Source organism: Trueperella bonasi, assembly GCF_030811535.1.
In the GTDB taxonomy this organism is placed as follows: domain Bacteria; phylum Actinomycetota; class Actinomycetes; order Actinomycetales; family Actinomycetaceae; genus Trueperella; species Trueperella bonasi.
On sequence record NZ_JAUSQX010000001.1, the window covers coordinates 288,358 to 401,165 of the forward strand.

Sequence of the window (112,808 nt, forward strand, 5' to 3'; positions counted from 1 at the left end):
AAAACGGTTCAGACGAAAACTCACCTCAAACGCCGGCGGTAGCATCTGACACGCCAACGGCGCAGGCAACCGAAGAGCCAACGAGCACTCACGATGCTGGCTCTACTTCCGAAGCTGACGAAACGAACGACCTGGCTTACACGCCCGCCACTCAGCCCGATGAATCTGATGGTTGGCCGAATCTGAGAGCTCAGGCACTACCCGTCGACGTGGCAAAGAAAGACGGGACCTTAACGATTATTTATGATTCGGATGGCACCGGTGAGCTTGAGTGGTATACCGATGGCTGGACTTCCCAGGCTTTCGAGGACGGTTCCGGTTTCGAAATCGATCTTGGCACCGAACGCGTTCTCCAGCTTTGGGTTTCCGGCATCCGATATCCGGAGGCGGACGAACCATTTCCCGTTCTCGAAGGCGCTGTAGATAGACATCCAATCGAGGCGTATTCCGTCAGTGGCCCCTTTGAAGGCATGCATTCAATAACAATTGGAGCCAGTTCCGATATGGACTACGCAATCGAGGTGGGCAAAGATCCGCATTCGATTACAATTCACGTTAAAAACCCATCAAGGTTAGTGCGAAATTAGCTGACCTTTTGAACGTCCGCTTGCACCGCGGCAAGCTTTTGCATGAAGTGTTCGTAGCCACGGTTGATGATATCAATGCCCGACACGTTCGATTCACCTTCCGCCGCCAAGGCGGCGATCAGGTGCGAGAATCCGCCGCGCAAATCAGGAACCGTGATATCGGCTGCCTGCAGCGGGGTTGGACCTTGGATAACCGCAGAGTGGTAGTAGTTTTCTTGCCCGAAACGGCAGCGTTTAGAGCCTAGGCACTCTCGGTACACCTGAATCTTTGCACCCATCTGATTGAGGGCTTTGGTAAAGCCGAAACGGTTTTCATAAACGGTTTCGTGAACGATTGACACGCCCTCGGCCTGGGTTAGAGCCACGACCATCGGCTGCTGCCAGTCGGTCATAAATCCGGGGTGAACATCGGTTTCGATCGGCAGGCTCTTTAGTGGCGTTCCCGGGTGCCAAAAGCGGATCCCATCGTCAAGCACCTCGAAATACCCGCCCACTTTGCGATACACGTTGAGGAAGTTCATCATCGGCTCTTGATCCGCACCGCGCACGGTGATGGCACCCCGTGTTGCAAGTGCCGCTGCAGCCCACGAGCCCGCCTCGATCCGGTCAGGAAGAGCCGTGTGGTTGTATCCGTATAGGCGTTCGACCCCTTCGATGTGGATCGTGCGGTCGGTATCCACCGTGATCAGCGCGCCCATCTTTTGCAAAATTGCGATCAGGTCCATGATCTCCGGTTCGACAGCGGCGCCACGCAGTTCCGTAATTCCCTTTGCGCGCACGGCAGCGAGCAGGGTCTGCTCGGTGGCTCCGACGGACGGGTAGGGCAGCCTGACTTTGCGAGCTTTCAACCCGCTGGGCGCCATGAGGTGCAGGCCGAGTTCTTGTTCGTCTCGAATCGCACCGAAGTCTTCGAGAACTTGGAGGTGGAAATCTACTGGCCGGTCACCGATATGGCACCCGCCCAGATCTGGAATGAATGCCTCACCTAGGCGGTGGAGCAACGGGCCACAAAAAAGGATCGGGATCCGGGAGGAACCGGCGAGGGTGTCAACTTTTGCCGGGTCGGGAAGGTGGAGCTGGCCCGGCGTGATGGTCACGGTTCCGGCAGCCTGGTCGTAGTCGACGTCAGCGCCGTGTAGGCGCAGAAGTTCCGAGACGACGTCGACGTCCCGGATCAGGGGAACGTTGCGCAAAACGGAGGTTTCTTCCGTTAAAAGTGCGGCAACCATAGCCTTGGAGACGAGGTTTTTCGCCCCGCGTACACGAATTTCGCCGGTTAGCGGGCGACCACCGCGCACTTTCAAAACTCCACTCATGAGCGTCCTTCCTGTGTTCTGCCCATCTTAGCTAGAACGCCTCGACTTTCTTGTGACCTAGGGTTGTGGTCATGCCGAGCGCGAAATCTGACCATTTTTGTGCCATGTTGTTTCATTTCGGCCGTGAAAAGGAGCGCCGGAGACTTGACCCTGTGTCAAACTACCCTGCAATGATAGGGGTATGGACTCGATTAATGAACTCCCCTTCGCGGACTTGCTCGGTATCACATGGCTCCAGGCGGGCAGTATCGTTTTAGCTACCGCGCTCATGTATCTGTTTCTTCTCGCTTTACTTCGCATGCTCGGGCAAAGGATCACAGCCAACCTCTCCACATATGACATGGCGGCGATCGTCATTGTGGGAGCTATCGCGGGGCGCACCACACTCGGGCACACCCCGACTTTGGCGGGCGGCTTCGTCGCGCTTGTGACGCTTTTCGTGCTGAGAGCAATTTTTGGTACTTTGCAGCTTTCCCCGCGCGGTGGTTCATTGATCAATAATCCCCCGATTGTTGTGATGGCTGGAAACACCATTTTTGAGGACGAGCTTGAACATGCGCACATTTCCACCGAGCAGTTGTGGATGGCATTGCGCCTTGCGGGTATCCGCAATGACGACGAGATCGCTACGGTTATTCTCGAGCCCAACGGCCAGTTTTCCGTGCTTAAACGGGGAGTTCCCGTGGATCCGCAGTTACTGGACGGCGTATCGGGAGCCGAGAGAATCAACAAGAGTCTGATCGGTGAGCGTGCCAATCTAGAATACGATCACGAAAAGCGTTCTAGCAGGGCGAGTTTGCTTAAGCGGATGCGATCGCGAGGCCGATCTTCTGACCGGAGGTCTACCTCTCCCTAAAACCCATTCTCCCCGGAAATTTTTCACCCGCACCCCACCACCCGGCGAAGCTTTTCCACAATCGGCCCCACGTCGTCGCTATCCACAAAACAAGGTTCTACGGCGGCCGCCAACCGTCCATTTATGCGGAAATAGACGCACAGAAGAAAAATCGAAGAGATCCAACGCCGACAAACATTGGCCGAACATCGAAGAGTCGAACTACTTTCGAGCACACCACCGCAATTCTCAAACGACCAGCTTCTCCTCGACATAACGCGCCGAGCGAACAAGTTCAAAGAGGTTCGCACACGTCGGTCTACTCGAAGAATGGATGAAATGAATCTCAACACCCAAGCCTTTTGGCGAACTCGTCAGCAGGCGGGATACACGAAAGTAGCGCAAGGATACGCGGCGCTCACGAGCGATAAGAAAGACCTTAAGCAATGGGATTGGCAATTGGACAAGCATCTTCATCTCATCGACTATTTGAGTCAGCATCAGTCCAAAACCGCCATCGCGGATACGTCTGCGGCAATCTTATGGGGATTACCAATCCTCAATTTTCCACCGAAAGTAGTCGAACGCGACTCGCTGACAAACGCGAGAACGAGGCTCACCCGTAATCAGCGAACGAGGCGAACAGAAGCTGTTCCAGACGTGATGAAAATAGGGAACATTCTAGTCACGACAATCGAGCAAACAATCGTTGATATAGCATGCCAACATGGCGGTGAGGCAGCGCTCATCGCCGCCGATTTCGCTCTTCACAATCAGCTCACATCCCTCGAGCGCATTGAAAAAGTTGTCAGACGGCAGGGCCAACGCGCTGGAATTGGAAATGTTCGCGATGTTCTCAAGGTTGCCGATGGTCGGGTAGAGTCACCAGCAGAATCAAGGATGAGATGGCGTTTTTACACGAGCCGGTTCATCATTCCCGAACCACAAGTAATCATCATTTCTGGTGGGAAAGTATACCGGGTTGATGGTTACGATGCGCATACTCGAACAGTCTACGAAGCCGTTGGAAAATATAAGTATGCCCTGTACAGCGGAGGCCAGATCCAGGCATTCTTTGAAGAGCGAAATCGCGACCCAACGCTTCGCTCGTTCGGATTTGCGGTGCATCGAGCCCAATTCGACGACGTCGTCAACGCGGCTCGATTTCAAGATTGGCTTGAGCTACTCCATTGAGCCGAGACCAGCATGGAGCTCGTGTTCAGCCGGATTGGTCTCGCATAACCGGAGCATCGTTTGGGTTCTAAGCGCCTGCCCGGAGCACCAAACGGGTTAAAACACCCCTCGTTTGGTGCCCCCCTATGCCGCTTGGTGCTCCTCCGGGGAGGGAAAAGGAGGGAAGGGAGGGAGGAAAAGTGGCTAGCTAAGCGCCACATCCTCATGCAGTGGTCGCGCTGACTCGACATGCTCGGAGCCGGCCGTCTTTGCGGGTAGCGTTTTCGGCTTGTAGCTCGGGCGGTTCTGTTCGTAAGCGCTGATCAGTTCTTCGTCACGAAGCGTTAGGCCGATATCATCCAGGCCTTCCATGAGCATCCAGCGGGTATAGTCGTCGATTTCGAAGCTGCACGTAAACCCACCGGCGAAAACCTGGCGGTTCTCAAGATCGACGGTCACTTCGGTGCCCGGTTCGTTTTCGAGAATCTTCCACAGCTGTTCAACATCCTCTTGGGAAACGACGCCGGCCACCAGCCCCTGTTTACCAGCATTGCCACGGAAAATATCGGCAAAACGCGGTGCAAGAACCGCTCTAAACCCATAGTCATTCAGCGCCCACACGGCATGCTCGCGCGAGGATCCGGTGCCGAAATCGGGGCCGGCAACGAGCACGGAGCCACGCTTGTACTCTTCTTGGTTGAGCACGAAGTCCGGCTCTTTGCGCCACGAGTAGAACAGCGCATCTTCGAATCCAGTACGCGATACGCGCTTAAGGAAAACTGCGGGGATAATCTGGTCGGTATCGACGTTGGAGCGACGCAAAGGTACGCCTACGCCCGTGTGCTTAATAAACTTTTCCATCTTCTTCTCCCCTAGGTTTACAGATCGGCCGGCGTGGACAGTTTTCCACGAATCGCGGTTGCGGCAGCCACGAGTGGAGATACGAGGTGAGTGCGCCCACCTTTTCCTTGCCGGCCTTCAAAATTACGGTTCGACGTCGACGCGGCCCGCTCGCCTGGCGATAGCTGATCCGGGTTCATTCCCAGGCACATGGAACAGCCAGCATTGCGCCATTCGGCACCGAAATCGAGGAACACTTGGTCGAGGCCTTCGGCTTCTGCCTGGAGCCGTACGCGAGCGGAACCGGGAACGACCATCACGCGAACGCCGTCGGCTTTCTTCTTACCTTTGATGATCTCCACGACGCTACGCAGATCTTCGATCCGACCGTTCGTGCACGATCCGATGAACACCGTGTCGACAGCGATATCTTTCATCTTGGTACCGGGCTCGAGGGCCATGTATTCAAGTGCGCGCTCGGCGTTGGTGCGCGCCGTTTCGTCGCCCATATCGGCTGGGTCGGGCACGGAACCCGAGATTGGGATGCCCTGCCCGGGATTCGTGCCCCAGGTGACGAACGGTTCGAGTTCGTCGGCGTCGAGGTTAACTTCGGCGTCGAAGACGGCGTCGTCATCGCTGCGAAGGGTCTTCCAGTATTCGACGGCGGCATCCCACTCTTCACCCTCGGGGGCGTGTGGGCGGCCTTTGATGTATTCGAAGGTCGTCTCATCGGGGGCGATCATGCCTGCGCGTGCTCCGGCTTCGATCGACATGTTGCAGATCGTCATACGCCCCTCCATAGACAGGTCGCGTATGGCCTCGCCGCGGTATTCGAGAACGTATCCCGATCCGCCATTTGTTCCGATTTTCGCGATGATGGCAAGGATGATGTCTTTGGCAGTGGTACCGGGCTTCAGCTTGCCGTTGACGTTAATAGCCATGGTCTTAAATGGCGCCACCGGAAGGGTTTGCGTGGCGAGCACGTGCTCTACCTGCGAGGTTCCAATACCGAATGCGAGCGCGCCGAAAGCACCGTGCGTGGAAGTGTGAGAATCGCCGCAAACGATGGTCATACCCGGTTGCGTGATGCCCAGCTGAGGGCCGACGACGTGAACGATGCCTTGGTCGGCGTCGCCAAGCGAGTGCAATCGAATGCCGAAGTCTTCCGCGTTCTTGCGCAAGGTGTTGATCTGTGTGCGCGAGGTGGGATCAGCGATCGGTAGGTCGATGTTGAGGGTCGGAGTGTTGTGATCCTCGGTGGCAATGGTGAGATCGGGGCGCCTAACTTGACGCCCGGCTTGGCGTAGGCCTTCGAATGCCTGCGGGCTTGTCACTTCGTGGACGAGCTGAAGATCGATGTAAAGGAGGTCGGGGGCGCCGTTTTCACCGCGCTTGACGATGTGGTCTTGCCACACCTTTTCTGCCAATGTTCCACTCATGTGTCCTACCTTTTTGCCGTGTTGATCGCAAATTTTTGCATACGCTTGCATCTCAACCAATGAGATGTAAGTATCAGAGCATGGACAATCATAGCGGAAGTGGCGTAGGAGTTCTAGATAAGGCCACACTTGTTCTTAGTGCGCTGGAATCAGGCCCACTCACCTTGGCCCAGCTTGTTAATGCGACCCACCTTGCCCGCCCAACGGCGCATAGACTCGCGGTTGCGCTGGAGTTTCACCGCTTCGTTGCGCGCGATATGCAGGGCCGTTTCACACTGGGGCCGCGCCTGTCAGAGTTAGCGTCTGCCGCGGGTGAGGATCGTCTCCTCGCTGCGGCTACGCCGGTTCTCACCGCGCTGCGCGACCACACGGGCGAGTCCGCCCAGCTGTTCCGGCGGCAAAATGACCAACGGGTCTGCGTTGCTGCCGCAGATCGCTCGATGGGGCTGCGTGATTCTATTCCCGTAGGTGCAACGCTTTCCATGCACGCCGGCTCGGGCGCCCAGGTTCTGCTTGCGTGGGAAGAGCCGGATAAGCTCCACCGCGGATTGCACGGCGCTGAATTTACCGCCACGATTCTTTCGGCGGTACGACGCCGGGGCTGGGCTCAGTCGATTGGTGAACGCGAGGCCGGCGTCGCCTCGATCTCCGCGCCAGTTCGCGGCCCGTCAGGTCGCGTCATCGCGGCAGTCTCCATCTCTGGGCCGGTTGAACGGATGGGCCGTCAACCTGGCCGCCAGCACGCTGCCGCCGTCGTTACCGCCGCTAATCGACTCACTGAAGTTCTAAAGCGCACCGATCATTCGTAGCCCGTAGACTGGAGTCCATGCGAAAGACTCTCCTCGTCACGAATGATTTTCCTCCGCGCGCCGGTGGCATCCAAACCTTTCTTGAGGGTTTCGTAGGTGAACTCGACCCGGAGCAACTGATCGTTTATGCCTCCACTCCCCCGGATTCCGAGTCTGCTTCCGGGGCGGAGGTCGCCAAGGAATACGACGCCGATCAACCCTACGACGTCGTGCGCTATCCGGGCACGATGATGTTGCCGACCCCGGATGTTAAACATGAAATGCAGCGCATTATTCGCGAGCGCGAGGTGAAAAACGTGTGGTTTGGCGCGGCCACCCCTCTCGGTTTGCTTGCCAACGCAGCCCGCGAGGCTGGCGCAGATCGCGTGATTTCGACGACGCACGGCCACGAGATTGGTTGGTCGATGATCCCCGGCGCGCGCCAGATCCTGCGAAAGGTTTTCCGTGATGCCGATATCGTGACCTACTTGACGGAGGCGACGTACAAGCGGCTCGAGCCGTTCATTGGGGATACCGAGGTCAGGCAGTTGCACGGCGCGATCAATCCCGAACAGTTCACATTCAATGAGTCTGCCCACGCGGAGCTTCGCGAGCGTTATGGACTTGGAGACGCGCCGGTTGTGGTGTGTATTTCCCGCCTCGTTGAGCGTAAAGGGCAGGATCGCTTAATTCAGGCATGGCCGTCCGTCGTCGCAAACTACCCTGAAGCGAAGCTCGTTATCGTTGGCAAGGGACCGTATGGCGAAACATTACGAGAAATGGCTCGGAATTCTCCGGTGTCTTCGGCGATTGTGTTCACGGGCGAGGTGCCGTATTCGGAGCTTGCCGCGCACTATTCGCTAGGTGACGTCTTTGCCATGCCCGTGCGCACGCGTGGCAACGGGCTGGATATCGAGGGGCTTGGAATCGTGTATTTAGAAGCCTACGCTGCCGGCCTGCCGGTGATCGCGGGCAATTCTGGCGGCGCTCCGGAAGCTGTGAGGAACGGCGAGACGGGTCTTGTGATTAACGGCAATTATGTTCCGGCGGTAGTTGGAGCGGTGAATTATTTCTTGTCTGATCCCGATCGAGCAAAAGCGATGGGTGAGGCCGGCCGCACGTGGGTGGATGAGAAATGGCGTTGGTCTGACGTCGCGGTTCCACTGATCGAAGCGCTGTCATGATCGGTTTGGCAGCTTGCTCCAATCCCCCGCACACCTGGCTGCGCGATTCGCTCGCGACATTCCGCGAGGTGCTTGAAGCTGCGGGTTATGAGTTGGACACCCGGATCTTCGATTACTTCGCGGGCCACGAGTTCCGCACCCGCGAGGGAAGAGTTTGGCGCGTGTCGCCGCACGCACGGGCACAGTTGCTGACCGATTTATTTGCTGACGACGCCGTATCCGCAATTTTCGACGTTTCCGGCGGTGATCTTGCCAACGAGGTGTTGGACCTCATCGATTGGGATGTGGTGCGTGCCAATCCAAAGCCCTTCGCGGGCTTTTCGGATCTTTCAACCATCGTGAACGCGATTCCCGTGATGACCGGGCAGCGGGCAGTGCTGTGGAATCCGCAAACGATGAGCGTGCGAGGTACGGGAGACATCGATCAAATTCTGGCGGGTGAACCGATTCGGCCAGTTGTGAGCGGCGGCTCCGATCTGCCTGATACGCCTATTATCGGCGGCAACGTTCGCTGTTTCGCGAAACTCGCAGGAACGAAATTTTGGCCGGACTCCACCGGTAAGCTCGTCTTGCTTGAGGGGCTTGGCCCCGGGCTTGAAGCGAGCGCGTCCTACATGGAGCAGATGCGCCAGCTTGGGCTTTTCGATGGTGCGGAAGGTCTCGTGCTCGGCCAGTTCACGGCTATCGACGGCGACGACGATCGCCGCGCCTTAATCGCCGTCGCCAAAGAAATAACGAAGCTTGAGGTGTGGGAAGCACCGGAGGTTGGACATTCACGGGATACGGCGCCGGTTACGATCGGCTAGGCAAGTCCCGCTTTGGGCAGGCGCTCGCGCACTTTCTCGAAGTCTGGCCGCTTCACAGCTCCAGTTTTCTCCGCAACTTTCGCCGTGCGGGGTTTGCCCTCATAAATCTGCCCGGGAATAACGTAGGTGGGAGTATCTTTCTTGGTGTTGAGCGCCATGGCTCCCAAGGTGTTGTGCCTCGTCACCTCAACCGCAAACACCGGTTTGAGATTCACGATGAGCAACTCAGACTTACCTTTGCCTTTAATGCGGCCTTCGATGATCTGGCCAACGAGGATGTTGCCGTCGCGGTCGTTAAACTGACTCGTGATCTCATTTACTCCCACATTCACCGGCTTGAATGGACGCCTGCGCCATATTCCTTCCACAATGTCTGTGACGATGTCGAAGTCGGTAAAGAAATCTAACAGTCCGCTCATAGAGCCCCCAAGTTCGCTACGTGCAAAATCGTTGCGGCTATTCTTCCACGAAATTGTCCTGATCCCAGGGCAAACTTTCACACCTCGGACTGACGTTCAACTAGGGGTTAGTAGCTGGTATCCGTATCATATTTCCCATGACATCTAATCCTTTGCTTACCCCGTCCACTCTCCCCTATTCGGTGCCCGATTGGGCCGCGATCAAGCCGGAACACATCCTGCCCGCCGTCAAGGAACTCATGGCACGCGAGCGCCAGATATGGGAAGAAGTTGGCTCAAACACCGAGCCTGCCACTGCTGAGAACACGGTCCACATTCTCGAAGATGCGGGGCGTGATCTGGCTGCGGCCCTGATGCCGGCTTTCACGCTCATGTCATCGGTTGGCGGCACCGAAATCGACGCCGTCCAAGCCGAGATCTATCCCCTACTCGCCGAACACCGCAATGCCTACCGGCTCGATCGGCGAATCTACAATCGTTTTACCGCCATCGATCTGGATGCGCTCGATCCAGAAACGTGGCGGTACGTCGAAGAAGAACTGAAGGAATTCAAGCGCTCGGGCATCGAATTAGGCGACGCCGACAAGGCACGCCTTCGCGAGCTTGATGCCAAGCTTTCGGCACTCGAGGTGGAGTTTTCGCAGCGGGTGGTCAAGGCGATGGACGATCACGCCGTCGTGTTCGAAAATGTTGAAGATCTCGCCGGGCTTTCGGCGGAAAGAATCGAGGCCGCGAAACAAGAGGACGGCACCTATCGCTTCCCGCTTGAGAATTTTACGAATCAGACCTTGCAGATGGACCTTGACCTGCCGCAGTCCCGCAAGAAGGTTTTGGATGCGTCACTTTCGCGTGGCCTTGGTGAACATGCTACGTCCGATACCCGCGAGATCGTCCTTGAGATCGCACGGTTGCGTGCTGAGCGTGCAGAGCTTTTGGGCTATCCCTTCCACGCGCAGGCCGTTGCCGAAGCCGGGATGGCCAAAGATTCGCAGGCGATCGTTGATTTGCTGGGCAGCGTGGCGCCTAGGGCCGTGGCCGCCGTCGAACAGGATCGGGTCAAACTGGAGGGGCTCGCCGCGGGATCCGGCGTCAAAGCTGCCGACTACACCTACTATCAAGAAAAGCTTCGCGCGCAGCTCGGGCTTGATGATAACGCGCTTCGCCCCTATCTCAAGCTTGAGAACGTGGTGGAAAAGGGAATCTTCTTCGCCGCCGAAAAACTGTTCGGAATCAGCTTCAAACCACGTGAAGACATCGCCGGCTATGTACCGACCATGAAAACGTGGGAAGTTCTCGACGAAAACGGCGAAGGCATCGGCCTGTTCCAAGGCGACTACTACCGCAGGCCCGGCAAGAGAGGCGGCGCGTGGATGAACGACGCCGTGACTGGTTCGCTACGCGATGGCACCAAACCCGTGATTCTCAACAACTGCAACTTTGCCGAACCAGCCGATGGTGGTGCCTCACTATTGACGTGGGATCACGTGATTACAGTGTTCCACGAGTTCGGACATGCCTTACACGGCCTGTTGACGACGACGTACTACCGCTCGCTTGCCGGAACGTCCGTGCCGCGGGATTTCGTGGAACTTCCCTCGCAACTGTTCGAGATGTGGGCGTATCACCCCGAAGTGTTGGCTAACTTCGCAGTCCATCACGAGACGGGCGAGCCGCTGCCGAGTGAACTCGTGCAGAAGCTCACCGAGGCTTCGAGCTTCGGGCAGGCCTTCGCCACCACCGAGTTCTTAGCGGCGGCGCTCCTCGATCAAGCCTGGCACCGGCTCGATTCGGATGAGATTCCGGACGATGTCGAAGAGTTTGAAGCCAAGGCGCTCGAAAAGTTCCAGATCGGGCATGAGCTAGTGCCACCTCGCTATCGTTCAGCCTATTTTGCGCATACCTTCGGCGGTGGATACGACGCCGGCTACTACTCGTACATGTGGGCGGAAATGCTCGTTGGAGATCTCGAGGATTGGTTCCGCACCGAGGGTGCCAAGGACGGCGACGGCGGTCTGAACCGGGAGGCCGGTGAAGTCTATCGGCGGGAGCTACTTGCTCGGGGCAATGCGCGTGACCCGATGGAATCGTTCGTTGCTATGCGTGGGCGGCAGCCACGCGCTGAAGCCCTGCTTGAACGCCGCGGACTAGCATAGCCCAATATTCTAGGCATTGAGCTAGTGGATCAATAAACAAAAGTGGGGCCGGATCAAACGATCCGGCCCCACTTCATTACTCAGCAACGGCTACCGGCTGGCGTTATGCCAACGCGCGCATCGCACCCCAGTCGTGGCCGATCTGAACAGCCGGGACTGCTGTTCAGATTTCTTCGGCATAAACCAGATTCGCCCATCTGTTCAAACGGAAGGAAACCTGGACTACCCCTCTACTCAAGCTCTTCAGTTATGCACGTCGGCGGGAGATGGCGAACATTGCGCCACCAGCAAGCAGAGCCACAACAGCAACCCCGGCCGCAACGCTAACCGAGGCACCGGTATAGCTCAGCTTCTTATCCTTAGAAGCATCAGCCTTCACAACAACCTCGTCGGCCTTCTTCGTGGGTTCATCCGAAGGTTCCGGCGACAGCGACGGCTGTGGTTCCTGCGACGATTCTGGTTCCGGTGACGGCTGTCGTTCCGGTGACGGCTGTGGTTCCGGTGACGGAGCAGCCGCTTCAGCATTCGTGATTTCGAATCGGTAGGTCGCCGGCGCACTGACGTATTCTTTGCCCGAGGTGTGATCTGCGGACGCAACAATGTCTATCTCATAGATCCCTGGCGTCGTAAACACCCAAGCCACGTGCATATGCAAGGGCCGCGGTGCCACAATCTCTGCTGGCCCAGCAGAAGAAGCATGAATCTGGCCAAAACCTCCGAAACTATCGGATGTCAAAGCCCACCACTTCGCACCTTCGGGCATACTCTTGGGCGTTATCGATAGCGTCACACCCTCTGGGAACTCAGCATACGGAACCTTTTCGGTAGAGAAGCCAGGCCAGATAATACCTTGCACCTGCTGTTGAGGCAGAAGGAACAGGCTATCGGTGTCTTCCCACAAGAAATCGTATTCCTGCGAGCCGAACGCTCGAGTGCTACGCTCTAGCGCCTTGAGTTCAGCTGCCAAGGTGACCGATTCCGGGGATCGCAATGCGGAACGCTTGGCGCCAATACGGGTGTCATCCCCAATAATCATCTCAAAGTTACCGTTGTTAACGACCGGACCAAAATCCATGTGTCCGTGGTCAAGTACGATCGGATCATAAAGAATCTCAACGGGCTCTTTAGGTTCGTCTGACGGCTCGGGATCCGGAGTTGGCTCGGGATCCGGAGTTGGCTCAGGCCCTGCGGATCCCCCGGGCCTCGTAAACTGTGCGGCAGCTTCCATTTCGTAGCCTTCTTCCGCACCTGAAACTTCGGTCTTACCTATATCAGCCTGAGCTGAGGGAACCAGTTCAAAGTGAGCGCTTCCATCACACCAATCGACCGCCTCTAACGGGATGGTTGTTGAACGCGAACCAGGCGCCGAGCGGAAAGAAACCGGGCACAGTTGCTTGGCACTCGCAAGATCATCGCCCCAGCCACCACTGGCGTGAATAACTATGCGGTCATCTGCTGGAACAGCGGTGAACACAACTTTGTCACCATCAACTACGGAAGTAAACGAAACTTCTGTGCTAGAAGCCTCAAAGGGCTGAGGGTTGTAATCTGGCGCCTTGTCACGAGGTGCGGGAACCGGGAACTCACCAGTTTCCGTCGTCGAAACAGGTTCGGCACCAGTAGAAAATTCAACAGGCGCAGAAACAAATGCCCCGGTAGGGCTCGACTCAGATGGCACATAAACAGCTTGGATGCTTGACGTTCCAGCCCCCAGCATTTCAGTCCAGCTACCAACACCGCCGCTAACTTCTACCTCGGCGAGGAAGTAGCCATCGATGAAGAAAGCAACACGGCCCGAATCGGAGCTGTTACCGGTCGTGAATGTAAGCTCGCTGAGCGGTTCAGGCCCCTCGAGAGCGGAGAGCTTAAACTCCCAGCCTTCCGCAGTTGCCTTTGGAGCCGCATCATAAGCAGCGCGAACGCTATCAACGTTCGCATCTTTCGGATTAGTTCCGCCGACCTGCCACTGAACCTTTTGCGGCGTGGATGAAACGTAGTCTCCACCGACAGTCCGAGCAGATGCTCGGTAGGTCACCGTGTACCGGCCAGGCTTCGTAAACACTGTATTGGGGTGAGTGTGCGTACCCGCAGTTACCGGTGTGTAACGTGCACTCGTATCGTGGCTAGAAAGAAGCTTGTCTACAGGGAATCCCCAAAGCCCGCCTTGGAAGAGCTCCATTCGGCCAGGGCCATCAAAATCAACAATTTCGAGGTTGGTTACCTCGTCTTGGAATTTTTCGATGGGTAGATCTGTAGCGCCGCCGAAACCAATCCACAGTGCTTCGCCACCAACCGAATTTTGGGGTGCTCCCCAGAATAGGTGATCCCCTTCGTCGCCTAGGTAGCTTAACGGCTCATCCTCAGGAATCGTAAAGTAGTAGTGCTGTGTCTTCTTTTCACCGGAGCCAGAATATGCGCGGTGCAACCAGTTGATCGTGTGCTCCAACGGTTCTTCTGGGGAAGGCCCGGCAACCAGCGTAAGACTTTCATCCGCAGAGTCCCAAGCAACCTTAGGCGAATCAACATGGCCACTAGATCTCAGCGAAAGCTCATCGGTGTCGGCAAGTGCCGCCAATGGAGTTCCAATAGCGAGAAGCGCTCCTAGGAGCACACCACCCGCTGTTCGCATTTTCATCGTGCTGTCCTTTCTTTGAGTGTGAAACCCGAGTTGGATTGAGAAATAACGTCACCATCAATGATAACTATTCTCATTCCTAGGTCAAAGATTGGATCAGACCAAAGCTGGCAGGACTAAGTAACTCGCATTTCCAAACCGGGCAGATGTCACTCACGTGGCACACGTTTAACGTGCCAGGTTTGAGTGTTTAGTGCCCGGTATGCGGAGAAAGCTCTCCCGCATAAGTGATTGGTGGCCGGTTTACATGGCGCGGTCTTACCTATCGCACCATCGCAGAAGTATGAGTACCCCGTACCGGATTTGAACCGGTGTTACCGCCGTGAGAGGGCGGCGTCCTAGGCCGCTAGACGAACGGGGCCTAATTCGCGGAAAACCGCAATGATCTTTCGACCGTCCAACGGCCAGAGGCCGTTTCGCTGGGGTACCAGGACTCGAACCTAGACTAAATGAACCAGAATCACTCGTGCTGCCAATTACACCATACCCCATGGAGTTCCTCCCAAAAGGAGGGCAACGAGTATTTATCGTACCTAGCGTCACCACGCTAGGCAAACCGCAGCCCACGTGAAGGTACTCACCTCGCCTATTATCGCCACGCACACCATGCACACCTTTCTACTTTCTCTAAACTGAAACCACGCCAGCCACCACCGTAAAGGAGATATCGACGTGGGGTCATTGAGGAGCGCAAATAGGCGGGTCGCAGATTGGCACCCGCTCAAACTCAAGGTTCATCCTGGCATTCAAGGGCGGATCGTCATCCGCCAGATGGCCCACGAACTGAGCGCAATCAGCGATCTAAGCCAGCTCGAAGCAATCCCACCCGTCGAGTTCTTGCCCGAAGCCGATCCCTTGAACTCCGGTTCGCTTGCCGACCTGACGTTTGTGGGCGACGTTAACGCCAACGACGATTATGACGACCTTTTTTCACATATCCCAAAGCATGACGCCTCACTGGCTGAGATCACCGATTTTATTCAGAATTATTGGCGAGTGGCGTTTGACTGGATAGAAGCCGCACTTGCCGCAAACCTGATAACCCATGCGATGGTTCGCCGCGCGCTCAGTAACGCCACAGTGGGGTACGCGTTTGGAGAACATCAGCGCTCCATCGCAGTGGATTCACTGGCAACCGCACAGCAGCGGGACCAAGCAGATGGATATTTCTCGACAATCCTTCAGCTTCCGGGACTCGAGGATTGGCATGCCCTGCCCACTCGCGCACACGTCGAATATCGCGATGATACGAATGCCCGCTTGCAGCCCGGCTCGCCTCCCAGCATTGGCAACGTACAGTGGTGGGCCAGTTCTCAAATTCCGGTTCCAGTGTGGATCGCCTACGACCTCGAAGATCCACAGGTTTTTGCCGAGGACGATGATCAACTCACTGACAAGGCCCTTGACCTGATGGGCATGACACGCGAAGCCTACCTGGCCGATCGTGCTAGACAGCAGGCCCAAGAGGTGCCTATCGAATCCACGGCCCAAGTTTATGGCGACGACGCCGGGGACTTCCCCATCGATCACCCACTGCACGAGCTACACGAGCTGAACCTCTACGAGCTCACAGACACCAACAGCCTACGCGCGCTCCTCGAACGGTATCCGGCCAGGCTTAGCCCCGTTGAGGATTCCTGTCTCTACGACGATTGGGCGGGCATCGACGCACCAATCAACCTCGTTGTCAATTGGACCGAGTTTGCGCGAGATTACGACGGCGTACGCTTCGGCGTACCCGCCGCCTTGCAGCTTGCATACGTGCCCGTCGTCGTTGACAACAGCGGAACAGTAATGCTGACCGGGTGGACGCCCGGATCGACGATCTATTTCATCGATCCGACCCGATCCTGACAAAGCTCGCTAGAGCGTAGAACGGAATCGGCGCAAACGCGCCAAGGTCTCATCCTTGCCGAGGATCACCTTCGAATCAACAACCGGCAAGGAGACGTTCGTACCAGTCATCGCCACGAACAGCGGCTGGAACGAAAAACGCGCCTTGATGTCAAGCGCCTGAGTCACATGCTCGTCCACGGCCGCCTTGATGGCGTCTATTGACCAGTCATCGATGTGCTCGAATGCGGTGATTGCAGCGTCGAGGACGGCGGGCGCGGTGTCACGTAACTTTGACACCGCCTTTTCCTGATATTCGAGTTCATCCGCGCCCTTGAACAGAAAGTCCATCAGCGCGGGGGCTTCACCGAGCAGCTGGATGCGGGTCTGGACCAGCGGAACCGCGGCGTCTAAGATCGCCTGCGCATCGGCGTCGAGATCGGCGTAATTCTCCGAATCCACGAGGCCCTCTGCCTTCAGATAGGGCAGGATCCGGTCGCGCAGATCGCTCACCTCGAGTCGGCGGATGTGCTCGGCGTTGATTGCTACAGCCTTCTTGTTATCGAAGCGCGCCGGATTTGGATTCACGTCGTGAACATCGAACTTTTCGATCATTTCATCGATGTCGAAAAGGTCGCGGTCCGGGGCGACCGACCAGCCGAGCAAGCCAAGGTAATTCAGCAGGCCCTCCGGGATCATGCCCCGTTCGCGATGAAGTAACAGATTCGCTTCCGGATCGCGCTTGGAAAGCTTCTTGTTCCCCTCACCCATCACATACGGCAGGTGCCCATATTCCGGCAACACCTTCGCGATACCAAGCTCAAGAAGTGCGCGATACAGGACGATCTGGCGCGGCGTGGAAGAGAGCAGATCCTCACCGCGCAACACGTGAGTGACCTCCGTGATCGCGTCATCCACAGGGTTCGTCAGCGTGTAAAGCGGCTGACCGTTGGCCCGCATAATCACGTAATCGGGGGTCGAACCAGCCTTAAAAGTGACCTCCCCGCGCACCATATCCGTAAACGTAACGTCCTTATCCGGCATGCGCATCCGCAAAACCGGCTCGCGCCCCTGTTCGCGATAGGCTGCCTTCTGTTCCTCGGTAAGATCACGATCGAAACCGTCGTAGCCCAACTTGGGGTTGCGACCCGCCGCAACGTGGCGAGCTTCGGTCTCCTCCGGCGTCGTAAACGATTCGTAGGCGTAGCCGGCCTCGAGAAGCTTGCGTGCTACGTCCGCGTAAATCTCCATCCGCTGGGACTGCCGGTACGGTTCGTGTGGGCCACCGACCTCGACCCCTTCATCCCAATCGAGCCCTAGCCAACGCAAAGAATCGAGGAGTTGCAGGTAGGACTCTTCCGAATCTCGCTCCTGATCGGTGTCCTCAATTCGGAAAATAAACGTGCCCCCCGTGTGGCGCGCATAAGCCCAATTAAACAGGCAGGTGCGGATCAGCCCGACATGCGGGGTGCCCGTGGGTGATGGACAAAATCTAACGCGAACTTCACTCATAATACTTCTAGGTTACCGCGCTAAAGTGTAAACATGAATTTTGACGACATCACACTCGACCAGCTCCGTTCGGCAGGCTCCCGCAAGTGGGCCACCAACCCTGACCACATCGGCATGTTCGTTGCCGAAATGGATCTGGGCCTGGCCGAACCGATCAAAAAGGTTCTGCGCGACTATGCCGACAGCCCCGGGATTGGCTACCGATCTGCTGCTGCCAAGCGCGCTCTACAAGAGGCAACTGCGGGGTGGATGGCGCAAAACACGGCGTGGGCTCCCCAGCCTGGCCAGATTTTCGCAGTACCCGATGTCGTCTCTTCCGCTCGTGTGGTGATCGACCAGTTAACCACACCCAACTCCCCCGTCATTTTGCCCACACCCGCATACATGGGCTTCACCGCTCTCGTGCCCGCCATGGGCCGGGACATGCTCGAGGTGCCTTCCAAGATTGTGGACGGGCGATACGAGCTTGACCTCAATGGGATTCGGGCAGCTTTTGAACAGGGCGCCGAATGTTTGCTCTTGGTCAATCCGGCCAATCCTGCAGGGCGCGTGTATGAGCGCTATGAATTAGAACAGCTGTCCGCGGTGGTCTCGGATTATCCGGATGCGATTGTATTCTCTGACGATATTCACGCACCGCTCGTGCTTGACGGAACTCATATTCCGTACGCTAGCGTTAACGACTTAGCTGGCACGCATACAGTCACGGCGATAGCGGCTTCCAAAGGGTGGTCGATTCCAGGGCTCAAGTGCGCTCAACTCGTACTGTCCAATCCCGAACATGAAGCCCGCCTCGAGCCCTATCTCGGATGGGCTGCCTCGATCGCCTCAACGGTTGGCGCGGCGGCCACGATTGCTGCCTACACCGAAGGCGACATGTGGCGAACCGAGGTGATCGAATATCTGCGTGGAAACCGAGATCTTTTCGCTGACGCTGTGGGCCGTTGGCCAGGCGTATGGGCACCGCATATCGAGGGCACCTACATTGGCTGGTTAGATTTTAGCGATGCGATTGAAACTGGCGCTGTGACTACCCCGCCCGCTTCGTGGTTACACGAGAAGTGCGGGGTCGTCCTCACGCCAGGAACCGCGTGCGGAAGCGATTACACAAACTTCGCGCGCATCATTTTGGCGACGCCCCGCCCGATCCTCGAAGAGGCGATATCGAAAATTGATGCCGCATTCTAGGCGGAAGCAACTACGGGATTTCGTAGCTCGCCGATCCCTTCGATTGCGCACACGACGTCGTCGCCCACGTTCGTCGCAATGGCTGGGAACGGGCTACCAGTGATGATGACGTCACCAGGAAGCAGCGTGAAAACCTGGGAGACTTGGGAAACGATCTGCGGCACGTCACGCACCAGATCGGCAGTCGTTCCTCGCCCGCGTTCTTCTCCGTTGACTGACACCGTGATCTGGAGATCGGACGTGTCCAGATCTGTCACGATTATTGGACCGATCGGGCATGCGGTATCGAAACCTTTTGCCCGGGCCGAACGCGGGTCTTCAACCAGACTTGCCATGTCTGTGACGTCATTTGCGATCGTGTAGCCGAAGATCACGTCCTTCACACGTTCTACCGGAACGTCCTTTGCGATCCTCGAGATGACGATGGCAAGCTCGGGCTCATGCCGCACATCCGAAGCCCATGGCGGAATTGTGATCGGCACATTCGGTCCGACGACCGACGTGTTGGGCTTGAGGAAGGTCAGCGGAAGCGAGTTTGGATCCGGATGAAATTCGGGGGCAGGATAGGCATCGGCGAGTCCGACAACTTTTGACCTCGGGATAATTGGCGAGACCAGATTTGCGTCTGCACGGTTAACAATCTGGCCGGTTGGCTCAAGACCTGCGTACATGGGGTCATCAGCGAGGACGTGGTAGTTTCCCGTGCCTTCATCGACAACGGCGAAGCGGGGGCCTTGATTTAACGTTAGTCGCGCGATCTTCATGCCGCTAGCTTACTGGCATTTTTAGTTTACCGGCATTTTCCCGACGCGTAAGTATGGGGCGGCGAGTCCGATTTGTTGGCCAAATCTTTCGTGCAATGAACGCCAGCAAAATTCCCACGACGGCGCTCATGACGATCGCGCCGCCTGGTCGAATATCGTTCGTGTAGGAAACCGATAGCCCGATGACCATGTGCACGATACCCAAGCCCACGGATGTCAGCATGGCCTGTTTGTAACTACGGCAAAGAATCAGAGCTGTTGCGACGGGGAGCACCATGAGCGAAACGACGAGCAGCGCGCCCACCACTTTTGCAGCAAGAGCCACAGTGACGGCAGCCAGCGCGGTGAAGATGGCATTGAGGATATCAACCCGCGTTCCCGAAAGGCGCGCAAGATTCGGATCGACGGCGATATCCAAATAGCTTCCGTAAAAGACGATCGATGTGAAAACTACGAGCACGAAAACAATCGCGGTCAGGATTAGATCGAATTGGGTCACGACCGTAATCGATCCAAAAAGATAAGAATCGAAGGTTCGCCCCGATGGCGCGAGATCCGAAAGTATCACCGCTAGGCCAAGGCCAGCTGAGAGTGTGACTGCCGTGGCAAGATCACCGTATTGCGGCCACTTTTTCCGGATCCCTTCGATGAGGAATGCGCCGACAACGGAAATAATAATCGCGCCCACGACCGGGTTAAATCCAGCGATTAAGCCGAGCGCGACGCCGGCTAGCGAGGAGTGCGAGAGCGCGTCGGCCATCATCGATGTTCGCCGGTTAACCATGATCACGCCAATAAGCGGAATCGCCGCGGCCAGCATCAACCCAACCAGGAACGTGCGTCGCACAAATTCAAACTCACTAAGAAGCGCAATCATTTTGTCAGCCTTCCCTCTTCCAAAAGATAGGTGGTGGAAACATCGAGGTGGTGGTGAACAGTGTCAACATCGTGCGTCACGATAAGAATCGTGATCCCTTCATCTTTATTGAGCCCATGCAAAATATCCAGAAAATCGGCTCTGCTTTCCTTGTCGACGCCCGTGGTTGGCTCATCGAGCACGAGAAGCTTAGGATCCGCCAAGAGCGCGCGGGTAATCATGACTCGTTGCTGCAAGCCACCCGATAGTTCACTGAAGGGAACATGTAAGAAATCTTCAAGGCCCATCTTTTCAATAGCCTCGGCGGTGCGCTGCAGGTGCTGCTTACGAGGAATCTTCACTGGCCCAAATTCACGCGCTAGCCCTTGGACTGCCAGTTCTTGTACGGTGACTGGGAATGAGATACGGGCCATCACGTTCGCTTGAGGCACGTATCCAACTTCCTTAAGGGGGCGCTCCGCGCGAACCTTCTGCCCCATAACTGTGAGGGAACCTTCGTTGGCTTCCAGCTGCCCGATAATCACCTTTAGGAGCGTGGATTTTCCACACCCATTTTCACCGGTGATCACGACGGCCTCACCCATCGGCAACGAGAAATCAATATCTTTCAAAACCGGGAACCGGCCGTAACTAAAGGCCAGGTCCTTGGCTTCGACTGCGAGCTCTGGTTGCACATTCCGCTCGTGAACGTTTGCGGCTTCATTTTGCAAAGTCATGTGTGCCTAACTAGTAGATAGATTCGTGTAAGTTACTCAGATTCATCTCAAGATAAGCTGCATAGCCTTGTTCGTACAGCCCGTCGTCTGGATCAATATGTTCCATGGATGCTAACGGCAATGCGCTTGCGTTCGCCTCATCGACGATGGTTTGAATTCCGGGATCTTCCAGTCCGAATTCATAGTAGAGAACCTCAATATTATTTTCTTTGACCTGGCGAATGGTCTGAGTAATCGCGTAGAGACTCGGAGCGGAATTGGACGTCAATCCCTGCAGGCTTTGCTGTTCCAACCCAAAGTCCCTTGCCAGATACGCAAACGCGTTGTGCGAGACGATAAACGTTCGATTATCTGCACTCTCAAATTTATCTTTGTACTCGTTTTGAATCCGAGTTAGTTCACGGACGACATCGAAGCGATTTTTCTTAAAGGTGGATTCGTGGTCTGGGTAGAGATCACGCAAAGCGCCATCAATGGCGTTACAGTATCGTTTGGCATTGATGACGGACATCCACGAGTGAGGATCAAAAGTGACTGCATCAGTGCCCGTACTGGATCCCTCGATAACTGGCGTGAATTCAATCTTCTGATCGTTGGAATCGACGATCCAATAGCTAAGGATTTCTTGGGAAACTCGGTCTGCAGCGAAATACCACTGTTCGTCTGTACCGGGTACGGAAAAGGTAACTGTGCCCGATTCGTGGCCCATATCAATGTTAAAGACTTGCCCATCGATGAGATCGAACTCTTCGCGCTGAGCAACGGGCACACCTTCATCTGCCATGACATCTCGTCCACGTTGAACGAGATCGCCAGTTGATGTTCCTGGCTCTGCAGTGAAGAATGCAGCTCGCATATTCTTTTCGTGGGTGTGCCCAAAAACGAGCCGGTAGGTTTTGCCAGGTTCTAAGGGAACACTCGCTAAGAATTGGAACTCTCCAAGCGCGGCAGCACCCTTATAGGTAATGAGGTCAACGTAATCTGAGAGTTTGAGAATGGGTAGATTCGGAAAGTTTTCTTCAACTTGGGGCAACCATGCTTCCATGTTTGCACCATTTACCACGAGTAGATCGGCATGCACGAGATCTTGAATAGCCCGTGGAGAAGGCTCCCACATGTGTGGGTCGTGCCCATCCGGCATAAAGGACACAACCTCGAATTCATCTCCCGCAATCGATTCAACGAGACTACGAATCGGATAGAAGGAAGCAAAAATAGCTGGCCGGCCTTCTTTGACGGCCTCAAGCGTTTGGGAGGACTGTTGCGAACATCCGGCGAGTGCGCCGATAGCAGTGAGCACACTCAGATTCAGGAAATTCCGGCGAGAAATCATACTCTGCAATTCACATTCTAAAGGTGGTGGGTGGCGCAAAGCGCCACCCACCACCTTGGCATCTATCAGTGATGGTGATGGAAAAGGGTTTCGGCAATCTGCTCGTCCGTGCCTTCGCCAGCCTGAACGAAGGTCGGGTACCAGTGATCATCTGCACCGGTAGAAGCAGCCTCAATGGTGTCGCCGTAGCGCATGTGGAAATGCGCAAGTGTTTCTTCACCATGGAGCTCCATCAGAAGGACGTACTTGTGAGGCGCACCATCCTCACCTTCGAAGACGAACCATTCAAAGTTGTGACCGTCATGCTCGCCAGTCACCGTTTCTTTAAAGGTGTATTCGAAGCCCTCATTGGCCTTGGCGCCTTCGACGGCGTCGAGATCTGCGACGAAATTGATCTTGTCGTCGCTGATAACCATACCGGCAAAGTCAGTCTTGCGAGCCTCATCAACCTCGGCGAGCACTTCTTCCAAAGTTTCACCGTGCTCTTTTGCAGCTTCTTCAGCGTGAGGCTTCATGGCGTCGGTGTGTGCAACAGCTCCGAGCGAGACCCATTCGCCTTCCCAATCGGCGAGCGAAGCCGAACGCTCAGATTCGGCAGGCTCAGAAGATTTGGTTTCTTCCTCTTTAGCCTCGGCGCTTGTTTCTTCTGCCGCGGCAGCAGTGGTTTCCTCTGGTGCTTGTTTGCCCTCAGAATCTGAGCAAGCCGTCAGAGTCAGCGCAAGAGCAGCCGAAGCTGCAATTGCGATACGACGAAAGTTTTTCGAGATCATGTATCCCTCCAAGTTATTGTGCGAGTGTTAGGTGAGCCTAACCTATTTTGGCAAGAATACACTGTCATTAATTCAACTATTAGGACTTTCGCCACATTGGACACTGCATTCGGCCTTGAGGCGCGAAGAAATACCTCCAGGCCTGCGAACTGGGTCTGAGAACTGGAATGTGTTGAAATTGTGATACAGCCGACCTTATAAAAGCCAGAGTTTACAGAAAGTCAATCTGTGCGCGAGGTGGGACTTGAACCCACACGTCCGAAGACACTGGAACCTAAATCCAGCGCGTCTGCCAATTCCGCCACTCGCGCGGTACCGCTAAAGCTTACACAGAGCTTGAGAAAAAGAACAAATAAACAAGCCAGCGCTATCTCGATGCCAAACGGGGATGTTCAAACACGAACGAATTAGATAAGGTTGGGCTTACCTAAATATTTTTACTCTAGTGGTGATTAAGGATGAATTTTCCCACGTGCAAAGTCACGCGAAAAGCGCGCGCAATTGGCTCCGGTCAAATGCTATTTAACGGCTCAACTCCCGGGAAAGCTTATCTTTACCACGCTAAGAGCAGTTGCGAAATCCTTACCCACAAATGGATAGGACCAAATCAACTGGCAGTGGTTAGTGATTTCCAAGACGAAGTTCCCTGCAGCTCGACTGAGCCGATACGCGCAGCCTTCCACAGGATTGCGGACGTCCCGCAGATTAAAGTGACGGTCTCGTGCGCTGTGCTACTTGGTGATATCACTTGGCTTTCTGCAGCAGAATTTCTAGAGCGAACTAAAGGCGAGTTCAGTTTTCACATCGAGTGCGGATACGTTGGAGGGATCGTTGAAACAAACAGCGTCATGATCGAAAACTTTGAGGGTGTTACGGAAATTGAAGACCCTGGCACTCACTGGCACCGTGCTGCACGCTCGGTTGATTTTTGTGAGGCGCTTTGTAGGATTTCCGACTGCGAACTGCGCGACATTTACTCCGCGATTGAAGAAGAGAACATTCCGGGCGTCATTCAAACGATCGACACTCCAACGTGCATGCATCTAGCAGGAAACATCTACGGGCTTGAAATCAATGATTCCGGAATGACGATGGTCAATTTCACCCACACTCAGGCCGAGGTTGTGTTCGCTCAGTACCAGCCACCCCAAATCTCCAGACAGTACAGCGGGTAGTTTCCCGCTGGAAACTACCCGCAATCAGGTTAGTGATCAACGCATACTTTTAGTTTCTGACTAGAGGTGTTTTTACGCCGATCGCATTCGATTATTTGGCTTCGTAGCTCGCACACTCGGCGGACGAACCGATGTTGACAGCACCCAGGCCGCACAAGAGTTCCTCGTTGTGTACGCACTCGAGGCGATGGCAGGCACCAACGCCCGCATCGGTGTTGACCGAGCGGCGAATATCTAGGGTGACGAAAGTTTCACAGGAGGCCTTTTCGTTGCCTCCGATGGTGACGGCGAGCGCGGTGCAACCGGAGTTGTTAAACGCACATGTCGTAGCGGCACATTCTTTAATCATCGTTGTGGCAGTCATCTGTTTCTCCTCTTTTATTGAGTGTTCTGTAATTTTCCTTTAGCGACCAGTGGCGTTCGCTCTGGTTAAAATATCTCAATAAAATTGAGCCGTTACAAGAAAGGTAAGGCTATACTAAAATCGCCAAAACGCTGATATTGCAACGAAAAACAGACGTGTTAAATATATACGCAAGTTTCCTTTCGTAATTCAACGGCCGCTTTTACTCGTCAATTCCGAGGGACTTTCGTAGCCTGGCCACGTGGCCGGTTGCTTTTACGTTATAGGCAGCGTGAATCACGTTTCCGTCCTTACCCACAACGACAGTAGATCGGATAACGCCTTCCACTTCCCTACCGTAATTCTTCTTCATGCCAAAGGCGCCGTACTCCTTCATCACTTTCTTATCCGGATCGGAAGCAAGGACGTAATTCAAGGACTCTTTTTCGCCAAACTTTTCCAATGACTCCACCGAGTCCGGTGAAATGCCAATAACGGTGTACCCAGCGGCCTTCAGCGAATTCTCGCTGTCACGAAAATCGCAGGCCTCGGTGGTGCATCCCGGAGTCATCGCTTTCGGGTAGAAGTAGACGATCACTCCCTGTTCTGCGCCGTCAAGCTCCTCAGCTAGCCGGACGCTACCGCCGGGCGTATCAAGCGTGAAATCTGGAGCTGACTGCCCCACCTCTAGACGTTCCGTCTTTTCCATAAGTTTTCCTTTCCTGCCGTGTTAAACGGCCTTATTCGTGGCCATTGGTATCGTTGAACATTCGCAGCGAAATCAGCAAGATGAAGAGAACGAATCCCGTAATCATCGGCATGTAACCCCATACCGTCGGAAATAATAGGCCGGCCCCTAGTGCTGCTCCAGCCACAAAATACAAAGACCCTCGGTTCCACCCGTAGAGCCCGAACGCCGAAGCGGCGCTACCCAGTGCCGCCGCGATTACCACGGCAGAGTCAAAATTTACTCGCCAGGCGGTATACCAACCGATTACTAGCATCACTAAGCTAAATACCAAAGCGATGACCATGAGTGGTCGTTCATATCTTTGCACGTGCCCACTCTGCCATAGTCGGAAAAAATTTTCGCTCACGTGCCTTCTCGTTCACCGGTGGCAAATAAGCCGTCCTGTGGCACCATAGCTTCCGCCGTCGCTGGCACAATAATCATATGAGCGACGTAGCTTCTGAAGACATGGGACCTTGGCTTTCGCCAGAAGAGCTTGCTTTTGTGCGTAGGAAGGTTCCGATCTTGTATGTCGATGCGGTACCGGTTCAACTCAACGATGACGGCTCGCTTAACTCGGTAGGCCTTTTACTCACCGTCGAAGACGGCGGCCTCACCCGTTCGCTTGTGTCAGGCCGAGTGCTGTACCACGAGTCGATTCGTGACGCGCTCGTACGCCACCTCGACAAGGACCTCGGCCAAATGGCTCTTCCGCAGCTGCCTGCAAATATTGTGCCGTTTGTAGTCGCAGAATATTTTCCAACGCCGGGCGAGGGCTGGCATGATCCTCGCCAACACGCTGTGTCAATGGCCTACATTATTCCAGTTATGGGTGACTGCAAGCCTTCGTCAGATTCGTTAGAGGTCAATTGGTTTACTCCAGGTGAACTCATGACTCCCGAACTGCAGGCCGAAATTCTGCCCAAACATCTCGGAATTGTGAAGCAAGCTCTTGCTAGCCTCGGTTGGGTTTAGCGGGAGCAACCCAGCAGCGCCACAATGTGCGCAGCAAGCGCTTCGAAGGCCTTTCGCCGGTGCGAGATCGCATTCTTTTCATTGGCGCTGAGCTCGGCATTCGTAAGATCGTATCCACTGGGTTCAAAAATCGGATCGTAACCAAAGCCACCGGCTCCGGCCGCTTCGGTTCGGAGCTTGCCTACCATTTCGCCTTCTTCAACGACGACGCTCCCGTCAGGTAACGCCAACGCTGCAGCACACACGAACCGCGCGCCACGATGTTCCGGTTTCACGTCTGCCAGCTGGGCAAGGAGAAGCTCTAGGTTGGCTCGATCATTCCCATGTTGGCCACTCCAACGAGCCGAAAAAATGCCGGGTGCACCACCCATAATGTCAACGCACAGCCCGGAATCATCAGCAATAGCGGGAAGGTTCAGTAGCTGCGCAACCTGCTTGGCTTTTATGATCGCATTTTCGGCAAAAGTTCGGCCATCCTCCACGGGTTCCCCAATATCACACGAGACAGACTCAAGAGACTCAAGCGCGGGCACCAAGGGCAACAAAATATCCCTTACCTCTGCAAGCTTGTGCGCGTTGTGAGAGGCGAGGATCAGCAATCCCACTGACCTAGCTCCACGGCTTGCTCCGAGTCCAACGCCTGAAGCTGCAGCTCGGTCAGTTGCGCAGTGCCCGAGATCGCCAAATCGATCATGTCGTTCAAAAGATCGCGATCAAATGGCTGTTCTTCAGCAGTTCCCTGAACTTCCACGAACTTACCAGAGCCCGTCATCACAACGTTCATATCCGTCTCGGCGGCAACATCTTCAACATAAGGAAGATCCAAGACGGCCACGCCGTCCACAACGCCCACAGAAATCGCACTCATCGAATCGCGCAAGACGGGCGTGGTTGCGCGCGGCTTGATCCAACCCCGCTCGATACCGCAATTGACGGCGTCGGCAAGCGCTACGTACGCGCCGGTGATCGAGGCCGTGCGAGTTCCGCCATCGGCTTGCAGAACATCGCAATCCAACACGATCGTGTTCTCACCCAAGGCCTCAAAATCGACGACGGAACGCAAGGAACGCCCAATCAAACGGGAAATCTCCGAGGTACGCCCGCCGACCTTACCTTTCACCGATTCGCGTTGGGAACGCGAGTTAGTCGCGCGCGGTAACATCGCATACTCGGCAGTTACCCAGCCAAGGCCGCTACCTTTACGCCATCGCGGCACGCCCTCCTCCAAGGTGGCAACGCACAGCACTTTGGTCTTACCAAACTCCACGTACACGGAGCCTTCGCCCTGGTCCAGGTATCGGCGCGTTATTCTGATTGGCCGCAGTTCATCTACGCGACGTCCGTCTTTCCGAGAAAATGTAGTCATGCACTCAGTCTAGCGCGCACCTTCGACACTCATATCCTGTAGACCTCGCCCGCCTTGACTACCTTGACCTCACCATCGAACACGGATTGTGCATCTTGCGCGGTGCGCACGGGGCTCGTCCACGGTTGCAAATGGGTAAGTAGCAAACGTTTAGCGTTTGCGTCACGAGCCAGCTCTCCCGCGCGTTTGCCGGTAAGGTGTATCCCCTCGACCTCATCACGGCCCTCTTCGAACGCCGCTTCGGAAAGTAACACGTCAGCATTGTGGGCACAGTCGACAACGGTTTGCGCATAATCGGTATCTCCGGTGAAGGCGAGCACAACCTGCTCATCCGGATTGTTCTCAGATGGGCCAGTCACCCGCATCGAGACGGCCTCAATTGTGTGATACGCCTCGAAGAACTCCACGTGCATGGGGCCCACTTGCAAAGTGTGGCCGGGTTTTACAGACACGAACTCGAATTCGTTCTCATACGTTTCCTCAGCGGGATCGCCCGCGATCTCCCGAAGTCGTTCGCGGCCATCGCCAGGTGAGAAGACCGGAAGCTTTGCCAGCGCTCCTTCCGGATACCATCGACGGTAGACCTGCATTCCCACCAGGTCCACGCAGTGATCAGCATGCAGGTGCGATATCACCATGGCATCCAGCCGAGCCGGGTCCACGTACTTCAGTAGGTGCCCCATTGCTCCCGGCCCAAAATCCATGACGAGAGTCCACGTGCGCGGGTTACCAGTTTCGTCAGGGCCTTCGGCTTGCACCAAGTACGACGACGCCGGCGAATCTTTACCCGACATCGAGCCAGAACATCCGATGATCGTGAGCTTCATCGTTCCCTTTCTTCAAGTGCTTGCACTCCCGTGACCTCCGGGCCTAAAAATCGGCGTGCAAGTCTTTGAAATTCTTCCGCCTCACCCGTAACGAGGAAGGTGTGCGTGGGCGCACCTGCGGCTGGATCGCGCAGTAACCCGCGTGCGGTAAGTTCGCGATATACATCACGAGCCGTTTCTTCAGCCGAGGAAACAAGCGTCACGTCAGCGCCCATCACATAGGTTAAGGTTCCCGTTAACAACGGATAGTGGGTGCAGCCCAGCACGAGAGTGTCCACGCCCGCCGCCTTTATCGGCGCCAGATACTCTTCGGCAAGTTCCAAGAGTTCCGGGCTCGTTGTGATCCCGCGTTCCACGAACTCCACAAAGCGCGGCGCGGCCGCCGTCGTCACCTCAAAATTCGGCAGAGCAGAAAACGCATCTTCATATGCTCCAGACTCGATCGTGGCCTGGGTTCCAATAATTCCAACCTTTCGATTGGAGGTTACCCTCACCGCGCCACGCACTGCCGGATGGATCACTTCAACAACCGGAATTCCCTTGCCTACCGTATATCGTTCACGCGCGTCATGGAGCACGGCCGAAGAGGCCGAATTGCAAGCAATCACAAGCATTTTTACCCCGAAATCAACCAGTTGATCCATGATGTTCAACGCGAGCTCACGGACCTGTGCAATCGGGCGCGGGCCGTAGGGATTGTTGGCAGTGTCGCCAATATAGGTGATGGATTCACCCGGCAGTTGATCGATAATGGCACGCGCGACCGTCAGACCGCCGACGCCGGAGTCGAACACGCCAATTGGTGAATCGTCCATGCATCGAATGCTACCTGCGAAGCCCCTTGCGCCTCACCGCACTGACCAGTGAATCTTGCCACCAGGTTGTCATCGAATAAAGCACTACAAGCACATCATCGGAAGTCTGAATCTCGGGCAGATTGTCGGTGTCCCTCGATCCGGAAGTTGTGAACATGCCTGCCCGCCTATAGACGTCACTAGCCGATTCGTCGTCGTCGATTTCTAGCCGGGCTGCCAAAACGAGTCGAATATCATTGAGTGCGGCCAGCCACGCTGAAGCCTGATCGCCGCGCAGCGTGATCTCATCCTGATCATCGGGCACATCTTCCAAATCTTGGTAGAAAGTCACGAGGTTCTCGATCTTTGCCGCAGCAATAGAGTTTTCCGTCAGATCGCGAAGAGAGGCGGCCTCATCAGGATCCTCGCTCATGTCGGGTAAAAGGCGATCGAGCGCCTGATCAAACGGTTGGTTCACCTGCGGCTCGTTTTCAGCAGCGATGGACTCGGCGATATCGGCGATGTCTGCCTCAAACTGCGCTAGAGGATCGTCCAAGTCGTAGGCCTGTGCTCGGCGCTCCGCTTCGTGCTCCACATCCGATCCGAGCAGCACGACGACGTCGCGCGCCAAGCTCGATAGCATTGCGCGCTCCTCGTGGTTTGCCCGCGCTTGGAAGCCTTCTCGCACCATTCTGAAAGCCATCATTGGCTATCACCTTCAATGGTTGCCCAAAGCCCGTAAGCGTGCATTGCCTGCGCGTCGCTTTCCATTTGTTCGCGCTGCCCCTTGGATACGATGGCTCGGCCGTTGTGATGTACCTGCATCATCGTTAAATAGGCGGTTTTAGAATCCATTCCGAAATACGATTCGAATACCCATTGAACGTAAGTCATCAGGTTAACCGGATCATTATGAACCACTGTCCGCCAACCGGAAGCCGCTGTTAGCTCGGGAGTTTCAGTATGGCTGGGAGCCGGGGTTTCTCTCATTGAACGCACAACCTAAAGTGTAGTTGGTTACGCGCCAATCGGCAGGGCGTTTACGCGCTCGCCGCCGATAAAACTTGGAGAATTTCACGGCATAGAGAAATTTCTATCCCCGTCGATATACCGTTATACCATGACGAAATTTACGAGCACTGCGCTCCTTACCGACATGTACGAATTGACCATGGTTGACTCGGCCATGAAATCTGGAACCGCCGGCCGCGCATCCGTTTTCGAAGTTTTTGGTAGGCGGCTTCCCGGGCGGCGCCGGTACGGCGTTGTGGCCGGCACTGGCCGCGTATTGGAAGCGCTCAAAGACTTCCGCTTCACCGAGTCCGAAATTGATTTCGTGCGAAGCTCAAACATAGTTTCCGAAGATACGCTCGACTGGCTTGCCAGCTATCGGTTTACCGGCGATATCTACGGATACGCCGAAGGCGAGGTCTACTTTCCGGGTTCTCCCCTTCTGACAGTGACGGGCACGTTCGCGGACGCCGTCGTACTTGAAACGCTGATCCTGTCGATTATGAACTACGACTCGGCGGTAGCCACGGCAGCGTCCCGGATGACTATCGCCTCCCACGATCGTCCGTGTTTGGAAATGGGAGCGCGCCGCATGAACGAATACGCTGCAGTGGCGGCAGCCCGGGCGTCAATCATCGGTGGTTTCCTCGGAACTTCAAATCTTGAGGCAGCCCGCTCTTACGGCATCAAGCCCATTGGCACCGCAGCCCACTCTTTCACCCTGTTACACGACACCGAAGCAGATGCTTTCCGTGCCCAAATCAAAACAATGGGCACCGACACTACCTTGCTGGTCGATACGTACGATGTGGAAAAGGGTGTGGAGCTGGCTGTTCAAGTTGCGCGTGAAGCCGGCGGCGAACTCGGTGCGGTTCGCTTGGATTCTGGAGATCTGGTTGCGCAGGCATTCAAAGTGCGCAAGCAACTCGATGATATGGGAGCAACGACGACGAAGATCACCGTCACTTCAGACCTCGACGAATATGCGATCGCGGCACTCAATGCAGCCCCCGTTGATTCCTACGGTGTGGGTACGAGGCTCGTTACGGGATCGGGCAGACCAACTGCTCAGCTCGTGTATAAACTGGTCGCTCGCGAACGCGAAGACGGCACGATGCAGGGTGTAGCGAAAATGTCTGATTTTAAAGGGTCAGTCGGTGGTTTGAAAATCGCCGGGCGCAAGCACGATGAAACTGGGCGGGCAACCGAAGAGCTCATCGTATCTGCCGGGTCCTGGGAAGATGGGCTTGCCTGTCTGGATGAGCACAAGGCCCGCCCGCTACAGGTCAAACTCGTTGACGGCGGAGAAGTTTCTGAAGAATACACGCGCGAAGGCGAACTAGCCCGCGCGGCCGAACGTCACCGCAACTCACGCGCCGCTCTCCCCTACGCTGCCTGGCGCCTTTCCGAGGGCGATCCGGCGTTGCCTACTACGATGATTGATCTGCAAGAAAGCTAGGAACGGCCAACAAACCAGCGTTGGATCTTCAAGATTCTCGCCTCAACCTGCTCGAGTGAGGCTCTGGCAACTTCCGGGCCGCCGCATGCGCGGCGCAATTCCGTGTGGATCAGCGCATGTGCACGGCCCGTTTGGGCAGCATAGGCAGAAACGAGATCGGATAGCTGTTTCCTCGCCTGCCGACGTTTTCGGGATTCCATGACGCCGGACCTAGTCTCATCCTGAGCACCCTTGCCGGTCTTTTGGCTCTCTTGACGCTCGCGAAGCAATGTGGCCACCTGATCCGGTTCAAGTAAGCCAGGGATACCAAGAAAGTCCGCCTCCTCGTCCGAACCTACCTCCGCCCACGAGCCGAAATCATCGCCGTCGTAAACGACGCGATCGAAGGTCGCATCTGCTGACAGCGCGGCGTAACCTGGCCCGTCAAGCTCATCGGATGCGCTTTCTTCCCGCTGCGCGCGAGAAAGCAGGTCATCATCCCAGCCCTGTTCACCGGGTTTCATCCAAAGGGCGTGATCGCGCTCTTTTTCCAACTCACCTGCCAGCTCGAGTAGGTGCGGAACGGACGGTAAAAAGATTGACGCCGTCTCACCACGGTAACGCTGACGAACGAACCGGCCAATGGCTTGGGCGAAGAATAGCGGGGTGGCAGTCGATGTGGCATAAACACCCACCGACAACCTAGGTACGTCAACGCCCTCGGAAACCATGCGCACAGCAACCATCCAGCGCGAAGTACCATTCGCAAAATCGTGGATGCGATCCGACGCGCCGTCATCGTCGGATAAAACCACCGTTGGCTCCTCGCCCGAAACTTGCGCAAGAAGTTCGGCATAGGCGCGTGCGGCCTTGTGGTCGGTTGCAATGACGAGCCCGCCCGCGTCTGGAATGCCTTCGCGCACAACAGTCAACCGGTCATCGGCGGCCGCTAACACAGCTTTAATCCAATCACCATTGGGATCGAGTGCAGTACGCCAAGCTTGAGCCTCCATGTCCTTAGTCATCGGCTCACCGAGCGTTGCGCTCATAATCTGCCCGTGTTTAGTCTGCCAGCTCATCTCGCCCGTGTACGACATGAACATGACGGGCCGGACCACACCATCCTTGAGTGCCTGACCGTATCCGTAGGAGTAATCCGCGCGCGAACGTGGCACCGCATCGTCATCCGGCTCGTATTCAACGAATGGGATTGCAGCAGAATCTGACCGAAAAGGGGTGCCGGTAAGTGAAAGTCGCTGTTGAGCAGGTTCGAATGCGATTCGGATGCCGTCACCCCAGCTCAAGGCGTCGCCGCCATGGTGGATTTCGTCGAGAATCACCAGAGTTGAATGCGCTGAGGTGCGATGCCTGTGCATCATCGGCGCCCGAGCCACTTGCGCATAAGTCAGGCAGACACCATTAAAAGACGCCCCAAGGCCCGCATGAGCATTCGTAAAGTCCGGGTCTAACTTCAGACCCACGCGTGCCGCCGCTTCCGCCCACTGGTATTTCAAATGTTCAGTTGGGCAGACAACCGTTACCTCCGCAACGATCTTGCGTGCCATCAGTTCGGTCGCGACCCGCAGCGCGAACGTCGTCTTTCCAGCCCCTGGCGTCGCAACCGCAAGAAAATCACGCGGAATCGATGTCAGATATTGTTCTAGCGCCGCGGCCTGCCATGCGCGTAACGTGCCCGCTGTTCCCCACGCTGCGCGCTGGGGATATACCGGTAGAAGATTTTGAGCGGCTGAAACGGAAACTGACTGCGGGGTTTGCGCACGCCCCGTCATTGGCTACCGCCGCTCGGAGGCTTTCCACCGCCGGGAGGATTGGGGCCAAAAGGCCATGAATTTTCGCCTGACCCCATATTTTGATAGATCGCTTTACACGTGGGGCAAATGGGGTATTTATCTGGATTACGCACCGGCGTCCAAATCTTTCCACACAGCGCGACGACGGGGCCACCCTCGACAGCCGACTGCGTAATACGATCTTTTCGCACGTAGTGTGCATACCGATCCTCATCACCCGGTTCGCGGCTCTCCTTGGTGCGCTCTAGGGTGGCCGTCGTCGAATCCGGCTGGAGGGAGGGAGCCTCGGGTTGGCCCGGCGCTAGTGGCTCTGAATGAGGATCTGTAGACATGATCCCAGTCTAGATCCGCCCGCTTTCAATTTCGAAAAGTCGCAGGTGGATCTTGCCACAGCGTCAACAAATGAATGAGCGCCCGGTGAACCGAGCGCTCATCAAGACCTGTGTGCATGACTATTTGTTAGCAACAGCCTTCTTCAGGGTGGAACCGGCCGAGATCTTCACGCCGTAGCCAGCGGGAATCTGAATCTCTTCACCGGTGCGTGGGTTACGGCCCTTGCGCGCCGCCCGCTCAGTACGCTCAACGGACATAAGACCCGTAATCTTGACAGCCTCACCCTTGGAAAGCGAGTCAACTAGAACGTTCTGGAGTGCGGAAATCGCCTTGTCGGCGTCGGTCTTGGTCAGACCGGATTCTTCAGCAATCTTTGCAATGAGCTCAGTGCGATTGAGGGACATGTATCTACCTCTCAGTATGTTGTCAGAAACTCGGCTCGATTTTGAGCCGCTAGATAGAAACTTAGCCGAAATCTAGGCTCCAACACCAACTTATCTCAGCATTTCGCCAATATTTGTGCAAGATTTCTCTCAAAGGGAATACCTTGCGTCCCACTATTCACACATGTCACAAATGAACCTGAGTTCTTAGATTGCGAGAATCACGTAAGTAAGCAAAATCTTCGCGATCATAGCCAGCGCGAATACGGATGCATAGCCTGATTCGATACGCTCATCCTGCTCTTTGGATTGGGCAAAGGAAAGGATGGCTGGCTGGCCAAGGGCGCCCGCCATCGTCCCTGCGGTGCGCTGAGCACTGACCTTCAACACCCTGCCACACATGGATACCGTCACGAGAACAACCACCGCGATCAGCGCGCCCAACGCGAGAGCCTTCAATCCCGTAACGGAAAACGCCGTCTCAGCAAATGCTGGTCCAGATGCAATTCCAACGGAGGCCAAGAAAAGTAGCAGGCCCAACTGCCGGATCGTTTCGTTTGCCGCAAGCGGCAATTGCCACACGAGCGGACCGGTGCGATACAGGTAGCCAAGAATCATGCCAACTATTAAAGGCCCAGCCGCCGAGCCTAGGCTGAATGTTCCGCCACCGGGCATTCCAACCTCGACCATCCCGAGCAACAAACCCAAGACCATGCCCAGGCCGAGCGCAACGGCGTCGACCTGGGAAACTTTGCGTTCCGAATTACCGAAGAAACTTTCCAAATTTTCGTATTCCGCACGTGGAAAGGCGACCATGACACGATCCCCGATCTCCAAGTGTTCGAAGTCGGATGCGAGCAACTCAAAGTCTCCCCGATGGATACGTGTGACGACGGCACCAAACCGGCTAGGCAGGTTCAACTCGGCGACAGTCATCCCGGCAAGTTCCTTCTCGGAAACGGTGAATGAACGAAAATCTACTCGTGAGCGGTCATCTGCTAGGTGTTCGGGGCGCACATACCCGATCGCTTCTACTGCCTCGACAACAGCGCTTTCCATCCCAACGATGACTATCTGATCTCCCTTTTGAAGTTCCTCTCCCGGGCTAATCACCCTCGTTTTGCCATCGCGGTACAGGTAAGAAACGCGGATGTCCTGCGCTTGCCAACCTGGAATTTGGCGGAGTGGTATTTCTTTTTCGGCCACGGCCGTCACCGCGGTTAGGCTCTGCCCGGCGTATGAAGGAGTGTCATTCAATTCTGGCCACTTGCGCGATACGACCATAGAAACCAGAACGATTCCCATGAAAACTCCCATGGGGTAGCCCAGCGAATAGCCCACACCCGGTTCGGCCGTACCCGTGACTGCCGTTGCCGCCGCGAGCGCCGGCGTATTCGTGAGTGATCCGGCGAACACACCTGCCGATAGCTCTATGGACAAACCGAGGAGCGGACCAGCTAGTGCGGCCACAATCGCGCCAAGAGCAATTGCTCCCACCGCAGCCAGCATAAGTTTGTAATACCGCTTGAGATCGCGAAAAAAGGTTTGGCCAGCAGAAAGTCCGACCATATAAACAAACAGCGCAAGCCCGAGGTTTTGCACGAGCCCCATACTCCCGCCAAGCTCGGGGGCTAAATTACCGATAAATAATCCGACGAACAACGCCCCGGCAGCCCCGAACTTCAGCTTGCCAAACGGGATAATTCCAAGCACGCCACCGAGTGCGACGACGAGGAAGAGAGTCATTAACGGTGAAGATATGAGCAATTCTGCCACGAGCAACCTTTCACGAAATGTGCCACGAGATTCTATCGAGCTTGCTACCAAGAAAGTAGCATCCCCATCACACTTGGAACGTTTCTGGCCGGAAAATTCACGCTCAGATGAGAAACGCGAGCGCATGCACGATCACGTATACCATGGTCGTCAAGTTGGGAAACACTCAGATTGAGGAGAATCATGGGCTTTTTCAAAAAATTGGTAGGTACGGGTTTAGCTACTGCGGCAACGGCTGCCGTTGGAACATTCGCCACCGATCCATCGACTCCCTGGTATAAGACGCGCAAGAAGCCGCAGTGGCAACCGCCGGAAGAGGTCTTCCCCATCGCCTGGACCGGCCTGTACGTACTCATTGCAGGGTCTTCGGCGCGGGTTTTAGCAAAGCTGGATGAGCAGCAGAGCCGCGCATTAACCAAGTCCAAGCAAGAAGAGGTTGAAGCCGAGCGCACAAGCTTCAAACGCAGCCTTGGCATTAACCTTGCGCTTAATGCCGGATGGTCGATTCTATTCTGGCAAGGTAAGAACCTTAAACTCGCCACGGTAGAAGCTGTGGCACTTGCAGCCTCTTCGGCAGGTCTAATGGCGCGTTCTGGAAAGGTGTCAACAGGTGCTGGAATTGCACTGGTTCCATATGCGGCATGGACGGCCTTCGCCGCTGCACTTGCGGGCAAGATCGCACAACTCAACGATTAACACCCTTGCTGGCTGCTCAGTATTGCAGTCGCTCTTATGGCAATTCCTGCCCACATGAGAGCCCACAGAATCGAGGCGAAGGTGCCGATGATGAAGAGTTCGCCCACCCGTGCACTGCTATCGTTTTTCAGCTCCGGATATCTTCCAAGCCCCTTGACTGCGAGCACAAATGCTATGCCTGCCGGAAATCCCGTGACGACGCAGATATAGGTGGCTAGACGCTCAAGAATCCCAATCCACCGCCCTCCCGGCAATGCCTTTTGCGCGGACAGCAATGTTAAGCGCCGTTCTCCCTTGGGCTGATCGATGCGCTGCAAGAATGAGCGTATGAGCTTATTTCCAGACACGGCACCCAATCCCGAAAGCACGTACACGGCGATAGTTGCAAGAATCACAGCAACTCCTTAAGGAAATATTTTCATTATTGACAAATTCAGGTAATATCTAAATATGTCGGCGATGAAGGAAGAAAGTACATATGTGGCTGTTATTGGAGATCTAGTTGCGTCGCGTGGCTCCGCACGGAAATCCTCTCACAGCACTCTGATGGAAGCACTGAAATACCTGCCCATGGGAATCAGCCCGATCGCGCCCACCGTGGGCGACGAGGTACAGGGCGTATTCGGCAGGCTTGCTGAAGCTATCAAGGCAACACATCTTCTCCGTCTACGTATGCTCTCACACGGTTCCGACATCCGATTCGGAATCGGCCTCGGTGACATCGAAGAGATCGGGGACGGCATCCAGGATGGCTCAGCTTGGTGGGATGCGCGGGCGGCACTGGAAGACGTTCAGCAGCTGTACCAAACTTCTGGATGGTCGGGAGTCCGCACTGGAGTCAACCACGACGATCCTCGACTCGCGCCTTCCTTGCAACTCATCGACGTGTCCGTATCCGAGCTCAAGCCCTCCGTCGTTCGAACTTTACTTGGTCTGCTGACCGGTGAGTCGAATCAGGAAACGGCCATTGCTGTGGGCATTAGCCCATCCGCAAATTCTCAACGTGTTCAAACCAACCAACTTCGCCCCCTTGCAGCGGCAATGGTCTCACACTGGCCACACAGCTCCTAAGCGCGCCACCACGTGTCATTGAGCGCGACGGGCGTGGTGCGCTTGTGCCGTCCGCGCACCCACTTTTGTTCGATGTTAGCTGCCGCAGTCTCAGAAATCTTTTTGCCTTCGAGGTAGTCGTCAATTTCGTCGTATGTGACGCCGAGTTCATCCCCATCGGTTCTCAGTGGCTGACCATCAAGAAGATCGGCAGTCGGAACCTTCTGCCAAAGCGGATCCGGCGCGCCAAGGAACTGCAAAATAGATTTGATTTGGCGCTTGTTTAGGCCCGAAAGTGGTAGGACATCTGCCGCGCCGTCACCAAATTTAGTGAAATATCCGGTGACGTTTTCGGCTCCGTGATCAGATCCAAGCACGAGCAGATTGTTATCCCCAGCTATCGCATATTGCGCGATCATTCGCAGGCGCGCCTTGACGTTTCCCTTGTTGTAATCTGTGAGCCCCTCGCCCATCGCTTCGGCATATGACTCAGCAAGCGCATCGGTCGCTTCCGCAATGTTCATCGTGACTTCCCTTTGCGCGCCCACCCACTCCAGCGCCGCAGCGGCGTCCGCCTCGTCAGCCTGTAGCCCGTACGGCAAACGAACTGCGATAAAAGTTGCCTCATGGCCTTCCAGCTGGAGCCTGTCAACAGCCATCTGCGCGAGCCTTCCGCCCAGCGTCGAGTCCGCTCCTCCAGAAATACCTAAAACGAAACCCCTCGTATGGGTGGCGAGCATATAGTCGTAAAGGAACTGGACGCGCCGTTCCACCTCATGCGCAGGATCAATTTCCGGCTTGACGCCCGTGGACTCAATTACCTCTTGTTGGAATCGATGGTGGTACATGGCTCAATCCTATTGGTAAGCCTGCTGACTATGCCACGTTAAAACCTTGAGCCTTAATGTGCGGGATCGGGCTACGTTTATCTGCGTTCTCAATAAACTTGCGCGCAATCTGTGTAGTGAACTGGTCAACGCGCCGGTTTGCATCACGCAGATCGTAGTAGGTGTGCATTTCCTCGTCGTAGTCTGACAGCGCATCTGTCCACGATTCCGGCTCCTGATAGACATCGGTGTGAATACGGAAAGCCTTATCCATGCGCGGTTTGAGCTGCGGCTCCTGATTCGGATATCCCAGGATCACGCCGAGGACGGGGAATGTGTACTGTGGAAGTTCAAGCAGCTCAATCGCCGCGGAATAATCATTGAGCACCGAGCCAAGATGAGTAACGCCCAAGCCCAAAGACTCCGCGGCAACTGAAAGATTTTGGATCATCAGCACGGTGTCGGTAAAAGCTTCGCGGAACACAACCATGTTGGCAGCGCCTTCGGTGGGTTCGCCTTTTTCCTCCAAAATGCGGATCCCACGGCGGGCATCTAGCACTCCAATCAAGAGTTCCGGGGCGCGAGCAATATATTCTTGGCCGCCGATGCGCGCAAACGCATCGCGCTTGGCCTGATCTTTAACTCGGATCAGCACAGACTGCTGAAAACCTCTCGATGTGGACGTTCGGATAGCCACGTCGAACAGAGTCTGCATCGTCTCTTCGGGAATGGGGGCATCAGTAAATTCACGGATCGTGCGATGTGCGAGCTGTGTGCGGATAGTTTCGTTCATAGCCCTACCATAGCCCGGTGGCCGGTTAGACGGCGAGAAAGCCGCAATACGCGAACCGCGACTACGGAACCTTATACGTCCATTCGTCATTGGTGAACTTTGATGCCACCAATTCTTCAGCCTGCCGAAGCTCATCTTCAGTGAAGTCCGAATCGCGCGTATCGTAGCGCTCCCTAAAGGTATCCAAGAACGATTCGATGATATCCTGACGCGCCATGCCCGTTTGCGAGCGCATCGGATCCACGCGCTTATTGGCGGATTTCGTGCCTTTATCTGAGAGCTTTTCGCGCCCTATGCGTAGCACGTCAAGCATCTTATCGGCGTCGATGTCGTAGCTCATCGTCACGTGGTGGACCATCGATCCGTCCGCGAAGCGCTTTTGTGCAGCTCCACCGATCTTGCCCTTATCCGAGGCAATATCGTTCAGCGGTACGTAGGTAGCATTGACCCCAACCTTCTTGAGTGCAGCAATCACCCATTCATCAAGGTACGCATAGGACTGTTCGAAACTGAGGCCCTCCACTAGAGCTGTCGGCACGATCAACGAGTACGTGATGCAGTTGCCGGCTTCCATGAACATTGCACCGCCGCCTGTCACTCTGCGTACCACCCGCATTCCGTGCCGCTCGAGTGCCTCTTGGTCGATTTCGTTTTTATAAGACTGAAATGATCCGATGACGACGAGCGGATCGTCCCACTCCCAGATAATAAGCGCGGCTTCCCGCTCCCCTTTTCCTACGGAAGCGGGTAACACCTGATCGAGTGCGACATGCATCGCCGGATTCATCGGCGAGTGATGGATGATGTCGAACGTGAGGTCGTGCCACGCCACCGCTTTACCAAGGGCGCGCCGAACCGCGATGCCAACCACTTCGGGGGTGAAACCAATCAGTTCGGCCTTACCCGCAGCAATCTCGATTGCCTTGGCCATATCTGCCACCGACGAGTCAGCGGGCATGCCTTCGAGCGCCGCATTTAGATCGTCGATTACCGTATCTGGCTCGAGGAAGAAGTCTCCCGAAATCGACGCATTGGCCAATTTGCCGTCTTCTACATCAACATCGACGGCTACAAGCTTGCCGCCAGTTACTTTGTATTCTCCGCGCATGAAAGCATTCTACCGCTCGCGAGGGCGGGCTGGGCCTGATGACTATTTTCTGGCCCATCCCGCCCCTCAACACCCAGCTGAAACTCATCCGAGAACGACGTTCGCCCACGCGGCGTGCAAGGACTCCTGATCGGAAGGCTGGAACAGGCCGGCAAGCACGTCACGGTACAAACGGCTGAGCTCGTTGCTATTCGAGTATGAGCCGCCACCGCACGAACGGATGGCCTCCTGAACCGCATGGAAAGACGCTTCGGAAGCCGCGTTCTTCGCTGCCGACAGCTGCGGATACCAAAGGGCGCCGCGATCGACTTTCGCATCGAGATCGCGGGCAATCAGGGTCACCTCTGCCTGCGCCGAGTTCATCCGGATAGCAGCATCGGCCAAACGCCACCGAATGGCTGGATCGTTGGCATAGACGTCGTCGTTGAGCACCGAACGGCGCTTTTTCACATACTCGGCAGCCACTTCAATCGCTCGCAAGCCGATCCCGAGATAGGTTGCGGCGAGGAAGGTTTCAAACCACGCGAAGATTCCAAAGACGACCGGCTCCATGGACGGTCCAGGTGCCACTTTCTGAAGTAACTGCTCGGGTCGGGCGTAAGCGCCGTTAAGCATTGTCGAATGAGATTGCGTGCCCCGCATACCGACGACGTCCCAGTCGTCTTTAATTTCAATCTTGTCGAGGTCACGGTCAAGAAGCGCGAAGACGGAGGTGCCGCCGTCTTCCTCGGAATGGCCATACACCATGAGCTTCGTCCACACGGGCGCGAGTGATGTAAAGACCTTCAAACCCGTGAACGAATAGCCGCCGTCGCTCTCCTGCTTGGCTTTCGTGATCGAGCCGAACAGTACGCGGTCATTGCCCGGTTCGGAGATGCCGAAGGCATAGAGTTCACCGTTTGCCGCGCCCTCGAGGATCTGCTTGCCTGATTCAACGCCACAATCTACAAGATGACGGCCAAGCCCGACGATAATGTGGTGCATGTTAATGCCTAGTGCCGTGGCCGGGGAAGCTTTGGCCAGCAACATCTGATTCTCGCAGATCTCTTCGCTGCTTAGTCCAAGACCACCGTATTCTTCGGGAACGAACGCTTTGAAATAACCGGCATTTTTAAGATCCTCGAAATCTTCGTGCGGAAACGAGTTCTCTCGGTCGACTTCCGCGGCTCGCGATGCAATCGTGCCGAGCAGTTCTTCAGATAGAAACGCCACTGTACCTTCCTCATAAACGCCGTTGTTGGCCGCACTCTGTGCACGGCATGGAGTAATTTTACACCAACGAAACGTGCGCTAAAGATGGCCAGGTTGGCAAAGAATCTTATCCACTGGAAACCCGTCACCAAACGTCAGATAAACACTTGTGGAAGCGTTCATTAAATTGTGCTTGTTAGCTTGCTGCAAGTTTTTTGCATATATGCTGAAGGCCTGAGCTTCCGAGGCATTGTCAACAAGCACCGCCAGAATCTCAGCGATGCCGATCTTGCTATCGCCAACGAGATCCTTTCCCGCCCGGCAGAGGCACCCCTTTGGCGCGGCGAAGAAGTCGCTAAGCGCGTCAACCTACATCCCGCAGCAGCAACGCGGTGTGCACACGCACTCGGATTCAAGGGCTACATCGAACTTCCCGCGGAACTTTAGCAGGAACTCAATAACGATTTTGCGGGAGCGGGTGATCGTTTCCGCCAGCTCCTCGATGAATCAGCCGATTCGACGATTCTCGCAACCATGATCAAAGTTGAGCTCGAAGCCATGTCCGCGATGCCAAAATTCGTAGCTCAGTCGGCAGCTCGATCAAGCTGCCGACATCCTCGGCTCAACCCGGAAAATCTATCTATTCGCAGCCGGGCACGCCACCGCTCTCGTGAGCATGGCTACCCGCCGTTTGCACCGTTTCGGCTACACCGGCGTCGTCCTTCAAGGAAGCGCGCGACATTGCTGAATCACTGCAGTCAATGCGCGAGGACGACGTCTTGCTCGCCTTCGCCTTTCGCCAACCACCCTCAAATCTCGAACTCGTCCTGAAAATAAGCTCCCACCTCGGAGCGAAATCAATTGTGATCACGGACAAACTCACACCCTAGAAAACGCTCCCGACATGATTATTTCGGTGCCACGGCACCAAGCGGGCACCGTATCAGCGTGGTTTCCGAGACGAACACACAGTTGCGAACAGGTGATCAGCTAAGGGTGTATGCGCCTGCTGAACCGGACACGCTGTTTGACGATGAAAACCACGCGGATAACGAGAAAGTGCAGTAAAGAACGGCACAAGGTAAAGAAATATGGAAATTGTTTTTGTTCGACATGGCGCAACCGAATGGAATTTGCGGCACCGTTTGCAAGGTGGCACGGATCGCGCTCTTTCGGAAACCGGCGAGAATCAGGCGCTCGCTTTACGGAAGGCAATTGCTTTTTGGCCCCGCAGCTTTGTTTCACTTCGGAGCTTTTGCGAGCCGGAAAAACTGCGCACGTGCTTGGTTATGAGATCCCGATATACCTTTGTTTGTTCAATGAAATGAATGTGGGTGAATGGGAAGGCCTGACGTTGGGTGAAATTCACGAGCTGTGGAGCTTGGACGATGATCAAGCTTGGCGTCGCGGTGATTTCGTTCCACCCAAAGCCGAGACTTTCGCAATGAATATGCCAAGCAACTCGACCCGATGTTCAATGAGGCTTTTCACTTGCATCAGATGGTGCCAGCCGGCAAATTCCTCAACGACTTCATTCAGGTCAACGTGTTGGCTGTTCTCAATTCTGCGACGTGGATCAGGCTGGCAGTTCGCAAAGGCAGGCCCGTGGGAATCATTGCCGCGATGGTAGAAGGCCAGAAAAAACATGCGAACGCCAAGAATTATCGGGGTGCTTTGGCGCGAACCGGGGCTCGCTTCCTCTTCTACGATTACAAAGGTCTCGAGCGGGCCGCGGAAAATAGCTTCACTTTGAAAAATGGGGCGCAGGCCACGCCGGTAACTGGGTTTGTCTACGTCGGTGAAACTATAAGGAAATGACTCTCAGAGTTCAGCCACACAGAGTGTTCTCGCAAACACACCTCAAGCTATTGACTTTCGCTAGATTTCTATCGATAATCGATATATGCCAACATCGCTATATCGAATAACTCTGGCCACCCTCGGCCTATTTATCCTCGGCCTCTTATTTGGCCAAATTCTCGTGCCCATATCCGCCAAACAAATAGCCTTCGACTTTCCGGAAGTCTCACATCTGGTGGATCCGTACTCCGTTCTGGGCGTCTTGACACTCCTGTGTTTTCAGATCGCGTTTGTTCTCATTGGGATTCTCCTTCGGCATAGCAAACACGAAAGATTCTTCAGTGACTCCTCACGTAAGGTAATCAAGGCTATTGCGAGCGCTGCGACCCTTGGTTGTCTGATCCCGGTAGCCACCGCGATTCACCTATTCGCAACGATCCATGCCGGTGGCCCCGCCGTCATGCTCGGAGCTTTGGCGTCAGCAACTGGGGCGATCGGATTGTTTTGTTTGGGCGCCATCGCTGTGCGCGCTTTTGACCATCTGCGCGCTGAGCATGATGAACTGGAGGCGGTGATTTGATCAAGGTCAACATCAACACGTTGCTCGCCGAACGGGGCCTGAGCGTAGGAGACTTCGCAGCCGCCGTTGACCTCTCCCCAGCCAACGTCGCCGTTCTCAAAAATGGGCGCGCTAAAGCGATACGGTTTTCAACATTGGAACGAATCTGCAGGGTACTCGAGTGTTCAGTGGGCGAGATACTGGAGTTCGTCGACGACGAACCCGACTCGCTTAGCGAAACCGCCGATCTCTTACGCTCGCCCCGCAACGCTAGGAGGTTGTTCGACGCCATTGAGCGCCTTGAAACCGGTGGAAGTGAACACGATTTGATCGATGACGAAGAATAGCCATCATGCGCTATATCTGGGATGAGAGCGCGTGGGAAGACTACCTTTGGTGGCAGAGGCGATCCTCATCGCAGCGTGCCGGTACCACTATTAGGGCGTAACTCGTATCAAGGTTTTCACCGAGCAGGGCAAGTTCACTGAGGGAGCGCCGCTTTTCAACAGAGCGCATTCTGGCTAAAATTTTTCCGTTAAAAGTCTGCATTCAGAAAGTACGCCATGGAAACACGAACGCAAATTTCGCCCAAAATTCAGTTACTGGGATCGATTGCAATTTACGCAATCTTCGTTGTGGTCACACTGATTCTCAAACCTGCGGACGATGCCCCTGCCACGAGGCACTTCATAGCGGCAGCTGGAGGCTTCGTTCTGGGGGCCGCCCTTGCATATTGCTCCTGGCAACTAGGAAACGGTTTCCTAAGAAACACAAAAATCAAGGTTGGTGGGCTGAAACCTGCGGGCAAGATCGCTCAAACTATTTTGTTCGCCCTGCTCCTACTGCTCCTCATCATTATCGCAGCACGGAATCTGCCCGCAGTATTCTCCGCAGCACCACTTGTGGCGGCCAATACTGCCCTGTTTGCATCCACCGCCGCACTATTTGAAGAGACTCTGGTAAGAGGCCTGATGCTATGCGCGTTCCTACAGCTTTGGGCACGTTCAAAGAATCGAATCCTGCTGGCAGCTCTGGCCTCATCGATTCTATTCGGACTCATGCACCTGGCGAATCTAGCTTTCGCGCCACCTACCGCCGTCGTTCAACAGGTGTTTTACGCGGCGGTTTTCGGACTCGTCTTCTCTGCCCTATACGTGCGAACACAGAAGCTCATCTTTCCAATAGCCGCACATTTCCTCGTCGATTTCCAGCCGGCTATTTCTTCAGGCATCTCGCCCTCGCAAGCACAATGGTGGCAAACTCTCATCGCGTTCGTGCCGATTGCCCTCGCCGCGCTAATCACGCTATGGCACTACGACCAATCTGACTAATACATTTTCGGCTACTCAGTATCCGTTTTATCAGTCAGAAAATAACCGAAAATGTTCGCAGGCCGCACTCGAGTGTACGCCTCCCAGATAGACTCGCTTTATCAAAGCGCACGCTTACAGCCACTGTACCTAGGAGACGTTTATGACAACCCGCCGCGACGCCGTCACACTCCGCTTTCTAGCCGCCCCCACCGATGTGAATACTCACGGCTATGTCGATGGCGGAAAAATCCTGGAATGGATCGATAAGGCTGGTTACGCCTGCGCCGCGGCGTGGTCAGGAAAATACGCAGTCACCGGCTACGTTGGAAACATCAGGTTTTCTTCGATTATTGCGGCCGGCGATATGGTCGAGGTCGAGGCCAGAGTAGTTTACACAGGCCGCACCTCCCTGCAGGTTGTGTGTACCGTTTCGTCATACAGCCCGCAAAAACCGGAGCCAATCTTAAACACCCAGTGTCTATTGGCATTCGTGGCCATGGATTCCAGCGGTAAGCCAACCCCCGTGCCGACATTCGAACCCTACGATGAATGGAGCCGTACCGAGCACGAACGTTCACTCACATTGAGCGAAGTGCGTAGGGAAATTGAAGAAGCAATGGTCGACCAGGTTTACAGCGATGCCACGGAAGCTTGCCGGGAAACACTACGTTTTCTCGCTGAACCAACCGACGTGAACTGGGGCGGCAAAGTACACGGTGGTTACGTCATGCACTGGATTATGACGGCCGGCCAACTGGTCGCCGAACGCTGGTGCCACGGGCGCGCTGAAGCGACCTACGCTGGCGGTTTCCGTTTCTACCGTCCGATGATGATTGGCGATCTAGTGGAGGTTGACGCCCGGCTGATCTACACCGAAGGCAATGAGATGCACGTGTCGGTCTGGGTCCGGTCTGGGGATCCGCGCGGCACCGAGTTACGAACGACGACGCATTGCATCGTGGTCTTTTCGGCCCGAAACGACGCCGGCGACGACGTCTCTGTACGCCCCTGGGTACCGCGCCTGCCGGAGGACCGAGCACTTGAGCGCCACGCCGTCGACCTCATCGAAATCCGAAAGAAGCTATTGCGCAGTGAACCCAACGAAGCGAACGCCGAGTCCTTAAAACAACCCGATAACGAACGTCAGCAAGAAGCTGATCCCAAGACCAATTAGCAGACACGGACGCTGCCACTTATTAGCTTCACGCTGATTAGACCCGGGCACTACGCCAACAACGACCGGCAGAGCGGTCAATGCTCCACCAGACAGGAAAAGTTGCATAATTGCCGCGCCTGAAATGGCCGCGAATGACGTGGCAACCGGGTCGGCCCCCAAACCCAGTACGAGCGTGGTAAACGGCAAAATGATCGGCGCTGAAGCGGAGAAGGATTGCGTGACTGTTCCTGCGATAGCCGAAATGATGAAGAGGATTTGCACGGGAGCGAATTCGAGGACGGGCGCCATCCACTCCCCTAAGGTGTCGATGAGGCCCACGCGCGAGACCACCGTCGATAGGAACATCAAACTGATAACAGCGACGACGGGGATCGCAATCATCTTGACACCCTCAACCATCGCGGATTCGCCCTGCGCAGGGTTGGTTCGCGTCATGATCAAGACGACGATGCTCGACACCATTCCCACAAGGAAAACCGGAAAGCCGGCGAAGAAAAGCACAACCAGTAAGAGGAACGGAAAGACTGCCACAGCGAATGACGGGTGGCCCTCAGGCAGCTTATCCATCTCGGACAGTTCACCTGTTTCGCGTCCCTTCTTCAGATCAATGCCCGCTTTGAGCATGTCCTTCTTACCCTTGAAATAGGCAGCAATAAAAATACCAATTCCGCCAAGAAATCCCCACACGTTAATGATTCCGAATTTGACACCGGTAAGGCCGAGCACGGCGAGGAAAGTGGGGTGAGTAAAACCGGCCTGATTCGCAATTGTGTTAGCCATCGAGATCGTGCCCGCTGTTGCGTTTGGTGATAGGCCAAGGCGAGTGGCAGCGGGACCTGCGACTGTCGCCATCACAACTGGCTGCGTAAAAGAGGTAACAGCACCGAGAAGCGCAGCAGCAAGGCCGGCTGCTGTAGCGACCCCGGGTGCCCCACCCTTATCCCTGCCAATATCGATCAGCCGAGCGACGATGACATCAAGGTAACCTACATGCTGGAGGATGCCGATAAACATCAGCACTCCGGCCATATCGAGAATCACCGGATTGAGCGCAATGCGCAACAATTCGGTGACGGTTCCTTCGTCGGTTCCCATCAGTGAATATCCGGCGACGACGGCGGCTATAGCCGCTCCCATTGCCGCCGTGATATACAGGGGCACCCTGCCGGAAATCATCAACAACAGGGTGATAACGAGAATAATTTGAGCTGCAACCATCACGAGATTCGTTCCTTACTCGATACCGCGAGGAAGCACCTCGACGTCGTAGGCGGCCTCAATGGTCCGGCCGAGTACGCCATCCGTCATCGTCAGTTCGTAGCGGTCGGCGTAAATAAAACTGTCTGGTATCGTGCCCCAACAGCCAGAGAAGAAGATGGTGCCGTCTTTATCAAGTCCGCGTTCAGCCAGCACTTCCATCCACTCCTCGATTCCTAAAAGGTCGGCCATGGTGCCTTCCATGTACAGCGTTTTTTCGCCGTCCTTGATGACCTCGCAACGCACCTTGATATCACCGAAGTGGTTTTTCACCTCGTCGTAATCCCACACTTCTGTAGCCATGAAGTCCGGGCAAATTTGCTTCGCTTTGGGTACGTTGTCGGCCTCGAGTTCGCGATCAGAGTGATCCGATCCAATAGTGAGGTATTTCTTTCCCCCATGAAAGATGATGACGTATTCCATCTCTCCTGAAGTCTGATCGTTAACCACTTGAATGTGAGAGTTGGTCGTCGCGGTGTAATTGGCCACCGGGTACAAGGTTGGGGTTGTTGATGGCGCGGGAACACCAAGTTCGGCGAGCTCTTCGATGTGAGCGCGCACGCTCGCTTGGTCACGGCCTGCATAGCCGGCGTTCACGACGTTCTTTACTTCGACGGTTATCGGATCTTGTCCAACGACAGATAGGTTCAGGGTATGCATGATTTCCTCTCACGTACGGGCGGGTGGGTGCGCTGATTTTGCGCGCGTTTTATAGATTGGGTGACGAGTTTTGGGTTGAAAGAGTGGTAAGCACGGGAACACGAGCTCGAACGTCATCGACCTTGGCGATGTCGATGTCAGCGATTAAAAGGTCAGGCGCTGAATCTAGCCGAGATCGAACGACGCCAAGAGGGTCGATGATTGCACTGCGACCGACTCCCAACGGAGCAGCACCCTGCGGAGGTTGCCATGCCTGATCGCAAGCTACAAGCCAAGCTTGGGCATCCATGGCACGAGAACGAATTAGCAGATCCCACTGCTCGGCCTTGCCGGGGCCTTCTGCCCATGCCGCGGGCAGACACACCAGCTGTGCGCCGGCTAATCCAAGAGCATGGAACTGGTCCGCGAACCGAACGTCGTAGCAGGTCGCAAAGCCGACCTTGACGCCGTCGATATCGATGACGACGAGCTCGTCTCCTGGTTTTACCGTGTCGGATTCACGGTTGCCAAAGGCGTCGTACAAATGGATCTTCCGGTACCGTGCTTCGACGTCCTCGCCCCCAACACGACCTGTAATCAGGAGCGTATTGTAAGAGCGCCCGTCACCACTTGGCTCGAAAGTTCCGACCACGGAGACGACTCCAGCCTCCCGGCTCAGTTGGCGAATGCGCTCAGCAAACGGGCCATCGAGCGCCTCATGGGATTCAGCAACCGGTTTGGCAAAACTGGCGATCGTGGCCTCGGGGAAAACGACGATGCGCGCCCCCGCCTCCGCAGCTTGGTGAATGTACTTCTCAACAACCTGGAGGTTTTCTTGCCAATCGGTTGACGACGACATCTGGGCCGCAGCTACTGTCATAGTCTTTTTCGATACCACCATGTACCTCGTTTCTTGATGGCGATCACATCCGAACTGCGGTGCGCTCCACCGCATGCGATGACTGGCAATCGCGCCCACTAACTCGGCATAGTTCGATAGGTGCAAACTTGCGAATCCAGTCGAATGCTTCAACACTACCGGATAGTTGAACACCAGTCTCGCGATGAATAACCATTGGAGTGACTGCGCCACACGGCATGCGCGTCATTGGCGAATCGGCGGGCTGGCAGCTGGCGGCTGTTCCGTCAGCGGTTATGAGGTGCCCGTTGGTGAGCGCTGTGGTGGCAGTTGTCACGCCCATGAGTGCTGGCATGCCGCACTCGCGAGTAACGATCTCTACGTGAAAGAGCCGAGCCCCAAGCAAGATGAGGCGGCACTCAAGCTCTGACCATTTCACGTACAGCCGGTTGTGTTACTGGCATTCCCAGCCCCAACGATTTAGCCTCGTTGTAGGCGCAAAACAGTATTGAGGAGTATGAATGACCAATCCGCAGTTAGCAGAAGACTGGCATATTCTCCTTGAAAAGGCTCGAGCTTACTCATCGGCCTAGGTTACGACATAGGCGAGACCGCCTTGGATGAGGCTCCCACCGTGCAAGAGGACAACGAGGGCCAATTTCAGTTGCTTGCAGGCGATGGTGTCGCTGCCGCGCTAGCGGTGCGCTCGTCGTGGGATGACGAAGACGAATACGAGTCGATACGTGAGGAATTCGCCGAGATCGGTATCATCCTGCCTGTAAACTTCGCTGAAGCTGAGGTTTGGCCAGAGATTTCGCCTGATCCTAACGACCTGCATCTGCAGTTCTATAAAGAGGAACGAGCTAGGTAGATGGAGGCCAACCTCCTTCTCAACTCTTCCGCCCCTCCCGCCTTCCTGCCTTCCGCCCTTCCTCCCGCGACACATACATAATTGCGGCGACGCATTATTTGCTAATAAATCTCTGGCGAGAACGAAGCAAGTATCGCGGGAGCGAGGCATTGGCAACAAAACGGGGCGCTCACTTTGATGCAAAGTGAACGCCCCTTGCAGTGGAGATGGGGAGAATTGAACTCCCGTCCGACGATGCAAAACCCAAGACTTCTCCGGGTGCAGTCTGTTAAACGTTATTTTCAGCTCCAGCACTCACACAGACAAGTTGCTGACGAACATAGTTACCTAGTGTCGATCACAGCCCGGCAACATTGCTGCGATTCAGTGGCTTCCTAGATGACGCCAGACATCTCACGCGAAAGCAACGCGAGGCTGACGGACTTTAAAGGCGCTCGCGCTTAAGCAGCGAGGGCGAAGTCAGACTTCTGCTTGTTGGCAGTTATAGTTTGCAGAGAGTCGTTAAAGAGATGACTCTGCCTCCTCTACCCGCTTCCCTTCGGCAGTCACCGCCGTCGAAACCGATCATCCCCGTATAAAGTTGTAAACCAACATCGCCCAAAAGGCATGCAGATAGTATACGACGACGCAGTTCCAGCCTCCATTCGAATAGAGCCGAGGCGCCGCGAATGACTGTTGATAAACGATGGTTTAAACTGCCGTGTTTCTGCGGCCCAGATACATTCCACCGACGATCACAGCTAGCCCTGCCAGTGCATTGGGCACGACGCCCACGCCGCCGGTGTGTGGTAACTGGCCGGTTTTCACGTCTGCCACCTGAATACGGACGACGGGTACGCCACTAGATGTGTCAACGTGGCCCTTGATCAGCGTGCCACCGGTTTCTTTCAACTTGAAATTCACGGTGCCATCAGAACCACGCACCAGGCTGAACGTCACCGGGTGGAGTAACAGCGAGTAGCCATCTGGCGCTTTGGTTTCCACTAGGTGGTAGACCCCGCCGTCGCCTTGTAGCGTGGCCGTATGCTCGTTGCTCCCCTGCCGGTTGGAAAGCACCTTGGCCTGTGTATAGTCGGGATCGCCGTCCTGGTCCGAGGGATAGAGCGTAAACTCTGCACCCGAAAGTGGCAACGCCGTGTTGTCCGAATCCACCTTGGTCACAGACACGGTGACGTCCTGCGGCTGAGGATCCGGATCGTTGCAGTTCACGAACTCAGCTAGGCCAGGTGTAACTGACGGTGGAAGCGCCTCTACTTGTGCCGAGCCGCCCCCTCCGGTCTGCCCGAAGAACGTTCCCCCACCAGACCTTAGATTGCCCGAAACGGCGGAGATTTCCGCCTTAGCGCCGTTTTGATCTTCCGGCGCTAATGAGAAGTTCGATCGGATGATGTACTGATTGTTCGTCCTCGAAGGCAGGTTGAACCTGCGCCGAATTCCTAATCCCGACGTGCTCGGTTCGATCTCTCTAGCGTTGTTTTTCAGCCATTCATCATCTACAGCTAGCGACGCCGGCATCGCCACCGACCGGTCAACTTCGTAAACCCTGAAAGACGGGGAGGCACTTCCATTTGGAAGCGTCACAGTGGCATGAAACGGACGACCCGAGGTTCGATTGGTGCGAACATTCGTTCCGTTAGCAGTGATGTCATTGGCGTTAACATAGGAGATCACTTCGAAATCGCCCGCAAAGCTTGCCTTATTCAAGATAATTCCGGCACTCAGACCGTTATCTTGATTAAAAAGCTTAGGGTAAACGACATACAAGTTCTCCCCTTGGACCTTGTACCCACCAACGCTTACATCGGCGGCGTAGGTGCCCGGTTGCGCAGCAGTGTAGCGATCAAAATTGACCGGGATGTCGACTCCCGTGAGCTTCACGGAATTCGAGCCAAACACCTCGCTTGTAAAGATTACCTTGCCCCGCTTTGAAATATCCTTCGTTACGTGCGAAGGCTCTGTCGATTCTGCGATCACGTAAGCAACCGTCTTACCCTTCGTCTGATCAATAATCGGAACGACAAATTCAGATACGGCGGTTAGTTCCCCAAAAGCGAACACGTCGGATAAATCAATATAGAAGTAGTCTCCCGGGTTGACCGGTTCGTTTATCTCTACATCGAATTTGAGCCTGGCTACCCCTTGGGTGTTCGGACTAACTACCCTAGCGCCGGAAATTTCACTTCCAGGACGGGCCGGGAGGAGAGGGTTCTCATTGCCATGAATCACGGCCAAGTTCTCATTCCCAACGCTCATGCTAGCCTGCCCAGCAGGATTCGTTGTTTTGAATTCACGGTTTACAACGACGCCGCTGCTTCCGCTGCCACCGGTAGCACCGCAGCCACCTGCATCATCGCTAACGCACACGTTGCCCGCCTGGTCTACGTGAACGTATTTTACGTCGGGTGAGGCAGTGTAGCCGGCGGCCGCACCCGTCTGCTTTAGCGTGTATGTGCCCTGGCTCAGGTTCTTGACGCTGCCCTTGCCGTCAATCACGGCAATCTCCACAGATGTGCCGTTGGCAGTGTTGGTGAGCGTGAACGTACCGTTCAACGGCCCGGTCTCTTCGCAACCCTTGCCCAGCGAGATAAAGAGTGAGCCGGGGGTACCGTCGAACTCGAAGCTCGCGCCGGTAGTCGACCCGCTGCCACTTCCCGGATCGGCGCCGGGGTCAGGAGCAGGAGGCTCGGGAGGCGTGGTCGGATCGGCGCCGGGGTCAGGAGCAGGAGGCTCGGGAGGCGTGGTCGGATCGGCGCCGGGGTCAGGAGCAGGAGGCTCAGGCTGGGTCGGCTCCTCGGTTGGATCCGGCGGTACGGGATCAAGCGTTTCGATCGTTACGACGACGGCCATGTCCTTTTCGACGTCCCGTGGCACGGGAGCAGTTTGCCAATGTAGCTTGGCCGTCACCGAGTCGCTCGCATTGACCGAAATAGGCGCGGTCGGCGTCAGGGTCACTGTGTCACCGCTGTGATTTAATGCCAAAGAATTCACATCCAGGTAGGGTGATGTAATATTCCGCGATTGTGCTTGCCCGTTAACCAGTATTTGGTTTAAAGCGTTAGGCGACTTGAGCTTACGATTACCATTGCCAAAAGCTGCGGACTTAACGGTAACTGACGTAATTTTACCAGCCACGTTGGCAGAACCGGTGAACTCCCACTGGAGGCCGGCTCGTTTTAGCGTTAGCCCGCTCAACTGCACTTCTTGGGTGGCCGCTTGCGCCTGGCCAGCAACGGCCATAACTCCGCCGAAGGTGAGCAGAAAAACCACGAACATCGCCCATACGCGCTTCATTGAGATCCTCATGCCAGTTCCTCCTTCCGTGCCTTCCTAGCAATCGCAATTCCGCCGCCGATCAAGGCGATCGATGCGGCTGCCAGCCCTATGACGCTGGCGCCTGTCCATTCGAGTTCACCCGGCGGTTTGGGTGGCGTCGGCGGATTTACCGGCGGCTCACCCGGTGGTGTTTGGGGCTGCGGTTCGTAGTGAATCTTCGCGGTCACGGTGCCGTTGCATTTTCCTGCCACGGGAATCGAGATCAGTACGTCGTCAACGTAGGCCTTTTGGTAGGCCGGATCGACTGGCGCGTCAATCTCCAGAATGTATACGCCTTCGGGCAGCCCGGTGAACACGGCCTGCGCGTTCGCGTCGCTGACCTGCACGTGCGGCTCGCCCACATCCATCGCGCGGGCGCGCTCAACAGCCATCTCTGGGTCGAAGTCGAGGGCTTCAAGCCCGTGTACCCGGCTTACCGACACGGTGAATCCTGCCCCGGTTGGTTCGGGTAACGAGCCTTCCGGCACGTCGTCGTACGGGTTCGGCTGCGGAATCTGAACGGTCAGTTGCGTGTGGTCGCACAGCCGCTGCGCAGAACTATCTACCCAGTCGGTTTCGAACGCACCCGCGAAGGGTGCACCCAGCGCAATCGTGGCCGCCAGCCACCAGCTACCGAGTTTCATTCTTCCTCAACATTCTTTTTCCGCCGTTTACCAAAAACCTCACGAGGAGCACGAGCGTGATCAGTGCTCCTGCCGCGAACAGCCACATCCACCACTGGATCGCCATCCCGGTCTGTTCTATCTCCGCCTCGGCGGCCTCGTCCATCAGGGCGCGTTCGGCGTGTACCAGCAGCCGGTGGGAGTTCACCCCGTACGGCGTACAGGTGACCAAGGTGAGCAGGTCGCGCCCCTTTTCCTTGTATAAGCTTTCGGTTTCTTCGGGCAGCACCACTTCGGTTCCGACGACGACGTAGCTTAGCTTTTCGCCGTACACGTCAATGTAGATGGAGTCGCCTTCTTTGAGGTCTGCCAGGTTGTCGAACAACGTGGCCGTTTGCAGGCCGGTATGTGCCGTGAGCACGGAATGTGTGCCGCTGCCCCCTACCGGCAGGTCGGTTCCGAACAGGTGCCCCACCCCGCGTTCGAGCACGTGCGGGCGGGTTCCGTGGTAGACGGGCAGATCCACGTTGATGGCTGGGATGACGATCCGGGCCATCACGTCGGAAAGATTCAGGTGTTCAAGGTATGCCTTGTAGGGTTCGTTGTCCTCCGAAAGCCTAGCGGTCCACGGGTCAAGGATCGGGCCGATCGTGCGCGTGCGGTTGTATTCGTGAGCCGCTTCGAGGGCGTCGTTGCGCTCCGTGGGGTCGAGCTCTTCAGCGAACTGAGAGTATGCCTCTGCCACTTGGCGTTGCACGCCGTTGTTCCACAGAGTGGAGGCGATGGGGTAGAGCAAGATCGCAATACCGATCAGCACGATCAGCGCTGGCACGCCAGCTTGGCGGAAGGCCGATTTACGCTGAACCTCTTGGATTTGCACTACTCCCATGTCACCTCATCCCCTTGTTGTATTGACTTGGTGTGGTTGCCCCGCCGCATGATGCGCCGGGGCAACCAGCTTTGACCCAGTTAGGCGGTTTCGCGGTTGTTACGCTTTGCCGCGTACAAGCCGCCGCCGATCACGGCCGCGCCGAGCAGACCGAAGATCGCAATACCTGCGCCACCGGTTGCTGGGAGCTTCGTCTTGACCGGGATGTTCACCACATCAACGCCAACTGCAAGGGACTGCACTTCCGTGTTGAGTTCCTGCACGGTTGTCGAAGTGGAGTAGCTGGTGAGCACGCCGTCCGCATCGTACTCGTACTTTGCTTCAGCCGTTGCGATGCCGGTGAGCTGCACCTTTACCGGAATCGGATCGTGGCGGAGTTCGTAGTTATCCGGAGCCTTGGTTTCAACCAAGCAGTAGGACGTTACGTCTTTGTCAGCGCCGTTCTCGGCGTCGTTCACATGCAAACCGTCAATCACGATCTTGCCGTCATTGGCTCCGTCTGCTTCGTCAGTGAAGGTGGAAACGCCGTTCACCGAAATCGGCTGGCCAGTCACGGTTCCCTTACCAGCAGCATCAACGGTACATGAGTACACTTGGAACTCAGCTCCCGCGAGCGGTGCATTAGCTTCGTTGACCTTCGAAATCGTCACCTTGCCCCATGCGGACGTGGTGGTGTTCGTCTTTTCCCAGCCCTCAGGCGTCGGAGGGGTGTCGGTGGGCTTGAGGGTGCCCTCGCCCACACCGGTGTTCTTGTACACGAGCGCTTGGTTAGGCACGACGCCGGAGGCCAGAACCTTCGCGTCGAAGGTCAGCACGGCCTGAGCCGAAGCATTGGCAGCCTTCGCAGCGTTCGCCTTGACCAAGCCATTTGGCAGCAGGATTACGGTGAGCTCGTCCTGGCCGCCCTCGCCGCCGTCCTTGATCCAGACCTTGAAGTCGCCCGTGCCGTCGCCGGTGTCCCGAGTAAGTTCGGTGTCGCCAACAGTCACCTTGACGTCAGCTTCCTTGCCGTTGATGTCCAGCTTCGGATCCACCTTGTCGTAGAAGCCGAAATCGTTGATCGTCTCGCCAGGGCCTGGAGCCGGAAGCGAAGCGGACACGGTAAACGTGATGTCGTCACCCACCTGCTTGTTGGCGTCAACAACAGCCTTCACGTTCTCATCAAGCGAGTTCTTCGGGTATACCCAAACGGCATACTTGTCACCTTCCGTCAGCCACGCATCTTCGTTAGCCGGATCGGTGGTTGGGACGAACACGATCGACGGCGCGGCAGCCCTATAGGTCTTGCCATCCGCAGCCGTGCTGTTGGTTTCTACGAGGAGGTACGCGCCAACGTCAAGATTGTCGAAGTCGATCTGACCCTGAGCGTTGGTCTCCTTCACACCGGCAGGAACCTCGCTGGTCAGATTTTCAACGTCTGCCGCTAGCGTAGCCGCGTCCAGTGCTGCGGCGGCCTTCAGGCCGTCATTGGTCGAAAAGTCAACGCCTTTGATCTTCCGCAGCGTGAACTCGATTCCCTCAAGCGGCGTGGCGCCAGTAACCGTCTGCTGGGTGCCGTCAGCCGACTTCTTCCCAGCCGCGTCATCATACTTGGTCAGGTGGATAACACCCTTCTTGGCGGTGTCTACGATCTGCGCAGGCTTCGCAGTGGCCGTGACCATGCCATCGGCTGCATGGACTACCCCACCCGCAGCAAGCAACGCGGTGCTCGCCACAAGAAGCGCCGCAAACTTCTTCAATTTCCTCATTGTGTCTCCTGTGCGTGCGAAGCCCAAAGGCTTTGCGATACTTAAACATGGGTTAATCGAACCCACACAGCCCAGATTAAACGCTCCCCCCCCCCCCCGCTCGTCAATTTGCCGAAAAAGTCTGAGATTTTCACCGCGAAACTTCCGCTCCAATCACGAGTGCACAACCGGACTATTCCGTACCAAGACGCCGATATCTTGTTCACAGGCAGCAGTTACTAGGGCCGCTAACACGCCGCTTACCGCTAGGATGCTGCCCTGATTTCAACACATATTTCCGCCATCAGGGAGCCAGACAACCACCTAAAAACTATTGCGCAACTTACCGTTTGCGCTACTCACGGTTCGCTATACCTCCAGCTATCTACGTCCCACAGGGCGGCCAGCTCTAATAAGATTCATACTCTGGCTTCAGGCATTTCCTCATACTGAGCGTTGGGCGCAAGGAACACATTTCTAAGCGAGGGGCGCTCTTCGAAATGCAACGTGCGTCGCTCGGCGTGAAGCACAAGGTGGGAGCTCTCGGATCACCCGAGAGCTCCCACAAGGGTAGGGCACCCTGAGGCTAGATTAACCTCGTCGGTTAGGCATTAGTTCTGCCGCCTACGAACGAGCAGCAGACCAGCACCTACCATGCTCAGCCCGCCGGCCCGCTGCCACTAAAGTCAGCACGCTACCTCCGGTTAGCGGCAGCTTCTTTCGGGCCGCCGGTTTCACACCGCTAGATCCCTCAGTTGGCTACTCACCCGGCTTATCCGAAGGCCTTTCGCCCGGGCTATCCGAGCCCTAATCTGCAGGCTTTTCACTCGCCTGATCAGCCGGGTCGCCGTAAGGCTTACCGACCGGATCGTCATTCACGGCCGGCTCGTCGGATTCGCCCTCAACCACGAAGGTGATGTTCACCTTCTGGCTCTTAAACTCGCCATCGCATTCTTGCCGAACCCCTCTACATCGATCACGTACGTACCTGGCTTCGTGAACACCCAATTATTGTGAATGTGGCAGGGCTGGTGTTTTCAATCTCCTGCGACCCCTCAGACGATCCAAACAGCGTCACATTGTTGGGAAAGTCAGAAACGAACGCCCACCACTTTCCGCCTTCAGGCGCCGAAACCGGGCTGACACGCAAATTCACTCCGTTCGGGAACGCCTCGGTAGGCATACGTTCGGTCGAGAATTCCGACCACACCAACCCTTCGACCTGCGCCAGCGGCACCACCCAGAACACGGCACCCTGCTCGCCAAGGAAGTCATAGGAATCCTGAGTAAACACAGGCTGGCCCAATCCCGCCTCGCGCGCCTCCTCAGCACTTATCAGCCCGCGAATCTTCTTCGCGGACTCCCCAACCTTAAACGTCACGGCTTCCGGCTTGCGCAACACGGACTTTTGAGTGTGTTGGCAGGAATCGTCACCGATCACCATCACGACGTCGTCGCCGCTTTGCACCGGGCTAATATGCACGCGCCCACGATCAATCACCACAGCCTCATCAAGAATCTCAGGGGCATCCGGGGTCTCCTTCGCGCCCGGGCTACCCGGCTCCTCCGGCTTTGCGGGCTGGGTTGGCACAGCGGCCTGCTCGGGTGTACCAGGCTGCTCCGGTGTCGTTGGCTGTTCGGAAGCAACAAACTGTGCTGCCTCGGATACCTCCGCCGTATTCGGCGCCGTCACTTCCACAGCCGAACGGTAATCCACCGGCACTTCGGTCAAATAGTAGCCATCGATGTAGAACACCGCTGTGCCCTGATCGGCCAATTTACCCGTGGCGAACTTCAGCGTGGAAAGGTTTGCATCGCCGTCGCGTTCACCACCCGTGAACGGAGCCACGCTGAACGACGGCGTAAACGACGCCGCATCCTCAGCCTTCGCCGCATCAAAAGCAACCTTCACACCACCGATACCCTCAGCGCTCGGACGCTGCCCGCCCACCTGCCATACCAAGGTTTGCGGATCCAAGGCGATCAGCTCGCCGTCGTTCGAACGCGCCGTGGCACGGTAGGTGATCTCGTAACGGCCAGGGCGGGAGAACGTAGTCTAGTTATGCGTGTACGTTCCCGCATCAAAGAAGATCGAACGCCATGCCAACACCCCTCCTCCCTTCCTTCCTTCCTTCCTCCCGCGACACATACATAATTGCGGCGACGCATTATTTGCTAATAAATCTCTGGCGAGAACGAAGCAAGTATCGCGGGAGCAAGGCATGGGTAGTAAAAGCGAGGCATGGGCAGCAAAAAGGGCGCCCACTTCGCATCAAAGTGAGCGCCCCTTGCAGTGGAGATGGGGAGAATTGAACTCCCGTCCGACGATGCAAAACCCAAGACTTCTCCGGGTGCAGTCTGTTAAACGTTATTTTCAGCTCCAGCACTCACACAGACAAGTTGCTGACGAACATAGTCACCTTATGTCGATCACAGCCCGGCAACATTGCTGCGATCCAGTGGCTTCCTAGATGACGCCAGACATCTCACGCGAAAGCAACGTGAGGCTGACGGACTTTTAAAGGCGCTCGCGCTTAAGCAGCGAGGGCGAAGTCAGACTTCTGCTTGTTGGCAGTTATAGTTTGCAGAGAGTCGTTAAAGAGATGACTCTGCATCCTCTACCCGCTTCCCTTCGGCAGTCACCGCCGTCGAAACCGATCATCCCCGTATAAAGTTGTAAACCAACACCGCCCGAAGGCGTCTATACATACTACAACGGCAATCGCGCCGCGTCTATTCCCATTCTGGCGCTCTGTCGCAACATGTGAGGGACGTTTGGCGCACGATCTTCGTATATAACAAGATCGGGCTGGAATCGTCTCCCAAATGTCCAGCCAAGCGCCGATACCAGTTCTGCCTCTAATATGGCACGTTGGGGTCTAAGATCGGCAGGTTCGTTCTTCGAAAATCTTTGACGTTACGCGTTACTAGGGTGAGGTTATGGGTCATAGCAGTAGCTGCGATCAAGGCGTCCATTTCAGGCATTGGATCCGGGATATGAAGACGCGCCGCTTGCCGTGCAACATCTTTATCAACAGGAACAATAGCTTCTTCGAAAGCAGGCATTACCTGGTCATCAAGCCATAAACGCAAATGACGTCCGGCTACTGGATCGCGTCTTTCGACGCTCAGAATTCCGCGTTCTAGTTCTAAAATCGTAATGACACTGATGGCCAGATCAAGTCTCGGCTGATTTGAAATCCAAGCTCGGAGAGCAGTTGCGTCTTTCTTTCGCGCATCACTCAGGACGTTTGTGTCCAATAAGTATCTCACAAGCCGATATCCCTGACCTGTCGAATTTGACGTTCAGGTATCGGCAGCTCAATTGCATAATCTTGATCCTTCCAAAGGCGATCCCCCATCAGCTCCTTCTGGCCTTTGAGATGCTCGAAGTCCTCAATGGTTAAAAGGACATGGGAGGGAAGCCCATTATCTGTAATAGTCACCGGACCTTTTTCCGTAGCTCTTATCGCGGCCGTTAGATCTCTATCTATTTCACCACTGGTAAACGTTTGACTCATGGGATCCCTCCTTTCAATTAAGGCCATCCTACAACTGGGACGTTGTCTTTAATAAGGTCAGATTTCCAATTATCCGACCATTGTAAATCGGCTATGAAATTTGAGGGACGTTTGGCGCACGATCTTCGTATATAACAAGATCGGGCTGGAATCGTCCTCCAAATGTCAGGTTAACTGCCGCGACCTACGAAAATCTGGCACACCAGCCACGCCGGAGCTTTCCAAAACAATTTATAGCCAGATGGACAACACCAACCGGACGCCACGCCATAGATTTTGGTAATATTTGGTATGGCAAAAAATACTTCAGTTAATCTCGATGAGCATTTCTCTTCGTTTATCGGCAATCAAATTGATAGCGGCCGCTATCAGAATGCCAGTGAGGTAATACGTGCGGGGCTTCGTCTTCTCGAAGATCGGGAGCTCGAATATTCGGCACTACGTCAGGCGCTAGAAGACGGAGAAAACAGTGGACCGGCCGAAACCTTCGACTTTGAGGGCTTTATTGCTAGGAAGCGAGGGTGAGTCAGTTCCGACTCACCCCAGCTGCCCAACGTGATTTATCCGCGATCTGGGATTACACCGAACGCAATTGGGGGCCTAATCAAGCAGAAGTTTACCTGCGACAGATCCAACGTACTTTAGAGCTGGTTTCCGAAAGGAATGAATTCGGACGCCGACGCCCTGACATCAATCGTGCTTACCGGAGCATCCCATCCGGCAGACACGTCATTTTCTACAAATGCTCAAATGGTGCGATAGAGGTGATTCGTATTTTGCATCAACGGATGGATCCACTGAGGCACTTAGATTCGTGAGAAGGACAGCCGGGGCAAACCTAACGCGCACTATAGTTGATCTCGTGATCGGCACCTATCGCCAAAGAGCAAAGTAACTCATCGAGCAAGGGCAGTTCAGGAGACAACCATGGAAGAACACCTCACCGAAACGTTCGCACACCGCCATATCGGGCCTCGCGAAAACCACGCCCAACGTATGCTCAACACCCTCGGCTTTTCATCTTTGGATGAGCTCATGGATACGGCAGTCCCGCACAATATTCGCCAAGGCGCGCCTCTCAACCTACCCGCTCCCCTGTCCGAGCCGAACGCCCTAGCCGAACTTCGCAGGCTCGCCCGCAAGAACACCGTCAAGAAGCAGCTTATCGGCCAAGGCTTTTACAACACCCATATGCCGGCCGTCATTCGCCGGAACGTTTTCGAGAATCCCGGTTGGTACACCGCCTACACGCCCTATCAGCCAGAGATTTCTCAGGGCCGACTCGAAGCGCTGTTGAATTACCAAACGATGGTCGCGGACCTCACCGGCTTCGACCTTGCAAACGCCTCCATGCTCGACGAAGCCTCCGCAGCCGCCGAAGCTGTGCTTCTCATGAACCGAGCCAACCGCAAGAACAAAGACGGCAAAATCGTGCTCGATTCCAATATTTTCCCGCAGAACATCGCCGTGATCCTCGGCCGCACAAAAGCGCTCGGTATCGAAACAGAAGTCGCAGATCTTCGCGCTGGCCTGCCCGAGGGCAAGATCACCGGAGTCGTCCTTCAACAGCCCGGCAACGACGGCGGAATCGGCCACCACGCCAGCATCATTGCCGAAGCAAAAGAGGCGGGCGCGATGGTCACCGTCATCGCCGACCTCCTCGCGCTCGCCCTCATCACTCCCCCGGGCGAGCAAGGCGCGGACATCGCGGTCGGCAATACGCAGCGCTTCGGTGTGCCGCTCTCCTTCGGCGGCCCGCACGCGGCCTACATGGCCACCAGCCAAAAACTCGTCCGCAGCCTTCCCGGCCGCATCGTTGGCGTTTCTACCGACGACGCCGGCCGCCCGGCTTACCGCCTAACCCTCCAGACGCGTGAGCAGCACATTCGCCGCGAAAAGGCCACATCCAATATTTGTACAGCGCAGGCGTTACTGGCCGTACTAGTTGGCTTCTACGGCGTCTACCACGGGCCTGAAGGGCTGACGGCTATCGCACAGCGCGTTCACAGTCACACGGCTCGCCTAGCCCAGGCACTCAGCAGCGCGGGCTTCGAGCTGGCTCGCGATGAATTCTTTGACACGCTCATTATCAGCGTCGACGACGCCGATGCCACGATGTCCGCTGCCCTCGAAGCCGGATACAACTTGCGCAGGTTCTCTGACACGCAGGTCGGCCTCTCCTTCGACGAAACAACGGAAGCCTCCGATGTCGAAGCGATCGCCAAGCTTTTCGACGCCAAGTTAGATACCGCCGAGGCAAACGCACTCCCAGCCGACCTGCTCCGCACCTCGCCCTTCATGACCCACGAGATCTTCAATTCGATCCGCTCAGAATCGCAAATGATGCGCTACACCACGCGGCTTGCTAATCGCGACCTCACACTTGACCGCACCATGATCCCGCTCGGCTCGTGCACGATGAAACTCAACGCGGCGGCCGAAATGGAGCCCATCACCTGGCCCGAATTCGCCAATATTCATCCGTTTGTGCCCGAAGATCAGGCGGCAGGCTGGCTCGAACTTATCGCACAGCTCGAAGGTTGGCTTGCCGAAATCACCGGCTATGCGGCCGTGAGCGTGCAGCCGAATGCGGGCTCACAGGGCGAGTACGCCGGCCTGCTCGCAATCCGGCACTATCTGGAGGCCCAAGGCGAGCATGAGCGCAAGATCTGTCTGATCCCCGCATCGGCACACGGCACCAACGCGGCCTCCGCCAAACTCGCAGGCCTCGACATTAAGGTCATCAATTCGGCACCCGACGGCTCAATTGACGTTGACCACCTCGACGACCTCCTTGCCGAACACGGCGAACAGGTGGCCGCGATCATGGTCACCTATCCGTCCACGGCCGGCATCTACGAGGCTAAGATCGCCGACGTGTGCGGCAAGGTTCACGACGCCGGCGGCCAAGTTTATGTGGACGGCGCGAATTTGAACGCGCTGGTTGGCATCGCCCAGCCCGGCAAATTCGGTGGCGATGTCTCGCACCTGAACCTCCATAAAACCTTCGCGATCCCGCACGGTGGCGGTGGCCCCGGTGTCGGACCGGTCTGCGTGGCCGAGCATTTGGTCCCGTTCCTGCCCACCGAGGCGCGCCATGACGACGACGGCGCGGCCGGCACGCCCGTTGCTGCAACTCTCTACGGTTCGGCCGGCGTCTTACCGATCACGTGGGCCTACATCGCGATGATGGGGGCAGATGGGCTCACGAACGCAACGAAGAACGCGGTTCTTTCCGCAAATTACATCGCCAAGAGGCTTGGAGAGCATTATCCGATCCTCTTTGCGGGCAACAACGGTCTGGTCGCACACGAATGTATCGTCGATCTTCGGCCGGTCACGGAAAAGACGGGCGTCACCGCCGAGGACGTGGCCAAACGTCTCATCGACTTTGGCTTCCACGCGCCTACAATGGCTTTCCCCGTTCCGGGAACGTTGATGGTCGAGCCCACCGAATCGGAGGATCTAGCCGAAATCGAGAGGTTTATCGAAGCGATGGTGACGATCCGCGAGGAGATTGCGGAGATCGAAGAGGGACGGGTCGAACTCGAGTCCTCCGTTCTTCGCCGTTCCCCGCACACCGCGGCCGCCGTCGTCGATACCACGTGGGATCGCCCCTACACCGTTGAACAGGCAGCGTTCCCCGTGGCGAGTTTGCGGGTGGACAAGTATTTCCCGCCGGTCGGCCGGATCGACAACGCAGCGGGTGACAGGAATATTTTCTGTTCCTGCCCGCCCATTGAAGCTTTTGAGAACTAACCCCCGCGGAAAGGCAAAATGTGAAACACTCACCATTTCAGACCGAGCACGAAGCAGCCGGAGCAACCTTTACCGATTTCAACGGCTGGAACATGCCGCTGAAATACACGAAAGAGCTCGACGAACACCGGGCGGTGCGCGAGGCGGCGGGCCTGTTCGACGTTTCCCACATGGGCAAGGTCTGGATCACCGGGCCCGACGCCGCAACCGGGCTGAATCGGGCGCTCGCCGGTAATTTCGAGCCGATGACGATCGGCCGCGCGCGGTACACGCTTGCCCTCACAGAGCAGGGCACAATTCTCGACGACCTCATCGTCTATCGTTTCGCCCCGGATCGTTTTCTCGCGATTCCCAATGCGGGCAATGTGGGCGTCGTGTTTGACGCGCTCGTTGAACGCATGGCCGGCCTTGACGTTGAGATTACCGACGAAACTACCGAATACGGCCTCCTAGCGCTCCAAGGCCCGCGCTCCCTCGAGGTTCTTCAGGCGCTCCCCGATCTGCCCCTCGCCGAGCACGCCGCCGAGCTGAAAAGTTACACGGCCACCGAACTCGAGATCGACGGCGCTCCCGCGATCTTGGCACGCACAGGCTACACCGGCGAACTCGGCTACGAAATCATCGTTCCCGCAGGGCACGCAAGTCCGCTGTGGCACAAACTCATGGCGGCAGGCACGCCGCTCGGAATGCTCCCCTGCGGGCTCGCCTCCCGCGATTCGCTACGTCTCGAAGCGGGTATGCCCCTATACGCCAACGAGCTATCCACCGAAGTCACGCCCATCGAAGCCGGGCTCGAGAGGGTTGTCAGCTTAAAGAAAGCTGACGATTTCGTTGGGCGTAGGGCTCTGGAGCCGCTCAAGGACCAGACGCCCGGCCGCGTCCTCGTCGGTCTCGTGTCCGAGCAGCGGCGCGCTGGCCGCAGCGGGGCGGACGTCGTCGACGACGGCGAAACGATCGGCACGATTACCTCCGGCATCCCCTCCCCGACTCTCGGCCATCCCATTGCGATGGGCTACGTGGCGGCATCGCACGCCGAACCGGGAACTCAGGTCGCGGTGGACGTGCGCGGAAAGGCACTGACATACACGGTTGTGGAACTTCCTTTCTACTCGCACCCAAAGAACTAAAATTGACAAATCACCGTCGAAAAGAGGACTCCCATGACCATCGTAAAAGCAAACCTCCGTTACACCGCCGAACACGACTGGTTGAGCTCCGATAGCCCGGCCAGAGTCGGTGTCACAGATTACGCGCAAAATCAGCTTGGCGAAATCGTCTACGCAGAGCTTCCCGAAGTCGGTGACGAAATCACGGCAGGCGTGGAATGCGGTGAACTGGAATCAACGAAGTCAGTTGCTGAGCTCAGAGCACCGGCAAGTGGCAAGGTTGTCGAAGTCAACGAAGCGCTCGTGGACAACCCGGAGCTCATCAACGACGATCCCTACGGCGAAGGCTGGTTGTACGCCGTCGACGTCACAGAGGAAGGCCCGCTAAGCTCGGCCGAAGAGTATGCGCAAACTGTCGAGGGCACTATCGAATAGCGCGCTCCAAGGGGGGCCAACTATTCGGTGCGCCGCCATTGGAAAACAATCTCATAGCTTTCCGCCTCTGTACCCCGAATCGTTAATTCGACTTGGTTGTACAAAAGAAGTTCGGCCTGTTTCTCAGCGCGCGTGAGTAGTCCACCGTTGATGGCTTCTTGACGGTGCCCATCTGTTAATTCACTGAGCATGCCCGTTACATCGTCTACCGCAATCTGGTTAACAGGATTGTGCGATTGATCGTATTGCACCACAGAGTCCGGGTCGATCACAGCGGAAAGTACTCGCGGCTCAGTGAGCAAGACGGTGATCCGCTCGCTTTCGTTGTCGAGTTTAACGTTCACTTCACTGAAGTCGATTCCTGCGGTGACGACGCCGGAATACGTAATGAGGAAAGATTTACCCGTGAAGGGCACGTCCCACCTGAAGAATTTCCGACCGGAGTCTTCAAAATGCCCCACCCCTGAAAAACCATACTCTTGAGTGACAAGATCAGAAACATCTGAAAATGAGTTCAAAATCGTGGTCGAAGTGATCTCAGGTTCAGATTCCTGGCCGCGCGCAGATAAGGCCCACGCGGTAACCATAAGCGACACAATGGCTATAACGGCAAAGATCACGGTTAGAGGCGAGTGCCTTCTGGAAGAATTCTTCCGCCCTGATTGTGAATGATCCCAGTTGGCATTCACTTGCTTTGTTTCTTCAGCCATCATGGCTCCTTTGCGTGGCGTTTGTGCTGGTACATTTTTACCATGAGCCGTGACTTTCAAATGCCATCACCCGCGAGAAGGGGCGATAAAGTTGCCGTTCTCTCCCCCTCGTGGGCGGCACCCGCGTATTTCCCGCAGATTCACGAGCAGGCTCTGGAGCGCGTAGAGCGTTTGCTTGGCGTGGAGATCGTTGAGTTTCCGACAACGCGGCTGATGGGAGCGACCCCGGAGGCTCGCGCCGCCGATGTCAATACGGCTTTCGCCGATCCCGAAATCCGCGCGATCTTCGCGACGATCGGCGGGAGCGACCAAATTCGCGTCGTCCCCCACCTCGATCCCGAGCTGGCCCGGGCCGATCCCAAGCCATTCTTCGGGTATTCCGACAACACGAACATCCACAATTGGCTATATGGAATCGGTGTGGGCTCTTATTACGGAGGCTCCACCATGGTTCATTTCGGGCAGGGTACACGCGTCGATCCCGAACACTTGCTCACCTTGCGTGCGGGGCTTTTTGGTGGGGGCGACGTCGTCATCCCGGCTACCGCCGACAGTGAAGACTTCGGCCTCGACTGGTCCGACCCGCGCTCGCTGACCCACGACGTCGAGCGCGAACCGGCGCTCCCGGTTGAATTCCTCGGTAGCGAGCGCACTGTACGGTGCAGAACTTGGGGCGGGTGCCTCGAAGTTCTCGACGAGCTTGCTTTTGCTGACCGCCTGCCCTCCGCGGCGGATCTCGAGGGTGCGATACTCATCTTCGAAACATCGGAAATCTTACCGCCAGCCGAATTCGTCGGCCGTTGGATTCGGGCGATGGGTGAACGCGGTTATCTGGAGGCAGCCGCAGGCCTCATGTTCGCCCGGCCGGTTGTCCAAGACCGCGACGCTCCCGCCCCACAAAGTATTTTGGAAGCCCGCCGTGATGCCTACCTCGAGTATTTGCTTTCGAATATTGCGCTCTACCGCAACGATCTACTCGTGGTGCTCAACGTTCCGTTTGGGCACACGCGCCCGCAGGTGATCCTGCCGTACGGGGGCGACGTGACGCTCGACCCTATCGCGCAGCAAGTCACGGCGCATTACACGAACTCGATAACCTCTGCGATTGAAGGGTGAACGTAGTCGGGGCGGAACGGGAAGTTCTCGATTTCGCTTTCCTCAGTGGATCCCGTGAGCACTAGGTGCGTGGTCAGGCCGGTTTCAACACCCGCCTGAATGTCGGTATCCATTCGATCACCCACGATGGAGGTGTGTTCGGAGTGCGCGCCGATTTTGTTGAGCCCATTGCGCAACATCACCGGATTCGGCTTGCCAACAAAGAATGGGCTGCGGCCGGTTGCCTTTTCGATCATGGCCGCCACGGCGCCGGTGGCAGGAATATCGCCTTCTGCCGACGGGCCTGTAGCATCCGGGTTGGTCGCAATGAAGCGCGCACCGCCCTGAATGAGACGGATTGCTTTCGTGATTGCCTCAAAAGAGTAGGTACGAGTCTCACCGAGCACCACAAATTCTGGGCGGTCGGAGGTCATGATGAAACCCTCTTCATACAGGGCGGTCGTCATCCCGGCCTCTCCCAACACGTAGACTCGCTTGTTGTCCGTCTGCCCCGAAAGGAAGCGGGCTGTTGCCAGCGCCGACGTCCAAATCCGTTCGGCGGGCACGTCCAAGCCCGATGATGCCAGCCGTGCCGACAGGTCGCGCGTCGTAAAAATCGAATTGTTGGTCAAAATCAGGTGCGGGATGTCTTTTTCTTCAAGCCGTTCAAGGAACTCCTTCGCCCCGTCAAGGGCGAGCCCCTCGTGTACGAGCACACCGTCCATGTCAATAAGCCAAGCACTAGTCATATAACCATCCAATCACGTCATTGTGTTTTCGGAAAGGGCGCTTATCTAACAGGCGAAAGCCTAACGCTGGCGGCGGCGGGCTTCCGACATGGCGCGCTCCGCTTCACGCATATCCTGCTTACGCTTAAGCGTCTCGCGCTTGTCCCACTCCTGTTTACCGCGAGCGATGCCAATCTCAACCTTTGCACGGCCACGAATAAAATAAAGCTCTAAGGGAACGATCGTGTAACCCTTTTCCCGCGATCTTTGCGCCAGCTCTTCAAGCTCGTGCTTGTGCAAGAGCAACTTGCGCTTCTGGGTGGGCGCATGATTAGTCCACCCGCCAGCGGAGTAGACAGGAATATTAGCCCCGACCAGCCAGCCCTCGCCGTGGCGATCGATTTCAACCCACGCTTCGGCCAGTGACGCACGCCCGGCGCGCAATGCTTTAACTTCGGTGCCAGCGAGCACGAGGCCGGCTTCAAACGTGTCGTCGATAAAGTAATCGTGGCGCGCTTTCTTATTTCGGGCCACGACCTTTTTCGCGTCGGCAGCCTGCTTCGCCTTTTGGGCAGGCGTCAACTTGCCAGCATCCTTTTTCCACGCTTTAGCCATGAACTTCCTTTGTCTCCACCGGCGTACTAGCTCCACCGGCGCACGAAAGAGCTGAACGTCATTGGGTCGATTACCGTGCCATCTTTCCACACTTCAAAGTGAACGTGGCACGCGGTGACGAGCCCGGTTTCGCCGGTCCATCCGATCACTTGGCCCTGCTTCACCGACTGACCGGTGGTTACGTTGAATGCCTGCAAATGGTTCGTCACGGTCACGTATGAACTGCCGCCTACAATTCCGTGATTGATGAACACCTGGTTGCCGTGGGTTCCATTACCTGCTGCTGGAACGACGGCCGAAACGACGCCGTCGGCAGCGGCTGTTTGTGCCTCACCGCATCGCGAGCGCAAGTCGACGCCGTTGTGCATCCACATGCCACCAAACGGATACTGGCGCATGCCAAAGGGTGACGTGACGTAAACGGGAGCTGGCACGGGCGGCTGAATCCAACTTGAGGAGGTTTGCTGTGGGGCAGCTGGCGCCGGAGCGGGCTGATGATTCCGGGCCGCTTGGTCTCTGGCAGCTTTTTCGGCCGCAGCTTTTTCGGCTGCGATACGTTCGGCTTCTTTGCGGCGGTTCTCTTCGTCTATTTCGACGATCCGTTGTGCCGTTTTGTCACGAGCAACTTCGAGGTTATCGATCGAATTTATGTAGTCGTCTTTTCTTGCCTCGAGGCCTTCAGACTGCTCGGCGAACTGGTCTTCGAGTTCGAGTAGCTCGTCGCGCTTTTGATCAGCCAGCTGTTTCTTTTCTTTTTGAACGACGACGAGCTCATCCGAGGCTCGCTTTAGCTTTTCGATTTCTTCTTCCACCGCGCTCTGGCGTGATTCACGGTTCTTGGATTGCGCTGCCTGTTGCTCGTATTCGGTCAACGAACTGGCCTGCGACCTTGAGACCGCGGTGTGTGCCCGATACGCGTTCGCGAAATCTTCGGCCGAGCTCGCACCGATAAGAACTTCAAGCTCGGAGGGCATGGTGTCTCCGCGATAGGTCACTCGAGCGTACTCTCCTAGCGACTTCCGGGTTTGCTCAGCGTTCGCCTCGTGTTGAGCGATTTCGTTTTGAATTCTTTCTAATTCGCCTTGCGCGGCTTCCAAGAGCGCGGCATTGGCTTCAGCTTCACGGATCGCGGCAGCCAGCTCGTTATCCGCCTGAATAACATCTGCCTCAGCGCCGGGGATTTTGCCGCGTGTTTCCTCGAGCTGAAGGTAGGCGTCTTGGAGATCGACGTCGATACCTTCAAGCTCGGATTGCAGGCGCTCAATTTCGCGTTCCTGCTCTTCTTGTTGATCTACCAGATCTGAGCGCTCGTCAGCCGCGGCAGGTAGGACGATCGCCGCACCGGAAACGGCGATCGCGAACACAGAAATGAAGGTGAAGATTTTTCGCATGGCCTACACCTTCGTGTATCTGCGCAGTGCGAGATAGGAGGCCAAGGCTGCAATGAGAATCGCGCCCAGTAACAGCCAGGGGGCCATCATCAGCACGTCTTGGCTCGTGATGATACGTAGCCAGGAGCCGGCAAACCAATCTTGGATGAAGTATTCAACGGCCGCCCACAACGACGCGATCGCAAGGACCGCACCGACAAGCGCCGCGAGCACGCCTTCGAGGATGAAGGGGGCTTGGATAAATCCATTGGATGCGCCAACGAAACGCATAATTTCGGTTTCGTTTCTTCTGAACATGGCCGAAAGGCGGATCGTTGCTGGAATAAGCAAGAGTGCCGTCACAATCATGATGACGGCTAGACCGCCAGAAATTAGCGTGAACCGGTTTAGCATATTGAACAGCGGTTCGAGCTGCTCTCGTTGATCAATAACGGCGTCGACCCCGGGACGCCCTTTGAGACTTTCCCGAACGACGTCGTATTCAGAGGGATCGACCAGTTTAACTCGATACGAAGCCTGCATTTGTTCGGGATCGACCGTGTCGAGCCACGCCGAGTCTGCCAAGTATTCCCGAAGCGCTTCGTAGGCTTCTTCTTTGGTTTCGAAGTGGACTTCCTCGACGTACTTTGCCATCTCCGCCGAATGCAAAAAGGCGTTTAACTCGTCGATTTGTTCCGGCGTGACTTCGCCCCCAGCGCACTGTGCCGTGTTTTGATCCGGTGCACATAGGAAGGCAGAAACTTCGACCCGGTCATACCAGTCGTTCTTTGCGGAGTCGATCTGCGTCTGCAATAAAATAGCCGCGCCGACGAAAAGTAGCGACACGAAAGTCACGAGTGTAACTGAGGCCGATAGCGCAAAGTTGGAGCGGAGACCTTTCCAGACCTGCGAGAAAATAAAACGTAATCTCATGCCTGGCTCCCTCCATACACGCCGCGGTCTTGATCTCGAACGACGTCTCCATCGACGAGCTCAATCACTCGCTTACGCAACTGATTCACGATTGCTTGATCGTGGGTGGCCATGACGACTGTGGTGCCCTGCCGGTTAATCCGGTCAAGCAAACGCATAATTCCGAGTGCCGTTTTGTGGTCCAGGTTGCCCGTAGGCTCATCAGCCAACAAGAGTTCGGGCCGGTTAACCATCGCGCGGGCAATCGCCACGCGTTGCTTTTCACCGCCCGACAGTTCGTGCATCCGGCGCTTTTCTTTGCCGTTAAGGCCAACGAGTTCCAACACTTGGGGCACTTCCTTGTGGATCGCGTGGCGCGGTTTACCAATCACCTGCATCGCAAGTGCAACGTTATCGAAAACGTTCTTATCGGAAAGCAAGCGGAAGTCCTGGAATACCGTTCCTATCTGCCTGCGCAAATACGGGACCCTGCGCGATGAAACCCCGGAAAGGTCTTTGCCGAGCACGTGGACTTTACCGGAGGTTGGGCGTTCCTCTGCCAGCACAAGTGCGAGCATCGTGGACTTACCAGAGCCCGAGGCGCCCACGAGGAACACGAATTCTCCCCGATCAATATTTAGGCTGACGTCATCCAGCGCGGGGGCAGCCCCGCGCTGATAAATTTTCGTGACGTTATCGAATGTGATCATTGTTGGTGCCAATACGTAATGGACATGGTTGCTTTTACATTACGCAGTCACCAAGAAGGTACTGGGCAGGCGCGCCGTCACGCGACGCGCCTCACTTATTCATTTTTCTTAGAGCGTGACCGGAAGAAAGTGATAATTCCGAAAACAATCAGAGCTGGCCAAGGTCACGGCTAAGTGGCCTTAGCGAGGCTACTTAGCCGCTCGCGGGGGCACGCTAGTCCCCCCGATTGCCGCCAGCGAATTCCAGCGTCAATGAAACCGTCGAGATCGCCGTCGAAGACGGAGTCGGTGTTTCCAACTTCATGCCCGGTGCGCAGGTCTTTGACCATCTGGTAGGGGTGGAGCACGTAGGAACGCATCTGGTCGCCCCACGAAGCCTTCACGTCACCGGCCAGCTCTTTCTTTTTCGCCTGCTCTTCTTCATGGCGCAGTTGCAAGAGCTTGGACTGCAGCACGCGAAGTGCGGCAGCGCGGTTTTGAATCTGCGACTTTTCGTCCTGCATCGACACCACAATCCCGGTGGGGATGTGGGTCATTCGCACGGCCGAATCCGTTGTGTTGACCGACTGACCACCCGGGCCAGACGAACGGAAAACATCGATTTTGAGTTCATTTTCTGGAATCTCGATCGAATCCGTGGTTTCAATCAGCGGGATTACCTCAACTGCGGCGAATGAGGTTTGGCGCCGGCCCTGATTGTCAAACGGTGAAATTCGCACCAACCTGTGCGTCCCCGCTTCCACAGAGAGCGTGCCGTAGGCGTAGGGCGCGGACACTTCGAAAGTGGTCGATTTAATCCCGGCTTCCTCAGCGTAGGAGGTATCCATAACCTTCGTCTTGTAGCCGTGGCGTTCGGCCCAACGCAAATACATGCGTTGCAACATTTCAGCAAAATCTGCCGCGTCAACCCCGCCCGCACCAGAACGGATGGTGATCACGGCGTCGCGCTCATCATATTCGCCAGACAGCAGGGTTTTAATTTCGAGGTCGGCTAAATCAGCTTTGATCTTTTCGATCTCACGTTCGACTTCGCCAAGTAGCTCCTTACCCATGTCGGGATCGGCTTCGCTTTCTTCTTTGGCCATTTCGTACAGGGTTTCAACATCCTCGACCCGCGCGCCCATCTTTTCAATTCGCTCCAGCTCGGACTGAGCATGCGAGAGCCGCGAGGTCACCGCCTGTGCGGCATCTGGATCGTCCCACAGATCGGGGGCAGCGGACTTTTCGGTGAGCTCAGCGATGGTTGCACGGAGAGCTGGCAGGTCGGACACCGCCTTCACCTGATCGTAGGTGTGGCGAATATCGTCAATTTCTAGGCTGTGTTCAATGCTCACGTGGGCATTCTACGGCATGCGCATCAGCTCGGCGCTGGAGGTGACCGTGAGATTTACTGCGCTCGAGTCCGCAAGAAATTCGGGCACGAACGGCAGGTAGGCTATTCCGCGTAGGTTCACGACGACGGTATCACCGCTCACGTATGCGGCATACGTAGCGTTATGGTTGCCGACGACGACCGTGCCGCCCGCGGGCGTCGCCGGCCGTAGGCTGAGACTACTGGCCGCGTAGTAGTCGTCATTTGCCACCTCCTGTGCTAGCTCGAGAGCGATGGCATCGGCGTGATTGAGCAGATCGCGGCGTACCGAATGCACGTGAATTGCCGAGGTCAAAATAAAAATCAGCGCGATCACAACGACCCACAGGCCAAGGCCCATGACGATCAGGTTGCCATCCTCTGCCTGCTCGTTCGGCGTTTTCATGGTCGCACCACCCGATACTGATCGACGAGCATCGACTGACTCGCACTGATGGAGATCGATCCGATGATTGGCACGCCGACATCAGCCGACACGGTCACTTCGACGCTTGCGCCCGGACTTAAGCATGGCGAAGCTGTACACGAGACGCCGAAGGCTAGCGGCTCCACGAAACCTCGAGTGTCCCAGGCCAGGTCAGCCGCTGTTCGCGCTTGCGCCTGCGCTTGCACACCAGAGTCCGCCCGTACATACGCGCGGACGGACTGCCGTGCAGCATCGTCGAGCGCTAGTTGAGCCCGCGTCGTCGTTGACAATCCGATCAGCAGGATCAGGGCCGGAATAATGATGACCGTCATCACGCCAATGAATTCAACGACGGCGTTTCCGGGCTCAGCCTGCTCACTCACGGCCCGCTCACTCACGGCTGCTTCATTCGCGCTGCGCATGAGCTCTCACCTCAATGGCGTCGGCTCCCAAGAAGCCCGCGCCGGGAATGGGCGACCGAACGACCACCTCGATGCCGGTACGGGTGTCGTTCACTGAAATATTGGATGCGTAATCGGCGTTCAAGGTCGTCGTGATGAGGTCGCGGGTACGCTCGGCCGCGAGAGCCTTGGAGCCGGCTATCGCTCCCGCGCGGGCACCTTCCATAGCCGCATCCGTGGCGATGGCATGCACATACCACCCCAGCGCCGCTGCGATCAGCGTGTACACCACCATGAGTAGCAAACTGACGGTGGCAACGAAGCCGACCGGCGCACTACCGTCCTCACGCTCGATGGCAACCATTAGATAGACAGGATGCGCTCGATCGCATTGTTGAACAGGTTGGTCAGAGCAGGGCCCGCGATTGCCCAGATGAGCACGACGAGCGCGGCCGTCATGAGCGTGATCATGACCCAGCCGGGCACATCACCCTGTTCTTCACGATCAACCTGCGGCCACAGCAAGTTCCGGATCGGCTGGCTGACGCGGAATTTCCTATTTTTCATGGTGTTCTCTTTCTGTGTGAACTTAGGGATCTGGGAAAACTAGGGCAATCGGAGGGCTTGTAACGCTGGGTAGACGGTGAAAAGAACGGTCAGTGGCAAGATGATGAAAATAACGGGAATCATCATTGCGATTTCCGCTTTACCGCCGGCTTCGAGGAGGTCACGGCGCGCCGCGTCACGGGCGTCGCGTGCTTGGGCGTGAAGGGAGCCGGCAAGGCCGCTGCCCTGCTCGAGGGCCGTGACCACGGCTTCTGCAAAACGTGCAACATTCCGGTTTCCGCACCGATTTGCCATATCTGTAAGCGCGTCGGTCAGTGGCGTGCCCGCGTGGACTTCAGCCATGGTGCGCCGCAACTCCGTAATCATTTCGCCGTCGCCGATGTGAGTCACCCGTTCGATGGCCACCCGGATGGATTCACCGGAGGCCACCGCGAGCGCAAGGATCTCCACGACGTCGGGAAGCTGCGCCGTATAGGCTTTTTTCCGTTTTTCGCAGCGATTCGTCAGGTCCCAGTCAGCTCCCAGTACGGCGACGAGGGTCGAAACGACGACGGCGAGGAGAGCAACAATCACAGATATACCCCGCACGACGAGGGAGAGCGCTAACACTGCACCAATGGCGAATCCGACCGCTCCCCACTGCAATTGACGGATTCGAAAATCGCTGACCGAATGGTCGCCGAGCAGCTCGGTGCGCCGCTGGACCGATGCCGTCGTTGAACCCACCGTTTCAAAAAGCTGGGCTACGATGTCCGCGGCGTGGCCGCGCCGAACCGGTTTCTTCGTGCGCGTTGCGATGTAGGGAACCACTCTCGTGCGCAGTTGAGCCGGGCGGTAGACCAGCGCGACGAGGACGAGCAGTAAGCCGGCGCTGAGGGCGGTGCCGATGAGAAAGCCGCTAAGCATGGGCACCTGCCGCAAAAATGCGTTCATCTTCTGGAAGCCTGCCTAGGTGGAGCATGAGCCAGTAAGCGATGATGGTGAGCACGAATCCGACGACGAGAATCGCTACGCCGGTCGAGGTCGAGAAAGCGTCGATCGCTCCCGGCCGGGTCGAAAAGAGTAGAAGCATCAGCCACGGTGCGATGGCGGCTATCCTCGCGCCGTTGACGGTCCACGACTGGCGCGCAAGGAGTTCGCCTCGAGCTCGGTTATCTTCGCGTACGAGGCTCGCAAGGCTGGCGAGCGTGGTGGCAAGGTCGCGGCCACCGAGGTGGTGAGAAAGGCGGAGTGCTTCCAGGATGCGGTCGGTCATCGGGTCTGCCAAGGTGGCTTTAAGTTCGTCAAGGGCGGGATCTAGCCGCCCGTCGGCACGCAGGTGCGCAGCGAATCGGGTAAATGGGGGACGCATCACTTCCGGGCCGCGTACCGATAGCAGTGCCAACGACTCCCCGATGGGCAGGCCGACGCGCACGTTTGCGACGATGTCGTCGATGACTTCGGGCCACACCTCGCGTAACTCTTCCCTGCGCCTTCGGGCGCGTGAATCGCGCCAGATTCCTGGAATGGCGGCACATAGTATGCCAATTGAGATCGCGATTGGAGCGGAGTTAGAGATCGCTCCGGCCAAGAAAAAGCCAACCCCGCCTGCGGCAAGTGGCGGCACGAGTTTGTGGAACCAGCCCGTGGGTAGTGTGATCGTTTTCGGATCGCGCCATGCTAAAACGATCAGGAATGCTCCAAGCCCAGCCAGTAGGCCTATAACGAAAGCCATGATCCGCTCCCCAAAAGTTCGTTGAGGTTGTAGCCTCGTTCTTCAAACCGTTCTGGGTGGGGAACGAATCCCGGGCCGCGTTCAAGGCCTGAGCCCCGATCTAAGAAAATCTCCGTAGTCTCTACGACGTCGCCTTCGGCACGGCCGGTCAATCCGATGATTTCGCGTATTTTGCGGGTGCCGTCTCGATCGCGGTGGACGTGGACGACGAGGTCGATCGTTTGAGCCACTGTGGGGATTACGAAATCTGAGGTCACGTTTTCGCCTGCTAGCAGTGGAAGGACGCATAGCTTGTTGACGGCATCTCGGGCGGAATTGGCGTGGATTGTGCAGGCTCCGGGGATACCCGAGTTGAGCGCAATGAGCATGTCAAAGGCTTCTGCTTGCCGCACTTCGCCAATAACGATGCGGTCGGGGCGCATGCGGAGGGATTCGCGTACGAGACGTCGGAGTGTGATTTCGCCGCGGTCTTCAATATTTGCCGGACGGGTTTGGAGCGCGACGACGTCACGGTGCTTGAGGCCAAGTTCGAACACCTCTTCAGCGGTGATGATTCGTTGGCCAGCGGGAACGGCACCCAGGAGAGCGCGTAGCAGGGTGGTTTTTCCTGCCTGGGTGGCACCGGAGACGATGACGTTAAGCCCGCAGTCAATGGCCGCGTCGAGAAACCGGGTGGCGCTATCTGGAAGTAGCCCGAGTTCGGCGAGGTCGGATAGGCGGCGAGAGCGAACGATGTATTTGCGGATGTTGACGGCCCAGTGTTCACGTGTAATGTCCGGGATAGCCACGTGGAGGCGCTCTCCCGAGTGCAAAGCGGCATCGACGAAGGGTTGGGAGAGATCAAGCCGGCGCCCTGAGGCGCGCAGCATGCGTTCCACAAGATCTTTGATTTGCCCGGGTTCAAGCACCAGATTGGATAGTTGTGAGACGCCATTTTTGGCAAAGAAAATTCGGCCCGGTTCGTTGATCCAGATTTCTTCAATCTCCGGATCATCAATAAACGGTTGAAGCGGACCGAAGCCACCGACGTCGTCGTGAAGCTTGCGCCGCGTTGTCCCGACGTCGTCCACACTCGGCATCACGCCGGCTACGGTTAGGTCTTCGTATTCAGCTAGGGCCTGATCGATGAGTTCATCAAGCCCGGCCCGGTCGCGTTGCGGATCGATCCGAGAAGAGCGAACAAGCTCGCGCACGCGCGCATTGAGCCACGCTTCGGCCATCGCTATCACCTCCACTAGCCGAAGCTAGCTGGCGAACCAAACATCCCACTCAATTCACCCACAGCTGTGGATAACTAAAGCAGTGTTTTTGTGAGCGTGATAATGGTGACCACAAGAAAGCAGCGCCGAAAACTGGAGACTCAGCCCCCACTCAGCTTTGGTGCACCAAGTAGCCGAAATCCCTAACCGGGGCGAGCGCTTCAGCCGAACTAACGAGGATCACCCAGTTATCTCCATCCACCTGCTCGTACACGTAGTGCACATCGGGTTTCACCGCCAAATATTACTCAAGCGCCGCGGCCGTATCGGTCACGTACTCGGGCGGCAATTCACGTGCGGCCGGCTCAGGATGCTCGATATCTTCTACCGCCGTAGTTTCGGGCGAAGCCGCCTCATCCGCTTCCGAATCCGAAGAATTAAAAACCCTCAGGCCAATCACAATCGCGACCACTGCCAGTAGACCAATTCCAGCGACGATCCACGGTTTCTTTTCGCTCATCACACAATTCTATTCAACGTCGAACCGATACCTTCAATCGCGCATTCCACGACCTGCCCGGGCTGCAAGAACCGCGGCGGCTCCATACCCGCTCCCACGCCACCCGGCGTTCCGGTTGCAATCATGTCCCCCGGGCGTAATCTAATAAAGGTGGAGGCGTACTGCACCAGATCCACCGGATCGAAAAGCAGATCCGCAGTATTCGAATCCTGCATGACATGCCCGTCCACCGTCGTCATGATCCGCAGCGCCGGGCGCACGCCACCCACCTCGTCGGGCGTGACCATCACAGGCCCAACCGGCGTGGCCGAATCCCAGTTCTTACCCTGCAACCACTGGAGCGTGCGATGCTGCCAATCCCTAGCCGACACGTCGTTCAGCACCGTAAAGCCCGCGATCGCCTCTTCCGCCTCCGCCGGGCTTGCACGCCTCACGTGCTTGCCAATAACGACGACGAGCTCGGCCTCCCAGTCCAACTTCTCAACCTCGGGCGGGTAGACGATATCATCGCGAGCGCCGGTCAGCGCATCCGCAAATTTCATGAACAGGGTGGGATACTCCGGGAATTCTCTGCCCATCTCCTCGATATGCGCGCGATAGTTCAGGCCAACGCACAAAACCTTACGTGGCACAAGAACGAGCCGTTCCCACTCCACGTCGCTAAGCACCCATCGCCGCGCGGCACCTAAATCGGTGCTGAGCTCTTCGAGCCCACCACTCCGGTTCGCTGCGAGTAGCGCCCCGACGTCGTCGAAACCCAGCTCAACCGCCTCATCGCCCTCAACGAGCACGGATCGCGTCTGCCCATCAACTCTGATCGTTCCAAACTTCATAAGACAATCCTCGCCGATCGAACGTGCCCGGGAAAGTCTTTCTGGGCAAACGGGCGTGTAATTACGCCCAATTCGCTCAGCGGCAGATACCGTGGAGGGGTGAATATCACTCCTTTCAAGCTTGCCGCGCTGGCAGTCGCCGCCGTTGACGGCCTAGAGGCCGCCGGCGTTCGTGGCCCGTACACGCGCACTGCCGACTTCCAATTCGGTGGCGTTGTGGATGCCGAAGGGCGGCGGTGGATCGTCAAATATCCGCTTCACACCATCGCGGCAACGATGATCGAAGCCGAAGCAGCCATCGCACCCGCGCTCTTAGATGCGCTTCGTGATGGCCACCTGCCCTTCGACGTCGTTCGCCCGGCTGGCTTTACGCAGGTAAACGAAGGGCGCGCGGTCGTCTATACCGCTCCCCTCGGCAGGGAACATGACTTCGAAACACTCACCGAAGCTCACGCCCACGAACTCGGGCGCACACTCGCTGCCATCCACAAACTGCCCTCTGACATTATCGAAAAATCGGGCCTTCCGGTTTACGATGCGGAAACTACGCGGCGGCGCTTGCTCGCAGATTTGCATGATGCTGACGCTACCTCTGCCCTGCCCGGCGTTTTGCGCCGCCGCTGGGAGAACGCACTCGAAGTGCCAGAACTGTGGGACTTTGAACCGCGAGTTGTGCATGGCGATATCGAACCAGATCAGTTCATGTGGTCGGACGGCTCCATCTCGTGCGTTCTCGGTTTCGGTTCTGCCCACGTGGGCGATCCGGCGCTTGACTTTGCAAATCTGGTGACAGCCCTCGACGAACAATTGTTTGACGCCCTTCTCGAGTCATATTCAAATGCGCTCGGTGAGGAACTGTCCGAGAATTTCTTTAACCGCATCGTGCTCATGTCTGAGCTTGCACTGGCACGCTGGATGCTGTTTGGAGCTCGACGTGGCGATCCAGATATCGTTGACGACGCACGGGCGATGATGGACGATCTTGCTGCCGAAGTGGACGCCGATCCCGATCTGGCCCCCGGGCCCACCTGGTCGGTGAGCCAAGCGCAACCCGCCTATGCCGAATCTGCCGACGAGGCCGGCTTCACCGCAGCCAGCTCTACCCCCTCTGCCAACTGATCTTCAATATGTTCGGCAATCTCCTTAGCGTTGAAGATCGGCGCATGCAAAGCACGCTGGTCTTCCTTCGGCTCACCGAGGTAGTAGAAAACGGCACCGATATCCCCGAGCGGTATTCCTTGAGCTACCGACCACGCTAGTCGGTAGAGCGCCAACTGGTATTGGCGAGATTCCACCTGTTCCGGGCCTGGTCTAGGCCCGGTTTTCCAGTCGACGATCGTGACGGGCGGGTGGCCTTCAAGGCCAGACGTGTCGAGTACAGCATCGATGACGCAGCGGATCGGCCTGCCACCCAATTCGATATCGACAGCTTCCTCGATGGCGATCTTCGGGCAGGCCGCATACGGCGAACGATGAAAGCGACTCAAAAGCCGCTCGCGCACCGCATCGGTCATTTCCGTAGCACTATCGATCGGCATCTCGTCTGGATCCGCAACCGAATCAACATCTAAGGTCAGTGGTGCGTCGTAGTGGTGGGCAATCTGTTCGTGTACGAACGTTCCCGTACGAGCTGCGCGCGATGGTCGATGCGGTAGCGGGCGCCGCTGATCGCGTACAAAGCTTTCCGGATCGGAGGAGAGTTTGACGACGTCGGAAGCTGTCAAGTATTCGCGCGTGATCGGATCGGCAGTTGTGCTCGATTGCGTCTCTTGAATGAGTACGTGAGCCTCTTGCTCCCATTTGGTCATAAAATGATCGAGCTCCTCACGCGATAGTCTGACCGGTGGCAGATCGGCCCGATCAAGCCTTCGATCGATGTCGACTGGCCAGCGTTTGGTATCTGGAGCGAAAATCTCATCCCACACGTCAGTTCCCGACTCCTGGGATTCATCTGCGATGCGCTCCAGGTCGGCGCCACAGAGCACCCGATCATTGGCCGGATCCGCGGTCAATACCGATTCCATATCCGCAATGAATGTATTGTGCGGCATGCAAGCCTCCGGTACAGGGCCTGCAATTTCTTCTCTGGCAACAAGCTTCTCGAGTTCTTTTAGTTTGGTTCCCGCTTGCGCCTCGAACTGAAGGTCATACGAACACAGGAGGAGAATATCGCGTGGTCGGGTAACCGCCACGTATGCAAGGCGGCGCTGTTCGGCTCGATAGTGCGCCGCAAGCGGGCCCGTCAGATGCTCGTGAAAGTCTTCTAAAATCGGGGCTTTATCATGCGGGGTGATCACTTCGGGGCAACGCTTTGCAAAACTGAATTCAGGTAGGTGCTCCCTATCTGCTCGCAGTGGGAACGGTAAGGCGCTCCCATCGAGTTGCCAAGCTTTATCTCGCGAAAAATCATCGAAACCGCGATATCGCATTTCCGGAATGGCCACCACGTCCCATTCCAGTCCCTTTGCACCGTGCACGGTCATAATCTGTACCACGCCGGATTCGGGAACCACGTCCTCGGTCTCTAAAAGCTGCGCGTCACCGCTGACGTCGCCCTCGCCAGTATTCTCGTGCTCCTCAACCGCGTCCACCCATTCGGTAAAACCCTTCAGGTTCGCCCGTGGATTATCTCGCACGTACTGGGCTGCCATCCGCACAAATGAGCTCAAGGCGCCTTCGACCCGGGCTCCTCCATCGCGCCGGGATCGTGCATAAAACGGCAGGTCTAAGGCGTCTATCGCGAAGGTGATCAAGTCTGGAACCGGCAAGTGGAGCCGCTTGCGTAAGCTTTTCAACAAAGATCGGATATGGAACAGGCGCGCGTGACCCGTGGCGCTCAAATTGGGAACGCCATTGCCCTCGTCCGGGTGCGGTAGAGCATCGATCGCTTCAACCAAGCTCGCTCGAACCTCGATTGACTCGCCGCCCGTCTTCCCCCCGCTCACTGCCGAGCCGCCCATTTGCGCAGCATATTCCTTTGTGGTTGCTCTCGAGAGCGTCTTTGTGAACGCGGCCAATGCCTGCAAATCGCGTACACCGATCGCGAAGTGGGTGAAAATCGGAACGAGCAGATCGTGGCGTTCGGGAACCGCGATCAGGCCCAAGAAGGCCCGAAGCAGTCGCACCTCTGGCTTCTCAATCAGCGCTTCACCACCGACAATTTCAAAGGGGACGTCATATTTTTCAAGGGCTTTCACCGCGTTGTCGATGTACGATCGGGCTCGGCACAGCACGACGGCGGTCGGGAAGGCGCCGGCGTCTGATTCACCTGAACTGACCGCGCCCTCGCGCTTACGGCGGGCCTCATCAAATATTTGCGCAAACTGCCCGGCCATTGCGTCGTAGGAATCTTCCCGCAGACTTCGGTGAATAAAGCGCACCTCCCCTTCACTGGCCCTTTGGCGTGGCACAAGTTTCTTTACCGTCATCGACGGATATGAGAGCTTGCCAGAAGTCAGCGCATTGGCAGCTTTGAGGATGTTCTCACCGTTTCTGAAAGCGGTGGAAAGGGTTAAATTCCTGGGCACTCGGAATCTATCCATAAAGTCGGAAAGCGCGGCCGCGGAGGCACCTCGCCAAGAATAAATCGCCTGATTGGGATCGCCGACGGCGCAGACGGACCGCACATTAGAAAAAGCGTGATATAAAAACTCTGCCTGCTGGGAGGAGGTGTCCTGATATTCGTCTAGTAAGACCAACTTGTAGTGCCCAATCAGTTCGCTAACTTGCTCTGGAACGGCCTTAAGAATTCGATTTGCTCGGTCTACTTGATCAGCAAACTCGATCAGTGAGTGTTCCTTTTTATACGCCAAATAACTATCGACGATCGTGCACAATGCCAGCCTGCGTTCGATCTTTTGCAAAGCGCTACCCGGGGTACCACTTTGAGCTTTCGACGCCTCAGTGTGCGTTCCGCGCGCCACGCTAACATCGGCGAGTTTGCGCAGTGCCTCCTGTTCTTCGGACAGCACTTCTCGCAGCTCGGTGGTGGTCACTCCGTTCGAGATCAGTGCGTCAGAAATATGAAGCGCATCGCGAACCACAGTATTTGCTGACCACGCCTTTAGCACGTCGAATTCGCGGGTCTGCGAATCTACCGACGCGACGATCTCGCGCATAATTTGCCAACGTTCGGCATCGGTTATCAAGCGTGCTCGTGGATCTTCGCCGATCAGCATGGAATACGAAGATGCGATATCTGCAGCGAAAGAGTTGTACGTGGCGATCGTCGGCTTTGCCATCTGAGCATGTTCCAGGTCAGCCACGGCGTCAGCCTGCTCGTCTTCGCCGAGTTCCCGTGGGTTGCGATTGCCCGCCTGGTCGGCGTGCACCTGGCGATCTTGACCTGGCATCAGACCCATCCGCTGGGCATGTTCCAGTTGCTCTTCGACGCGCTCTGCCAACTCCCCTGCGGCTTTAGTTGTGAACGTCAAGCCGAGCACCTCATCGGGGCGAACGTTGCCGTTGACGATGTGCCACACGATTCGCTGAGCCATCGTTGCGGTTTTACCCGATCCCGCGCCGGCGATCACCGCTATCGCGTGATCTTCACTCACAATCACTTCACGCTGCTCGGGCGTCGGCGTAAATTCGAGCGTTTTTTCAAAGTCTTCGTAGGTGGTCACGAGAAAATCCTTCCGCTTCCCATCGCGGGGCATACGGGAACAAACGAACAGTTTCGGCACATGTCATTGCTTATCGCAGCGAATGATCCCCCGCGTTGCACCTTGCCCGCGTTCCGGATCATCGTCTCCGTTTGCGCCATGTGCTCGGGGCTCAAGGCTGGTTGGATCCGTTCCGCCGGCATGCCATTCTTCGCCGGATCCTTCGTGGCGGCAGGTTTTCTTACATACACGAGCTTCGCCCCGCCAGCTGCTTCTGCACCTTCGATCGCGCCGCGATTCACCAGCCACTGGTAAACGCGCAGTTGCGGATTGTCTTTCGCCTCCACCTTCGTCAAAGGGGATTTTGACGTTTTGAAGTCCACCACCGTGATACCCCGCTCATCGGCTTCCAAGCGATCCAACCGCGCACTCACGGTCACGTTTCCGTGCTCATCGCTCAACGTTTCACGCCCACTTTGCTCCACACGAACCTGCGCCGTGGTGCTTTCGAGATACTTTCCAAGGCTCATCACCATCACGTCGATTTCCTCTCGCATTTTGGTGCCCTCAAAGTCGTATTCGAAATCTAGCTGGGCGATCAATTTATCTGCTCGAACTCGCACAGCATCGGCCGGACCGTTCGGGAATTCCTCCGCGAGAGTATGGATGAGCATCCCCACGTCTAAAGCTCGAGTGTCTGTCGCGGACTCTGCACCGAGCGAACTGAAAAACGAGCGCAGCGGGCACCTCATTACCGACTCTATTCGCGAGGGCGACACGAAGACATCACCGTTCGAACCCTCACAGGTGGTTGGCTCGAAGCTATCCACCCATGTTTGCGGCTGCGCCGTTGCCACACCTTTGCGCGCGAGCCCATCGAGGATTGCCTGTGCGGCGTGCGACAGGATCTCATCACCACTGGCCATGGCTTGGCGCAACTCGCCGGTCAAACCCGCGGTGTCCAGAAGGCTTGCCACCGAAGTGGCTTCTTTCGCTTCAGGGAACAGCCAGCTTAAAAATCGCGAGGGTTGCACCCCGTCACCGCACGAGGCCGTGACTAGCACAGACTCTCTCGCGCGGGTGATCGATTTGAGTAGCATTCGTAGCTCATCGTCAATCACATCGCGTACCAGCTGCCCGGATACCACGTCGCGGCCCGCCATCTCCGAACCGAGCACCACATTGACTAATTTGGGGACCTTGGTTAGCGGGTTGCGCAACCTCGTATTAGGCCACACTCCCTCGTTCAACCCGAGGATCGCCACGTGGTCCCAGGTTTTCCCGATCGTCGACGACGGCGTCACAAGGGCCACCTCGTCCGCGAGGGCTCCCGTTCGCGCGATGGAATCTTCGGGCAGATCCTGATCTTCAAGTGCCTCCAAAAGCACGTCAATACCAGCGTCTGCCGGGTCACGATCAGCTTGCCGTTGAGCAATCCGGAACATCGAAATCACGGCATCAAGATCGCTATCTGCAGCATCTGCATGGGCGCCGACCCCAAGCGCTTGCTCCCGCCACGCCTCCGCAACCCCGACTCCGGCCCAGGCTTCCCAGAGAACTTCTTCACCCAGAGCGCCACGTTCGCGCGCCGCCCTAATCCGCGCGATCACTTTGTGGGCCCGATGCAGTTCGGGCACGTTTTTCAAAAGTTCGCCACCATCGATCACGAGCTTGAGCAGCTCGGATTCCGAACGTGCCCCACCGTCGGCCAGCTCCCAGCCGCGTAGCTCACGCCGCAGGCCACGCAAATCTAACGGATCAATGGCAAATAACACGCCCGTCAAAACCTGCTCTATCTGCCCCACATCCACTGCCGCCGGCTCGGCGAGCGCGAGTTCGAGAAGGTCGATCAGCGCGGCTACCGCACGTTGCTCGCGAAGCGGTTCCGAGCGTACCGGCATGGTAATAGGAACGCCGTATCGCAAAAAAGATCGCCGCGTAGCTTCGTGCATACCGGCTGATCTAGTCACCACCGCCATCTTCGAATATGGCACTGCGTCCAGTAAATGCAGGCGCCGCATGCGGGTTGCAACATAGGCAATTTCCTCATCCTCGTTCGCAAAAATCCGAGCTGAGGCCGGGTAGCACGCTACGCCGTCAGCTCCCTGAGAATCCATATTCGCGCTGTCCGCTACGAAATCTGCCGACCTGTGCTTACCCGCACCAGCGGTGTGAATACCCGAGGTTACTCGCTGTGCTATCTGCGCAATCTGCCCGCCAGAGCGATACCGATGGGTTAAGTACATGCGCTGGGCACCAATACCGCCCGCCGGTTCATCCCGGGTGAGTAGCGCGGGCAGGTGAGCAACGCCGCCACGAAATCCTTGCACCGCCGCATCCGGATCACCGAAGGTCACAATCGAAGAACCGTCGGCTTTCAGCGCTTGGAGCAGGGCACGCACGGCCAAAGTGGAGTTTTCCACGTCGTCGATGATCACCCAATCCCAGCGGGGCTTAGCAATACCGAGCTTTCCGCCGCGCACCTCCGCGCGTTCCCACCCCTGAAGCATGGCCGCAGCTTGCGTGAGCAGGCGTGCGTGATCGACGATGTCTTGGTTTTGGTGCCCAATTCCCGCCTGAGTAGCCAGCGCCTTTTCGTATCCCTCCATAATGTGGGCGCCCACCTGCCAGATCGGCTCCCCCACGCGTTCCCCCAGCCTTGCCAAATCGTCAGCTGAAAGTTCCAATTCGGCAGCCCGTGTGATGAGATCTCTGAACTCCGCGCGATAGGCGGGCAAACGTGCCGCCTCGCCGTCTTGCGCCCACTCGGGCAAACTTCCCGGAACGGCACCGGCCAAAATAAGATCAAAATACTCTTTAAGAAAAGAATCTTGATCTGGACCGCTCAAAAGTTCCGGTTCGCGCCTACCCACATACTGCGCGTAGGCCGATACAATCCCGAACGCGAAAGCAGTAATCGAGCGCACGTCCACCGTTGCGGGCAAGTACCCTAGCGTGCGTGATAGAGCGTTGCGAAGATCCGAGGCTGCCCTGCGATCGGGGGAAAGAACGGCAACCTGCGCATCCGGATTTTCCCGCACAACATTGATGGCCAGTTCGATCGTGAGCGCACTCTTGCCGGTTCCGGGTGCACCAATCACCGATGCAACGCAAGGCGCGCGCAGGCCGAGCACTGCCTGTTGAGAGGCATCCCACTGGCGGCTTTCGTCACTTTTTGGCTCACATTCGTTTTCCATAACACCGAGCCTAACGGACTGGTCCGACATAGTTTTGGCTCGCAATGAAAAGCAACCAAACTTCGGCACTTCCACCGGATAGAATTGGTGCAGACCTGCTGACAATCGGAGGAAACATGGACATCACTATCGGAATTTGTAACATTCAGCGCGAGTTAACCCTCAACGTCGCACTGAGTAGCGACGAAGTTGGTCAAAAAGTCTCCGACGCTCTTGAAAACGGCACGGTTCTTTCGCTTGAAGACACGGATGGAAACGTCGTGCTCGTTCCCTCCACAGCCATCGGCTACGTTCAAATCAACGAAGCTCAAACGCGGCGCGTGGGATTCGGGTTCTAATCGGGTAGACTCATCCGTGGCTGACCGGTCGTCACGGTTTGACTCAAGAATTTTCACGATCGGCTGCCCGGGCGCATTCCAATCCGGCGCGCCCTCCCAAGTCGAAAGTGAATACTGTGCAAGAACAACCACAATCTGGAATTGTGAACACGACCGGCGCCATCGTGCGCCAAGCAAACGAACCGGAAGCTGATATCCAGGCGTCGGCAGCAGAACTCGAACTGAAAGAAAAGTCTTTTGCCGACTACGGCGTCTCCACGCCAATTGTCGAAGCGCTCGAAGCACAAGGGATTACATTTCCCTTTCCCATCCAGGCACTCACCCTTCCGGTTGCGCTCAAAGGCTCGGATATCATTGGCCAAGCCAAAACGGGCACTGGAAAAACGCTCGGCTTTGGCATCCCAATGGTCGAAAAGGTGATTGGACCCAATGAGGAAGGGTGGGACAAGTTACGCAACCCCGGTAAGCCTCAGGGACTTATCGTCGTGCCGACCCGCGAGCTTGCCAAACAGGTTGCCGGAGATATTCGCGATATCAGCGCCAACCGCAACATTCGCGTCGTCGAAGTTTACGGCGGTAAAGCCTACGAACCGCAGGTTAAGCAACTGGAAAAAGGTGCGGAGATCGTCGTCGGCACGCCAGGACGCATGATCGATCTGAGTAAACAGCGCACACTTGATCTTTCCACTGCGCACACGGTTGTGCTTGATGAAGCCGACGAGATGCTCGACCTCGGCTTCCTTGAGGACGTCGAAACGATCCTCGCATCCACGCCGCCGAATCGCCACACCATGCTATTTTCAGCCACAATGCCCGGCCCGGTCATCACCATGGCCCGCCGATACATGTCCAAGCCGACGCACATTCGCGCCCAGGCGCACGACGACGATTCGGCAACCGTCAAGCAGGTCAAACAGGTGGTCTACCGCGCTCATGCCCTCAATAAGTCCGAGGTACTTGCTCGTATTTTGCAGGCGAAAGACCGCGGGCTCACCATCGTTTTTGCCCGCACTAAACGCACTGCAGCAAGGCTCGCCGACGAACTCGAAGACCGCGGCTTCGCGACCGGCTCCCTGCATGGCGATCTCGGCCAAGGCGCACGTGAACAGGCCATGCGCGCCTTCCGCAACGGAAAGATCGACGTGCTCGTGGCAACCGACGTCGCCGCACGCGGTATCGATGTCGAGGACGTGACGCACGTTATTAACTACCAGTGCCCAGAGGATGAAAAGACCTACCTGCACCGCATTGGTCGTACCGGCCGTGCTGGAAGTAAGGGGACGGCCGTCACCTTCGTGGACTGGGAAGACATGCCACGTTGGTCCGTGATCAATAATGCGCTCAATCTCGGATTCCCAGAACCGGTGGAAACGTACCACACCTCCGACCATCTCTACACCGATTTGGACATCGACCCGAAGGCCACCGGCCGCCTACCCAAATCCGAACGTACGCGCGCCGGCCTCGACGCCGAAAAACTTGAGGATCTGGGCGAAACCGGCAAGCGCACACCGCGCGGCCGGGGCCGCGGGCAAGGTCGGGGCCGCAGGCGAGGTCGGGGCCCCGGGGCCAGAGGTGAACGCTCAAGTAGAGATGAGCGCGGAGGTAGGCAACGCAAACGCACTCGGCGTACCGATCGGGGTTCGGATAGTAACCGCCACGAAGGTCAGCACCACGAAGGTGATCGTAGCGATAGTGGAGGCGAGGAAAGGCCTCGGCGGCAGCGGCGCCGGATCAGACGCTAGCCGATGAGCGGTTCAACCACACCTAGTACGCCGGCAATGATCAGCTGAGTAGCGATCGCCGCGAGAAGCATGCCCGACAGGCGGGTTAGTAGCATGACGCCGGCCTCGCCCAAGACTCGCATGATGGTGCCGGAAAAGTGCATCGCAATCCAAGAAATAATGAGCACGATCGTCATCGCACCGATCACGGTGACCTTATCGATCACGTCGCCATCGGCTTCACGCATCAAGAGCATGAAAGCCACGATCGCACCCGGGCCGGCAAGCAGTGGCATGCCCAGTGGAACCATGGCCACGTGAATCGAACCGCCTGCATCGCCCGGATCTTGCTCCTCACCCGTCAGCAGTTGCAAGGCCACCAGTAGCAACAGCAGGCCGCCTGAGATCTGAAGAGCCGACGGCGAAATGCCAAGCCAATCAAAGAGGTAGAAGCCAAAGAATCCAAATACGAGTAAGAGCAACAGCGCAATAAAATTGGCTTGGAAGGCAACTTTCTTGCGATCCTTCTTCTCCATGGTTCGCGTCAGCGCCATGAACACCGGCACGTTTCCGGGTGGATCGATAATGACCAAGAGCGTAGCGAAGGCCGATGCGAAGAGCGCGCCATCAAACGTCACGGGTGTAAGACCTCCAGGTATGAGCCCTGCGTCAGGGCCTCGAGCGTGTCCGGCTGCGTGGTATTTTCGCCGAGCCGGTTCGGTTTTCCTTCGCCATGGTAGTCGCTGGTGCCGAACTGGAAAAGTCCAAGGCGGCTCGCAGTTGCCACAATCTCACCGCGGCGTTCGCGAGGGTTATCGCGGTGGTCAACTTCGATACCAAATAGTCCGGCCTCAGCCATCTGGTCAACGGCTTCGGCAGGCAGTATTCGGCCGCGTGAAAGTGCGAGCGGGTGCGCAAAAACTGCCTTACCTCCGGCATCAACGATCCATTCGATCGCCTCAAAAACATCGGGGGCATATTGGGGAACGTAATACTTGTTATCCGGATGAAGCAGCTGCGCGAAGGCTTCCTCTCTATCCGCTACGATTCCCCGGTTGACGAGCGCGTCGGCAATGTGCGGGCGCCCGGCAGGTGCTCCTACTTCTTTTACGGCGACGACGTCGTCCCAGTCAATCGAGAAGTCTTCAGCAAGTCTGGCCACAATTTCGCGAGCCCGCTCCTCGCGAGCGCCGCTCATCTTCCTTCGATGCTCGGCCAGCTGCCCAGCTTCCGGATCGAAGAGGTAGGCGAGCATGTGAACGGACATTGACCGACCGGCGTCGTTATACCGCGTGGTCATCTCCATTCCGCGCACCAGACTCACGCCCGTGCTTTCCACGTGCGCCGCGGCTTCCTTCCAGCCGGCGATCGTGTCGTGATCGGTCAGTCCGACGACGTCGAGCCCGGCACGCTTAGCTTTTGCCATCAGCTGTGCTGGACTATCGGTGCCATCTGAACAGTTCGTGTGGGTGTGCAGGTCGATCATAGGTTCACGGTAGATCGGCCCGGTGATTTCGGCAACTACGAACGAATGCGGGTTCCGTTGATGAACGTGGGATAATGCGATTATGACTACTGACCGCACAGATAAAACGCAGACAGCCGAAGAAAAAGCCCACAATCGTACCCAGCGCCCACAGGGTAAGGTGTTTCGCCAGTTTATTGGTGAAGACTGGGGTGAACGCCCGCCCGGGCCGAAGCGGATGGAGGTGGCCGATTACACCCCGGCCCGGCACGAGACTCTGTCCAAGCTTTTTCCCGGGGAGCGCCTGATCATTCCCGCTGGCGACTTGAAGGTGCGTTCGAACGATACGGACTACCGGTTTCGCGCGCATTCGGCATTTTCGCACTTGAGCGGGCTTGGCGGTGAAGATGAACCCGGAGCTGTACTCGTGTTTAATCCGGTTGACGAGGGCCACGAGGTTACCCTTTACTTCCACCCGCGCGCCCCGCGTTCTTCGGAAGAGTTTTATGCGGATTCGCGCCACGGCGAATTCTGGGTGGGAGCCCGCCTATCGGCAGAAGAAATGGAAACCGCTACGGGTATCAAGGTGGCGCACATCGATGAGATGAAAGACGCTATTTCGAAGGATCTGGGCGAGGTGCAAATCCGCGTGATGCCACAATCGGACCAGGCGGTCGAGGCCTTGGTGGCGGAACTTCGCGAACAGAGCGGCCTGACCGAAGGCGCCGCGCAGGCTGATGCCCGGCTCGCCGAAGCCACTTCCGAAATGCGGCTGACGAAGGACGAGTTTGAGATTGCCGAAATGCAAAAGGCAATCGACGTCACGGCTGCCGGATTCGATGAAATGATCCGTGCACTGCCGCGCGCGAAGGAGCATTGGCGCGGCGAACGCGTACTCGAGGGCGTTTTCCACGCCAAGGCACGCGAAGAAGGCAACGGCCTTGGCTACGAAACGATCGCGGCGGCCGGCAACAACGCGAACACATTGCACTGGATCACCAATGACGGCCAGGTTCGCGATGGCGAGCTGATCCTTATCGACGCTGGCGCCGAAGTTGATTCGCTCTATACCGCGGATATCACGCGCACGCTCCCGATCTCTGGCAAGTTCACCGAAACGCAACGCGAGGTTTACGACGCCGTGCTGGAAGCTTGCGAACGTTGCCTCGAGGTCGCACAATCTAAGGTGCAATTCAAGGATATTCACGCGGCCGCCATGGAAGTAATCGCCAAGCATTTGGAGCGCTGGGGAATTCTGCCCGTGAGCGCAGAAGAATCGCTGAAACCAGAAAACCAATACCACCGCCGCTGGATGCCCCATGGCACCTCCCACCACCTCGGACTTGACGTGCACGATTGCGCGCAGGCCAAACGTGAGCTCTACCAGGATTCCTACCTTGAGCCGGGCATGATTTTCACGATCGAACCCGGCCTGTACTTCCGGGCCGACGACCTGAAAATTCCCGAGCGTTTCCGCGGAATCGGCGTGCGAATAGAAGACGATATTCTCGTCACTGACGACGGCGCGATCCGTATGTCCGAATCCATCCCTCGCACAGCGGCCGACGTGGAGCAGTGGATGGCTGACATCTGGAAGGAAAACTCATGACAGTTGCCACGGGCCCGCGCGTATTTGCCGGGCGACTTGCGGGGGCACCCGTTTATGATCCACTGGGTGACCGGGTCGGTAAAGTGCACGACATCGTCGTCGTTTTCAGACTTCGGGGAAACCCGTCGGCTGTTGGCCTAGTAGTGGACGTGACCGGGAAACGCCGGGTGTTTCTACCGCTTACGCGCGTAACATCGATTGCGAACGGCCAGGTCATTACAACCGGTTTGCTAAATATTCGCCGTTTCGAGCAGCGCCCATCAGAAACGATGGTACTCGGCGAACTACTAGACCGTGAAGTGACCTTTAACGACGGTAGTGGAACCGCGAGCGTCGTGGACGTCGCCATCGAACAGGTGGGTAACCGGCAGTGGGCACTCATGACGCTCTATGTTCGCATGGGTAAGGATAGCGCCGACGCGGGTAACACGAAGCTGGTCAGCAGCTTGGAAGTTTCGGGCCTGCGCACGAAGGTTGCGAATCAGGCGGCAACGGCTCTGCTTGCGCAGATTAATGAACTTAAGGCGCCCGACGTCGCCGATCTTCTCTCTGATTTACCCGACGAGCGAGCGATCGCCGTCGCAAGCCAGATGCACGATCACCTCCTTGCCGACGTATTGGAAGAAATGTCGGACGCGGACCGGGTGACGATCATGAGCGCGCTCGAAGTGGAACGCGCCGCTGACATTTTGGAGGAAATGGAACCTGATGATGCGGCCGATTTGGTCAACGATCTGCCGGCATCGAAAGCCGAGATTCTGCTTGCCCGCATGGAGCCGGAGGAAGCCCAAGATGTCCGCCGCCTCATGTCTTACGGCGAGCGCACGGCCGGTGGCATGATGACCACCGAACCGCTCATCCTCTCCCCCGACGCCCACGTAGCCATGCTCCTTGCCGCAGCTCGCCGCGAGGACATTCCGCCTGCAATTGCTTCCATGTGTTTCATTGTTCGCCCGCCGACGGAAACACCGACGGGTCAGTACCTTGGCGTGGTTCACCTGCAGCGCGCACTGCGCGAGCCGCCCTCAGAGATGGTGGGCACGATGATCGATCAGGTGGAGCCACTTTCACCCGACGACGGCATCGGAACCATCACGCGCCTGCTCGCAACTTACAATTTGACGGTATTGCCAGTTGTTGACAACGGTTTGCTGGTGGGCGCCGTCTCCGTTGATGACGTTCTTGACCACCTAATGCCACGCGATTGGCGTTCGGCGGACGAAGACACGGTTGATTCCCACATGGATGAGCGCCACGACGAGGAAGAGGAGAACTCCGATGCCTGAAACTTTTGATCAGCCGCTTGAGCGGCGACGCCGGAAGCTTCGGCCGGCCAAGATTGATTCGGATGCCGCCGGAGTCGTGGCTGAGCGCATCGCACGCTTCACCGGCACCCCAAGATTTATTATCTGGCTGACGCTATTCGTGGTTGTGTGGATCGGATGGAATTCACTTGCGCCTGAACACGTGCGGTTTGATTCTGCCGCACTTGGATTTACGGCTTTGACCCTGATGCTTTCGCTTCAGGCCTCCTACGCTTCGCCGTTGATTCTGCTGGCGCAAAATCGCCAGGATGCGCGAGATCGGGTGAGCGCGGAGCAGGATCGTCAACAGGCGGAACGTAATCTGGCAGATACCGAGTTCCTCACTCGGGAAATCGCATCATTGCGCATGTCGATGCGGGATCTGGCTACTCGCGATTTTGTGAGATCGGAAATGCGCGATCAGCTCAACCAGCAAAACGCCACGATCGCTGAACAATACGAAACGATCGCAGAGCTTCGCGCAAAGCTTGCACAGCTCGGGCATGCACCGTCGGAGGGCGAAGAGTCCAACTAGCGCGGGTTTTCAGCGCATAGCGCTATGTTCGTTAATTGTTACCGGTGAAGATAGGATAAAGGCATGAGTTTACCGAGCATTGAAGAAATTACGGCCGAGCTGGCGAAGGTTATTGATCCCGAGATCAAGCGTCCGATCACGGAGTTGGGGATGTTACGCTCGGTTGACATTGATGAGGGCGGCAAGGTCGTCGTCGGCATTGATTTAACGACGGCCGGATGCCCGCTTCGCGACACGATCGCTTCCGATACGCAAAACGTCGTCGGCGCCCTTGATGGGGTGACGGCCGTCGAAGTGTCGATGGGCGTGATGAATGACGAGCAAAAGGCTGAGCTTCGCAAGACGCTACGAGGCGGGCAAGCCGAACGAATCATTCCGTTCTCCCAGCCTGGTAACTTGACGCGCGTCTATGCGGTCACATCCGGCAAGGGCGGGGTTGGAAAATCCTCCATGACGGTTAATTTGGCCGCCTCGATGGCCCAGCAAGGGTTGAACGTAGGCGTTGTCGACGCCGATATTTACGGCTTCTCGATTCCGCAAATGCTCGGCGTTAAAACACCTCCCCAAGTGGTGGACAACATGATCATTCCGCCGATTTCACATGACGTGAAGACGATTTCCATTGGCATGTTCATGCAGGAAAACGGGCCTGTGGTGTGGCGCGGCCCGATGTTACACCGCGCGCTCGAACAGTTTTTCTCAGATGTTTACTGGGGCGATCTGGACGTTCTACTCATCGATCTTCCACCCGGTACGGGCGACGTGGCGCTTTCGGTTGCCCAGCTGATTCCAAAATCTGAAATCGTGCTGGTAACAACCCCGCAGGTTGCGGCTGCCGACGTGGCGGAACGTGCCGGCATGATGGCTGGCCAAACAGATCAGCGGGTTGTGGGCGTGATTGAAAACATGTCCTACTTGCAAATGCCGGACGGCACAAAGATGGACATTTTCGGATCCGGTGGTGGCGACGCCGTCGCAGCTCAGCTTTCCCGCACACTCGGCTACGAGGTGCCGTTGATCGGCCAGGTCCCGCTCGAGCAGGAACTGCGCGAGGGCGGGGATGCGGGCGATCCGTTCTCGGCTCAAGATGGCGATTCTCCGGCGCAGGTAGCCGTTCGTGATATCGCATCTCACCTCAGCCGCCGCGCACGCGGACTATCCGGCATGTCGCTCGGCGTCTCGCCGGTGAGCTAAAATCTGATATATATCGCTAACCGGGAGAGGTCATGGCAGTCGATAAAGCGCAGTCGTGGGCATATGCCGAACAGATAGTGGATGAAGATCAGCATGCGCGGCTTGCCCGCACATACGCTGCCGAACTCGGTATCACCTGTCTGTCCCCTTCGACCGGCCACTTTCTTAAAACGCTTGCATCGATGAGCGGTGTGAAGCATATTGCCGAGGTGGGTACCGGCACCGGAGTGTCGGGGCTCTACCTCCTCGCCGGATCAGATGATTCGGTACTGACCAGTATCGACATCGATTCCGAAGCCCAAAGCTATGCGCGAAACGCGTTTGCTGACGCGAAAATCCGCGCGGGGCGCTACCGGCTGATCAACGGCCGAAGTGCAGACATGTTGCCCCGACTATCGAATAATTCTTATGACCTCGTACTTATCGATGCTGATCCGGCCGAAGCTGCCGGCGATGTTTCTGAGGCGATCCGAATGTTACGCCAGGGCGGCACGCTCGTCCTCGCCCACGCGCTCAATAACGATCGAGTGGCAGATCCTGCGCGTCGCGACGAATCGACTGTCGCACTGCGGAATTTGGGCAAAGAACTAATTGAGGCTGAAGACATGGTCTCCAGCCTCATTCCCCTTGGGGACGGTCTTCTCATCAGCGTTAAGGTCTAAAGCTTCAGGAGCTTATCCAAAACTTCGTGAAGAGACTTAACTTCATCATCGTTAAGTTCAAGCACCAGACGGCCCCCACCCTCGAGCGGCATCCGCAAAGTTGTGCCGTGGATATCACGCTCCGCTTCGAGCGGTCCATCTCCCGTACGCGGTTTCATGGCTGCCATGGATTTTTCTCCTTTCGAGGCGCCCATGCGCCTGCATCCACCACTAATTCTACGTGAAATCGAAGATCTTGGCAGGTTAGCTTTGCTTTAAGTCACACAATTGCTCGGGTCGAGGCTGATCTTCTGTGAGTCTATCTGGGCTGACAACCTAAATCTTTTCTACTCTTGCTCATCTTGCGCTCGGATCTCATCGGCAAGGCGATGTACGCCATCGATGACTTCTTGGACGGCCTCTTCAGCTGTATCGACGACCGTGAAGATCTCCTCGTGGCCCGGGCTAATGAAACCGCCATCGAGTAACGTCGTCTTGATCCAATCGACCAAGCCACTCCAATACTCGCTACCTACCAGAACAACGGGGAAAGAAGACACCTTGTGGGTCTGAACCAGCGTCAACGCCTCGAACAGTTCATCCATTGTGCCATAGCCACCCGGCATCACGATAAAACCGAGCGAGTACTTCACAAACATCATCTTGCGCACGAAGAAATAGCGGAAATTAATTCCCAGATCGACGTAATCATTCATGCCCTGTTCGAAGGGAAGTTCAATTCCTAAGCCGACGGATGTACCACCGGCTTCAACCGCGCCCTTGTTGCCAGCCTCCATGATCCCGGGGCCACCGCCAGTAATAATGGTGTAATCCTTTTCAACCAGAAGCTTCGCGATGTCAACCGCCATCTGGTAGTACGGATCATCTGACGACGTGCGCGCAGAACCGAAGATCGATACGGCTGGCCCGACGTTCGCCAAAGCGCCAAAGCCTTCCACAAACTCGGCCTGAATCCGCATGATTCGCCACGGATCGGAATGAATAAACGACGTGTCCTGCAGTGGGTGCAGAAGGCGCGCATCCGTCGTCGTATCCGGGATCTGCTTGCGCCGCAAGGTTACAGGACCTTTGAAGTACTTTCTTTTAGCCATGGGCTCTACAGTACCCGCTTCCACGTGAACAGAAAATGAACCACCGGCTTGTACTATTAGGCTCGATGGAACTTTTCATTTCCGCAGTGGCGGGGATCGGTATCGGCATCGTGGTCGGAATGCTCGGCGCCGGCGGCGGAATTTTATCGGTACCCGCACTCGTATATCTTCTTGGGCAAAGCCCGCACGAGGCCGCCGCGGGCTCGCTCGTTATCGTATTACTTTCCGCGCTTACCAGCCTGATCGCTCACGCCCGGCACGGGCACGTGAACTGGAAAGGCGGCCTTATTTTCGCGAGTGTCTCGGCCTTTGCCGCATTGGCCGGCGCGAGAATCGCTCCTTTGCTATCGGGCACGCTCCTGATGGTCCTATTCTCCGCCCTCCTGCTGTGCGTGGCAGCTCTTATGCTCATTCGCGGGCTCCGGGAACGTGCTCGCGAACCCCGAAAACGTTCTCGCAAGAGCAACGAAGCCAACGCGAAGCCGCAACGTAGCCATCCCCAGGCCTGGAAGATTATCCTCGCGGGCACAGCCGTTGGCCTCATGTCCGGAATTTTCGGCGTTGGCGGCGGATTCGCCGTCGTTCCCCTACTTGTGCTCGCATTTGGCCTGCCCATGCTCGAGGCAACAGGCACAAGTGTGCTCGTGATGTTCGTTGCCTCAATTTTTGGTCTGCTTGGCAGGATCGGTACGCCCGTCCAGATCGACTGGCCGATCGTGCTCATTTTTGCCGCCGGTTCCGCGATCGGCGGCCTGTTCGGTGAGCCGATTAGCCGAAGGGCACGCGTGTCAACACTGACCCTCGCGTTCGGGGTTCTCTTGCTTACGATCGGTTCGTTTACAGCGGTTCAGAACCTCACCAATCTCTAACGCTAGTCGGCTAGCCTGCGGTACTCTAGCGCTATGTCTAAACTGAACAAACTAGCCCCTGTCGTACACGAGTGGATTGCAGCCGATCCGTCCGAATCTGACCGCGGCGAACTCCTAGATCTTCTGGCACGCGCCGAGAACGACGCCGAAGCGCTCGCCGAGCTGGAAGACCGCTTCGCTGGCACCCTGCAATTTGGCACCGCAGGCCTTCGCGGTGAGATGGCCGCTGGGCCGAATCGGATGAATGTGGCCGTGGTTCGACGCGCGGCCGCGGGGCTTGTCGCATGGCTGAAAGACACGTTTGCCGATCCGGTCGTCGTCATCGGTTTTGACGCACGCTACAACTCGGCGCAGTTTGCCCGTGACACGGCGGCAATCGTTGCCGCAGCCGGCGGGAAAGCACTGCTCATGCCACGCGAGCTTCCCACACCGCTACTCGCATACGCCGTTCGCAAACTGGGCGCGGATGCCGGTGTAATGGTCACCGCCTCGCACAATCCGCCGCGCGATAACGGATACAAGGTCTACCTTGGCGGCCGCGCGGTCGAAGAGGAAGGTAAGGGCGTTCAGATCATCTCGCCTGTTGATTCCCAAATCGCAGAAAAGATCGCCGCTGCCCCGCCAGCCAATGAGGTCCCGATGGCGGACGGCTGGGACGTGCTCGACGAAACGATCGTCGAGGACTACATATCTGACACGCTCACGCTCACCGCGGATGGGCCACGCGATCTGAAAATCGTCTACACCGCAATGCACGGGGTGGGCAATGCACTCGTCGAGCCTTTGCTTACCCAGGCCGGATTCACGATCGTCCCGGTTGCTACGCAAATTGATCCCGATCCAGATTTTCCAACAGTCGCCTTCCCGAATCCTGAGGAAAAGGGCGCGCTCGACGAAGCTATCGCTACGGCCGAACGCGTGGGGGCAGACATCATCATTGCTTCGGATCCCGATGCGGATCGGTGTTCGGCGGCGATCCCGACGCCACACGGCTGGCGCCAGCTATCCGGCGACGAAATCGGATCGATCCTCGGCGAACAAGTAGCCGCCCAAACAGCGGCACGCGGAGGATCGGGCACGCTCGCCTCATCGATCGTCTCATCCCAGTTGCTCGAGCAGATCGCGGCACATCACGGCCTGGACTACGCGGCAACGCTCACCGGTTTCAAGTGGATCGCACGGGCACCCGAAATCATTTTCGGCTACGAAGAGGCGATCGGATATTGCGTGCACCCCAATCTAGTCAAAGACAAGGACGGCGTGTCGGCCGCGCTCACGATCGCGATCACTGCGGCTGCGGCAAAGGCTCAGGGCCGCACACTCCAAGATACGCTCGACGAGCTCGCGCTACGCCACGGCGTCTACCACACCGCGCCGGTGACGATCCGCGTGGATGACCTGTCGATCATGCCAGCCACCATGGCGAAGGTGCGCGCCACGCCGCCGTCGGAACTCCTAGGTATCCCGGTGGCGCGCGTCGAGGATCTCGTCGAAGGCTCCGCGGATCTTCCGCCCACGGATGCGCTACGGATCCTCACAGCGGAGGGCGATCGCGTGATCGTGCGCCCCTCGGGAACCGAGCCGAAGGTCAAGTGCTACCTGGAGGTGATCGTGCCAGTCACCGGCGATCTTGATTCAGCTCGTACTGAAGCCGACGAGCGCATGGAGCGCTTCAAGGCTGATGTGCGCGAGATGCTTTCGCTCTAAAATCCTTCGATGACGGCACGCGAGGAGGATAGGCCGAGGCGGGTCGCGCCAGCTTCGATCATCTTCTTCGCGGTTTCCGCATCGCGAATTCCGCCGGAGGCTTTCACCTCGAGCTCATCCCCAACCGTTTCCTTCATGAGCCGGACCGCTTCCACGCTCGCTCCACCCGCCGGGTGGAAACCGGTGGATGTCTTCACGAAATCTGCCCCCGAAGCTTTCGCACACTTGCACGCCTCGACGATCTCCTCATCGGTGAGCACCGCAGATTCGATAATCACCTTCAGGACGGAAAACGGGATCGCGTCACGCACCACGGCGATATCGTATTCGAGGGCGTCCCAGTCGTGCTCTTCCGCATAGCCGATATTGATCACCATATCGACCTCATCAGCCCCGGCGGCCACTGCGCGAGCAGCCTCGGCAGCCTTCGCTTCAGAAACCACGGCACCCGAGGGGAAACCAACCACGACGCACAGCTTCACGTCCCCCAGCTCCACGTCCTGCGGTAGCGGCAACATCGACGGTGAAACGCATACCGAATAGGTGCCAAGTTCCTTAGCTTCGTTGACCAGCGCCGCCACATCGTCAAAGGTGGCCTCAGGCTTGAGCAGGGTGTGGTCGATCATATTCGCGACGTTCATACTTCTCCTTTTGTTGGGAGCACCGCCCACACGAGGTGGGGCCAGCGCCCGAATGCGGCGAGGGGCGTTGTCCGCTGCGCCATTGCAAAAATGGGGACACGATAAACATATCCCGTTCCCGGGTTGTATATCAGGATTTCGGGTATTCCATCCGGTGTTAGCCCGCCGCCGGGAAGGGCGAGAACCACGTGCCGAGGAATTGCTCGCTGCGGGCCACTTCCCAGATCTCCCCCGGTATATAGCGGAACGGGTATCCCCATGCCCGTTGCGTGATATACCCACTGCAGGGCGGACTTACCGCGCTCGGTTGCCGTATCGATCGGCGTATGCGCATATCCCATGGCTTTAGCCAGCGCCCACGGCGGGGTTCCAAGCGCGCGTGGCCATGTGAGCGGGCCCAGTGCTGCGCGCCGCAGCTCCCGGTACAGCTCTTCTTCGACGACGCCGATACCTTCGCGCTCGACCCTCTGCGCCAGCTGAGGCTCCCCCAGCGACCGCGCGACGAGCAAAACCATCGCACCGCAGGTCTGCCCCGTGGTTTGCCGGGCGAGCTCGCCCCCAACTCTTAACGGTTCACCATGAGAGGCATACTCGTCCATCGTGCACTGCGCCTCTGTTGGAATCTGTTCCGGCCATGCGAAAGCTACGGGCGTATGCAAAGGTCTGGCTAATCTCGAGAGCAGCGCGCTGAGATTTAACCGTGAGCTCAGCTTCATTCGACCCGCTCAAGCACCACGGATTCGCGGGTTTCGTAGTCTCCGCCGATCTCAATGCCACCATCGAGCGACTGAAGCGCACGCTCAATCCGCGCCTCGTCATCGGTGTGGAGCGTCATGAGCTTCTGGCCTTTGGCGACGCGATCACCGGGCTTTGCATAGAGTTCAATGCCTGCCGCTGCTTGGACGGGCTCGGATTTCACTGCCCTGCCCGCGCCAAGGCGCCACGAGGCCACGCCTACCGAAAGCGCGTCGAGTTCGGTGAGTATCCCATCGGCTTCCGCGAGCACGTCGTGGGTGTGCTTGGCATTCGGCATCGGCGCATCTGGATCCCCGCCCTGCTCTTCGATCATTTGCCGCCACACGTCCATGGCCCGCCCGTCGTTGAGAGCGTCACTCGGATCGTCGTCCTTGCCCGCTGCCGTCAGCATTTCTCGGGCAAGCGTGACTGTAAGTTCAACGACGTCGGCCGGTCCGCCACCGGCAAGCACTTCGACTGACTCTTCAACCTCGAGCCCGTTACCCACCTTCAGCCCAAGCGGCGTAGACATGTCAGTTAAGAGCGCGCTGGTCTTAACACCGGCATCGAGGCCTAGGGCAACCATTGTGCTGGCAAGTTCGCGGGCCTGATCGATGTCTTTCATAAACGCACCCGATCCAACCTTCACGTCAAGTACGAGCGAATCCGTACCTTCGGCAATCTTCTTCGACATGATTGAGGAAGCGATCAGTGGAATCGAATCGACCGTCGCCGTGACGTCACGCAGAGCGTAAAGCTTCTTATCCGCCGGGGCAAGCCCCGCTCCGGCGGCGCAGATCACGGCTCCACAATCACGCAACTGAGCCATAATTTCATCGTTGCTCAGATCTGCTCGCCATCCGGGTATCGCCTCAAGTTTATCGAGCGTTCCTCCCGTATGCCCTAAGCCGCGCCCGGACAGCTGTGGTACTGCCACACCATAGACGGCGACCAGCGGCGCGAGCGGCAGCGTCATCTTATCGCCCACCCCACCCGTGGAATGCTTGTCGGCCGTCGGCTTTCCAAGCGCACTGAAATCCATTCTGTCACCGGAGTTAATCATCGCGGTTGTCCACTGCGAAATCTCCTCCCGGTCCATGCCGTTCAAGAAGATTGCCATCGCGAGCGCGGCCATCTGTTCATCACCGATTGCACCTTTCGTATAAGCGTCAATGGTCCAATCGATCTCCTCGCGGCTCAGTTTTTGGCCGTCACGTTTGGCGCGAATGATGTCGACGGCGTCGAACTTCTTCATACCTCGCTACCCCTCCTGTCATGGTCAATTCTGCCGTGTTGGTCAAGCCTCTTGCGATCGCCTGTACTCTTCCAAAGAGTTCGGGCCAAACGCTTCCGGAAGCACGTACGTCATCGGTTGCGGACCCGCGGCAGGCATAAACACCTGCAGCTGTGGGCCTCCGTGCTCGTAGAGGACCTGCCGGCACCTTCCACACGGCACTACAGCTTCCTCGTTCCCATTGACACAGTAGACCGCGGCGAGGCGGCCTCCCCCGCTCCGGATGAGCGCAGAGACCATCCCGTTTTCAGCGCACGTGCCAAGCCCGGTTGAGGCGTTTTCTACGTTGCAGCCCGAAACCAGCCGCCCGTCACTGGTGATTCCCGCCGCGCCCACTGGGTATCCGGAATAGGGTGCGTAGGCGGTTTTCATGGCTTCTATAGCCAGCTTTCTCAGCTCGTCCCAGTCAAACATTTCAAACCGCCGTCACTTCAAGTACGGCACGTTCTCAGCAGCTGGCGGGCGAGACTTGCCTACGAACCCTGCCACCGCGATGATCGTGATCACGTACGGGATCATGTTCACCAGATCCGATGGGATTCCGGCATGCAAGCTCGGAATCAGTTGGGCAACCGCCTGGGCGAAGCCGAACATGACGGCTGCACCCATGGCGCCCACCGGATGCCACTTGCCGAGAATCATGGCGGCTAGCGCAATGTACCCATTTCCAGCCGAGATATTGTTCGTGAAGGCGAGGCCGGAACCAATCGTAAAGAACGCTCCGCCAAGCCCCGCAAGCGAGGAGGCGAAGATCGTGTTGAGGGTTCGCGTGCGGTTCACGTTAATTCCCACGGTGTCGGCAGCTTTTGGATGCTCACCACACGCTCGCAAACGTAAGCCCCAACGCGAGCGGAAGATGAAGATCGCAAGTAGAATCACCGCGACGTACATGATGTACACCAGGATCGACTGGTTGAACAGCATGGGCCCAATCACCGGGATCTCCGATAACCCGGGAATCTTAATCGGCTTAAGCGAATACCTGTTCGTATTCAAAGTTGCCTGGTTGGCGGTCATGAGCGTACCGAAGAAGAACGTGGTCAAACCGAGCGCAAGCACGTTGAGCACCACGCCCACGATGATCTGATCCACGCCGTAACGTACCGAAAATAGCGCGAGCAGGGCTCCTAGAACCGCTCCAGCAATCGGCGCGAATAGCAGGCCGACATAGGCGTTTTGAAAAAACGAGGCGGCCATGACACCCGCGAAGGCGCCCGCAAGCAGTTGGCCTTCGATATTAATGTTAATCACACCCACGCGTTCGGAAACTACGCCCGAAAGCGCACCGAAAATCAAGGGTGTGGAAATTGCAACCGTGGACACGAGCGTGGACGTGATGGTCACGGCTCCGGAGGACCCAGCACCGGCAAAAATCAAGAAACCAAACACGGTTAGCAGGCCGACCGCAACCATAGCCACGCCGTCGACGACTTTACCTAGCCGGCCAAACTTTCCGCGAGAAAGCGTAGAAAAGACGGACCATGCGACGCCAAGTGCTGCTAGGACGGCGAAAATCCAGAGCACTCCCGAGGCGTTAACCGTGATGTCGTCGATATTCAACGCTTGATTACGATCGTTAAGCCGAAGGGTGGAATCCCCCTCAACCGTCACCGCGAAAAACAGCAAGAGGATCGTCGCCAGCAAGAACGTGATCGGGATCTTCCACGATAGCCGCTGTTTAACCTCGTGAATTTCCACTATCTGCGGTGTTTCCGTTTGCACACTCATCGTGGCTCCTCCCCCACGCGAATCCGACTTTCATCACGAACTGGGAGCTCTTCATTCTCAAGAGCGTCGGCGTTCGCCTGATTGACCTCTACTCCACGCTGAGAAAGCGTCATGAACTGCCGCAAGCTCACATCGTTCGCTTGAGGTAGCCTAAAGAGCCAACGCACCAAAGCCGGAGCGGCAATCAAAAGCACGATCGTCGACTGCAAGATCAAGATCATGTCAATCGGAACGCCCGCATTTTGCATGAGATAACCGCCGGCCTTGAAAGCTCCGAACAAGAGGCCCGCAAAGAACGTGCCGATCGGTTTGTTTCGGCCCAAGAGAGCCACGGTAATGGCATCAAAGCCAACGTTGCCCGCAACATTTCCGGACACATAACCGATCGTTCCCAGCGCTTCATTTGCGCCGGCCATCCCCAGATACGCGCCGGAGACCACCATCGTCAGCACGGTCACCTTGCCGACAGAAATACCCGAGGTGCGCGCGGCGTCTGGGTTGGCACCCACAGCCCGCACCTCAAATCCGAAAGTAGAACGCTCGAGCAACCACCAAAACACAAAGGTTGCGATGATCGCCAAGATAATTCCGGAATGAATCTTAAACGGTGGATCGAGCAACGGCGTCATCGCCGCTGAGTCAGCGACATTGGGGGTTTTCGGGAAGTTCGTACCCGGCACCTGCCAGGACGGCTGAAGCAAGATGTAGCTGAGCGCGAGCCCCGAGATCGAGTTCAACATGATTGTGACGATGACCTCGTTCGCTCCCGTGCGGGCCTTTAAAATTCCCGCGATCGAAGCGTACAGACCGCCGGCAATCATACCTGCGAGCACTGCAAGGAGCGTGTGAATGACCGGCGGGAAATCATAGTTAAACCCGACCCACGCGGCGGCAAGCGCACCGAATATAAGCTGACCAGCCCCGCCAATATTAAAGAGGCCGGCTCGGAAGCCGAACGCCAGGCCAAGGCCACCTAAAATAAGGGGAATCGCATAGAACAAAGAATCCGTCAGCGGCTTGATTTGGTAGGCCAAATTGCGCCCCTCCGGATTGAAAATCGCCCCGCGGAACATGTTGTAATAAGCCTCTGCAACCGAGGCCCCGGACATCGCGATCAAAAGCGCGCCAATTGCAAAGGCGATCACGACGGCGAGCACGGATACCAGCCACCCTGATCTCAGGCCCGTATAAGCGAGCCCCTTCAACCAAGCTGATACCGGCACATCATTTCGAGCTTGCTTATGAGACATTTGACCCGCCTTCCCCCGCGTCCGCGAGCGCCTCTTCTTGCGGCACACCGGCCATCATCAAACCAAGTACTCCTCGCGGCGTATCAGCGGGAACAATGCCAATAATCTTGCCCCGATACATGACGATGATCCTGTCGGCCAAGGCAACAACCTCGTCCAACTCGGAGGACACGAGCAGCACCGGTGTTCCAGAATCACGCACTTCGACGATTCTCTTGTGAATGAATTCGATAGAACCCACATCAACGCCGCGGGTGGGCTGATTCGCTATCAGCAATTCCAAATCCCGCGAAAGTTCGCGAGCAACCACAACCTTTTGTTGGTTACCGCCCGACAGCGTCGAGATCGGATCGGTCACGTTTGTGAGCCGGATATCGTATTCTTCGGCCTTTTGGTGTGCGTTATCGAGGATAACTTTCGGTTTAAGCGCTAGACCCCGAGAGAACGGCTCGCCACGATACTGGTCCAAGATAAGGTTCTCAGCCACTGAGAAAGTGGCGATCACTCCGTCGGTTGACCTGTCCTCGGGTATCAGCCCAACGCCGTCGTCGATCGTCTGACGTACGTCGTGCTCGGTAATCTCTTTCCCGTTAAGCGATATCTTCCCGCCGGTTGCCTCACTTAGCCCCATGATAACTTCGGCTAGTTCCGTTTGGCCGTTTCCTTGAACGCCGGCGACGGCGACGATCTCGCCTTTGTGAACATCGAAGGAAACGTCATCCAGAACGCGGGCACCGGCCTCATCGAAGGCGGTCAAATTCGTGACTTCTAGACCAAGCCCAGATGTTTGAGCCTCATCTTTTTCGACGTTCATCATGACCGGGCGTCCAACCATCAATGTCGCGAGCTCAGCCTCGGTACTGCTCGGATCCGCATGGCCAACCACTTTGCCACGGCGGATCACCGTGATGTCGTCAGCTACAGCGCGAACCTCGCGCAATTTATGCGTGATAAAGACGATCGAGGTGCCACTTTCCGCTAGCTTGCGCATGATCGCCATCAATTCGTCGGTCTCTTGCGGGGTCAGCACCGCTGTTGGCTCATCAAGGATGAGCACTTTCGCCTCGCGCGAGAGCGCCTTGACGATTTCGACGCGCTGTTGCGCACCAACTGGAAGATCTTCAATCAGCGCATCCGGGTCGAGGTCAAAACCAAACCGGCTGGACACCTCGAGCACGATCTCCCGAGCCTTCTTCACATCGATCAGACCCGCGGCTTTCGTCGGCTCGTAGCCAAGCGCAATAGATTCCGCCACCGAGAAAACTGGAATCAGCATGAAATGCTGATGCACCATCCCAATACCAGCAGCAACCGCGTCACCGGGGCCGTCAAATTTCACGGGCTCATCATCGAGCAGAATTTGGCCCTCGTCGGCCTCATACAGTCCGTACAGGACGTTCATCAACGTGGACTTACCCGCGCCGTTTTCCCCAAGCAACGCGTGGATATGGCCTTCTTCAACCACGAGGTCAATGTGGTCGTTCGCAACGAGGGATCCGAATCGTTTCGTGATCCCTGACAGTTCGAGTTTCACACTCGCCAGCCTTTCCGACGGGAAGGCCCAGCTACTCTAGCCGGGCCTCCCTCATATCGTTCGTTTTACGGAGCGTTCGGGCTCTCAACGACGATCTCACCAGACTTAATCTTCTGGCTGATCTCTTCGATTTCCTTCTTCAGCTCATCGGAAACCTCTGCGTCGAGATCGTGGTAAGGCGCAAGCCCTACGCCACCGTTCTCCAGCGTTCCGATGTAAGGCTCAGCGGAGAACTTACCGTTGACGCCAGCGGCAACCGTATCTTCGACCGAAGCAGAAATTTCCTTCATCACCGAGGTCAAGATGAAATCGGCGTAATCGGGGGCAGTCTCATGCCAGTCAGAGTCAACACCGATGAAGTAGGCATCGCCGGATTCTTGGATGGCGGCTGCAGCGCCAAGGCCGACCGGGCCTGCCACCGGCATGATCACGTCAGCTCCCTGATCAAGGAACTGCTGCGCCTGCTGCTTGCCAAGGGTCTGATCATCGAAGGAGTTCGTCATTGCACCAGTCTGGGCTTCCTTATCCCAGCCAAGCACCTTGACGTCCGTGCCCTTTTGCTCGTTGTAATAAGCAACTCCATCAACAAAGCCGTCCATGAAGATCGTTACGGAAGGAATCTGCATGCCGCCAAAGGTTGCTACCGTTCCTGATTCGGTCACTCCCGCTGCGAGGTAGCCCGCGAGGAATGCTGCTTCCGCAGTGTTGAAGACGAGCGCACGTGCGTTTTCAAGATTCGTATCTTCGGAGAAGGTGGAATCAACGAGGCCGAACTGTAGATCTGGATTGGCTTGTGCAGCGGCTTCGAGCGGATCCTTGAGCAGGAAGCCAACGCCGATGATCATGTCGCAACCATCGGAAACCATCGCGTCAACGTTCGGCTGGAAGTCGGAATCCGATTGTGATTCTGCCGTGTTGTATTCGATGCCGTGCGCGTCTTTTGCGGCCATGAGGCCGTTGTAGGCTGATTCGTTGAAGGATCGATCATCCCAACCGCCAGCATCGGAAATGATGCATGCCTTGTAGTCGCTGGACGCTCCTGCACTGCTTCCGCCTTCAGCGCTGCCTGCGTTGCCGCCATCACCATCACCGTTCGAGCAGGCGCTCAAAGCGAGCATCGTCGCAGCCGCAACCGCGGCAAACTTTTTCAGATTCCTCACGTGTTACTCCTTATCTGATAAACCGCCCCTATGCGGTTAGCTAAAACTAGAATAGCGGCTGCGATCTGAAAAGTCGCACAGTGAACGAAAATCAGAAATTAAACCCTTATACACCATGACATAACCGCGCGTTTTCCTTCGGTTAGCACAAGTCATCCCGGCCCTGGTCTGCCAATCTGGCAACCACGTCCTTCACAGCCTGAGCTTGTGGCCGCGTGGTTAGGAGGATTGCATCATCAGTTTCTACGACGACGGCGTCCTCGATCCCCACAATCGCGATCGGCTTCGAGTGCGTATAGACAAGCGCACCGGGCGCATCAACCGTAACGACTGGCTGCTGGCTTCCACCGGGTGATACCTTTGCCCCGACGTCGAGAACATCACGCAGCGAGGCAAAGTCACCGACGTCGGACCATCCCATGTCCGCAGGTACGACGGCCACGCCGCCCTCTTCTGCCAGCGGTTCGGCAATTGCGTGATCGATGGCAATTTTCTTCAACCCCGGCCACACCTGTGCCAGGGTTTCTTCGCGAGCTTCGGTGTCGTAGGCGCGCGCAATCTCGATGATCCCGCGGTACAGCTCAGGTTCGAACTTCTCCAATGCACCCAGCAAGACGCTCGTTTTTGCCACAAACATTCCCGCGTTCCACAGATAGTGGCCTTCCACATAGCGCCGGGCCGTTTCAATATCGGGTTTTTCAACAAATTCGACGACGGCCCTGGCGCTTTCCATTCCCTCGAGCTTTTCCCCTCCGCGAATATATCCAAAGCCGGTGGCGGGGTGATCGGGTGCTATCCCAATGGTGACTAGGTAGTCACGTTCGGCTGCCCGTTCGGCTTCGCGAACCGCGTTGTGAAAAGCCGGCTCGTTTTGAATCAGGTGATCCGCCGCGAACGATCCGACCACCACATCCCCATGGCGCTCTTGAACCACTGCGGTTGCCAGAGCAATAGCGGCCATCGAGTCTCGCGGGGAGGGTTCGGCAATCACGTTCTCAGCAGGAATTTGCTTCAGTTGCTCCTTAACGGCCTCGGAATGGGCCATTCCAGTCACAATTACCGTATCGCGCGAAACCTGCGATAGGCGGTCAACTGTTTTCTGAATCAGCGTTCGCCCCGCACCCGTCAAATCCGTCAAAAATTTCGGATGATTTTTCCTTGACAGCGGCCACAAACGCGTGCCCGCACCCCCTGCCGGAACGATAGAATAAATCACTTCCGTACCAACTTCACATCGCCCTCTTCTATTTGCGTGAGCTCCTGATTCGTGGTGTACGTCGTCGTCGCATGGAATGCCTCCCATGCGCCGTCGCGATACTCCTGTTCGGCCTCGGCCAGCTCCTGTTCGGCCACTTCCAGATTGTGCTTTGCCCTATCGACCTTCTTACGCGCCCGCCGCGCTTTGAATCCCTTCCACTCTGGAACCGGATCGGGCTCGTGTTCAGGCGGATCTGGCGCGATCGTACCGGAAATCGGATCGTGTACCCAGCGCTTCGTCTCAGGGTCTGATTCGGTGACGTAATTGGGGGTTTCTTCAAGGTGTTCAACCTGGCTGGGCGTCGGTTTACCCGGCGACGGTGGATTGGCCACAACGCACGCCGATAGGAGCAGCAACCGGGCAAGGAAGTTCACCCAGAGCAGCAGCGTCACGATCGCGGCAAAGCCTCGCAGAATCTCGTTATCAGACACCGAGCCAACAACCGAGGTTCCCAAATAGCGCAAGAGCCCCGAACCAAGTCCGCCCACAAGTCCGCCGATGAGCAGATCACGTTTGGGCGCACGGGCGCCTGCCATCACTCGGATCAAAAACATGATCACGCACATGTCGACGACCAGCGCGATCACGAAGGTGCCAAGCGAAAGTAAGAATGAACTGGTCCCTTCCGTGAATTGGAAAAATTCGATCATGGGTTCCGCGAAGAACTGAGCTGCCATAGCCAGTACCGTCGTCAGCAGCACTGCCAAGCCAAGCACGAGGAAGCCGCTCAGATCGAGGAGCTTGGCAACAGCCGGATTTCGCGGAATTCTCGAAATTCCAAACATCGTCAAAACCGAATTTCGGATACCCGTCATCAAACCGATCGAGGACCACAGCAACACGAGCAAACCAATAAGAGAGTAAAGGTTGAACGGATTGTCCACGATCAAAGCGGAGGGCTCGACTATGCCCTCAGAGTGCGGACCATCCATTTTCAACACGCCCGGTAACGTGGCGTCGATCGATTCAAAGAGCCGATCTCGCAACTCCTGATTTCCGCCTAAAAGATACGAAAATACCGTCAAGCTGATCGTTAAGGCACCGGCAATCGCAAACAGTGCCGAATATGCGATGCCGCCGGACAGTTGCGGCCCACGTGCTGTGGTATACCGTTGCACGGCGCGCACAATCCGAAAGTCCATCACCCATTCCACGAGGCGTTTACCCTTGGAAACAACCGCGGGAGGTTCGTCGTCTTCGCTCTTTATTTCAATTTGGGTGCTCATTAACTAAACCTCGTATTCCATCACGAGCGGTGCGTGATCCGACCAGCGCTCAGCATAGGAGGCCGCTCGATCGACTCTTGCGGATACGACGCGTTCGGCTAGCTCCGGGTTGACCATTTGGTAGTCGATCCGCCATCCGGCATCGTTATCGAAAGCTTTGCCGCGCTGGGACCACCACGTGTACGGGCCTTGGACGTCCCCGCTGAGTTTGCGGTGCGCGTCAACCCAATCGCTTTCAAACCACCTGTTCAGGTACGCGATTTCGGGGTCGAGTACGCCGGAGGTCTTATTGTGATTCGGTTTCCAATTCTTCATGTCTAGCGGCGTGTGAACGATATTGAAATCGCCGCCGACGAGCACGTGTGGTATCACGTCTGTTCGCTCCGCTAACAACTGGGCCAGTCGCTCCTCGACACGATCGAGATGAGAATATTTCGCAGCCATCTTTTCAGGGTTGTCGGCAACCCCGGAGTGTAGATAGGCGGAAACAAAAGTCGTACCCAATGCCGGCACGCTTGCTTCCACCCACCGGCCGGTATCGAGGTCGGGTTCTTCAGTTCCGATTCCGATCACGCTCGAGGAAACCTCGTGTTCCTTGAGCACGGCAATCGCGACGCCCGCGCGGCCTTTGAGCACTGAGGCCTGCTGGATCAGCGTGTATTGATCGCCGACGATATCGGCCACGAGCTCCTCAGGCGCTCGCACCTCTTGCAAGAGCACGACGTCGGCCTGCGTCTGTTCCACCCAGTCTTCCATGCCTTTGCGCACGGCTGCTCTGATTCCATTGACGTTGACAGTTGCTATTCGCATTTACGCTCCATCGCTTCGACCACGTTCACAAGTAACATTGCGCGGGTCATCGGCCCGACTCCTCCCGGATTTGGTGAAAAGTACCCGGCTAGTTCGCGAACACCCAGATCGACGTCGCCAACCAGCTTGGATTTGCCTTCCTCATTCTGCTTGCGCGTCACTCCCACATCAAATACTGCCGCGCCGGGTTTGATCATATCGGGGGTCACCAACCCTGCCGATCCGGCTGCGGCGACGACGACGTCGGCCGTCCGAGTGTGCGCGGCAAGGTCGCGTGTGCCGATGTGGCAGGAGATGACAGTCGAATTGATCTCCTCGTGCGTAAGCAGTAGCGACAGTGGCCGACCTGCCGTCTGCCCCTGCCCGATGACGCACACGACGGCACCGTCCCAGTTGACCCCGTGCCGCTTGCCAAGTTCCACAATTCCACGGGGTGTGCACGCAATTGGTGAGGGAAGCTCGCCCGTTGATTTCCGGGCTAGGTTGCCCACGTTGATCTGGTGCAGGCCGTCGACGTCTTTTTCGGGTGCTATCTCATTGATAACAGCGTCTGTATCGCAGCCTTCTGGCAAGGGTAGTTGGACGATAAAGCCGGTAACCGATGGCGCTTCGTTGAAGTGCCGAACGGCTGCAAGGACGTCTTCGGTACGTGCATCGGTGGGTAGTTCGATGCGAAGTGACCGGATTCCGACTTCTTCGCAGTCGCGGTGTTTGGCATCGACGTACACGCGCGATCCTGGGTCATTACCTACGAGGATCGTGCCGAGCCCGGGAACCAAGCCGCGTTCGCGTAAATGTGTGACGCGTAGGGCCACTTCGTTCTTGATGTCGGCGGCCGTTGCCCGGCCGTCCATCAATATCATGCGAGCTGGTCCAATCCTTCATAGAGCGGGAATTCTTTGGCGAGTTTCGTCGCTCTTGCTTTGAGAGCTTCGATGTCCGCTGCACTGCCGTCGCGCAACGTTTGCGCGATAATGTCTGCGACTTCGCGGAATTCCTCGGCGCCGAAGCCACGGCTTGCAAGCGCGGGAGTGCCTATCCGAAGCCCGGATGAGACGGATGCGGGCCGCGGATCAAAGGGCACGGAGTTGCGGTTAATAGTGATGCCGACTTCGTGGAGCAGGTCTTCTCCTTCTTGTCCATTCATCTCCGCGTTGCGCAGATCGACGAGCACTAGGTGTACATCGGTGCCACCCGAGACAACCGAGATTCCTTTTTGTGCGACGTCGTCTTGGACGAGGCGCTCGGCCAGAATTTTCGCTCCTTCGAGGGTACGCTCTTGGCGTTCCCTGAATTCGGGTGAGGCGGCAATTTTCATCGCGACTGCTTTTGCTGCAATCACGTGCATAAGCGGGCCGCCCTGCTGCCCGGGGAATACGGCCGAATCCAGCTTGCGCCCGAAGGTTTCGGCGTCGCGGGCTAAGATCATACCCGAGCGCGGACCACCGATGGTCTTGTGGATAGTGGTGGTGACGACGTCGGCGTAGGGCACAGGATTCGGATGCAACCCGGCGGCTACGAGGCCGGCGAAGTGCGCCATGTCCACCCACAGATAAGCGCCCACCTCGTCCGCAATCTCACGGAAGGCGGCGAAGTCTAGCTGGCGCGGGTAGGCCGACCAGCCCGCGATAATCATTTTCGGCTTGTGTGCGAGTGCTTTTTCGCGCACGGTGGCCATGTCGATGAGGTGGTCGCCCTCGGAGACCTCGTAGGAGACGGCGTTGTAGTTTTTACCGGAGAAGTTGATTTTCATACCGTGCGTCAGGTGCCCGCCATGGGAAAGTTCGAGGCCCAGCACCGTGTCGCCCGTTTCCATCAGGGCGTGGTAAATCGCCGCGTTTGCCTGCGCGCCAGAATGTGGTTGCACATTCGCATAGTTGGCACCGAAAAGTTCTTTCGCTCTGTCGATCGCAAGTTGCTCGGCGACGTCAACGTGCTCGCACCCGCCATAGTACCGACGCCCCGGATACCCTTCTGCATACTTGTTCGTGAGCACGGAGCCTTGCGCCTGAAGAACGGCCCGCGGTACAAAGTTTTCGGACGCAATCATTTCCAGAGTATTGCGTTGACGGTTCAGCT

114 protein-coding genes, 3 tRNA genes, 2 other RNA genes and 3 pseudogenes (2 of these 122 only partly in view) are annotated in these 112,808 nt (G+C 56.8%); 39 read left to right on the forward strand and 83 right to left on the reverse strand.

Annotated elements, in window-relative coordinates; genetic code table 11:
* Positions 1-587, forward strand: the 3' portion of a protein-coding gene (locus tag J2S70_RS01335) for an AMIN-like domain-containing (lipo)protein (RefSeq protein WP_307681952.1). Its footprint begins 70 nt before the window's first position; the window shows 587 of its 657 coding nt (coding positions 71-657); its start codon lies beyond the left edge, outside the window; it ends in the stop codon at positions 585-587.
* Here J2S70_RS01335 and murA read toward each other — a convergent pair.
* Positions 584-1,903 carry a UDP-N-acetylglucosamine 1-carboxyvinyltransferase gene (gene murA, locus J2S70_RS01340; RefSeq protein ID WP_307681953.1) on the reverse strand — a complete coding sequence of 440 codons (1,320 nt, stop codon included), beginning with the start codon at positions 1,901-1,903 and terminating at the stop codon, positions 584-586. The two genes, J2S70_RS01335 and murA, sit on opposite strands and share 4 nt — an antisense overlap.
* 181 nt (positions 1,904-2,084) lie before the next feature.
* Between murA and J2S70_RS01345 the strand changes: the two genes are divergently transcribed.
* A complete protein-coding gene (locus J2S70_RS01345) occupies positions 2,085-2,759 on the forward strand; it encodes a DUF421 domain-containing protein (protein WP_307681954.1) in 675 nt (224 codons plus the stop codon).
* A 309-nt stretch (positions 2,760-3,068) separates the two neighbouring features.
* Positions 3,069-3,932, forward strand: coding sequence for a hypothetical protein (locus J2S70_RS01350; RefSeq protein WP_307681955.1), 864 nt, complete (start codon positions 3,069-3,071; stop codon positions 3,930-3,932).
* Positions 3,933-4,115: 183 nt separating this feature from the next.
* Here J2S70_RS01350 and leuD read toward each other — a convergent pair whose 3' ends face one another.
* Positions 4,116-4,772, reverse strand: a complete 657-nt coding sequence (leuD, locus tag J2S70_RS01355) for a 3-isopropylmalate dehydratase small subunit (protein ID WP_307681957.1) — start codon at positions 4,770-4,772, stop codon at positions 4,116-4,118.
* Between the two features lie 17 nt (positions 4,773-4,789).
* Positions 4,790-6,190 (reverse strand): 3-isopropylmalate dehydratase large subunit, encoded by a 1,401-nt coding sequence (leuC, locus tag J2S70_RS01360; RefSeq protein WP_307681958.1) that lies wholly within the window; start codon positions 6,188-6,190, stop codon positions 4,790-4,792.
* Between the two features lie 80 nt (positions 6,191-6,270).
* Here leuC and J2S70_RS01365 point away from each other — a divergent pair, with 80 nt between their 5' ends.
* The 3 genes from J2S70_RS01365 to J2S70_RS01375 are packed head-to-tail and all read left to right on the forward strand — an operon-like array spanning position 6,271 to position 8,968.
* Positions 6,271-6,999: an IclR family transcriptional regulator gene (locus tag J2S70_RS01365; RefSeq protein WP_307681959.1), complete on the forward strand. Its 729-nt coding sequence runs from the start codon at positions 6,271-6,273 to the stop codon at positions 6,997-6,999.
* A gap of 17 nt (positions 7,000-7,016) precedes the next feature.
* Positions 7,017-8,162 (forward strand): glycosyltransferase family 4 protein, encoded by a 1,146-nt coding sequence (locus J2S70_RS01370; protein ID WP_307681960.1) that lies wholly within the window; start codon positions 7,017-7,019, stop codon positions 8,160-8,162.
* Complete coding sequence (locus tag J2S70_RS01375; protein ID WP_307681961.1) at positions 8,159-8,968, forward strand: LD-carboxypeptidase; 810 nt, start codon at positions 8,159-8,161, stop codon at positions 8,966-8,968. The genes J2S70_RS01370 and J2S70_RS01375 overlap by 4 nt, the downstream gene beginning before the upstream one ends.
* Here J2S70_RS01375 and J2S70_RS01380 read toward each other — a convergent pair.
* Entirely contained in the window at positions 8,965-9,387 is a 423-nt protein-coding gene (locus J2S70_RS01380) for a hypothetical protein (protein WP_307681962.1), read from the reverse strand. The genes J2S70_RS01375 and J2S70_RS01380 overlap by 4 nt on opposite strands.
* A 137-nt stretch (positions 9,388-9,524) precedes the next feature.
* On the opposite strand from J2S70_RS01380, the gene J2S70_RS01385 reads away from it, so the two are divergent.
* Positions 9,525-11,540, forward strand: a complete 2,016-nt coding sequence (locus J2S70_RS01385; protein ID WP_307681963.1) for a M3 family metallopeptidase — start codon at positions 9,525-9,527, stop codon at positions 11,538-11,540.
* Between the two features lie 247 nt (positions 11,541-11,787).
* Here J2S70_RS01385 and J2S70_RS01390 read toward each other — a convergent pair whose 3' ends face one another.
* The 3 genes from J2S70_RS01390 to J2S70_RS01400 all read right to left on the reverse strand — a co-directional run bounded on the left by J2S70_RS01390 (position 11,788) and on the right by J2S70_RS01400 (position 14,666).
* Positions 11,788-14,175, reverse strand: coding sequence for a choice-of-anchor M domain-containing protein (locus J2S70_RS01390; protein WP_307681964.1), 2,388 nt, complete (start codon positions 14,173-14,175; stop codon positions 11,788-11,790).
* A gap of 288 nt (positions 14,176-14,463) precedes the next feature.
* Positions 14,464-14,536 (reverse strand) — tRNA-Glu (locus J2S70_RS01395).
* Positions 14,537-14,594: 58 nt separating this feature from the next.
* Positions 14,595-14,666: transfer RNA gene (locus J2S70_RS01400), tRNA-Gln, on the reverse strand.
* 181 nt (positions 14,667-14,847) lie between these two features.
* Here J2S70_RS01400 and J2S70_RS01405 point away from each other — a divergent pair.
* Positions 14,848-16,029 (forward strand): hypothetical protein, encoded by a 1,182-nt coding sequence (locus J2S70_RS01405; protein ID WP_307681965.1) that lies wholly within the window; start codon positions 14,848-14,850, stop codon positions 16,027-16,029.
* A gap of 9 nt (positions 16,030-16,038) precedes the next feature.
* Here the strand turns inward: J2S70_RS01405 and gltX are convergent, their stop codons facing one another.
* Positions 16,039-17,520, reverse strand: coding sequence for a glutamate--tRNA ligase (gene gltX / locus J2S70_RS01410; RefSeq protein WP_307681966.1), 1,482 nt, complete (start codon positions 17,518-17,520; stop codon positions 16,039-16,041).
* Between the two features lie 33 nt (positions 17,521-17,553).
* On the opposite strand from gltX, the gene J2S70_RS01415 reads away from it, so the two are divergent.
* Positions 17,554-18,708: a MalY/PatB family protein gene (locus tag J2S70_RS01415; RefSeq protein ID WP_307681967.1), complete on the forward strand. Its 1,155-nt coding sequence runs from the start codon at positions 17,554-17,556 to the stop codon at positions 18,706-18,708.
* Here J2S70_RS01415 and J2S70_RS01420 read toward each other — a convergent pair.
* The 6 genes from J2S70_RS01420 to J2S70_RS01445 form a co-directional block, all read right to left on the reverse strand.
* Complete coding sequence (locus J2S70_RS01420; RefSeq protein WP_307681968.1) at positions 18,705-19,472, reverse strand: fumarylacetoacetate hydrolase family protein; 768 nt, start codon at positions 19,470-19,472, stop codon at positions 18,705-18,707. The two genes, J2S70_RS01415 and J2S70_RS01420, sit on opposite strands and share 4 nt — an antisense overlap.
* Positions 19,473-19,476: 4 nt before the next feature.
* Complete coding sequence (locus tag J2S70_RS01425; protein ID WP_307681969.1) at positions 19,477-20,349, reverse strand: metal ABC transporter permease; 873 nt, start codon at positions 20,347-20,349, stop codon at positions 19,477-19,479.
* Entirely contained in the window at positions 20,346-21,065 is a 720-nt protein-coding gene (locus J2S70_RS01430) for a metal ABC transporter ATP-binding protein (protein WP_307681970.1), read from the reverse strand. Before J2S70_RS01430 ends, J2S70_RS01425 begins: the two co-directional genes overlap by 4 nt.
* A 10-nt stretch (positions 21,066-21,075) precedes the next feature.
* A complete protein-coding gene (locus J2S70_RS01435; RefSeq protein ID WP_307681971.1) occupies positions 21,076-22,398 on the reverse strand; it encodes a metal ABC transporter substrate-binding protein in 1,323 nt (440 codons plus the stop codon).
* A 65-nt stretch (positions 22,399-22,463) separates the two neighbouring features.
* Positions 22,464-23,168, reverse strand: coding sequence for a ZinT/AdcA family metal-binding protein (locus tag J2S70_RS01440; RefSeq protein ID WP_307681973.1), 705 nt, complete (start codon positions 23,166-23,168; stop codon positions 22,464-22,466).
* A gap of 229 nt (positions 23,169-23,397) precedes the next feature.
* Positions 23,398-23,479, reverse strand: a tRNA-Leu gene (locus J2S70_RS01445).
* A gap of 306 nt (positions 23,480-23,785) precedes the next feature.
* Between J2S70_RS01445 and J2S70_RS01450 the strand changes: the two genes are divergently transcribed.
* Positions 23,786-24,343 carry a hypothetical protein gene (locus tag J2S70_RS01450; RefSeq protein WP_307681974.1) on the forward strand — a complete coding sequence of 186 codons (558 nt, stop codon included), beginning with the start codon at positions 23,786-23,788 and terminating at the stop codon, positions 24,341-24,343.
* A 91-nt stretch (positions 24,344-24,434) separates the two neighbouring features.
* Here J2S70_RS01450 and J2S70_RS01455 read toward each other — a convergent pair whose 3' ends face one another.
* The 3 genes from J2S70_RS01455 to J2S70_RS01465 form a co-directional block, all read right to left on the reverse strand.
* Positions 24,435-24,707 (reverse strand): DUF1540 domain-containing protein, encoded by a 273-nt coding sequence (locus J2S70_RS01455; RefSeq protein WP_307681975.1) that lies wholly within the window; start codon positions 24,705-24,707, stop codon positions 24,435-24,437.
* A 202-nt stretch (positions 24,708-24,909) separates the two neighbouring features.
* Positions 24,910-25,395: a peroxiredoxin gene (locus J2S70_RS01460; protein WP_307681976.1), complete on the reverse strand. Its 486-nt coding sequence runs from the start codon at positions 25,393-25,395 to the stop codon at positions 24,910-24,912.
* 31 nt (positions 25,396-25,426) lie between these two features.
* Entirely contained in the window at positions 25,427-25,783 is a 357-nt protein-coding gene (locus J2S70_RS01465; protein ID WP_307681977.1) for a hypothetical protein, read from the reverse strand.
* Positions 25,784-25,860: 77 nt separating this feature from the next.
* Between J2S70_RS01465 and J2S70_RS01470 the strand changes: the two genes are divergently transcribed.
* Positions 25,861-26,391, forward strand: coding sequence for a DUF4916 domain-containing protein (locus J2S70_RS01470; protein WP_307681978.1), 531 nt, complete (start codon positions 25,861-25,863; stop codon positions 26,389-26,391).
* On the opposite strand, the gene rdgB is transcribed toward J2S70_RS01470, so the two are convergent.
* Genes rdgB through clpS form a run of 6 tightly spaced genes read right to left on the reverse strand, consistent with a single transcriptional unit; the run spans position 26,388 to position 30,368 of the window.
* A complete protein-coding gene (gene rdgB, locus J2S70_RS01475; RefSeq protein WP_307681979.1) occupies positions 26,388-26,996 on the reverse strand; it encodes an RdgB/HAM1 family non-canonical purine NTP pyrophosphatase in 609 nt (202 codons plus the stop codon). The genes J2S70_RS01470 and rdgB overlap by 4 nt on opposite strands.
* The gene (gene rph / locus J2S70_RS01480) at positions 26,984-27,757 is read right to left on the reverse strand and encodes a ribonuclease PH (protein WP_307681980.1); all 774 of its coding nucleotides are present in this window, start codon (positions 27,755-27,757) and stop codon (positions 26,984-26,986) included. Before rph ends, rdgB begins: the two co-directional genes overlap by 13 nt.
* 29 nt (positions 27,758-27,786) lie before the next feature.
* Positions 27,787-28,584 (reverse strand): MBL fold metallo-hydrolase, encoded by a 798-nt coding sequence (locus tag J2S70_RS01485; RefSeq protein WP_307681981.1) that lies wholly within the window; start codon positions 28,582-28,584, stop codon positions 27,787-27,789.
* The gene (murI, locus tag J2S70_RS01490; protein ID WP_307681982.1) at positions 28,581-29,399 is read right to left on the reverse strand and encodes a glutamate racemase; all 819 of its coding nucleotides are present in this window, start codon (positions 29,397-29,399) and stop codon (positions 28,581-28,583) included. The genes J2S70_RS01485 and murI overlap by 4 nt, the downstream gene beginning before the upstream one ends.
* Positions 29,400-29,409: 10 nt before the next feature.
* The gene (locus J2S70_RS01495) at positions 29,410-30,084 is read right to left on the reverse strand and encodes a DUF2017 family protein (protein ID WP_307681983.1); all 675 of its coding nucleotides are present in this window, start codon (positions 30,082-30,084) and stop codon (positions 29,410-29,412) included.
* Positions 30,081-30,368 carry an ATP-dependent Clp protease adapter ClpS gene (clpS, locus tag J2S70_RS01500; protein WP_307683349.1) on the reverse strand — a complete coding sequence of 96 codons (288 nt, stop codon included), beginning with the start codon at positions 30,366-30,368 and terminating at the stop codon, positions 30,081-30,083. Before clpS ends, J2S70_RS01495 begins: the two co-directional genes overlap by 4 nt.
* Before the next feature lie 130 nt (positions 30,369-30,498).
* On the opposite strand from clpS, the gene J2S70_RS01505 reads away from it, so the two are divergent.
* The gene (locus tag J2S70_RS01505) at positions 30,499-31,848 is read left to right on the forward strand and encodes a nicotinate phosphoribosyltransferase (protein WP_307681984.1); all 1,350 of its coding nucleotides are present in this window, start codon (positions 30,499-30,501) and stop codon (positions 31,846-31,848) included.
* On the opposite strand, the gene J2S70_RS01510 is transcribed toward J2S70_RS01505, so the two are convergent.
* The 4 genes from J2S70_RS01510 to J2S70_RS01525 all read right to left on the reverse strand — a co-directional run bounded on the left by J2S70_RS01510 (position 31,845) and on the right by J2S70_RS01525 (position 36,100).
* Positions 31,845-33,617, reverse strand: coding sequence for a DEAD/DEAH box helicase (locus J2S70_RS01510; protein ID WP_307681985.1), 1,773 nt, complete (start codon positions 33,615-33,617; stop codon positions 31,845-31,847). The two genes, J2S70_RS01505 and J2S70_RS01510, sit on opposite strands and share 4 nt — an antisense overlap.
* Positions 33,614-33,970: a DUF3039 domain-containing protein gene (locus J2S70_RS01515; protein WP_307681986.1), complete on the reverse strand. Its 357-nt coding sequence runs from the start codon at positions 33,968-33,970 to the stop codon at positions 33,614-33,616. The genes J2S70_RS01510 and J2S70_RS01515 overlap by 4 nt, the downstream gene beginning before the upstream one ends.
* Before the next feature lie 120 nt (positions 33,971-34,090).
* Positions 34,091-34,375 (reverse strand): HU family DNA-binding protein, encoded by a 285-nt coding sequence (locus tag J2S70_RS01520; protein ID WP_307681987.1) that lies wholly within the window; start codon positions 34,373-34,375, stop codon positions 34,091-34,093.
* A 186-nt stretch (positions 34,376-34,561) separates the two neighbouring features.
* Positions 34,562-36,100, reverse strand: coding sequence for an aspartate:alanine exchanger family transporter (locus J2S70_RS01525; protein WP_307683350.1), 1,539 nt, complete (start codon positions 36,098-36,100; stop codon positions 34,562-34,564).
* Between the two features lie 213 nt (positions 36,101-36,313).
* Here J2S70_RS01525 and J2S70_RS01530 point away from each other — a divergent pair, with 213 nt between their 5' ends.
* Complete coding sequence (locus tag J2S70_RS01530; protein ID WP_307681988.1) at positions 36,314-36,826, forward strand: TspO/MBR family protein; 513 nt, start codon at positions 36,314-36,316, stop codon at positions 36,824-36,826.
* On the opposite strand, the gene J2S70_RS01535 is transcribed toward J2S70_RS01530, so the two are convergent.
* On the reverse strand, positions 36,823-37,221 hold the full coding sequence (locus J2S70_RS01535) for a hypothetical protein (protein ID WP_307681989.1): 399 nt from the start codon (positions 37,219-37,221) through the stop codon (positions 36,823-36,825). The two genes, J2S70_RS01530 and J2S70_RS01535, sit on opposite strands and share 4 nt — an antisense overlap.
* Positions 37,222-37,285: 64 nt before the next feature.
* Between J2S70_RS01535 and J2S70_RS01540 the strand changes: the two genes are divergently transcribed.
* Positions 37,286-37,897, forward strand: coding sequence for a SatD family protein (locus J2S70_RS01540; protein WP_307683351.1), 612 nt, complete (start codon positions 37,286-37,288; stop codon positions 37,895-37,897).
* Here the strand turns inward: J2S70_RS01540 and nadE are convergent.
* The 4 genes from nadE to J2S70_RS01560 all read right to left on the reverse strand — a co-directional run bounded on the left by nadE (position 37,894) and on the right by J2S70_RS01560 (position 41,816).
* Positions 37,894-38,724 (reverse strand): ammonia-dependent NAD(+) synthetase, encoded by an 831-nt coding sequence (gene nadE / locus J2S70_RS01545; protein WP_307681990.1) that lies wholly within the window; start codon positions 38,722-38,724, stop codon positions 37,894-37,896. The two genes, J2S70_RS01540 and nadE, sit on opposite strands and share 4 nt — an antisense overlap.
* Before the next feature lie 28 nt (positions 38,725-38,752).
* Positions 38,753-39,496, reverse strand: a complete 744-nt coding sequence (locus J2S70_RS01550) for a nitroreductase family protein (protein WP_307681991.1) — start codon at positions 39,494-39,496, stop codon at positions 38,753-38,755.
* 61 nt (positions 39,497-39,557) lie between these two features.
* The gene (locus tag J2S70_RS01555; protein ID WP_307681992.1) at positions 39,558-40,604 is read right to left on the reverse strand and encodes a lipoyl protein ligase domain-containing protein; all 1,047 of its coding nucleotides are present in this window, start codon (positions 40,602-40,604) and stop codon (positions 39,558-39,560) included.
* Between the two features lie 84 nt (positions 40,605-40,688).
* Positions 40,689-41,816: an acyl-CoA dehydrogenase family protein gene (locus J2S70_RS01560; RefSeq protein WP_307681993.1), complete on the reverse strand. Its 1,128-nt coding sequence runs from the start codon at positions 41,814-41,816 to the stop codon at positions 40,689-40,691.
* A 180-nt stretch (positions 41,817-41,996) separates the two neighbouring features.
* Between J2S70_RS01560 and J2S70_RS01565 the strand changes: the two genes are divergently transcribed.
* From J2S70_RS01565 to J2S70_RS01590, 8 genes and pseudogenes are all read left to right on the forward strand, one after another.
* Positions 41,997-42,242 (forward strand): MurR/RpiR family transcriptional regulator, encoded by a 246-nt coding sequence (locus tag J2S70_RS01565; RefSeq protein WP_307681994.1) that lies wholly within the window; start codon positions 41,997-41,999, stop codon positions 42,240-42,242.
* Between the two features lie 644 nt (positions 42,243-42,886).
* Positions 42,887-43,123 carry a histidine phosphatase family protein gene (locus J2S70_RS08795; protein ID WP_407702620.1) on the forward strand — a complete coding sequence of 79 codons (237 nt, stop codon included), beginning with the start codon at positions 42,887-42,889 and terminating at the stop codon, positions 43,121-43,123.
* A pseudogene (locus J2S70_RS08800) lies at positions 43,042-43,227 on the forward strand (histidine phosphatase family protein); the annotation flags it as partial. The gene J2S70_RS08795 and the pseudogene J2S70_RS08800, both read left to right, overlap by 82 nt.
* Before the next feature lie 38 nt (positions 43,228-43,265).
* Entirely contained in the window at positions 43,266-43,613 is a 348-nt protein-coding gene (locus J2S70_RS01570; RefSeq protein ID WP_307681995.1) for a hypothetical protein, read from the forward strand.
* A gap of 85 nt (positions 43,614-43,698) precedes the next feature.
* Positions 43,699-44,175 (forward strand): DUF2975 domain-containing protein, encoded by a 477-nt coding sequence (locus J2S70_RS01575; protein ID WP_307681996.1) that lies wholly within the window; start codon positions 43,699-43,701, stop codon positions 44,173-44,175.
* Positions 44,172-44,501, forward strand: a complete 330-nt coding sequence (locus J2S70_RS01580) for a helix-turn-helix domain-containing protein (protein WP_307681997.1) — start codon at positions 44,172-44,174, stop codon at positions 44,499-44,501. The genes J2S70_RS01575 and J2S70_RS01580 overlap by 4 nt, the downstream gene beginning before the upstream one ends.
* 216 nt (positions 44,502-44,717) lie before the next feature.
* Positions 44,718-45,485: a CPBP family intramembrane glutamic endopeptidase gene (locus J2S70_RS01585; protein WP_307681998.1), complete on the forward strand. Its 768-nt coding sequence runs from the start codon at positions 44,718-44,720 to the stop codon at positions 45,483-45,485.
* 142 nt (positions 45,486-45,627) lie between these two features.
* Positions 45,628-46,641 (forward strand): acyl-CoA thioesterase, encoded by a 1,014-nt coding sequence (locus tag J2S70_RS01590; protein WP_307681999.1) that lies wholly within the window; start codon positions 45,628-45,630, stop codon positions 46,639-46,641.
* Here J2S70_RS01590 and J2S70_RS01595 read toward each other — a convergent pair.
* From J2S70_RS01595 to J2S70_RS08805, 4 genes are read right to left on the reverse strand one after another with little or no spacing between them, the layout of a single operon-like run.
* A complete protein-coding gene (locus J2S70_RS01595) occupies positions 46,588-47,865 on the reverse strand; it encodes a hypothetical protein (protein ID WP_307682000.1) in 1,278 nt (425 codons plus the stop codon). The genes J2S70_RS01590 and J2S70_RS01595 overlap by 54 nt on opposite strands.
* 12 nt (positions 47,866-47,877) lie before the next feature.
* Entirely contained in the window at positions 47,878-48,561 is a 684-nt protein-coding gene (locus tag J2S70_RS01600; RefSeq protein WP_307682001.1) for a DUF2848 family protein, read from the reverse strand.
* Between the two features lie 49 nt (positions 48,562-48,610).
* On the reverse strand, positions 48,611-49,420 hold the full coding sequence (locus J2S70_RS01605; RefSeq protein ID WP_307682002.1) for a carbon-nitrogen hydrolase family protein: 810 nt from the start codon (positions 49,418-49,420) through the stop codon (positions 48,611-48,613).
* Positions 49,421-49,463: 43 nt separating this feature from the next.
* Entirely contained in the window at positions 49,464-49,754 is a 291-nt protein-coding gene (locus tag J2S70_RS08805) for a hypothetical protein (protein WP_407702642.1), read from the reverse strand.
* Between the two features lie 261 nt (positions 49,755-50,015).
* On the opposite strand from J2S70_RS08805, the gene J2S70_RS01615 reads away from it, so the two are divergent.
* Entirely contained in the window at positions 50,016-50,270 is a 255-nt protein-coding gene (locus tag J2S70_RS01615; protein ID WP_307682004.1) for a hypothetical protein, read from the forward strand.
* A gap of 198 nt (positions 50,271-50,468) precedes the next feature.
* Here J2S70_RS01615 and ssrA (J2S70_RS01620) read toward each other — a convergent pair.
* The 12 genes and pseudogenes from ssrA (J2S70_RS01620) to J2S70_RS01665 all read right to left on the reverse strand — a co-directional run bounded on the left by ssrA (J2S70_RS01620) (position 50,469) and on the right by J2S70_RS01665 (position 60,342).
* Positions 50,469-50,842: a transfer-messenger RNA gene (gene ssrA, locus J2S70_RS01620) on the reverse strand.
* Between the two features lie 118 nt (positions 50,843-50,960).
* Positions 50,961-53,573: a SpaA isopeptide-forming pilin-related protein gene (locus tag J2S70_RS01625; protein ID WP_307682005.1), complete on the reverse strand. Its 2,613-nt coding sequence runs from the start codon at positions 53,571-53,573 to the stop codon at positions 50,961-50,963.
* On the reverse strand, positions 53,570-54,226 hold the full coding sequence (locus J2S70_RS01630; RefSeq protein WP_307682006.1) for a hypothetical protein: 657 nt from the start codon (positions 54,224-54,226) through the stop codon (positions 53,570-53,572). The genes J2S70_RS01625 and J2S70_RS01630 overlap by 4 nt, the downstream gene beginning before the upstream one ends.
* Complete coding sequence (locus tag J2S70_RS01635; RefSeq protein WP_307682007.1) at positions 54,213-55,094, reverse strand: class C sortase; 882 nt, start codon at positions 55,092-55,094, stop codon at positions 54,213-54,215. The genes J2S70_RS01630 and J2S70_RS01635 overlap by 14 nt, the downstream gene beginning before the upstream one ends.
* Before the next feature lie 80 nt (positions 55,095-55,174).
* Positions 55,175-56,842 (reverse strand): SpaH/EbpB family LPXTG-anchored major pilin, encoded by a 1,668-nt coding sequence (locus tag J2S70_RS01640; RefSeq protein WP_307682008.1) that lies wholly within the window; start codon positions 56,840-56,842, stop codon positions 55,175-55,177.
* A 590-nt stretch (positions 56,843-57,432) separates the two neighbouring features.
* Positions 57,433-57,492: pseudogene (locus J2S70_RS08810) on the reverse strand (LPXTG cell wall anchor domain-containing protein); the annotation flags it as partial.
* Between the two features lie 249 nt (positions 57,493-57,741).
* Complete coding sequence (locus J2S70_RS08815) at positions 57,742-57,825, reverse strand: hypothetical protein (protein ID WP_407702643.1); 84 nt, start codon at positions 57,823-57,825, stop codon at positions 57,742-57,744.
* Complete coding sequence (locus J2S70_RS01645; RefSeq protein WP_307683352.1) at positions 57,798-58,772, reverse strand: choice-of-anchor M domain-containing protein; 975 nt, start codon at positions 58,770-58,772, stop codon at positions 57,798-57,800. Before J2S70_RS01645 ends, J2S70_RS08815 begins: the two co-directional genes overlap by 28 nt.
* A gap of 9 nt (positions 58,773-58,781) precedes the next feature.
* Positions 58,782-58,862: pseudogene (locus J2S70_RS01650) on the reverse strand (hypothetical protein); the annotation flags it as partial.
* Positions 58,863-59,112: 250 nt separating this feature from the next.
* Positions 59,113-59,487: a transfer-messenger RNA gene (ssrA, locus tag J2S70_RS01655) on the reverse strand.
* Positions 59,488-59,680: 193 nt separating this feature from the next.
* Complete coding sequence (locus J2S70_RS01660) at positions 59,681-60,082, reverse strand: type II toxin-antitoxin system VapC family toxin (protein ID WP_307682009.1); 402 nt, start codon at positions 60,080-60,082, stop codon at positions 59,681-59,683.
* Positions 60,083-60,090: 8 nt separating this feature from the next.
* Positions 60,091-60,342 (reverse strand): type II toxin-antitoxin system prevent-host-death family antitoxin, encoded by a 252-nt coding sequence (locus tag J2S70_RS01665; RefSeq protein WP_307682010.1) that lies wholly within the window; start codon positions 60,340-60,342, stop codon positions 60,091-60,093.
* A 291-nt stretch (positions 60,343-60,633) separates the two neighbouring features.
* Between J2S70_RS01665 and J2S70_RS01670 the strand changes: the two genes are divergently transcribed.
* The 5 genes from J2S70_RS01670 to gcvH all read left to right on the forward strand — a co-directional run bounded on the left by J2S70_RS01670 (position 60,634) and on the right by gcvH (position 65,642).
* Positions 60,634-60,867 carry a type II toxin-antitoxin system ParD family antitoxin gene (locus J2S70_RS01670; protein ID WP_307682011.1) on the forward strand — a complete coding sequence of 78 codons (234 nt, stop codon included), beginning with the start codon at positions 60,634-60,636 and terminating at the stop codon, positions 60,865-60,867.
* Complete coding sequence (locus J2S70_RS01675) at positions 60,864-61,160, forward strand: type II toxin-antitoxin system RelE/ParE family toxin (RefSeq protein WP_307682012.1); 297 nt, start codon at positions 60,864-60,866, stop codon at positions 61,158-61,160. Before J2S70_RS01670 ends, J2S70_RS01675 begins: the two co-directional genes overlap by 4 nt.
* Before the next feature lie 109 nt (positions 61,161-61,269).
* Positions 61,270-64,101 (forward strand): aminomethyl-transferring glycine dehydrogenase, encoded by a 2,832-nt coding sequence (gcvP, locus tag J2S70_RS01680; protein WP_307682013.1) that lies wholly within the window; start codon positions 61,270-61,272, stop codon positions 64,099-64,101.
* A gap of 20 nt (positions 64,102-64,121) precedes the next feature.
* Positions 64,122-65,228: a glycine cleavage system aminomethyltransferase GcvT gene (gene gcvT / locus J2S70_RS01685; protein WP_307682014.1), complete on the forward strand. Its 1,107-nt coding sequence runs from the start codon at positions 64,122-64,124 to the stop codon at positions 65,226-65,228.
* A gap of 33 nt (positions 65,229-65,261) precedes the next feature.
* Complete coding sequence (gene gcvH, locus J2S70_RS01690; RefSeq protein ID WP_307682015.1) at positions 65,262-65,642, forward strand: glycine cleavage system protein GcvH; 381 nt, start codon at positions 65,262-65,264, stop codon at positions 65,640-65,642.
* A gap of 20 nt (positions 65,643-65,662) precedes the next feature.
* Here the strand turns inward: gcvH and J2S70_RS01695 are convergent, their stop codons facing one another.
* Positions 65,663-66,352, reverse strand: a complete 690-nt coding sequence (locus tag J2S70_RS01695; RefSeq protein ID WP_307682016.1) for a DUF4230 domain-containing protein — start codon at positions 66,350-66,352, stop codon at positions 65,663-65,665.
* Between the two features lie 42 nt (positions 66,353-66,394).
* Between J2S70_RS01695 and J2S70_RS01700 the strand changes: the two genes are divergently transcribed.
* Positions 66,395-67,468 (forward strand): S66 family peptidase, encoded by a 1,074-nt coding sequence (locus tag J2S70_RS01700; protein WP_307682017.1) that lies wholly within the window; start codon positions 66,395-66,397, stop codon positions 67,466-67,468.
* Here the strand turns inward: J2S70_RS01700 and J2S70_RS01705 are convergent.
* From J2S70_RS01705 to J2S70_RS01775, 15 genes are all read right to left on the reverse strand, one after another.
* Positions 67,432-68,196 carry an HAD-IIA family hydrolase gene (locus tag J2S70_RS01705; protein ID WP_307682018.1) on the reverse strand — a complete coding sequence of 255 codons (765 nt, stop codon included), beginning with the start codon at positions 68,194-68,196 and terminating at the stop codon, positions 67,432-67,434. The two genes, J2S70_RS01700 and J2S70_RS01705, sit on opposite strands and share 37 nt — an antisense overlap.
* Before the next feature lie 60 nt (positions 68,197-68,256).
* Positions 68,257-68,790, reverse strand: a complete 534-nt coding sequence (smpB, locus tag J2S70_RS01710) for an SsrA-binding protein SmpB (protein WP_307682019.1) — start codon at positions 68,788-68,790, stop codon at positions 68,257-68,259.
* A gap of 26 nt (positions 68,791-68,816) precedes the next feature.
* Positions 68,817-70,181, reverse strand: coding sequence for a M23 family metallopeptidase (locus J2S70_RS01715; RefSeq protein WP_307682020.1), 1,365 nt, complete (start codon positions 70,179-70,181; stop codon positions 68,817-68,819).
* A 3-nt stretch (positions 70,182-70,184) separates the two neighbouring features.
* Positions 70,185-71,093, reverse strand: coding sequence for a permease-like cell division protein FtsX (ftsX, locus tag J2S70_RS01720; RefSeq protein WP_307682021.1), 909 nt, complete (start codon positions 71,091-71,093; stop codon positions 70,185-70,187).
* Positions 71,090-71,782: a cell division ATP-binding protein FtsE gene (gene ftsE / locus J2S70_RS01725; RefSeq protein ID WP_307682022.1), complete on the reverse strand. Its 693-nt coding sequence runs from the start codon at positions 71,780-71,782 to the stop codon at positions 71,090-71,092. Before ftsE ends, ftsX begins: the two co-directional genes overlap by 4 nt.
* A 170-nt stretch (positions 71,783-71,952) precedes the next feature.
* On the reverse strand, positions 71,953-73,116 hold the full coding sequence (gene prfB, locus J2S70_RS01730; RefSeq protein ID WP_307682023.1) for a peptide chain release factor 2: 1,164 nt from the start codon (positions 73,114-73,116) through the stop codon (positions 71,953-71,955).
* 9 nt (positions 73,117-73,125) lie between these two features.
* A complete protein-coding gene (locus J2S70_RS01735) occupies positions 73,126-73,539 on the reverse strand; it encodes a hypothetical protein (protein ID WP_307682024.1) in 414 nt (137 codons plus the stop codon).
* On the reverse strand, positions 73,536-73,982 hold the full coding sequence (locus tag J2S70_RS01740; RefSeq protein WP_307682025.1) for a hypothetical protein: 447 nt from the start codon (positions 73,980-73,982) through the stop codon (positions 73,536-73,538). The genes J2S70_RS01735 and J2S70_RS01740 overlap by 4 nt, the downstream gene beginning before the upstream one ends.
* Positions 73,966-74,325 carry a hypothetical protein gene (locus J2S70_RS01745; RefSeq protein WP_307682026.1) on the reverse strand — a complete coding sequence of 120 codons (360 nt, stop codon included), beginning with the start codon at positions 74,323-74,325 and terminating at the stop codon, positions 73,966-73,968. Before J2S70_RS01745 ends, J2S70_RS01740 begins: the two co-directional genes overlap by 17 nt.
* A complete protein-coding gene (locus J2S70_RS01750; RefSeq protein ID WP_307682027.1) occupies positions 74,325-74,528 on the reverse strand; it encodes a hypothetical protein in 204 nt (67 codons plus the stop codon). Before J2S70_RS01750 ends, J2S70_RS01745 begins: the two co-directional genes overlap by 1 nt.
* A gap of 39 nt (positions 74,529-74,567) precedes the next feature.
* Positions 74,568-75,461 (reverse strand): type II secretion system F family protein, encoded by an 894-nt coding sequence (locus J2S70_RS01755; RefSeq protein WP_307682028.1) that lies wholly within the window; start codon positions 75,459-75,461, stop codon positions 74,568-74,570.
* On the reverse strand, positions 75,427-76,242 hold the full coding sequence (locus J2S70_RS01760) for a type II secretion system F family protein (RefSeq protein WP_307682029.1): 816 nt from the start codon (positions 76,240-76,242) through the stop codon (positions 75,427-75,429). The genes J2S70_RS01755 and J2S70_RS01760 overlap by 35 nt, the downstream gene beginning before the upstream one ends.
* The gene (locus J2S70_RS01765) at positions 76,227-77,462 is read right to left on the reverse strand and encodes a CpaF family protein (RefSeq protein WP_307682030.1); all 1,236 of its coding nucleotides are present in this window, start codon (positions 77,460-77,462) and stop codon (positions 76,227-76,229) included. Before J2S70_RS01765 ends, J2S70_RS01760 begins: the two co-directional genes overlap by 16 nt.
* A 283-nt stretch (positions 77,463-77,745) precedes the next feature.
* The gene (locus J2S70_RS01770) at positions 77,746-77,961 is read right to left on the reverse strand and encodes a hypothetical protein (RefSeq protein ID WP_307682031.1); all 216 of its coding nucleotides are present in this window, start codon (positions 77,959-77,961) and stop codon (positions 77,746-77,748) included.
* Positions 77,961-78,794, reverse strand: coding sequence for a fumarylacetoacetate hydrolase family protein (locus J2S70_RS01775; RefSeq protein WP_307682032.1), 834 nt, complete (start codon positions 78,792-78,794; stop codon positions 77,961-77,963). The genes J2S70_RS01770 and J2S70_RS01775 overlap by 1 nt, the downstream gene beginning before the upstream one ends.
* 99 nt (positions 78,795-78,893) lie before the next feature.
* Between J2S70_RS01775 and J2S70_RS01780 the strand changes: the two genes are divergently transcribed.
* Positions 78,894-79,913, forward strand: coding sequence for a phosphotransferase (locus J2S70_RS01780; RefSeq protein ID WP_307682033.1), 1,020 nt, complete (start codon positions 78,894-78,896; stop codon positions 79,911-79,913).
* Here the strand turns inward: J2S70_RS01780 and J2S70_RS01785 are convergent.
* Both J2S70_RS01785 and J2S70_RS01790 read right to left on the reverse strand, forming a co-directional pair.
* Complete coding sequence (locus tag J2S70_RS01785) at positions 79,850-83,419, reverse strand: ATP-dependent DNA helicase (protein ID WP_307682034.1); 3,570 nt, start codon at positions 83,417-83,419, stop codon at positions 79,850-79,852. The two genes, J2S70_RS01780 and J2S70_RS01785, sit on opposite strands and share 64 nt — an antisense overlap.
* Complete coding sequence (locus tag J2S70_RS01790) at positions 83,416-86,595, reverse strand: ATP-dependent DNA helicase (protein ID WP_307682035.1); 3,180 nt, start codon at positions 86,593-86,595, stop codon at positions 83,416-83,418. Before J2S70_RS01790 ends, J2S70_RS01785 begins: the two co-directional genes overlap by 4 nt.
* Positions 86,596-86,711: 116 nt before the next feature.
* Between J2S70_RS01790 and J2S70_RS01795 the strand changes: the two genes are divergently transcribed.
* Positions 86,712-86,933, forward strand: a complete 222-nt coding sequence (locus J2S70_RS01795) for a DUF3107 domain-containing protein (RefSeq protein ID WP_307682036.1) — start codon at positions 86,712-86,714, stop codon at positions 86,931-86,933.
* Between the two features lie 116 nt (positions 86,934-87,049).
* Positions 87,050-88,678: a DEAD/DEAH box helicase gene (locus J2S70_RS01800; RefSeq protein ID WP_407702621.1), complete on the forward strand. Its 1,629-nt coding sequence runs from the start codon at positions 87,050-87,052 to the stop codon at positions 88,676-88,678.
* On the opposite strand, the gene J2S70_RS01805 is transcribed toward J2S70_RS01800, so the two are convergent.
* The gene (locus J2S70_RS01805) at positions 88,675-89,295 is read right to left on the reverse strand and encodes a MarC family protein (protein WP_307682037.1); all 621 of its coding nucleotides are present in this window, start codon (positions 89,293-89,295) and stop codon (positions 88,675-88,677) included. The genes J2S70_RS01800 and J2S70_RS01805 overlap by 4 nt on opposite strands.
* On the reverse strand, positions 89,292-90,143 hold the full coding sequence (locus J2S70_RS01810; protein WP_307682038.1) for a PHP domain-containing protein: 852 nt from the start codon (positions 90,141-90,143) through the stop codon (positions 89,292-89,294). Before J2S70_RS01810 ends, J2S70_RS01805 begins: the two co-directional genes overlap by 4 nt.
* An 82-nt stretch (positions 90,144-90,225) precedes the next feature.
* Between J2S70_RS01810 and J2S70_RS01815 the strand changes: the two genes are divergently transcribed.
* From J2S70_RS01815 to J2S70_RS01835, 5 genes are all read left to right on the forward strand, one after another.
* Positions 90,226-91,731, forward strand: coding sequence for an aminopeptidase P family protein (locus J2S70_RS01815; RefSeq protein WP_307682039.1), 1,506 nt, complete (start codon positions 90,226-90,228; stop codon positions 91,729-91,731).
* The gene (locus tag J2S70_RS01820) at positions 91,728-93,017 is read left to right on the forward strand and encodes a magnesium transporter MgtE N-terminal domain-containing protein (RefSeq protein ID WP_307682040.1); all 1,290 of its coding nucleotides are present in this window, start codon (positions 91,728-91,730) and stop codon (positions 93,015-93,017) included. The genes J2S70_RS01815 and J2S70_RS01820 overlap by 4 nt, the downstream gene beginning before the upstream one ends.
* Positions 93,010-93,570: a DUF1003 domain-containing protein gene (locus J2S70_RS01825; RefSeq protein ID WP_307682041.1), complete on the forward strand. Its 561-nt coding sequence runs from the start codon at positions 93,010-93,012 to the stop codon at positions 93,568-93,570. Before J2S70_RS01820 ends, J2S70_RS01825 begins: the two co-directional genes overlap by 8 nt.
* A 63-nt stretch (positions 93,571-93,633) precedes the next feature.
* The gene (locus J2S70_RS01830) at positions 93,634-94,764 is read left to right on the forward strand and encodes an Mrp/NBP35 family ATP-binding protein (protein WP_307682042.1); all 1,131 of its coding nucleotides are present in this window, start codon (positions 93,634-93,636) and stop codon (positions 94,762-94,764) included.
* Positions 94,765-94,796: 32 nt separating this feature from the next.
* Positions 94,797-95,426: an O-methyltransferase gene (locus tag J2S70_RS01835; protein WP_307682043.1), complete on the forward strand. Its 630-nt coding sequence runs from the start codon at positions 94,797-94,799 to the stop codon at positions 95,424-95,426.
* Here J2S70_RS01835 and J2S70_RS01840 read toward each other — a convergent pair.
* Positions 95,423-95,593 carry a DUF3117 domain-containing protein gene (locus J2S70_RS01840; RefSeq protein WP_307682044.1) on the reverse strand — a complete coding sequence of 57 codons (171 nt, stop codon included), beginning with the start codon at positions 95,591-95,593 and terminating at the stop codon, positions 95,423-95,425. The two genes, J2S70_RS01835 and J2S70_RS01840, sit on opposite strands and share 4 nt — an antisense overlap.
* 159 nt (positions 95,594-95,752) lie before the next feature.
* Positions 95,753-96,517 (reverse strand): LOG family protein, encoded by a 765-nt coding sequence (locus tag J2S70_RS01845; protein WP_307682046.1) that lies wholly within the window; start codon positions 96,515-96,517, stop codon positions 95,753-95,755.
* Positions 96,518-96,582: 65 nt separating this feature from the next.
* Between J2S70_RS01845 and J2S70_RS01850 the strand changes: the two genes are divergently transcribed.
* Both J2S70_RS01850 and J2S70_RS01855 read left to right on the forward strand, forming a co-directional pair.
* Entirely contained in the window at positions 96,583-97,386 is an 804-nt protein-coding gene (locus J2S70_RS01850) for a sulfite exporter TauE/SafE family protein (RefSeq protein WP_307682047.1), read from the forward strand.
* Positions 97,387-97,419: 33 nt separating this feature from the next.
* Positions 97,420-99,093: a phospho-sugar mutase gene (locus J2S70_RS01855; RefSeq protein WP_307682049.1), complete on the forward strand. Its 1,674-nt coding sequence runs from the start codon at positions 97,420-97,422 to the stop codon at positions 99,091-99,093.
* Here the strand turns inward: J2S70_RS01855 and deoC are convergent.
* From deoC to glyA, 13 genes are all read right to left on the reverse strand, one after another.
* Complete coding sequence (deoC, locus tag J2S70_RS01860) at positions 99,090-99,734, reverse strand: deoxyribose-phosphate aldolase (RefSeq protein WP_307682050.1); 645 nt, start codon at positions 99,732-99,734, stop codon at positions 99,090-99,092. The two genes, J2S70_RS01855 and deoC, sit on opposite strands and share 4 nt — an antisense overlap.
* Positions 99,731-100,450 carry a hypothetical protein gene (locus tag J2S70_RS01865; RefSeq protein WP_307682051.1) on the reverse strand — a complete coding sequence of 240 codons (720 nt, stop codon included), beginning with the start codon at positions 100,448-100,450 and terminating at the stop codon, positions 99,731-99,733. Before J2S70_RS01865 ends, deoC begins: the two co-directional genes overlap by 4 nt.
* Entirely contained in the window at positions 100,447-101,724 is a 1,278-nt protein-coding gene (locus J2S70_RS01870) for a thymidine phosphorylase (RefSeq protein ID WP_307682052.1), read from the reverse strand. The genes J2S70_RS01865 and J2S70_RS01870 overlap by 4 nt, the downstream gene beginning before the upstream one ends.
* A 42-nt stretch (positions 101,725-101,766) precedes the next feature.
* Complete coding sequence (locus J2S70_RS01875; RefSeq protein WP_307682053.1) at positions 101,767-102,177, reverse strand: cytidine deaminase; 411 nt, start codon at positions 102,175-102,177, stop codon at positions 101,767-101,769.
* Between the two features lie 12 nt (positions 102,178-102,189).
* Positions 102,190-103,491 (reverse strand): ABC transporter permease, encoded by a 1,302-nt coding sequence (locus J2S70_RS01880; protein ID WP_307682054.1) that lies wholly within the window; start codon positions 103,489-103,491, stop codon positions 102,190-102,192.
* The gene (locus J2S70_RS01885) at positions 103,488-104,741 is read right to left on the reverse strand and encodes an ABC transporter permease (protein ID WP_307682055.1); all 1,254 of its coding nucleotides are present in this window, start codon (positions 104,739-104,741) and stop codon (positions 103,488-103,490) included. Before J2S70_RS01885 ends, J2S70_RS01880 begins: the two co-directional genes overlap by 4 nt.
* The gene (locus J2S70_RS01890) at positions 104,731-106,275 is read right to left on the reverse strand and encodes an ABC transporter ATP-binding protein (RefSeq protein WP_307682056.1); all 1,545 of its coding nucleotides are present in this window, start codon (positions 106,273-106,275) and stop codon (positions 104,731-104,733) included. The genes J2S70_RS01885 and J2S70_RS01890 overlap by 11 nt, the downstream gene beginning before the upstream one ends.
* Positions 106,276-106,340: 65 nt before the next feature.
* Positions 106,341-107,435 (reverse strand): BMP family lipoprotein, encoded by a 1,095-nt coding sequence (locus tag J2S70_RS01895; protein WP_307682057.1) that lies wholly within the window; start codon positions 107,433-107,435, stop codon positions 106,341-106,343.
* A gap of 142 nt (positions 107,436-107,577) precedes the next feature.
* Complete coding sequence (locus tag J2S70_RS01900; RefSeq protein WP_307682058.1) at positions 107,578-108,651, reverse strand: mannose-1-phosphate guanylyltransferase; 1,074 nt, start codon at positions 108,649-108,651, stop codon at positions 107,578-107,580.
* A complete protein-coding gene (locus J2S70_RS01905; RefSeq protein ID WP_307682059.1) occupies positions 108,648-109,919 on the reverse strand; it encodes a YihY/virulence factor BrkB family protein in 1,272 nt (423 codons plus the stop codon). The genes J2S70_RS01900 and J2S70_RS01905 overlap by 4 nt, the downstream gene beginning before the upstream one ends.
* Before the next feature lie 3 nt (positions 109,920-109,922).
* Positions 109,923-110,729, reverse strand: coding sequence for an exodeoxyribonuclease III (locus J2S70_RS01910; RefSeq protein WP_307682060.1), 807 nt, complete (start codon positions 110,727-110,729; stop codon positions 109,923-109,925).
* Positions 110,720-111,592 carry a tetrahydrofolate dehydrogenase/cyclohydrolase catalytic domain-containing protein gene (locus J2S70_RS01915; RefSeq protein WP_307682061.1) on the reverse strand — a complete coding sequence of 291 codons (873 nt, stop codon included), beginning with the start codon at positions 111,590-111,592 and terminating at the stop codon, positions 110,720-110,722. The genes J2S70_RS01910 and J2S70_RS01915 overlap by 10 nt, the downstream gene beginning before the upstream one ends.
* Positions 111,589-112,808, reverse strand: the 3' portion of a protein-coding gene (gene glyA / locus J2S70_RS01920) for a serine hydroxymethyltransferase (RefSeq protein ID WP_307682062.1). It continues 67 nt past the right edge of the window; 1,220 of the gene's 1,287 nt are visible here — the last part of the coding sequence; the start codon falls outside the window, past its right edge; it ends in the stop codon at positions 111,589-111,591. The genes J2S70_RS01915 and glyA overlap by 4 nt, the downstream gene beginning before the upstream one ends.

Excerpts from the sequence above, each read along its gene's own strand:
- J2S70_RS01760 (WP_307682029.1), bottom strand. The coding sequence starts at position 76,242 with ATGGCTTTCGTTATAGGCCTACTGGCTGGGCTTGGAGCATTCCTGATC.
- J2S70_RS01460 (WP_307681976.1), bottom strand. The coding sequence starts at position 25,395 with ATGGAAAAGACGGAACGTCTAGAGGTGGGGCAGTCAGCTCCAGATTTC.
- J2S70_RS01555 (WP_307681992.1), bottom strand. The coding sequence starts at position 40,604 with ATGCGCGGAGAATACAAAGTAACTGGCGGCAAGCTTGTAGCCGTCGAT.
- J2S70_RS08805 (WP_407702642.1), bottom strand. The coding sequence starts at position 49,754 with ATGCCAGCACTCATGGGCGTGACAACTGCCACCACAGCGCTCACCAAC.
- J2S70_RS01540 (WP_307683351.1), top strand. The coding sequence starts at position 37,286 with ATGAAGGAAGAAAGTACATATGTGGCTGTTATTGGAGATCTAGTTGCG.
- J2S70_RS01840 (WP_307682044.1), bottom strand. The coding sequence starts at position 95,593 with ATGGCAGCCATGAAACCGCGTACGGGAGATGGACCGCTCGAAGCGGAG.
- J2S70_RS01845 (WP_307682046.1), bottom strand. The coding sequence starts at position 96,517 with ATGGCTAAAAGAAAGTACTTCAAAGGTCCTGTAACCTTGCGGCGCAAG.
- gltX (WP_307681966.1), bottom strand. The coding sequence starts at position 17,520 with ATGAGTGAAGTTCGCGTTAGATTTTGTCCATCACCCACGGGCACCCCG.
- murA (WP_307681953.1), bottom strand. The coding sequence starts at position 1,903 with ATGAGTGGAGTTTTGAAAGTGCGCGGTGGTCGCCCGCTAACCGGCGAA.
- J2S70_RS01505 (WP_307681984.1), top strand. The coding sequence starts at position 30,499 with ATGACGAAATTTACGAGCACTGCGCTCCTTACCGACATGTACGAATTG.
- J2S70_RS01570 (WP_307681995.1), top strand. The coding sequence starts at position 43,266 with ATGTTCAATGAGGCTTTTCACTTGCATCAGATGGTGCCAGCCGGCAAA.
- J2S70_RS01350 (WP_307681955.1), top strand. The coding sequence starts at position 3,069 with ATGGATGAAATGAATCTCAACACCCAAGCCTTTTGGCGAACTCGTCAG.
- gcvP (WP_307682013.1), top strand. The coding sequence starts at position 61,270 with ATGGAAGAACACCTCACCGAAACGTTCGCACACCGCCATATCGGGCCT.
- J2S70_RS01745 (WP_307682026.1), bottom strand. The coding sequence starts at position 74,325 with ATGGTTGCCATCGAGCGTGAGGACGGTAGTGCGCCGGTCGGCTTCGTT.
- J2S70_RS01420 (WP_307681968.1), bottom strand. The coding sequence starts at position 19,472 with ATGAAGATCGCGCGACTAACGTTAAATCAAGGCCCCCGCTTCGCCGTT.
- J2S70_RS01495 (WP_307681983.1), bottom strand. The coding sequence starts at position 30,084 with ATGATGGCTTTCAGAATGGTGCGAGAAGGCTTCCAAGCGCGGGCAAAC.
- J2S70_RS01855 (WP_307682049.1), top strand. The coding sequence starts at position 97,420 with ATGTCTAAACTGAACAAACTAGCCCCTGTCGTACACGAGTGGATTGCA.
- J2S70_RS01910 (WP_307682060.1), bottom strand. The coding sequence starts at position 110,729 with ATGCGAATAGCAACTGTCAACGTCAATGGAATCAGAGCAGCCGTGCGC.
- J2S70_RS01390 (WP_307681964.1), bottom strand. The coding sequence starts at position 14,175 with ATGAAAATGCGAACAGCGGGTGGTGTGCTCCTAGGAGCGCTTCTCGCT.
- J2S70_RS01375 (WP_307681961.1), top strand. The coding sequence starts at position 8,159 with ATGATCGGTTTGGCAGCTTGCTCCAATCCCCCGCACACCTGGCTGCGC.
- J2S70_RS01820 (WP_307682040.1), top strand. The coding sequence starts at position 91,728 with ATGACAGTTGCCACGGGCCCGCGCGTATTTGCCGGGCGACTTGCGGGG.
- J2S70_RS01765 (WP_307682030.1), bottom strand. The coding sequence starts at position 77,462 with ATGGCCGAAGCGTGGCTCAATGCGCGCGTGCGCGAGCTTGTTCGCTCT.
- J2S70_RS01370 (WP_307681960.1), top strand. The coding sequence starts at position 7,017 with ATGCGAAAGACTCTCCTCGTCACGAATGATTTTCCTCCGCGCGCCGGT.
- J2S70_RS01605 (WP_307682002.1), bottom strand. The coding sequence starts at position 49,420 with ATGACAGTAGCTGCGGCCCAGATGTCGTCGTCAACCGATTGGCAAGAA.
- J2S70_RS01510 (WP_307681985.1), bottom strand. The coding sequence starts at position 33,617 with ATGACGGGGCGTGCGCAAACCCCGCAGTCAGTTTCCGTTTCAGCCGCT.
- clpS (WP_307683349.1), bottom strand. The coding sequence starts at position 30,368 with ATGAGAGAAACCCCGGCTCCCAGCCATACTGAAACTCCCGAGCTAACA.
- murI (WP_307681982.1), bottom strand. The coding sequence starts at position 29,399 with ATGGACGATTCACCAATTGGCGTGTTCGACTCCGGCGTCGGCGGTCTG.
- leuD (WP_307681957.1), bottom strand. The coding sequence starts at position 4,772 with ATGGAAAAGTTTATTAAGCACACGGGCGTAGGCGTACCTTTGCGTCGC.
- J2S70_RS01575 (WP_307681996.1), top strand. The coding sequence starts at position 43,699 with ATGCCAACATCGCTATATCGAATAACTCTGGCCACCCTCGGCCTATTT.
- J2S70_RS01550 (WP_307681991.1), bottom strand. The coding sequence starts at position 39,496 with ATGAACGAAACTATCCGCACACAGCTCGCACATCGCACGATCCGTGAA.
- J2S70_RS01625 (WP_307682005.1), bottom strand. The coding sequence starts at position 53,573 with ATGAGGATCTCAATGAAGCGCGTATGGGCGATGTTCGTGGTTTTTCTG.
- J2S70_RS01485 (WP_307681981.1), bottom strand. The coding sequence starts at position 28,584 with ATGAAGCTCACGATCATCGGATGTTCTGGCTCGATGTCGGGTAAAGAT.
- J2S70_RS01525 (WP_307683350.1), bottom strand. The coding sequence starts at position 36,100 with ATGACTCTCTTCCTCGTCGTCGCACTCGGTGGCGTGCTTGGAATTATC.
- J2S70_RS01345 (WP_307681954.1), top strand. The coding sequence starts at position 2,085 with ATGGACTCGATTAATGAACTCCCCTTCGCGGACTTGCTCGGTATCACA.
- J2S70_RS01775 (WP_307682032.1), bottom strand. The coding sequence starts at position 78,794 with ATGAAGTTTGGAACGATCAGAGTTGATGGGCAGACGCGATCCGTGCTC.
- J2S70_RS01630 (WP_307682006.1), bottom strand. The coding sequence starts at position 54,226 with ATGAAACTCGGTAGCTGGTGGCTGGCGGCCACGATTGCGCTGGGTGCA.
- J2S70_RS01470 (WP_307681978.1), top strand. The coding sequence starts at position 25,861 with ATGAGCGACGTAGCTTCTGAAGACATGGGACCTTGGCTTTCGCCAGAA.
- leuC (WP_307681958.1), bottom strand. The coding sequence starts at position 6,190 with ATGAGTGGAACATTGGCAGAAAAGGTGTGGCAAGACCACATCGTCAAG.
- J2S70_RS08795 (WP_407702620.1), top strand. The coding sequence starts at position 42,887 with ATGGAAATTGTTTTTGTTCGACATGGCGCAACCGAATGGAATTTGCGG.
- J2S70_RS01455 (WP_307681975.1), bottom strand. The coding sequence starts at position 24,707 with ATGACTGCCACAACGATGATTAAAGAATGTGCCGCTACGACATGTGCG.
- J2S70_RS01875 (WP_307682053.1), bottom strand. The coding sequence starts at position 102,177 with ATGTTTGACTGGGACGAGCTGAGAAAGCTGGCTATAGAAGCCATGAAA.
- J2S70_RS01705 (WP_307682018.1), bottom strand. The coding sequence starts at position 68,196 with ATGACTAGTGCTTGGCTTATTGACATGGACGGTGTGCTCGTACACGAG.
- J2S70_RS01530 (WP_307681988.1), top strand. The coding sequence starts at position 36,314 with ATGGGCTTTTTCAAAAAATTGGTAGGTACGGGTTTAGCTACTGCGGCA.
- J2S70_RS01385 (WP_307681963.1), top strand. The coding sequence starts at position 9,525 with ATGACATCTAATCCTTTGCTTACCCCGTCCACTCTCCCCTATTCGGTG.
- J2S70_RS01770 (WP_307682031.1), bottom strand. The coding sequence starts at position 77,961 with ATGAGCGAAAAGAAACCGTGGATCGTCGCTGGAATTGGTCTACTGGCA.
- J2S70_RS01415 (WP_307681967.1), top strand. The coding sequence starts at position 17,554 with ATGAATTTTGACGACATCACACTCGACCAGCTCCGTTCGGCAGGCTCC.
- J2S70_RS01825 (WP_307682041.1), top strand. The coding sequence starts at position 93,010 with ATGCCTGAAACTTTTGATCAGCCGCTTGAGCGGCGACGCCGGAAGCTT.
- J2S70_RS01715 (WP_307682020.1), bottom strand. The coding sequence starts at position 70,181 with ATGCGAAAAATCTTCACCTTCATTTCTGTGTTCGCGATCGCCGTTTCC.
- J2S70_RS01600 (WP_307682001.1), bottom strand. The coding sequence starts at position 48,561 with ATGCATACCCTGAACCTATCTGTCGTTGGACAAGATCCGATAACCGTC.
- J2S70_RS01830 (WP_307682042.1), top strand. The coding sequence starts at position 93,634 with ATGAGTTTACCGAGCATTGAAGAAATTACGGCCGAGCTGGCGAAGGTT.
- J2S70_RS01640 (WP_307682008.1), bottom strand. The coding sequence starts at position 56,842 with ATGAGGAAATTGAAGAAGTTTGCGGCGCTTCTTGTGGCGAGCACCGCG.
- J2S70_RS01915 (WP_307682061.1), bottom strand. The coding sequence starts at position 111,592 with ATGATATTGATGGACGGCCGGGCAACGGCCGCCGACATCAAGAACGAA.
- J2S70_RS01515 (WP_307681986.1), bottom strand. The coding sequence starts at position 33,970 with ATGTCTACAGATCCTCATTCAGAGCCACTAGCGCCGGGCCAACCCGAG.
- J2S70_RS01670 (WP_307682011.1), top strand. The coding sequence starts at position 60,634 with ATGGCAAAAAATACTTCAGTTAATCTCGATGAGCATTTCTCTTCGTTT.
- J2S70_RS01425 (WP_307681969.1), bottom strand. The coding sequence starts at position 20,349 with ATGATTGCGCTTCTTAGTGAGTTTGAATTTGTGCGACGCACGTTCCTG.
- J2S70_RS01380 (WP_307681962.1), bottom strand. The coding sequence starts at position 9,387 with ATGAGCGGACTGTTAGATTTCTTTACCGACTTCGACATCGTCACAGAC.
- J2S70_RS01590 (WP_307681999.1), top strand. The coding sequence starts at position 45,628 with ATGACAACCCGCCGCGACGCCGTCACACTCCGCTTTCTAGCCGCCCCC.
- J2S70_RS01635 (WP_307682007.1), bottom strand. The coding sequence starts at position 55,094 with ATGGGAGTAGTGCAAATCCAAGAGGTTCAGCGTAAATCGGCCTTCCGC.
- nadE (WP_307681990.1), bottom strand. The coding sequence starts at position 38,724 with ATGTACCACCATCGATTCCAACAAGAGGTAATTGAGTCCACGGGCGTC.
- J2S70_RS01905 (WP_307682059.1), bottom strand. The coding sequence starts at position 109,919 with ATGAGCACCCAAATTGAAATAAAGAGCGAAGACGACGAACCTCCCGCG.
- J2S70_RS01850 (WP_307682047.1), top strand. The coding sequence starts at position 96,583 with ATGGAACTTTTCATTTCCGCAGTGGCGGGGATCGGTATCGGCATCGTG.
- J2S70_RS01815 (WP_307682039.1), top strand. The coding sequence starts at position 90,226 with ATGACTACTGACCGCACAGATAAAACGCAGACAGCCGAAGAAAAAGCC.
- J2S70_RS01440 (WP_307681973.1), bottom strand. The coding sequence starts at position 23,168 with ATGATCTCGAAAAACTTTCGTCGTATCGCAATTGCAGCTTCGGCTGCT.
- J2S70_RS01695 (WP_307682016.1), bottom strand. The coding sequence starts at position 66,352 with ATGGCTGAAGAAACAAAGCAAGTGAATGCCAACTGGGATCATTCACAA.
- J2S70_RS01665 (WP_307682010.1), bottom strand. The coding sequence starts at position 60,342 with ATGAGTCAAACGTTTACCAGTGGTGAAATAGATAGAGATCTAACGGCC.
- J2S70_RS01435 (WP_307681971.1), bottom strand. The coding sequence starts at position 22,398 with ATGATTTCTCGCCGGAATTTCCTGAATCTGAGTGTGCTCACTGCTATC.
- ftsE (WP_307682022.1), bottom strand. The coding sequence starts at position 71,782 with ATGATCACATTCGATAACGTCACGAAAATTTATCAGCGCGGGGCTGCC.
- J2S70_RS01740 (WP_307682025.1), bottom strand. The coding sequence starts at position 73,982 with ATGCGCAGCGCGAATGAAGCAGCCGTGAGTGAGCGGGCCGTGAGTGAG.
- smpB (WP_307682019.1), bottom strand. The coding sequence starts at position 68,790 with ATGGCTAAAGCGTGGAAAAAGGATGCTGGCAAGTTGACGCCTGCCCAA.
- J2S70_RS01835 (WP_307682043.1), top strand. The coding sequence starts at position 94,797 with ATGGCAGTCGATAAAGCGCAGTCGTGGGCATATGCCGAACAGATAGTG.
- J2S70_RS01795 (WP_307682036.1), top strand. The coding sequence starts at position 86,712 with ATGGACATCACTATCGGAATTTGTAACATTCAGCGCGAGTTAACCCTC.
- J2S70_RS01755 (WP_307682028.1), bottom strand. The coding sequence starts at position 75,461 with ATGAACGCATTTTTGCGGCAGGTGCCCATGCTTAGCGGCTTTCTCATC.
- J2S70_RS01735 (WP_307682024.1), bottom strand. The coding sequence starts at position 73,539 with ATGAAAACGCCGAACGAGCAGGCAGAGGATGGCAACCTGATCGTCATG.
- J2S70_RS01865 (WP_307682051.1), bottom strand. The coding sequence starts at position 100,450 with ATGAAGCTGAGCTCACGGTTAAATCTCAGCGCGCTGCTCTCGAGATTA.
- gcvH (WP_307682015.1), top strand. The coding sequence starts at position 65,262 with ATGACCATCGTAAAAGCAAACCTCCGTTACACCGCCGAACACGACTGG.
- rph (WP_307681980.1), bottom strand. The coding sequence starts at position 27,757 with ATGACTACATTTTCTCGGAAAGACGGACGTCGCGTAGATGAACTGCGG.
- J2S70_RS01810 (WP_307682038.1), bottom strand. The coding sequence starts at position 90,143 with ATGATCGACCTGCACACCCACACGAACTGTTCAGATGGCACCGATAGT.
- J2S70_RS01430 (WP_307681970.1), bottom strand. The coding sequence starts at position 21,065 with ATGACTTTGCAAAATGAAGCCGCAAACGTTCACGAGCGGAATGTGCAA.
- J2S70_RS01870 (WP_307682052.1), bottom strand. The coding sequence starts at position 101,724 with ATGAAGAAGTTCGACGCCGTCGACATCATTCGCGCCAAACGTGACGGC.
- J2S70_RS01750 (WP_307682027.1), bottom strand. The coding sequence starts at position 74,528 with ATGAAAAATAGGAAATTCCGCGTCAGCCAGCCGATCCGGAACTTGCTG.
- deoC (WP_307682050.1), bottom strand. The coding sequence starts at position 99,734 with ATGAACGTCGCGAATATGATCGACCACACCCTGCTCAAGCCTGAGGCC.
- J2S70_RS01700 (WP_307682017.1), top strand. The coding sequence starts at position 66,395 with ATGAGCCGTGACTTTCAAATGCCATCACCCGCGAGAAGGGGCGATAAA.
- ftsX (WP_307682021.1), bottom strand. The coding sequence starts at position 71,093 with ATGAGATTACGTTTTATTTTCTCGCAGGTCTGGAAAGGTCTCCGCTCC.
- J2S70_RS01585 (WP_307681998.1), top strand. The coding sequence starts at position 44,718 with ATGGAAACACGAACGCAAATTTCGCCCAAAATTCAGTTACTGGGATCG.
- J2S70_RS01885 (WP_307682055.1), bottom strand. The coding sequence starts at position 104,741 with ATGTCTCATAAGCAAGCTCGAAATGATGTGCCGGTATCAGCTTGGTTG.
- J2S70_RS01365 (WP_307681959.1), top strand. The coding sequence starts at position 6,271 with ATGGACAATCATAGCGGAAGTGGCGTAGGAGTTCTAGATAAGGCCACA.
- J2S70_RS01790 (WP_307682035.1), bottom strand. The coding sequence starts at position 86,595 with ATGGAAAACGAATGTGAGCCAAAAAGTGACGAAAGCCGCCAGTGGGAT.
- J2S70_RS01520 (WP_307681987.1), bottom strand. The coding sequence starts at position 34,375 with ATGTCCCTCAATCGCACTGAGCTCATTGCAAAGATTGCTGAAGAATCC.
- J2S70_RS01880 (WP_307682054.1), bottom strand. The coding sequence starts at position 103,491 with ATGAGTGTGCAAACGGAAACACCGCAGATAGTGGAAATTCACGAGGTT.